This is a genomic window from Phenylobacterium sp. (assembly GCF_041916435.1).
GTDB lineage: Bacteria > Pseudomonadota > Alphaproteobacteria > Caulobacterales > Caulobacteraceae > Phenylobacterium.
In genome coordinates, this window is sequence record NZ_JAYRZM010000006.1 from 168,569 (window position 1) to 276,349 (window position 107,781).

115 protein-coding genes (2 of these 115 only partly in view) are annotated in these 107,781 nt (G+C 70.2%); 62 read left to right on the plus strand and 53 right to left on the minus strand.

Annotation, left to right across the window (positions count from 1 at the left end):
* Positions 1–260, minus strand: the 5' end (the start) of a protein-coding gene (locus ACE3TA_RS17640) for a hypothetical protein (protein WP_374575625.1). The gene continues 466 nt to the left of window position 1, outside the view; only the first 260 of its 726 coding nucleotides appear in the window; the start codon lies at positions 258–260; its stop codon lies beyond the left edge, outside the window.
* Positions 261–374: 114 nt separating this feature from the next.
* On the opposite strand from ACE3TA_RS17640, the gene ACE3TA_RS17645 reads away from it, so the two are divergent.
* Positions 375–1,466 carry a M14 family metallopeptidase gene (locus tag ACE3TA_RS17645; protein WP_374575626.1) on the plus strand — a complete coding sequence of 364 codons (1,092 nt, stop codon included), beginning with the start codon at positions 375–377 and terminating at the stop codon, positions 1,464–1,466.
* Here the strand turns inward: ACE3TA_RS17645 and ACE3TA_RS17650 are convergent.
* Entirely contained in the window at positions 1,463–1,900 is a 438-nt protein-coding gene (locus tag ACE3TA_RS17650) for a VOC family protein (protein WP_374575627.1), read from the minus strand. The two genes, ACE3TA_RS17645 and ACE3TA_RS17650, sit on opposite strands and share 4 nt — an antisense overlap.
* Positions 1,897–2,133, minus strand: coding sequence for a hypothetical protein (locus ACE3TA_RS17655; protein WP_374575628.1), 237 nt, complete (start codon positions 2,131–2,133; stop codon positions 1,897–1,899). Before ACE3TA_RS17655 ends, ACE3TA_RS17650 begins: the two co-directional genes overlap by 4 nt.
* A 79-nt stretch (positions 2,134–2,212) precedes the next feature.
* Between ACE3TA_RS17655 and ACE3TA_RS17660 the strand changes: the two genes are divergently transcribed.
* From ACE3TA_RS17660 to ACE3TA_RS17680, 5 genes are all read left to right on the plus strand, one after another.
* The gene (locus ACE3TA_RS17660) at positions 2,213–2,593 is read left to right on the plus strand and encodes a cytochrome c (protein ID WP_374575630.1); all 381 of its coding nucleotides are present in this window, start codon (positions 2,213–2,215) and stop codon (positions 2,591–2,593) included.
* A gap of 115 nt (positions 2,594–2,708) precedes the next feature.
* On the plus strand, positions 2,709–3,074 hold the full coding sequence (locus ACE3TA_RS17665; RefSeq protein WP_374575631.1) for a VOC family protein: 366 nt from the start codon (positions 2,709–2,711) through the stop codon (positions 3,072–3,074).
* Positions 3,075–3,168: 94 nt separating this feature from the next.
* On the plus strand, positions 3,169–3,534 hold the full coding sequence (locus tag ACE3TA_RS17670; protein ID WP_374575632.1) for a YidB family protein: 366 nt from the start codon (positions 3,169–3,171) through the stop codon (positions 3,532–3,534).
* Between the two features lie 90 nt (positions 3,535–3,624).
* Complete coding sequence (locus ACE3TA_RS17675; protein WP_374575633.1) at positions 3,625–4,029, plus strand: hypothetical protein; 405 nt, start codon at positions 3,625–3,627, stop codon at positions 4,027–4,029.
* Between the two features lie 51 nt (positions 4,030–4,080).
* The gene (locus ACE3TA_RS17680) at positions 4,081–4,452 is read left to right on the plus strand and encodes a YbaN family protein (protein ID WP_374575634.1); all 372 of its coding nucleotides are present in this window, start codon (positions 4,081–4,083) and stop codon (positions 4,450–4,452) included.
* Here ACE3TA_RS17680 and ACE3TA_RS17685 read toward each other — a convergent pair.
* Together ACE3TA_RS17685 and ACE3TA_RS17690 are read right to left on the minus strand one after the other, a co-directional pair.
* Positions 4,446–4,886, minus strand: a complete 441-nt coding sequence (locus tag ACE3TA_RS17685; protein WP_374575635.1) for a hypothetical protein — start codon at positions 4,884–4,886, stop codon at positions 4,446–4,448. The two genes, ACE3TA_RS17680 and ACE3TA_RS17685, sit on opposite strands and share 7 nt — an antisense overlap.
* 221 nt (positions 4,887–5,107) lie before the next feature.
* Positions 5,108–5,728: a glutathione S-transferase family protein gene (locus tag ACE3TA_RS17690; RefSeq protein ID WP_374575636.1), complete on the minus strand. Its 621-nt coding sequence runs from the start codon at positions 5,726–5,728 to the stop codon at positions 5,108–5,110.
* Positions 5,729–5,945: 217 nt separating this feature from the next.
* Between ACE3TA_RS17690 and ACE3TA_RS17695 the strand changes: the two genes are divergently transcribed.
* The 3 genes from ACE3TA_RS17695 (at position 5,946) to purB (ending at position 10,339) form a co-directional block, all read left to right on the plus strand.
* Positions 5,946–7,313 carry a spinster family MFS transporter gene (locus tag ACE3TA_RS17695; protein WP_374575637.1) on the plus strand — a complete coding sequence of 456 codons (1,368 nt, stop codon included), beginning with the start codon at positions 5,946–5,948 and terminating at the stop codon, positions 7,311–7,313.
* Positions 7,314–7,428: 115 nt separating this feature from the next.
* Entirely contained in the window at positions 7,429–8,958 is a 1,530-nt protein-coding gene (locus ACE3TA_RS17700; protein ID WP_374575638.1) for a spinster family MFS transporter, read from the plus strand.
* A 61-nt stretch (positions 8,959–9,019) separates the two neighbouring features.
* Positions 9,020–10,339, plus strand: coding sequence for an adenylosuccinate lyase (gene purB, locus ACE3TA_RS17705; protein ID WP_374575639.1), 1,320 nt, complete (start codon positions 9,020–9,022; stop codon positions 10,337–10,339).
* A 4-nt stretch (positions 10,340–10,343) separates the two neighbouring features.
* Here the strand turns inward: purB and ACE3TA_RS17710 are convergent, their stop codons facing one another.
* A complete protein-coding gene (locus ACE3TA_RS17710; RefSeq protein ID WP_374575640.1) occupies positions 10,344–12,578 on the minus strand; it encodes an ATP-binding protein in 2,235 nt (744 codons plus the stop codon).
* A gap of 192 nt (positions 12,579–12,770) precedes the next feature.
* Between ACE3TA_RS17710 and ACE3TA_RS17715 the strand changes: the two genes are divergently transcribed.
* Entirely contained in the window at positions 12,771–13,565 is a 795-nt protein-coding gene (locus ACE3TA_RS17715; protein ID WP_374575641.1) for an enoyl-CoA hydratase/isomerase family protein, read from the plus strand.
* Positions 13,566–13,586: 21 nt separating this feature from the next.
* Here the strand turns inward: ACE3TA_RS17715 and ACE3TA_RS17720 are convergent, their stop codons facing one another.
* On the minus strand, positions 13,587–13,955 hold the full coding sequence (locus ACE3TA_RS17720) for a DsrE family protein (protein ID WP_374575642.1): 369 nt from the start codon (positions 13,953–13,955) through the stop codon (positions 13,587–13,589).
* A gap of 59 nt (positions 13,956–14,014) precedes the next feature.
* Between ACE3TA_RS17720 and ACE3TA_RS17725 the strand changes: the two genes are divergently transcribed.
* Entirely contained in the window at positions 14,015–15,022 is a 1,008-nt protein-coding gene (locus ACE3TA_RS17725; RefSeq protein WP_374575643.1) for a cupin domain-containing protein, read from the plus strand.
* A gap of 7 nt (positions 15,023–15,029) precedes the next feature.
* On the opposite strand, the gene ACE3TA_RS17730 is transcribed toward ACE3TA_RS17725, so the two are convergent.
* Positions 15,030–15,500: a cupin domain-containing protein gene (locus ACE3TA_RS17730; RefSeq protein ID WP_374575644.1), complete on the minus strand. Its 471-nt coding sequence runs from the start codon at positions 15,498–15,500 to the stop codon at positions 15,030–15,032.
* Positions 15,501–15,665: 165 nt separating this feature from the next.
* On the opposite strand from ACE3TA_RS17730, the gene ACE3TA_RS17735 reads away from it, so the two are divergent.
* The 4 genes from ACE3TA_RS17735 to ACE3TA_RS17750 all read left to right on the plus strand — a co-directional run bounded on the left by ACE3TA_RS17735 (position 15,666) and on the right by ACE3TA_RS17750 (position 18,899).
* Positions 15,666–17,237: a winged helix-turn-helix domain-containing protein gene (locus tag ACE3TA_RS17735; RefSeq protein ID WP_374575645.1), complete on the plus strand. Its 1,572-nt coding sequence runs from the start codon at positions 15,666–15,668 to the stop codon at positions 17,235–17,237.
* 139 nt (positions 17,238–17,376) lie between these two features.
* A complete protein-coding gene (locus ACE3TA_RS17740; protein WP_374575646.1) occupies positions 17,377–17,727 on the plus strand; it encodes a UrcA family protein in 351 nt (116 codons plus the stop codon).
* A gap of 63 nt (positions 17,728–17,790) precedes the next feature.
* The gene (locus ACE3TA_RS17745) at positions 17,791–18,411 is read left to right on the plus strand and encodes a TetR/AcrR family transcriptional regulator (RefSeq protein ID WP_374575647.1); all 621 of its coding nucleotides are present in this window, start codon (positions 17,791–17,793) and stop codon (positions 18,409–18,411) included.
* On the plus strand, positions 18,408–18,899 hold the full coding sequence (locus ACE3TA_RS17750; RefSeq protein WP_374575648.1) for a hypothetical protein: 492 nt from the start codon (positions 18,408–18,410) through the stop codon (positions 18,897–18,899). Before ACE3TA_RS17745 ends, ACE3TA_RS17750 begins: the two co-directional genes overlap by 4 nt.
* Here ACE3TA_RS17750 and ACE3TA_RS17755 read toward each other — a convergent pair.
* Positions 18,896–19,357 (minus strand): winged helix-turn-helix transcriptional regulator, encoded by a 462-nt coding sequence (locus ACE3TA_RS17755; RefSeq protein WP_374575649.1) that lies wholly within the window; start codon positions 19,355–19,357, stop codon positions 18,896–18,898. The genes ACE3TA_RS17750 and ACE3TA_RS17755 overlap by 4 nt on opposite strands.
* A 95-nt stretch (positions 19,358–19,452) precedes the next feature.
* Here ACE3TA_RS17755 and ACE3TA_RS17760 point away from each other — a divergent pair, with 95 nt between their 5' ends.
* On the plus strand, positions 19,453–20,199 hold the full coding sequence (locus ACE3TA_RS17760; protein WP_374575650.1) for an SDR family NAD(P)-dependent oxidoreductase: 747 nt from the start codon (positions 19,453–19,455) through the stop codon (positions 20,197–20,199).
* A gap of 14 nt (positions 20,200–20,213) precedes the next feature.
* Complete coding sequence (locus tag ACE3TA_RS17765) at positions 20,214–20,825, plus strand: 2-hydroxychromene-2-carboxylate isomerase (RefSeq protein ID WP_374575651.1); 612 nt, start codon at positions 20,214–20,216, stop codon at positions 20,823–20,825.
* A 452-nt stretch (positions 20,826–21,277) separates the two neighbouring features.
* Here the strand turns inward: ACE3TA_RS17765 and ACE3TA_RS17770 are convergent, their stop codons facing one another.
* Entirely contained in the window at positions 21,278–21,601 is a 324-nt protein-coding gene (locus ACE3TA_RS17770; protein WP_374575652.1) for a DUF1476 domain-containing protein, read from the minus strand.
* Positions 21,602–21,848: 247 nt separating this feature from the next.
* Between ACE3TA_RS17770 and purC the strand changes: the two genes are divergently transcribed.
* From purC to ACE3TA_RS17800, 6 genes are read left to right on the plus strand one after another with little or no spacing between them, the layout of a single operon-like run.
* On the plus strand, positions 21,849–22,604 hold the full coding sequence (gene purC, locus ACE3TA_RS17775; RefSeq protein WP_374575653.1) for a phosphoribosylaminoimidazolesuccinocarboxamide synthase: 756 nt from the start codon (positions 21,849–21,851) through the stop codon (positions 22,602–22,604).
* Positions 22,604–22,843 (plus strand): phosphoribosylformylglycinamidine synthase subunit PurS, encoded by a 240-nt coding sequence (gene purS, locus ACE3TA_RS17780; protein WP_374575654.1) that lies wholly within the window; start codon positions 22,604–22,606, stop codon positions 22,841–22,843. Before purC ends, purS begins: the two co-directional genes overlap by 1 nt.
* Positions 22,840–23,196 carry a hypothetical protein gene (locus ACE3TA_RS17785; RefSeq protein ID WP_374575655.1) on the plus strand — a complete coding sequence of 119 codons (357 nt, stop codon included), beginning with the start codon at positions 22,840–22,842 and terminating at the stop codon, positions 23,194–23,196. Before purS ends, ACE3TA_RS17785 begins: the two co-directional genes overlap by 4 nt.
* Positions 23,193–23,678, plus strand: a complete 486-nt coding sequence (locus ACE3TA_RS17790) for a DUF3291 domain-containing protein (RefSeq protein WP_374575656.1) — start codon at positions 23,193–23,195, stop codon at positions 23,676–23,678. The genes ACE3TA_RS17785 and ACE3TA_RS17790 overlap by 4 nt, the downstream gene beginning before the upstream one ends.
* Positions 23,679–23,688: 10 nt before the next feature.
* Positions 23,689–24,351: a phosphoribosylformylglycinamidine synthase subunit PurQ gene (gene purQ, locus ACE3TA_RS17795; protein ID WP_374575657.1), complete on the plus strand. Its 663-nt coding sequence runs from the start codon at positions 23,689–23,691 to the stop codon at positions 24,349–24,351.
* A gap of 57 nt (positions 24,352–24,408) precedes the next feature.
* The gene (locus ACE3TA_RS17800; RefSeq protein WP_374575658.1) at positions 24,409–25,377 is read left to right on the plus strand and encodes an endonuclease/exonuclease/phosphatase family protein; all 969 of its coding nucleotides are present in this window, start codon (positions 24,409–24,411) and stop codon (positions 25,375–25,377) included.
* Here ACE3TA_RS17800 and ACE3TA_RS17805 read toward each other — a convergent pair.
* Positions 25,347–25,757 carry an SRPBCC family protein gene (locus ACE3TA_RS17805; RefSeq protein ID WP_374575659.1) on the minus strand — a complete coding sequence of 137 codons (411 nt, stop codon included), beginning with the start codon at positions 25,755–25,757 and terminating at the stop codon, positions 25,347–25,349. The genes ACE3TA_RS17800 and ACE3TA_RS17805 overlap by 31 nt on opposite strands.
* Positions 25,758–25,759: 2 nt before the next feature.
* Positions 25,760–26,314 carry a methylated-DNA--[protein]-cysteine S-methyltransferase gene (locus tag ACE3TA_RS17810; protein ID WP_374575660.1) on the minus strand — a complete coding sequence of 185 codons (555 nt, stop codon included), beginning with the start codon at positions 26,312–26,314 and terminating at the stop codon, positions 25,760–25,762.
* Positions 26,315–26,444: 130 nt separating this feature from the next.
* Here ACE3TA_RS17810 and ACE3TA_RS17815 point away from each other — a divergent pair, with 130 nt between their 5' ends.
* Positions 26,445–28,367: a CocE/NonD family hydrolase gene (locus tag ACE3TA_RS17815; protein ID WP_374575661.1), complete on the plus strand. Its 1,923-nt coding sequence runs from the start codon at positions 26,445–26,447 to the stop codon at positions 28,365–28,367.
* Positions 28,368–28,370: 3 nt separating this feature from the next.
* On the opposite strand, the gene ACE3TA_RS17820 is transcribed toward ACE3TA_RS17815, so the two are convergent.
* Entirely contained in the window at positions 28,371–28,523 is a 153-nt protein-coding gene (locus ACE3TA_RS17820; RefSeq protein WP_374575662.1) for a hypothetical protein, read from the minus strand.
* Positions 28,524–28,640: 117 nt separating this feature from the next.
* Between ACE3TA_RS17820 and purL the strand changes: the two genes are divergently transcribed.
* Positions 28,641–30,866, plus strand: a complete 2,226-nt coding sequence (gene purL / locus ACE3TA_RS17825) for a phosphoribosylformylglycinamidine synthase subunit PurL (RefSeq protein ID WP_374575663.1) — start codon at positions 28,641–28,643, stop codon at positions 30,864–30,866.
* Here purL and ACE3TA_RS17830 read toward each other — a convergent pair.
* The 4 genes from ACE3TA_RS17830 to ACE3TA_RS17845 form a co-directional block, all read right to left on the minus strand.
* Positions 30,863–31,675: an SDR family oxidoreductase gene (locus ACE3TA_RS17830; RefSeq protein WP_374575664.1), complete on the minus strand. Its 813-nt coding sequence runs from the start codon at positions 31,673–31,675 to the stop codon at positions 30,863–30,865. The genes purL and ACE3TA_RS17830 overlap by 4 nt on opposite strands.
* Positions 31,676–31,739: 64 nt before the next feature.
* Complete coding sequence (locus ACE3TA_RS17835; protein WP_374575665.1) at positions 31,740–32,306, minus strand: TetR/AcrR family transcriptional regulator; 567 nt, start codon at positions 32,304–32,306, stop codon at positions 31,740–31,742.
* A gap of 61 nt (positions 32,307–32,367) precedes the next feature.
* Complete coding sequence (nuoF, locus tag ACE3TA_RS17840) at positions 32,368–33,684, minus strand: NADH-quinone oxidoreductase subunit NuoF (protein WP_374575666.1); 1,317 nt, start codon at positions 33,682–33,684, stop codon at positions 32,368–32,370.
* 112 nt (positions 33,685–33,796) lie between these two features.
* Entirely contained in the window at positions 33,797–34,690 is an 894-nt protein-coding gene (locus ACE3TA_RS17845; protein WP_374575667.1) for a LysR family transcriptional regulator, read from the minus strand.
* 120 nt (positions 34,691–34,810) lie between these two features.
* Here ACE3TA_RS17845 and ACE3TA_RS17850 point away from each other — a divergent pair, with 120 nt between their 5' ends.
* Entirely contained in the window at positions 34,811–36,064 is a 1,254-nt protein-coding gene (locus tag ACE3TA_RS17850; protein WP_374575668.1) for an NADH:flavin oxidoreductase/NADH oxidase family protein, read from the plus strand.
* A gap of 8 nt (positions 36,065–36,072) precedes the next feature.
* Entirely contained in the window at positions 36,073–36,498 is a 426-nt protein-coding gene (locus tag ACE3TA_RS17855; RefSeq protein WP_374575669.1) for a VOC family protein, read from the plus strand.
* Here ACE3TA_RS17855 and ACE3TA_RS17860 read toward each other — a convergent pair whose 3' ends face one another.
* The 3 genes from ACE3TA_RS17860 to ACE3TA_RS17870 form a co-directional block, all read right to left on the minus strand.
* Positions 36,499–37,221, minus strand: coding sequence for a cytochrome b/b6 domain-containing protein (locus ACE3TA_RS17860; RefSeq protein ID WP_374575670.1), 723 nt, complete (start codon positions 37,219–37,221; stop codon positions 36,499–36,501).
* A 113-nt stretch (positions 37,222–37,334) separates the two neighbouring features.
* Entirely contained in the window at positions 37,335–37,817 is a 483-nt protein-coding gene (locus ACE3TA_RS17865) for a CinA family protein (RefSeq protein WP_374575671.1), read from the minus strand.
* Between the two features lie 13 nt (positions 37,818–37,830).
* The gene (locus ACE3TA_RS17870; RefSeq protein WP_374575672.1) at positions 37,831–38,829 is read right to left on the minus strand and encodes an amidohydrolase; all 999 of its coding nucleotides are present in this window, start codon (positions 38,827–38,829) and stop codon (positions 37,831–37,833) included.
* A 102-nt stretch (positions 38,830–38,931) separates the two neighbouring features.
* On the opposite strand from ACE3TA_RS17870, the gene ACE3TA_RS17875 reads away from it, so the two are divergent.
* The 7 genes from ACE3TA_RS17875 to ahpF all read left to right on the plus strand — a co-directional run bounded on the left by ACE3TA_RS17875 (position 38,932) and on the right by ahpF (position 44,861).
* The gene (locus ACE3TA_RS17875; RefSeq protein ID WP_374575673.1) at positions 38,932–40,164 is read left to right on the plus strand and encodes a serine hydrolase domain-containing protein; all 1,233 of its coding nucleotides are present in this window, start codon (positions 38,932–38,934) and stop codon (positions 40,162–40,164) included.
* A gap of 125 nt (positions 40,165–40,289) precedes the next feature.
* The gene (locus tag ACE3TA_RS17880; protein ID WP_374575674.1) at positions 40,290–40,523 is read left to right on the plus strand and encodes a BolA family protein; all 234 of its coding nucleotides are present in this window, start codon (positions 40,290–40,292) and stop codon (positions 40,521–40,523) included.
* Between the two features lie 10 nt (positions 40,524–40,533).
* Positions 40,534–41,430, plus strand: coding sequence for an aldo/keto reductase (locus ACE3TA_RS17885; protein WP_374575675.1), 897 nt, complete (start codon positions 40,534–40,536; stop codon positions 41,428–41,430).
* An 89-nt stretch (positions 41,431–41,519) separates the two neighbouring features.
* Positions 41,520–41,864, plus strand: a complete 345-nt coding sequence (gene grxD, locus ACE3TA_RS17890) for a Grx4 family monothiol glutaredoxin (RefSeq protein ID WP_374575676.1) — start codon at positions 41,520–41,522, stop codon at positions 41,862–41,864.
* Between the two features lie 17 nt (positions 41,865–41,881).
* Positions 41,882–42,304 carry an acyl-CoA thioesterase gene (locus ACE3TA_RS17895; protein ID WP_374575677.1) on the plus strand — a complete coding sequence of 141 codons (423 nt, stop codon included), beginning with the start codon at positions 41,882–41,884 and terminating at the stop codon, positions 42,302–42,304.
* Between the two features lie 334 nt (positions 42,305–42,638).
* A complete protein-coding gene (gene ahpC / locus ACE3TA_RS17900) occupies positions 42,639–43,202 on the plus strand; it encodes an alkyl hydroperoxide reductase subunit C (protein WP_374575678.1) in 564 nt (187 codons plus the stop codon).
* Positions 43,203–43,280: 78 nt separating this feature from the next.
* Positions 43,281–44,861 (plus strand): alkyl hydroperoxide reductase subunit F, encoded by a 1,581-nt coding sequence (gene ahpF / locus ACE3TA_RS17905; RefSeq protein WP_374575679.1) that lies wholly within the window; start codon positions 43,281–43,283, stop codon positions 44,859–44,861.
* Between the two features lie 35 nt (positions 44,862–44,896).
* Here ahpF and ACE3TA_RS17910 read toward each other — a convergent pair whose 3' ends face one another.
* The 5 genes from ACE3TA_RS17910 to ACE3TA_RS17930 form a co-directional block, all read right to left on the minus strand.
* Positions 44,897–45,274 carry a hypothetical protein gene (locus tag ACE3TA_RS17910; protein WP_374575680.1) on the minus strand — a complete coding sequence of 126 codons (378 nt, stop codon included), beginning with the start codon at positions 45,272–45,274 and terminating at the stop codon, positions 44,897–44,899.
* A gap of 35 nt (positions 45,275–45,309) precedes the next feature.
* Entirely contained in the window at positions 45,310–45,855 is a 546-nt protein-coding gene (locus ACE3TA_RS17915) for an N-acetyltransferase family protein (protein ID WP_374575681.1), read from the minus strand.
* Between the two features lie 12 nt (positions 45,856–45,867).
* Positions 45,868–46,431: a helix-turn-helix domain-containing protein gene (locus ACE3TA_RS17920; protein WP_374575682.1), complete on the minus strand. Its 564-nt coding sequence runs from the start codon at positions 46,429–46,431 to the stop codon at positions 45,868–45,870.
* Between the two features lie 71 nt (positions 46,432–46,502).
* Positions 46,503–47,540: an aldo/keto reductase gene (locus ACE3TA_RS17925; RefSeq protein WP_374575683.1), complete on the minus strand. Its 1,038-nt coding sequence runs from the start codon at positions 47,538–47,540 to the stop codon at positions 46,503–46,505.
* Positions 47,541–47,542: 2 nt separating this feature from the next.
* Positions 47,543–48,724, minus strand: a complete 1,182-nt coding sequence (locus tag ACE3TA_RS17930; RefSeq protein WP_374575684.1) for an MFS transporter — start codon at positions 48,722–48,724, stop codon at positions 47,543–47,545.
* 101 nt (positions 48,725–48,825) lie between these two features.
* On the opposite strand from ACE3TA_RS17930, the gene ACE3TA_RS17935 reads away from it, so the two are divergent.
* Entirely contained in the window at positions 48,826–49,734 is a 909-nt protein-coding gene (locus ACE3TA_RS17935; RefSeq protein WP_374575685.1) for a LysR family transcriptional regulator, read from the plus strand.
* 60 nt (positions 49,735–49,794) lie between these two features.
* Here the strand turns inward: ACE3TA_RS17935 and rpsD are convergent, their stop codons facing one another.
* The 6 genes from rpsD to ACE3TA_RS17965 all read right to left on the minus strand — a co-directional run bounded on the left by rpsD (position 49,795) and on the right by ACE3TA_RS17965 (position 55,851).
* A complete protein-coding gene (gene rpsD / locus ACE3TA_RS17940) occupies positions 49,795–50,412 on the minus strand; it encodes a 30S ribosomal protein S4 (protein WP_374575686.1) in 618 nt (205 codons plus the stop codon).
* 167 nt (positions 50,413–50,579) lie between these two features.
* Positions 50,580–51,824, minus strand: coding sequence for a DUF1254 domain-containing protein (locus ACE3TA_RS17945; RefSeq protein WP_374575687.1), 1,245 nt, complete (start codon positions 51,822–51,824; stop codon positions 50,580–50,582).
* Between the two features lie 2 nt (positions 51,825–51,826).
* A complete protein-coding gene (locus ACE3TA_RS17950; RefSeq protein ID WP_374575688.1) occupies positions 51,827–53,065 on the minus strand; it encodes a DUF1254 domain-containing protein in 1,239 nt (412 codons plus the stop codon).
* A gap of 11 nt (positions 53,066–53,076) precedes the next feature.
* Positions 53,077–54,156 (minus strand): NAD(P)H-dependent flavin oxidoreductase, encoded by a 1,080-nt coding sequence (locus ACE3TA_RS17955; RefSeq protein WP_374575689.1) that lies wholly within the window; start codon positions 54,154–54,156, stop codon positions 53,077–53,079.
* Positions 54,153–54,929: an RNA methyltransferase gene (locus ACE3TA_RS17960; RefSeq protein ID WP_374575690.1), complete on the minus strand. Its 777-nt coding sequence runs from the start codon at positions 54,927–54,929 to the stop codon at positions 54,153–54,155. Before ACE3TA_RS17960 ends, ACE3TA_RS17955 begins: the two co-directional genes overlap by 4 nt.
* 46 nt (positions 54,930–54,975) lie before the next feature.
* On the minus strand, positions 54,976–55,851 hold the full coding sequence (locus tag ACE3TA_RS17965) for a LysR family transcriptional regulator (protein ID WP_374575691.1): 876 nt from the start codon (positions 55,849–55,851) through the stop codon (positions 54,976–54,978).
* Positions 55,852–55,949: 98 nt separating this feature from the next.
* Between ACE3TA_RS17965 and bla the strand changes: the two genes are divergently transcribed.
* The 3 genes from bla to ACE3TA_RS17980 all read left to right on the plus strand — a co-directional run bounded on the left by bla (position 55,950) and on the right by ACE3TA_RS17980 (position 59,234).
* A complete protein-coding gene (bla, locus tag ACE3TA_RS17970; protein ID WP_374575692.1) occupies positions 55,950–56,843 on the plus strand; it encodes a class A beta-lactamase in 894 nt (297 codons plus the stop codon).
* Positions 56,844–57,036: 193 nt separating this feature from the next.
* Positions 57,037–58,254 carry an NADP-dependent isocitrate dehydrogenase gene (locus ACE3TA_RS17975; RefSeq protein ID WP_374575693.1) on the plus strand — a complete coding sequence of 406 codons (1,218 nt, stop codon included), beginning with the start codon at positions 57,037–57,039 and terminating at the stop codon, positions 58,252–58,254.
* A gap of 59 nt (positions 58,255–58,313) precedes the next feature.
* The gene (locus ACE3TA_RS17980; protein ID WP_374575694.1) at positions 58,314–59,234 is read left to right on the plus strand and encodes an AEC family transporter; all 921 of its coding nucleotides are present in this window, start codon (positions 58,314–58,316) and stop codon (positions 59,232–59,234) included.
* A 13-nt stretch (positions 59,235–59,247) separates the two neighbouring features.
* Here ACE3TA_RS17980 and alaS read toward each other — a convergent pair whose 3' ends face one another.
* From alaS to ACE3TA_RS18005, 5 genes are all read right to left on the minus strand, one after another.
* The gene (gene alaS / locus ACE3TA_RS17985; RefSeq protein ID WP_374575695.1) at positions 59,248–61,887 is read right to left on the minus strand and encodes an alanine--tRNA ligase; all 2,640 of its coding nucleotides are present in this window, start codon (positions 61,885–61,887) and stop codon (positions 59,248–59,250) included.
* Between the two features lie 285 nt (positions 61,888–62,172).
* A complete protein-coding gene (gene recA, locus ACE3TA_RS17990; RefSeq protein WP_374575696.1) occupies positions 62,173–63,243 on the minus strand; it encodes a recombinase RecA in 1,071 nt (356 codons plus the stop codon).
* 395 nt (positions 63,244–63,638) lie between these two features.
* The gene (locus ACE3TA_RS17995) at positions 63,639–65,825 is read right to left on the minus strand and encodes a TonB-dependent receptor (protein WP_374575697.1); all 2,187 of its coding nucleotides are present in this window, start codon (positions 65,823–65,825) and stop codon (positions 63,639–63,641) included.
* Positions 65,826–65,942: 117 nt separating this feature from the next.
* Positions 65,943–66,362, minus strand: a complete 420-nt coding sequence (locus tag ACE3TA_RS18000; protein ID WP_374575698.1) for an SRPBCC family protein — start codon at positions 66,360–66,362, stop codon at positions 65,943–65,945.
* Positions 66,363–66,416: 54 nt separating this feature from the next.
* Positions 66,417–66,872, minus strand: coding sequence for a MarR family winged helix-turn-helix transcriptional regulator (locus ACE3TA_RS18005; RefSeq protein ID WP_374575699.1), 456 nt, complete (start codon positions 66,870–66,872; stop codon positions 66,417–66,419).
* Positions 66,873–67,033: 161 nt separating this feature from the next.
* Here ACE3TA_RS18005 and ACE3TA_RS18010 point away from each other — a divergent pair, with 161 nt between their 5' ends.
* From ACE3TA_RS18010 to ACE3TA_RS18020, 3 genes are read left to right on the plus strand one after another with little or no spacing between them, the layout of a single operon-like run.
* A complete protein-coding gene (locus tag ACE3TA_RS18010) occupies positions 67,034–67,558 on the plus strand; it encodes a VOC family protein (protein ID WP_374575700.1) in 525 nt (174 codons plus the stop codon).
* Between the two features lie 4 nt (positions 67,559–67,562).
* Positions 67,563–68,213: a carboxymuconolactone decarboxylase family protein gene (locus ACE3TA_RS18015; RefSeq protein ID WP_374575701.1), complete on the plus strand. Its 651-nt coding sequence runs from the start codon at positions 67,563–67,565 to the stop codon at positions 68,211–68,213.
* A gap of 1 nt (position 68,214) precedes the next feature.
* Positions 68,215–69,309 carry a 12-oxophytodienoate reductase gene (locus tag ACE3TA_RS18020; protein ID WP_374575702.1) on the plus strand — a complete coding sequence of 365 codons (1,095 nt, stop codon included), beginning with the start codon at positions 68,215–68,217 and terminating at the stop codon, positions 69,307–69,309.
* A 4-nt stretch (positions 69,310–69,313) separates the two neighbouring features.
* Here the strand turns inward: ACE3TA_RS18020 and ACE3TA_RS18025 are convergent, their stop codons facing one another.
* Complete coding sequence (locus ACE3TA_RS18025) at positions 69,314–70,852, minus strand: long-chain-fatty-acid--CoA ligase (RefSeq protein WP_374575703.1); 1,539 nt, start codon at positions 70,850–70,852, stop codon at positions 69,314–69,316.
* A gap of 165 nt (positions 70,853–71,017) precedes the next feature.
* On the opposite strand from ACE3TA_RS18025, the gene ACE3TA_RS18030 reads away from it, so the two are divergent.
* The 7 genes from ACE3TA_RS18030 to ACE3TA_RS18060 all read left to right on the plus strand — a co-directional run bounded on the left by ACE3TA_RS18030 (position 71,018) and on the right by ACE3TA_RS18060 (position 77,524).
* Positions 71,018–71,932, plus strand: a complete 915-nt coding sequence (locus ACE3TA_RS18030; protein WP_374575704.1) for an SMP-30/gluconolactonase/LRE family protein — start codon at positions 71,018–71,020, stop codon at positions 71,930–71,932.
* A gap of 179 nt (positions 71,933–72,111) precedes the next feature.
* A complete protein-coding gene (locus ACE3TA_RS18035) occupies positions 72,112–73,224 on the plus strand; it encodes a hypothetical protein (RefSeq protein ID WP_374575705.1) in 1,113 nt (370 codons plus the stop codon).
* Between the two features lie 276 nt (positions 73,225–73,500).
* Positions 73,501–73,755: a hypothetical protein gene (locus ACE3TA_RS18040; protein ID WP_374575706.1), complete on the plus strand. Its 255-nt coding sequence runs from the start codon at positions 73,501–73,503 to the stop codon at positions 73,753–73,755.
* Positions 73,752–74,138, plus strand: a complete 387-nt coding sequence (locus ACE3TA_RS18045; RefSeq protein ID WP_374575707.1) for a hypothetical protein — start codon at positions 73,752–73,754, stop codon at positions 74,136–74,138. Before ACE3TA_RS18040 ends, ACE3TA_RS18045 begins: the two co-directional genes overlap by 4 nt.
* On the plus strand, positions 74,135–75,214 hold the full coding sequence (locus ACE3TA_RS18050) for a sulfotransferase (RefSeq protein WP_374575708.1): 1,080 nt from the start codon (positions 74,135–74,137) through the stop codon (positions 75,212–75,214). The genes ACE3TA_RS18045 and ACE3TA_RS18050 overlap by 4 nt, the downstream gene beginning before the upstream one ends.
* 14 nt (positions 75,215–75,228) lie before the next feature.
* The gene (locus ACE3TA_RS18055; RefSeq protein ID WP_374575709.1) at positions 75,229–76,677 is read left to right on the plus strand and encodes an arylsulfotransferase family protein; all 1,449 of its coding nucleotides are present in this window, start codon (positions 75,229–75,231) and stop codon (positions 76,675–76,677) included.
* Between the two features lie 76 nt (positions 76,678–76,753).
* On the plus strand, positions 76,754–77,524 hold the full coding sequence (locus tag ACE3TA_RS18060; RefSeq protein WP_374575710.1) for a DUF169 domain-containing protein: 771 nt from the start codon (positions 76,754–76,756) through the stop codon (positions 77,522–77,524).
* Positions 77,525–77,632: 108 nt separating this feature from the next.
* On the opposite strand, the gene ACE3TA_RS18065 is transcribed toward ACE3TA_RS18060, so the two are convergent.
* A complete protein-coding gene (locus tag ACE3TA_RS18065) occupies positions 77,633–77,932 on the minus strand; it encodes a UrcA family protein (RefSeq protein ID WP_374575711.1) in 300 nt (99 codons plus the stop codon).
* Between the two features lie 134 nt (positions 77,933–78,066).
* On the minus strand, positions 78,067–79,218 hold the full coding sequence (locus ACE3TA_RS18070) for an alpha/beta hydrolase family protein (protein ID WP_374575712.1): 1,152 nt from the start codon (positions 79,216–79,218) through the stop codon (positions 78,067–78,069).
* A gap of 83 nt (positions 79,219–79,301) precedes the next feature.
* Between ACE3TA_RS18070 and ACE3TA_RS18075 the strand changes: the two genes are divergently transcribed.
* The 5 genes from ACE3TA_RS18075 to ACE3TA_RS18095 all read left to right on the plus strand — a co-directional run bounded on the left by ACE3TA_RS18075 (position 79,302) and on the right by ACE3TA_RS18095 (position 84,778).
* The gene (locus tag ACE3TA_RS18075) at positions 79,302–79,949 is read left to right on the plus strand and encodes a TetR/AcrR family transcriptional regulator (protein WP_374575713.1); all 648 of its coding nucleotides are present in this window, start codon (positions 79,302–79,304) and stop codon (positions 79,947–79,949) included.
* A 34-nt stretch (positions 79,950–79,983) separates the two neighbouring features.
* Positions 79,984–80,679 (plus strand): VOC family protein, encoded by a 696-nt coding sequence (locus ACE3TA_RS18080; RefSeq protein WP_374575714.1) that lies wholly within the window; start codon positions 79,984–79,986, stop codon positions 80,677–80,679.
* A 242-nt stretch (positions 80,680–80,921) separates the two neighbouring features.
* Entirely contained in the window at positions 80,922–82,406 is a 1,485-nt protein-coding gene (locus ACE3TA_RS18085) for a glucan biosynthesis protein (RefSeq protein WP_374575715.1), read from the plus strand.
* Between the two features lie 59 nt (positions 82,407–82,465).
* Positions 82,466–84,355, plus strand: coding sequence for a glucans biosynthesis glucosyltransferase MdoH (gene mdoH / locus ACE3TA_RS18090; RefSeq protein ID WP_374575716.1), 1,890 nt, complete (start codon positions 82,466–82,468; stop codon positions 84,353–84,355).
* Positions 84,356–84,376: 21 nt separating this feature from the next.
* On the plus strand, positions 84,377–84,778 hold the full coding sequence (locus ACE3TA_RS18095; RefSeq protein ID WP_374575717.1) for a GFA family protein: 402 nt from the start codon (positions 84,377–84,379) through the stop codon (positions 84,776–84,778).
* Here the strand turns inward: ACE3TA_RS18095 and ACE3TA_RS18100 are convergent.
* Complete coding sequence (locus ACE3TA_RS18100; protein WP_374575718.1) at positions 84,735–85,856, minus strand: phosphatidylinositol-specific phospholipase C1-like protein; 1,122 nt, start codon at positions 85,854–85,856, stop codon at positions 84,735–84,737. The two genes, ACE3TA_RS18095 and ACE3TA_RS18100, sit on opposite strands and share 44 nt — an antisense overlap.
* A 223-nt stretch (positions 85,857–86,079) precedes the next feature.
* On the opposite strand from ACE3TA_RS18100, the gene ACE3TA_RS18105 reads away from it, so the two are divergent.
* Complete coding sequence (locus ACE3TA_RS18105; RefSeq protein WP_374575719.1) at positions 86,080–87,363, plus strand: ATP-binding protein; 1,284 nt, start codon at positions 86,080–86,082, stop codon at positions 87,361–87,363.
* 4 nt (positions 87,364–87,367) lie between these two features.
* Here the strand turns inward: ACE3TA_RS18105 and ACE3TA_RS18110 are convergent, their stop codons facing one another.
* Entirely contained in the window at positions 87,368–87,871 is a 504-nt protein-coding gene (locus ACE3TA_RS18110; protein WP_374575720.1) for an NUDIX hydrolase, read from the minus strand.
* A 164-nt stretch (positions 87,872–88,035) separates the two neighbouring features.
* On the opposite strand from ACE3TA_RS18110, the gene ACE3TA_RS18115 reads away from it, so the two are divergent.
* Together ACE3TA_RS18115 and ACE3TA_RS18120 are read left to right on the plus strand one after the other, a co-directional pair.
* Positions 88,036–89,679: an EAL domain-containing protein gene (locus ACE3TA_RS18115; RefSeq protein ID WP_374575721.1), complete on the plus strand. Its 1,644-nt coding sequence runs from the start codon at positions 88,036–88,038 to the stop codon at positions 89,677–89,679.
* 138 nt (positions 89,680–89,817) lie between these two features.
* Positions 89,818–91,104 (plus strand): M20/M25/M40 family metallo-hydrolase, encoded by a 1,287-nt coding sequence (locus ACE3TA_RS18120; RefSeq protein WP_374575722.1) that lies wholly within the window; start codon positions 89,818–89,820, stop codon positions 91,102–91,104.
* Positions 91,105–91,113: 9 nt separating this feature from the next.
* On the opposite strand, the gene ACE3TA_RS18125 is transcribed toward ACE3TA_RS18120, so the two are convergent.
* Positions 91,114–91,503, minus strand: a complete 390-nt coding sequence (locus tag ACE3TA_RS18125) for a winged helix-turn-helix transcriptional regulator (protein ID WP_374575723.1) — start codon at positions 91,501–91,503, stop codon at positions 91,114–91,116.
* Positions 91,504–91,595: 92 nt separating this feature from the next.
* Here ACE3TA_RS18125 and ACE3TA_RS18130 point away from each other — a divergent pair, with 92 nt between their 5' ends.
* A complete protein-coding gene (locus ACE3TA_RS18130) occupies positions 91,596–92,615 on the plus strand; it encodes an NAD(P)-dependent alcohol dehydrogenase (RefSeq protein WP_374575724.1) in 1,020 nt (339 codons plus the stop codon).
* Between the two features lie 62 nt (positions 92,616–92,677).
* On the opposite strand, the gene ACE3TA_RS18135 is transcribed toward ACE3TA_RS18130, so the two are convergent.
* The 11 genes from ACE3TA_RS18135 to ACE3TA_RS18185 form a co-directional block, all read right to left on the minus strand.
* Entirely contained in the window at positions 92,678–92,860 is a 183-nt protein-coding gene (locus ACE3TA_RS18135; RefSeq protein ID WP_374575725.1) for a YegP family protein, read from the minus strand.
* Between the two features lie 113 nt (positions 92,861–92,973).
* On the minus strand, positions 92,974–95,049 hold the full coding sequence (gene cckA / locus ACE3TA_RS18140) for a cell cycle histidine kinase CckA (RefSeq protein ID WP_374575726.1): 2,076 nt from the start codon (positions 95,047–95,049) through the stop codon (positions 92,974–92,976).
* Positions 95,050–95,116: 67 nt separating this feature from the next.
* A complete protein-coding gene (gene flhB / locus ACE3TA_RS18145; RefSeq protein WP_374575727.1) occupies positions 95,117–96,196 on the minus strand; it encodes a flagellar biosynthesis protein FlhB in 1,080 nt (359 codons plus the stop codon).
* A 1-nt stretch (position 96,197) separates the two neighbouring features.
* On the minus strand, positions 96,198–96,953 hold the full coding sequence (gene fliR, locus ACE3TA_RS18150; RefSeq protein ID WP_374575728.1) for a flagellar biosynthetic protein FliR: 756 nt from the start codon (positions 96,951–96,953) through the stop codon (positions 96,198–96,200).
* Between the two features lie 16 nt (positions 96,954–96,969).
* Complete coding sequence (gene fliQ, locus ACE3TA_RS18155) at positions 96,970–97,233, minus strand: flagellar biosynthesis protein FliQ (RefSeq protein ID WP_374575730.1); 264 nt, start codon at positions 97,231–97,233, stop codon at positions 96,970–96,972.
* A 113-nt stretch (positions 97,234–97,346) separates the two neighbouring features.
* On the minus strand, positions 97,347–98,897 hold the full coding sequence (locus ACE3TA_RS18160; protein WP_374575731.1) for a glycine betaine ABC transporter substrate-binding protein: 1,551 nt from the start codon (positions 98,895–98,897) through the stop codon (positions 97,347–97,349).
* Positions 98,894–99,670, minus strand: coding sequence for an ATP-binding cassette domain-containing protein (locus ACE3TA_RS18165; protein ID WP_374575732.1), 777 nt, complete (start codon positions 99,668–99,670; stop codon positions 98,894–98,896). The genes ACE3TA_RS18160 and ACE3TA_RS18165 overlap by 4 nt, the downstream gene beginning before the upstream one ends.
* Positions 99,671–99,718: 48 nt before the next feature.
* Positions 99,719–102,187, minus strand: coding sequence for an ATP-binding protein (locus tag ACE3TA_RS18170; protein ID WP_374575733.1), 2,469 nt, complete (start codon positions 102,185–102,187; stop codon positions 99,719–99,721).
* A gap of 140 nt (positions 102,188–102,327) precedes the next feature.
* On the minus strand, positions 102,328–102,633 hold the full coding sequence (fliE, locus tag ACE3TA_RS18175; RefSeq protein WP_374575734.1) for a flagellar hook-basal body complex protein FliE: 306 nt from the start codon (positions 102,631–102,633) through the stop codon (positions 102,328–102,330).
* A 10-nt stretch (positions 102,634–102,643) separates the two neighbouring features.
* Positions 102,644–103,066, minus strand: a complete 423-nt coding sequence (gene flgC / locus ACE3TA_RS18180) for a flagellar basal body rod protein FlgC (RefSeq protein WP_374575736.1) — start codon at positions 103,064–103,066, stop codon at positions 102,644–102,646.
* A 14-nt stretch (positions 103,067–103,080) separates the two neighbouring features.
* Positions 103,081–103,491, minus strand: a complete 411-nt coding sequence (locus ACE3TA_RS18185; RefSeq protein WP_374575737.1) for a flagellar biosynthesis protein FlgB — start codon at positions 103,489–103,491, stop codon at positions 103,081–103,083.
* Positions 103,492–103,595: 104 nt separating this feature from the next.
* Between ACE3TA_RS18185 and ACE3TA_RS18190 the strand changes: the two genes are divergently transcribed.
* The 5 genes from ACE3TA_RS18190 to ACE3TA_RS18210 all read left to right on the plus strand — a co-directional run.
* Entirely contained in the window at positions 103,596–103,892 is a 297-nt protein-coding gene (locus ACE3TA_RS18190) for a flagellar biosynthetic protein FliO (protein WP_374575738.1), read from the plus strand.
* Positions 103,892–104,686: a flagellar type III secretion system pore protein FliP gene (gene fliP, locus ACE3TA_RS18195; RefSeq protein WP_374575739.1), complete on the plus strand. Its 795-nt coding sequence runs from the start codon at positions 103,892–103,894 to the stop codon at positions 104,684–104,686. The genes ACE3TA_RS18190 and fliP overlap by 1 nt, the downstream gene beginning before the upstream one ends.
* Positions 104,687–105,011: 325 nt before the next feature.
* Positions 105,012–106,679: a M20/M25/M40 family metallo-hydrolase gene (locus ACE3TA_RS18200; protein WP_374575740.1), complete on the plus strand. Its 1,668-nt coding sequence runs from the start codon at positions 105,012–105,014 to the stop codon at positions 106,677–106,679.
* Between the two features lie 62 nt (positions 106,680–106,741).
* Complete coding sequence (locus ACE3TA_RS18205; protein ID WP_374575741.1) at positions 106,742–107,479, plus strand: ABC transporter ATP-binding protein; 738 nt, start codon at positions 106,742–106,744, stop codon at positions 107,477–107,479.
* 12 nt (positions 107,480–107,491) lie between these two features.
* A protein-coding gene (locus ACE3TA_RS18210) for an ABC transporter permease (RefSeq protein WP_374575742.1) crosses the window boundary here: on the plus strand, positions 107,492–107,781 show its 5' portion. Its footprint extends 1,291 nt past the window's final position; the window shows 290 of its 1,581 coding nt (coding positions 1–290); the start codon lies at positions 107,492–107,494; its stop codon lies off the right edge, out of view.

A 107,781-nucleotide genomic window follows, 5' to 3' on the forward strand; every position in this document is an offset into this window, starting at 1 on the left:
AGCCCGTCGGCCACGCAGCTCCTGCTGTCGGGCTCCCAGTTGGCGCACCACTCCTCGATGTCGGCCCGGGTGATCCTGGCGGTCGCCACGGCGTTGGCCGTGCCGACGCCGCTCTTGGTCTGCACGGTCGGCGACACGCACTTGGCGCAGATCGCCAGCCATTCCTTCTGGCCGGCCGGCGCGGCCCAGGCCGCCGCGGCGAGCGACAGCACCACGCCCAAGGCGGCCAGCCCGCCGAACCAAGCTCCCTGACGCGTCATCTCAGCCTCCCAAGCCAAGGCGCCCAGCAAACCCCGCGGTCCGCCGGCGGGCAAGAGGGCTTGCGCCGCCCGCGCGATCGGGGCTCCATCGCGCCACATCAAAGGGAGACCGCCATGGACGCCGCCGCCAGCTTCAGCGCCGACTACCCCGAGGCCCGCGAGAAGTTCCTGACCGCGGCGGGGACGGCCGGCGCCAGCCTGGAGCGGGTGACCAATCCCAACCGTGGCCCTGACGGCGGCGAGCTTTCCACGGACGTGGCCTGGATCGGGCCGCGCGACGCCGAGGCCGTGCTGGTGATGATCTCCGGCACCCATGGCGTGGAGGGCTTCTGCGGTTCCGGCGCCCAGGTCGACTGGCTGACGCGCGGCGAGGCCGCCCGCCTGCCCAAGGGCGTGGCCGCGCTCTTGATCCACGCCATCAATCCCTACGGCTTCGCCTGGCTGCGGCGGGTGACCGAAGAGAACGTCGACCTCAACCGCAACTGGGTGGATTTCGACGGCCCGCCCCAGCCGCTCAACGCCGGCTACGAGGTGCTGCGCGACGCCTTCTGCCCCGAGGCCTGGACCGAGGAGACCCGCAAGTCGACCGCCAAGGTCATCGGCGCCTACATCGCCGAGCACGGGATGAAGGCCGTGGCCGCCGCCGCCAGCAGCGGCCAGTACACCGACCCGGACGGCATCTACTACGGCGGCTCCGAACCCACCTGGGCGCGGCGCACCCAGACCGCCATCTTCGAGACCTATCTTGGCCAGGCCGGGCGTGTCGGCATCCTCGACTACCACACCGGCCTCGGCCCCTGGGGCTTCGCCGAGCAGATCATCATCGAGGGCCACGGCGATCCCACCTTCGAGCGGGCGACGCGCTGGTACGGCTCGGCCCTGGCCTCGATCGCCGACGGCGCCTCGGCTTCGGCCGAGCTCAGCGGCGACGGCCTGGCGGCCGCCCCGCAGCTCCTGAAGCGGTCGGAGGTGACCGGCATCGCCATGGAGTACGGCACCCAACCGCCCACCCAGGTGCTCTACGCGCTGCGCGCCGACAACTGGCTGCACATGCACGGCGATCCCGCCGGCCCGGACGCCGCCGCCATCAAGGCGCAGATCCGCGACGCCTTCTACGGCGACGCCCCGGACTGGAAGGGGATGGTGGCGGGCCAGTCGCTGCTGGTGACCCGCCAGGCCGTGGCCGGCCTCGCCAACGGACTCTAGGCGGGCGACGGGCCCGACGGTCCCTTCAGCTCCACCACGTTGCCCGCCGGATCCCTGATGTAGATCGACGGGCCGTAGCCCTCCGCGCCGTAGCGCCGGCCCGACTCCTCCACCTCGACGCCGTGCGCGGCCAGGTGCGCGCGGATCGCGGCTTCGTTGAAAGGCTCCACGGCCAGGGCGAAGTGGTCCAGGTTCCGCCCCTCCGCGCCGGGCGGCGCGCCGCCGACGCGGCCGAGCTTCCCGTCGATCGGGATGATGTCGATGATCGAGCGGCCGGCGCGAAGCTGGAAGAGGCCGACGTCGGCCTGGACCTTCTCCACCGCGCAGCCGACCACCTGGACGTAGAAGTCGATCACCGCCCGGGCGTCCTCGACGCGCAGGACCACGTGATCCAGGCCCTTGAGGCCGAAGACGGACGGGGCGGGCGGGCTCATCCCAGGAATTTGGGCAGGATGAACAGGATCGCAATGGCCAGGATCACCAGGGCCAGGATCATACCGGCCTTGGGGCGCGATCCCAGGAACGACTGGCCGCCCGCCGTCTTGGCGGCGCGGCGCGCCAGCTTGGCCTGGGCTTCCTTCTGGGCCTTCTCCTTGGCCTTGGCCGCCGCCTGGGCGGCCTTGTAGCGGCCAAGATCAACAACTTCGGGCGCGTCGTCGTCCTTCATGGCCCCCTATTAGCACGCCATGCCGATGCGCAAGCAGCCGCGGCGGCGCTATGCTGGGGCGTCGACAACGAGACTCACCATGCGCGTCATTCCAGCCTTCGCCGCCTGCACGCTCCTGGCCATCGCCGCCTCGGCCGGATGCGCCTCGGCCTCCCAGCCGGCGTCAGACCAGCCGCCCGCGGGCCAACCCGCCGCCGACCAGATCGCCGCGGTCGCCCGCGGCCGCGCCTACGCCGAGAAGGTCTGCGGCGCCTGCCACGCCCTCGATCCGGGCAAGGACAGCCCCTATCCCCCGGCGCCGCCGTTCCCCACCCTCGCCGGCCGCTTCACCGAGCTCACCCTGCAGCGCCGGCTGGCCGAGATCTCCGAGACCGGCCACACCCAGATGCCGCAGATCATGGTCCACGCCGACGACGTCGCCGACATCGTGGCCTATCTGAACAGCCAGCCGACGCCCTAGCGCCGAGGCGGCCCGCAGAACCGCCAAATCCGCTTCCGCCCGGCCCTCGTGCTCGGCTAGGGTCCGCGCGCGGCGGCGCCGCGCCCCGCCAAGACTAGACACGAGGAACCTCCCCATGATCGGCTACGCCACGATCGGCAGCAACGACCTGGAAAAAGCGAAGACCTTCTACGACATCGTGCTGACGCCCCTCGGCGGCCAGCGCGCCTTCGGCTCGGACCGCATGCAGGGCTACGCCTCGCCGGCCGGCGCCATGCTGGCGGTGTGCACGCCCTACGACGGCCAGACCGCCACGGCGGGCAACGGCTCGATGATCGCCCTGGCCTCGCCCACCCGCGAGTTGGTGGACGAGGTCTACAAGACCGCCCTGGCCAACGGCGCCTCCTGCGAGGGCGAGCCCGGCGAGCGCATGCCGACCTTCTACGGCGCCTATTTCCGCGACCTGGACGGCAACAAGCTCTGCGTCTTCAAGATGGGCTGAGGCCCCGGGCGGCGGCTGCGCCGCGCGCCATGGTTGACTCGTCATCGAACGCGCGCAACGTCGCAGCCGCCCATCCCAGTACAGGAGCGGAAACATGAGCCTGTTGAATGACCTCGCAAGCACGCTCGGCAACGGCGCCGGCACGGCCGTGGTCGATCTGATCAAGGACCACGACATCGGCGATCTGGTCGGCAAGTTCGAGAAGGCCGGACTTGGCGAGATCGCCAACTCCTGGGTCTCCAACGGCGGCAACATGGCGATCTCGGCCCAGCAGATCCACGCCGTGCTTGGCGCGGGCCCGGTGGCGGAGATGGCCCAGAAGCTGGGGGTCGATCCCGACCAGGCGGCCGACCAGATCGCCAAGCTCCTGCCCCAGGTGATCGACCGCCTCACGCCCGACGGCAAGCTGCCGTCCGGCGGCGGCCTGCTCGGCGGACTCCTGGGCGGCCTGAAGCTCTGAACAGCGTAAAGACCGCGGAAATGATGCGTTAAGCGCAGCCGCCTAAGATGTTCCCGCGCTGTTCCCCCTGGAGCGGCGCGGGAGGCAGGTATGTCCATCACCCGGACGGCCAACTTCAGGCGGGTCGCGCTCGACCATTTCGAGCCTGAAGCCGACATCGATCCCCAGGCCCAGCGACGGCTGCGCGGCCTGCTCGAGCAGATCGACTACACCGTCTACGCCTCCAACAAGGAGGTGATCGGCACGCTGCTGCAGCATGTCGACGCCCAGAAGTTCCAGCGGCTGGCGGTGGCCGCCGCCCACGCCCGCGCCGCCTGGGTGGCCGAGGCCCTGGCCATGAGCGAGGCCACCCACGCCCTCAGCGCCGAACAGGCGGCCAAGCTGTCGCGCATGCGCGCGGCCTACGAGGAGCTGAGCGCGGCCTACGAGGCCATGCGCCGGATGATCGAGCGCGGCTATCTGCCGGTCCGCGCCGCGCCGGCCGCGGGCGGCTGATCTGCGAAAGCGCTTTCGCTCGGCCCGAATTTTTGCGAATTCTTCGCAAGCATGAAGCGGCCACTCTATTTCGTCTGCGGCTTGATCTTCACGGGCCTGGGAATCGTCGGCGCCTTCGTGCCGCTGATGCCCACCACCGTGTTCCTGATCCTGGCCGCAGGCTGTTTCACCCATTCCTCGCCGAAGCTTGAGGCCTGGCTCCTGAATCACGCCCGTTTCGGGCCCACCCTGCGGGCCTGGCGCGAGAACGGGGCGATCCCGCGCAAGGCCAAGGCGATGGCCTGCGCGGGCATGGCCGGCGGCTATGGGCTGTTCTACGCCCTGGCGCGCCCGGGTCTCGTCCTGGCCCTGGGCGTGGGCGCGGCGATCGCCGCCTGCGCGGCGTTCGTCGTCAGCCGACCGAGCGCCGCCGGCCCTCAGTAGGGCAAGGGCGACAGGTCCGGCTCGACCCAGCCGCGGCGGGCCTCCACCGAGAACAGCACCGGCTTGGACCAGTAGGCCGACAGCCAGTCGCTGCGGCCGAGCTCGCCCTTGAGCAGGGCGTCCACGGCCACGTGGACCGGCGCGCCCTCGGGCAGGCCAGCCAGCCCCGCCCGCACCGCCCGCAGCGAGGCTTGGGTGATGGTCTCGTGGTAGCCCTCGGTGTCGGAGTTCACCCCGCCGGTCGCCTCGTTGTAGGCGCGGATCAGGCCCGGCATGTCCCGCTCCGGCTCGATGTCCGGACGGCGGGCGACCAGCCAGGCGGCGGCGGCCACGTGGGCGGCGTGGGTCCAGCGCGCCTTGGGCAGGGTTCGGGCGATCACGCCCTCGGCGATCTCGGCGACGGCTTCGTCGCTGGTGAAGGGATGGCTTGTCATGGGTCTAGGCTTTCCTGGAAGACGCAAGCGTCCGGCGAGGCCCTGAAAACCAGAACCCCCGCCGTCGCCGGCGGGGGTTGATGGGATCGTAGGTTCTAAGGCGGCTTAGCCGCTTCACCTTCCGCCCAAGCAGACGCCCGCCGCGAAGCGACGTTGCTGCTGCTTTTGCTGAATGAGGGCGTGAACCATGCGCGGCGTGTCTCACGCCGCCCCGGCCGCCGTCAAGCGTCGGCCGCCCAGGCCTTGAATTCGGGGGTCTCCAGGAGCCGCTCGCAATAGGCGCCCGCCAGGCCCGTGTCGCCATAGTCCGACAGCTTGACGCAATAGGTGTGGAAGCGGCTGGCCACCGGCGTGAAGAAGGCGTCGACGATCCCCCAGCCGCCGCACAGGAACGGCCCGCCCGAGCGGCCGAGCAGGTCCGACCACAGCCGCACGATCCGGCGCACGTTGGCTTCGGTGGCCGGCGACAGGCTGGGGTGGTGCGGCTCCATGTCCAGCGCCATCGGGCATTCGCCCCGCAGCGACTGGAAGCCGGAGTGCATCTCCGAGGCCGCCGACCGGGCCAGCGCCCGCGCCAGCGGATCGGCCGGCCAGAGCCCGGCGTCGGGAAAGCGCTCGGCCAGGAATTCGCAGATCGCCAGCGAGTCCCAGATCACCGCGCCGTCCACCTTCAGCGCCGGCACCAGGCCCGAGGGCGAACGTCCCGCGATCGCCGCCTGGGTCGCCCCCTCCTGCCGCAGCTCGATCAGGGTCTCGTCGAACGGCGCGCCGACGCGCTTGAGCACGAGCCAGGGGCGCATGGACCAGGTGGACCATTTCTTGGTGCCGATCACGAGTTCCATGGACGCGCTCCTCATCGATGCTCCAGGCCCTCTAGGCCCAGGATCCGGCCGTTGTCGAGCGGCCGGATGGTCGGCCGTCCCCCGCGCGGAAATGTCCCAGACACAATCCCCCGCTCCAATCGCCCGGGCCCGCGAGGCTGGCCTGCGCGGGCCGCAGGCGTTCCATAAGCGCGTTATCGCGCCATAAGAAATTGTTTCGAGGGAGGATTTTCAACTCATGACGCATCAGGCCGCACCCGCGCGGGAGCTTGGCGACGCGACGGCCGCGATCGCCACGGACGCGCCCCTGTCGGCGGGCTACCGCCGCTACGCCATGGGTCTTCTTCTCGGAATCTACGTGATCAACTTCCTGGACCGGCAGGTGGTCAACATCCTGGCCGAGCCGATCAAGACCGACCTGGGCCTAGCCGACTGGCAGCTCGGCCTGATGAGCGGCCTAGCCTTCGCCCTCTTCTACACCGTGCTCGGCATTCCCATCGCGCGCCTCGCCGAGCGCAAGAGCCGGCCGATGATCATCGGCGGGGCGATCGCGGCCTGGAGCGGCTTCACCATGCTGTGTGGGACCGCGCAGAACTTCGTCCAGCTCATCCTCTTCCGCATCGGCGTGGGCGTGGGCGAAGCCGGCTGCACGCCGCCGGCCCACTCGCTGATCACCGACTACGTCCCGCGCGACAAGCGGGCCTCCGCGCTCGCGTTCTACGCCATGGGCACGCCGCTGGGCTCGCTGCTCGGCCTGGTGATGGGCGGCATGATCGCCGACGCCTACGGCTGGCGCACGGCCTTCCTGATCGCCGGCGCCCCGGGGCTGGTGTTCGCCCTGCTGGCCGCGACCACGCTCAGCGAGCCGCGCAAGCGCCTCTCGGCCGAGGTGCGCCGCGTCGTCCACGCCAGCCAGGCCACCTTCGGCGAGACGCTGAAGTTCCTGGCCGGCAAGCGCACCTTCTGGCTGATCGCCTTCGGCGCGGCCATCAAGGCCTTCATCGGCTACGGCCACGCGCCCTTCACCGCCTCCTTCTTCCTGCGCAACCACGGCGAGGAGCTGGCCGGCCTGGCCGACAAGTTCGGCCTGCAACCCCTCGGCTTCCTGGGCCTAGCGCTCGGCCTGCTGTCCGGCGTGGGCGGCTCGATCAGCTCCCTGGTCGGCGGGATGATCGCCGACCGCTATTCCAAGACCGACCTGCGCGGCTACGTCACCGTCCCGGCGATGGCCTCGCTCGTCGCCGTGCCGGTGTTCGCCTGCGCCATGCTCGCGCCCTCGGCCGTCACCGCCATGAGCATCCTGACCATCAACTATCTGATGGGCGCCCTGTGGTACGGGCCGGTCTACGCCACCGGGCAGTCGATCGTGCCGCCGCACATGCGCGCGACGGCCGCGGCGATCCTGCTGTTCATCATCAACCTGGTCGGCCTGGGCCTCGGCCCGCTGGCGGTCGGCGCTCTGTCCGACGTGCTGGCCAAGGGCGCGGGCATGGGTTCGGCCGAGGGCGTGCGCTGGGCGCTGATCCTGTCGACCCTCGCCGGCCTGGTCGCGTTCATCCTCTTCTGGATCGCCCGCAGGACCATCCGCGAGGAAATGGAGAGCTGACCGACCGTCCCGGGGAAGGCGAACGCCCGTTCGAATTCGCGCTCGCCTTCGCCGACGCCTTGCGTCTACAGTCCCCACCCAAACACAAGAACATCAGTGCACAGGGGGTTCGCTCATGGCGTTGGGCGCGAGCGGAACGACGGGGGGGACCAAGCCCACCTTTTCCGAAGGCTACAAGAGTCTGGTGCTGGGCCTGCTGGTCACGGCCTACACCTTCAACTTCATCGACCGCACGATCATCGCCACCATCGGCCAGGCGATCAAGGAAGACCTGAAGATCACCGACACCCAGTTGGGTCTGCTCGGCGGTCTCTACTTCGCCCTGCTCTACACCTTCCTGGGCATCCCCATCGCGCGCCTGGCCGAGCGGGTGAGCCGGGTGAACATCATCGCCCTGGCCGTGCTGGTCTGGTCCGGCTTCACCGCCCTGTGCGGCACCGCGCACAGCTTCGCCGTCCTGGCCGCCTACCGCTTCGGCGTGGGCTTCGGCGAGGCGGGCCTGTCGCCGCCGGCGCACTCGCTGATCTCCGACTACTTCGAGCCGCGCAAGCGCGCCTCGGCCCTGGCGGTCTACTCGTTCGGCATTCCGCTGGGCACCATGCTGGGCGCCATGGCCGGCGGCTGGCTGGCGCAGAACTTCTCCTGGCGCGTGGCCTTCATGCTGGTGGGGCTGCCGGGCGTGATCATCGCCGTCAGCCTCAAGCTCCTCGTGAAGGAGCCGCCGCGCGGCCACTCCGAGCCGGAACCCCATCCGGTCTCCATCGAGGACGTCACCGTCGAGGTGGCCGAGCCGCCCAAGGCCCGGTTCTCGCTGCTGGGCGAGCTGAAGGAGATGGCCGCCATCACCGGCGTCATGCTCGGCAAGTGGCCGGTGTTCCACATGGTGATGGGCGTGACCCTGGCCTCGTTCGCCGGCTACGGCGCGGGCCAGTTCGTGCCGCCCTACTTCATCCGCACCTTCGGGCTGAACTACGCCCAGGTCGGCATGATCGTCGGCCTGGTCGGCGGCGTGTCCGCCGGCATCGGCACCCTGGTCGGCGGCTTCCTGACCGACCGGCTCTCCAAGCGCAGCCCCCGCTGGTACTCGCTGACCCCGGCCATCGGCCTGGCCATCGCCACGCCGATCTACATCCTGGCCTACACCCGCGACAGCTGGCAGCTCGCCGCGGCGATCCTGCTGCTGCCGGGCGTGTTCCACTACACCTACCTGGGCCCGACCTTCGGCGTCGTGCAGAACATGTACGACATGCGCCGCCGGGCCACGGCCGCGGCGCTGCTGCTGTTCTTCCTGAACCTGATCGCCCTGGGCGGCGGCCCGCCCTTCACCGGCTGGGTGATCGACCAGTTCGCCCAGTTCAACTTCGCCCATCCCGGCCAGACCAGCGTCGTCTCCGCGCTCGGCGGGCTGTTCAGCGGCGGCGGCGGAGACGGCTTCACGACGGCCTGTCCCGGCGGCGTGGCGCCGGCCGGCGCGCCGCAGGCCCTGGCCGACCACTGCCACGCGGCCTCGGCGCTGGCCACGCGCCAGGGCATCGTCGTCACCGTGCTCTTCTACCTGTGGGCCGCGTTCCACTACCTGCTGGGCTCGTTCGGCCTGGTGAAGGCCCTTTCCGACGCCCGCGTGGCCCGCGGCGAGGCGGCCTGACGAGCCTGAGACAGGGGGCGGGCTTGACTTACGGCCCGCCCCGAAGTCCAAGGCGCGCGTCATGATCCCTCGCTACGCCCGCCCCGAAGCCGCCGCGATCTGGTCGCCCCAGACCCGCTTCAAAATCATGTTCGAGATCGAGGCCCACGCCGCCGACGCCATGGCCGAGCTGGGCGTGATCCCCAAGATCGCCGCCGAGACGATCTGGGAGAAGGGGCGCGACGCGATCTTCGACGTCGACCGCATCGACGAGATCGAGCGCGAGGTGAAGCACGACGTCATCGCCTTCCTGACCCACGTCACCGAGATCGTCGGTCCCGAGGCGCGGTTCCTGCACCAGGGCATGACCAGCTCGGACGTCAACGACACCGCCCTGGCCGTCCAGCTCGCCCGCGCCACCGACCTTCTCCTGGAAGACGTCGACCTGGTGCTGGCGGCCCTCAAGCGCCGGGCCTTCGAGCACAAGCTGACGCCGACCGTCGGCCGCAGCCACGGCATCCACGCCGAGCCGACCACCTTCGGCCTGAAGCTCGCCGGCCACTACGCCGAGTTCCAGCGCGCCAAGGAACGGCTGGCCATGGCCCGCTTCGAGATCGCCACCTGCGCGATCTCCGGCGCGGTGGGCACCTTCGCCAACGTCGACCCGCGGGTCGAAGCCCATGTGGCCGAGAAGATGGGCCTGGCCGTGGAGCCGGTCTCCACCCAGGTGATCCCGCGCGACCGCCACGCGGCCTATTTCGCCGCCCTCGGCGTCGTCGCCTCCTCGATCGAGCGGCTGGCGGTGGAGATCCGCCACCTGCAGCGCACCGAGGTGCTCGAGGCCGAAGAGCCGTTCGATCCCGGCCAGAAGGGTTCGAGCGCCATGCCGCACAAGCGCAACCCGATCCTCACCGAGAACCTCACCGGCCTGGCGCGTCTGATCCGCTCAGCCGTCGTCCCGGCCATGGAGAACGTCGCCCTCTGGCACGAGCGCGACATCAGCCACTCCTCAGTGGAGCGCGGCATCGCCCCGGACGCCACCGTGCACATGGACTTCGCCCTGCGCCGCCTCGCCGGCGTCGTCGAGCGGCTGGTGGTCTATCCCGACAACATGCTGAAGAACCTCGACCGCCTGGGCGGCCTCGTCCACTCCCAGCGCGTGCTGCTGGCGCTCACCCAGAAGGGCGTCAGCCGCGAGGACGCCTACCGCGCGGTTCAGGGCAACGCCATGAAGGTCTGGCGCGGCGAGGGCCAGTTCCTCGACCTGCTGAAGGCCGACCCGGTGGTCCGCCCGAACCTGACCGACGCCGAACTCGCCGAGCTGTTCGACCTCGGCTACCACTTCAAGAACGTCGACGTGATCTTCGCGCGGGTGTTCGGCGACGAGGCGATGAAGGCCTGAGGCCTCAGGCCAGGCCGGCGATCACCCTCGCCGGCCTTTCGGCCGCCAGCCGGGCGATCTCGGCCAGCAGCGAGGCCGGCGAGAACGGCTTGGGCGCCATGCCGTTCATCCCCGCCGCCAGATAGGCCTCCTCCTGGCGGCGCATCACGTCGGCCGTGAGCGCCAGGATCGCCCCCCTGAAACCGTCGGCGCGGATGCGGCGGGTCGCCTCCAGCCCGTCCATGCCCGGCATGTTCACGTCCATCAGGATCAGGTCGAAGTCGCCGGTGCGCACCGCCTCGACCGCGTCATGGCCGCTCTCCACGGCCTCGGCGCAGGCGCCCAGCGCCTCCAGCGTCTTAACGCCGACGATGCGGTTCACCCGGTTGTCGTCGACCACCAGCACCTGCAGCCCCTCCAGCGGCGCCTCGCCCAGGCCGTCGGCCACGGCCGCCTGCGCCACGGCGGGCGGCGCGGACACCTCGAACCAGAAGGTCGAGCCCTCGCCTTCGCAACTGTCGTAGTCCAGGTCGCCGCCCATCATCAGGGTGAGCTGGCGGGAGATCGCCAGGCCCAGGCCGGTGCCGCCGAACCGGCGGCCCGCCCCGCCGTCCACCTGCTGGAAACGGTCGAACAGCTTGCCCCGCGCCGATTCGGGAATGCCGACGCCGGTGTCGCGCACCTCGAAGCGCAGCTTCGCCGCCGCCCCCTCGCCCAGCCGCCGGACCTTGACCGCGACGCCGCCCTTCTCGGTGAACTTCACCGCGTTGCCGACGATGTTGAACAGGCACTGGCGCAGCCGCACCGGATCGACATCGACCCAGCCCAGGCCGTCCTCGACCTCGGCGCGCAGATAGAGCCCCTTGGCCTCGGCCTGCGGCCGCAGCAGGCCCGCCACGCTCTCCACGATCGCGCGCACGTCCGTCGGCGCCGGCGACAGTGTGAGCTTGCCCGCCTCGATCTTGGAGAAGTCCAGCACGTCGTTGATGAGCTGGCCGAGCATTTCGGCGCATCCCAGCGCCTCGGCCACCAGATGCTTGCCCTCGCCGGTCAGCGGCTCGCGCTCGAGCAGATTGAGCACGCCCACCACCCCGTTCATCGGCGTGCGGATCTCGTGGCTGACCGAGGCCAGGAAGTCCGACTTGGCCACGGTGGCCTCCTCGGCCAGCCGGCGCGCCTCGTCCAGCGCCAGCTCCTGGCGCTTGGATTCGTCGATGTCGATGATCAGGCCGACGCCGCGGCGCGGCTCGCCCGCCTCGTTGCGCTCCACCTCGAAATAGACCCTGACCCAGCGCTCGCTCTCGGCCTCGCCCAGCCGCACGTCCACCGCCTCGGCGCTGGAGGCGCAGGCCTGGTCCCACATGGCGCTGATCGCGGCGAAGTCCTCGTCGCGGCGCAGGCCGAGCGGGTTGGCGTCGCCCTCGGTGAAGCCGCCCTCGCCGACCAGGCTGTCGAACTCGGCCGAGCGCCAGAAGCTGCGGGTCTTGAAGTCGAACTCGAAGACGCCCGCCCGGGAGACCTTCAGCGCCAGCTCCAGGCGCAGGGCGTTGGCCTTGGCCTCGTCGCGCGCCCTGGCCATCGAGGTGATGTTCTGGCTGACGCCGAACATCTCGAAGCGGCCCGACGGCGTGCGCGCACCGGCGCGATAGAGCACGCGCACGTGGTTCCAGCCGCCGTCGGCGGCCCGGTAGCGGATCTCGGCCTCGGCCGAGCCGCCATGCCGCGTGATCCGTTCGCGGATCTGCGTATCCACCGCCTGGTCGTCACGGTGCTGCACGAGTTGCAGCACCTGGGTCGGCACGGGCTTGCCGACGTCGCCGTGGCCCATGGTGATCTCGGACGGGAAATAATAGACGTCCTGGTCCGGGTCGTAGCGCCAGGCGCCGATCTCGGCCTCGCGCATCAACAGTTCGCGCGCATCCCGCATGACCCCGTGCATGCCGAGCCGCACCTCGGCCGGCGTCACGTCCAGCAGCACGGCGAGCGCGCCGTCGCGCCTGGGGTGGATGCTCAACTGGTAGGTATGGACCACGCCGTCGTCTTCGAGCAGGCGGTAGACCTTGCCCATGTCGTGGTTCACCACCTGGGCGCCGGCCGCCTCCAGCAGCGGGCCCAGCCGCTTGCCCTCGCAGCTGCGGTCCTTGCAGCCGAGCAGCGAGGCGAAGGCGTCGTTCGCCTCGACCACCATGTGGTCCTCGTCGAGGACGGCCATGGCGATCGACAGATCCCCAAGTGCAAGCGTGGCGCCCTTTTGGGTCATGGTCTCTTTGGTCCGCGCCGATCTCGCCGCCCATCTTCAAGCTCACGGCTAAGGAAGAGGTTGACCGCGCCTGCGGCGGCTTGTCGCAGGCCCGCGCGCCGCCGAAGACCGCCCGCAAGCCGAACGGAAAGGCTGGAAACCCTCGGCCGGCGCGTCCATCCTGGCGCCGCAAAGAACAGGGAGGGGAGCGCCATGGGCAAGCTCGTCGAAACGACCGACGCCGGACACGTGCGCACGATCCGGCTCAACCGGCCGGAAAAGAAGAACGCGCTGAACCTGCAACTGGCCTGGGGCGTCGTCGAGGCGGTCGAGGCCGCGGCGAAGGACGACAACGTCTGGGTCGTCGTCGTCACCGGCACGGGTGACGCCTTCTGCGCCGGCCTCGACCTGGGCGGCTCCGAGCCCTATTCGCCGCACACGCCGATGACCGCCCAGCTCGACGACATCGGCTGGGTCGGCAACTTCCTCCTGGCCATCCGCAAGCGCTGCGACAAGCCGGTAGTGGGCGGGATCAACGGCGTCGCCGTCGGCGCCGGCCTGGGCCTGGCCATGGCCTGCGACGTGCGCCTGATCGCCTCCAGCGCCCGGCTGATGGCCGGCTACACCCGCATCGGCGGCTCGCCCGACGCGGGCCTGACCATCACCCTGCCCCAGGCCATGGGTTACGAGCGGGCCATGCGCTTCATGATGGAGAACCGCACCCTGGTGGGCCAGGACGCGGTGGACTGGGGCATGGCCGGCGAATGCGTCGGCGACGACGCCTTCCAGGACCGGCTCGCCGAATACGCCCAGTCCCTGTGCGACTGGTCGCCGATCACCATGCGCCTGCTCAAGCGGGGGATCGTGAAGTCCTATGAGTCCCACGACATGGAGCAGCAGCTCCGCTACGAGGTCTCCAACATCGGCCGCGCCTTCGGCAGCGAGGACGGCAAGGAGGCCCGCAAGGCCTTCCTGGAAAAGCGCAGGCCGGTGTTCCAGGGGCGCTGACGGGCCGGGGCCCGGCGGCGCTCAGAAGCTGAGCGTCGCCGCGCCGGCCTTGATCTTCTCATGCATCAGGCTCGCGCCGGTGATGACGACGCCGTCGATGAGGTGCTCCTGCTCATAGCCGCGGGCCTTCACGCAGGGGGTGCAGGCCCAGAGGGCGCCGCCGCGGCCAAGGAAGTCGCTCAGCATGCCCGCCAGCGGTTCGAGCGGCTTGACGTGGGTGGTGTCCGCGGCGCCGCGGCGCACGATGTCCACGCCGGAACTGGTCAGGAAGATCGAGACGTTCAGCCCGGCGGTCATGCCGCCGAGGGCGATGATCAGGCCGGCTGATGACAACTCATGGTCAATGCCGTGGGTAATCACTACAACCAGGTCGCGCTTGTCGGCGGCCATGGGCGCTCTCCTCTGTGTTTTCGATTGAGTTCAAGCTAACCGCCAGCTCGACACAGGCCATGACCGGAACGCCGCCAGCCTTCTCCAAAACGCCGGGACTGTCCGACGATCCGCTCTCGGATCTCCTGGCGGGCATGAACCTGACGGGGATGATCCTGTTCCGGGGCGAATTCACCGATCCCTGGTCGGTGGACACGCCCGACGCCGCGCAGCTCGCGCGGATGCTGCCGTTCCGCACCGAGCACATCATTCCGTTCCACCTGATCGCCTGGGGCGGCTGCCGGCTGGAGGCGCCAGGCGCGGCGGCGTTGGAGCTGCGCGCCGGCGACGCGGTGATCCTGCCCTACGGCGAGCGCCATCTGCTCAGCGGCGCCGGCTCGGCGGCCGCGGCGGACCTCTGCCGCCTCCTGCCGCCGCCGCCCTGGAGCGACATCCCGGTCGTGACGCACGGAGGCGACGGCCCCAGCACGGGCATCCTCTGCGGCTTCCTGCAGTGCGACGAGCTCCTGTTCCACCCGCTGGTGCGCCACCTGCCCGGCGTGCTGCACGTCAGTCATGCATCCGCCACCGCGGATGACTGGCTCGCCACCACCATCCGCCACACCGTCGAGCAGGCCAGCCGTCCGCAGTCCGGCTCGCGCGGAATGCTGCCGCGGCTGACCGAGCTGATGTTCGTCGAGATCCTGCGCAACTACCTCCAGGGCCTGTCGGAAGACGAGGTGGGCTGGTTCGCCGCCTTCAAGGATCCGGTGGTCGGCGCGGCGTTGCGGCTGCTGCACCGCGCCCCGCTGGAGGACTGGAGCGTCGAGCGCCTGGCGCGCGACGTCGGCGCCTCGCGCTCAGTGCTGGCCGACCGCTTCAAACACTTCCTCGACCTGCCGCCGATGCGCTACCTGGCGCGCTGGCGCCTGCAGCTCGCCGCCCAGCAACTGAAGACGAGCGATCTGCCGCTGAAGGCCGTCATCAACCAGAGCGGCTATGAATCGGAGGCCGCCTTCAGCCGGGCGTTCAAACGCCATTTCGGCGCTCCGCCCGGAGACTGGCGCAGGCGCCGCGCCGACGCCTGAGCCGCCGTCAGTCCCGCACCGGATAGGGCGTTCCGTCGCGATGGCGATAGCCGCTCTCGCCCGGCTCGGCGACCATGTCGATGTCGGGATAGACGCAGCGGTCGTGCTCCGGGTCCGTCGTGCCGATCTCCAGCACCCTGGCCGGCCGGTCGGTCCGGTTGACCAGGTGATGGCCGTCGGCCACGCCGGCCTTGAAGGCGGCGCAGTCGCCCGGTCCCAGCACCTCCTCGCCGCCGTCGGTCACCAGCACGAGTTCGCCCTCCAGCACCCAGACGAACTCGTCCTCATGGCTGTGCCAGTGGCGCTGGCTCGACCAGGCGCCCGGCGCGATGACGTTCAGGTTCACGCCGAACTGGGTGAGCCCGGCGTGCCGCGCCAGTTTCTGGAACGCCTGGCCCTGACACGAAGCGTCGAAGGGCGCGGGGTAGTTGCAGCCGGTCCCGACGGGCACGGCGCCGAGGTCGAGTTTGCGGGTCATCGGACAACCCTGTCAGAAGGCTGCGCCAACCGATGGCAGCAGCCTGCGCATATGGCTTCGCAGGACGGCCGATCCAACTGAACCTTTCGACAGCGTTCGGAACGCAGCCCTCGACGTTCGGCGGCGACTTGATAGTCTTGCACGCAGCATTCTGGGGATCAGGCCATGGCCGATGCAGGTCACGTGGCGTTGGCGCACGAGCCGGACTTCATCGTCGGGCGACTGACGATTTCCCCCCTCCATCGCGAGCTTGTCCGCGACGACGGGGAACGGGAGGTGCTTGAGCATCGGGTGATGCAGGTGCTCATCGCCCTGGCCAAGGCCAAGGGCGCGGTCGTCACCCGCGACGAACTGATCATGTCGTGCTGGGACGGACGCGTCGTCGGCGAGGACGCGATCAATCGCGTCATCTCGCGGCTACGCAAGACCGCCTCCGGGATCGGCGCGGACTCCTTCCAGATCGAAACGATCACCAAGATCGGCTACCGGCTGCTGACCGAAGCGCACGGCGAAACGCCCGCGAACGATCAAGGCGGCGAGACGCCCGATCGGGGCGCCGCCGGTGCGTCGATCGCATCCCGCCGCGCGCTCCTGACCGGCCTGGCCGTGCTCGGCGTGGCGGGCGCGGCGGGCGGCGGCGCCATCCTTTTTCGTCGGCGCGGGCGGGCGCAGGTCCCGCCCGAGGTCGCGACCCTGATGGTTCAGGCCTCGATGGGCATGTCGCAGGACACGCCCGAGGGGCAAAGTCAGGCCCTCGGGCTGTACCGCCGGGTGGCCCAGGTCGCGCCCGAATACGCCGACGGTTGGGGGCTGTTGAGCCTCGCCTACGCCTGCACCGCCCATTGGCGGCCGCGCGATGAGATGGAGGGTCTGCTGCTGCGCGCGCAGGCCGCCGCCCGCCGCGCGCAAGACCTAGAGCCCGGCAACATCTATGCGGATGTCGCGCTCAGCGTGGCGCCGGCGTTCAATGGCCGTTGGCTGGCCACCGAACGCAGCCTTCGTCACGCCCTGAAGGTTCGTCCGAGCGATGTCGTCCTTACGCAGATGCTTGCGGACGTGCTCTGCAGCGTCGGGCGGTTCGAAGAGGCGCTGGCCTTGCTCAATCGCATAGGCTCAAATCCGCGCTCGCCGGACCAGTACTATCACCTGATCCAAACGCAGTGGGGCGCCCAGCGGATCGAGGAGCTCGACCGCACGATCGCCGACGCGGTGGCGCTCTATCCAACCCAATTCGCGATCTGGTTCTCCAGGTTCTACATCGACCTCTACAGCGGCGACCCGGAGGGCGCGATCGCTCTGGGAGCCAGCGTCAGCGGCCGTCCAAGCGGAATTCCGCCGCAGGAATTCGATGACATCATGGCGGTGGCGCGGGCGGCCCGCAGCCGCGCGCCGGCCGAGATCGCCGCGGTGGTGGCCACACAGGTGGACAACGCCCATCGGGCCTCGGGAAAGGCCGAGAACGCAATCCAGTTCTGCTGCCTGTTCGGCCGGCTGGACGAGGCGTTCGCCATCGCGGAGGCCTATTACTTCGAACGCGGCTTCGTCGTTCCCGACGTGCGCTTCACGGTCGCGCAGGGGACCTATACGACGCACGAAAACCGCAAGACGCAGTTCCTGTTCCAGCCCTCGACCAAGCCGCTACGCGCAGATCCGCGCTTCGCGCGCCTCACCGCCGAGCTCGGCCTGGAGACCTATTGGCGCGCCGCAGGCCGGCGGCCCGACTACCGCCTCGCCTGAGCCGGCCGTCGAAAAATCAGGCTTCGATCAGGTCCCGTCGGCACTCGATCAGATGCTCGTCCTCCACGCCCGGCGAGCCCCCCGGCACGGTTCCCCCGATCCGGCGCGCTCCTGCGCCCGCCTCGTAGGGAGAACGGTCATGAACAGAAACAGCAGAGCGGCCGGCATGATCAGCCTGTTCGCCGCGACCGCGGCGGCTTGCCTCGCCGCGACGGCCGCGCCGGCGTCGGCCGAGGACCATAGCTGGCGCGTCGGCTCCAACAGCTACCACCTCTACTTCCGCGACCTGAATCTCGCCAACCAGGACGACCGCCAGGAGATGCTGGCGCGGGTCGAGCGAGCCGCGACGATGCTCTGCCGCGGGCGCTACGACTTCCATCGCGACGAGGACGCCTGCATCGCCGCGAGCGTCCAGCAGACGGCGCAGAAGAGCCCGGCGCTGCGCCTTGCGATCGCCGAGCGGGGGGCGGCCAGGCTGGCGGAACGCTGACGCGCCGCCTCACCCGCGCCTTTCCACTTGTCAGCATCACTGACATATGTCAGTGATGCTGACATGCACGACGACGCCCCCACCTTCCACCAGCGCCAGAAGCGCGCGAACCGGGACGCCATCCTCGACGCCGTCGAGCGGGTCCTGACGCACGCCGGGCTGGACGAGCTGACCTTCCTGCAGATCGCCCAGGAGGCCGGGGTCTCAGACCGCACGGTTTATCGCCACTTCCCCACCAAGGAGGCCCTGCTCGAGGCGTTCTGGCTGAGGGTCCAGCAGACCCTGGGCATGGAAGCCTCCACGCGCAGTTGGGCCGACTATCTGGCGAGCCGCCCGACCGCCTTCGCCGAAATGGACAGGCGCGAGCGGATGATGCGGGCGGTGCTCAGCTCCGGCCAGGCCCGCGAGGCCCGCCTGAAGCTCAATCCCGAGCGCCAGGCCGGCATCCGGCGCATCATCGCCGACAAGGTGGGAGACCTGCCCGAACCCCGCCTCACCGAGCTCAGCGCGCTGGTCCATCTCCTGGGGTCCGCCCCGGCCTGGCAGGCGCTCAAGGACTACTGGGGCGTCGAGGGCGAAGCGGCGGGACGTCTCGCCGCGTGGGCCGTCGAGGCCCTGGCGGAGGCGGCCAAACGCGAGGCCGCCGCCCAAACCGACAACGCTCATCCCAAGGCTGACAAATGATCTTCCACGCCTCCATCCCGGCCGACGAGCCGGAACATGTCGCCCGCGTCATCGCCGAGATCTGGCGAGGCGAGGCCTTTCCCTTCCCGCCGTGGCCGGGCGGGTTCGTCGCCATGGCCGGCGACGCGCGCAACACCACCGTCGAGGTCTATCCGCGCAACCAGGCGATCGCGCCCGGCGAAGGCCAGGACATGGCGCACCCCAGCCTCGATCCCGCGCCCGGCCGCCAGTCCTGCTTCCACCTGGCGGTCGCGACCGACCGTCCGGCCGACGAGATCTTCGCCATCGGCGCGCGCGAGGGCTGGCGGACCGTCCGCTGCAATCGCGGCGGCATTTTCGACGTCATCGAATTGTGGGTCGAGAACGTGCTGATGATCGAGGTGCTGACCGCCGAGATGCAGGCGCAGTACCTGGGCGGCGTCACCATCGACGCCCTGCGCCAGCGCTTCGGCCGCCGCCCGCCCGCCGCGCCGGCGCCGGTCGCCTAGGCCGCCGCCACGGCGCCCGGCCCCGGCCGGGTCTCCACCTCGCGCGCGTCCAGCCGCTCGCCGCATTCGGAGCAGACGCTCACCGGCTGGAAGTCGTGGCCGCAGGTCTTGTGCTGGTGCAGCAGCGGCGGGCCGGCCTCGCCGGCGTAGAACCGATCGCCCCAGTTCACGATCGCCATGATCACCGGATAGAGCGCCAGGCCCTTGTCGGTCAGGCGATACTCGTATCGGACCGGGGCGTCCTGATAGGCCGCCTTGCGCAGGACGCCCTCGTCCGTCAGCAGCTTCAGCCGGTCGGCGACGATCGTGCGCGAGATGCCGAGCCGGGCCTGGAAGGCTTCGAACCGGCGCACGCCCAAGAAGCAGTCGCGCAGGATCATCAAGGTCCAGCGGTCGCCGATCACCGCCAGCGAGCGCGCCACCGAACAGGGCTCCTTGGCCAGTTCGTCCCACTTCATCGCCGGACCCCTCCGTCGTCTCCCCCGCCATGATTGACTGGGTCCAGATTCGATACCATAGTCCGTCCAGATTTTAAACTTATGGGAGGCCGCCGATGGGGAACCCGGATCAATCCAAGGGCGTGTGCCTGGTCGTGGGCGCCGGGGACGGCGTCGGCGGCGCCATCGCCCGCGCCTTCGCCGCCGACGGCTATGAGGTCTGCGTCACCCGCCGGGCGCGCAATATCGACCAGCTCGAGGCCCTGGCCGCCTCGATCCGCGAGGCCGGCGGCAAGGCCCGCGCCTTCGGCGTCGACGCCCGCGCCGAGGAGGAGATGGTCGCCCTGTTTGACCGCATCGAGCGCGAGGTCGGCCCCTTGGAGGTGGTGGTCTTCAACATCGGCGCGAACGTGCGCTTCGGCGTGGTCGAGACCACGGCGCGGGTGTTCACCAAGGTCTGGGAGATGGCCTGCTTCGCCGGCTTCCTGGCCGGGCGCGAGGCGGCCCGGGTGATGACGCCCCGCGGGCGCGGCACGATCCTGTTCACCGGCGCCACCGCCAGCTTGCGCGGACGCGAGGGCTTTTCGGCCTTCGCCGCGGCCAAGCACGGCCTGCGCGCCGTGGCCCAGAGCCTGGCGCGCGAGCTCGGCCCCAAGGGGATCCACGTGGCCCACGTGGTGGTCGACGGCGCCATCGACGGCGTCTTCATCCGCTCCATGCGCGGCAACGTCGACGACCTGCTCGCCGAGGACCGCATCCTCAAGCCCGAGGACATCGCGGCCAACTACGTGATGCTGCACCACCAGCCGCGCTCGGCCTGGACCCATGAAATGGACCTGCGGCCGTGGGCCGAGGCCTGGTGAGGAGACCAAAGGACATGCCCCGCACCGTCGAGTTCATCTTCGATTTCGGCAGCCCCAACGCCTATCTGGCCGGCAAGGTCCTGCCGGCCATCGCCGCCCGCACCGGCGCCGAGGTCAAGCTCGTCCCCTGCCTCCTGGGCGGGATCTTCAAGCTCACCGGCAACCAGCCGCCGATGGTCGCCTTCGGCGGCGTGAAGGGAAAGCTGGACTACGAGGCGCTGGAGACCCGCCGTTTCGTGCAGAAGCACGGCCTTTCGGCCTACCGCTTCAACCCGCACTTCCCGGTCAACACCCTCCTGATCATGCGCGGCCTGATCGCCGCCCAGCGCGCCGGCGCGGGCGATCGCTACCTGGACGCGGTGCTGGCGGCCATGTGGGAGGACGGCGAGAAGATGGACGATCCGGAGGTGTTCGTGCGGGTGCTGGACGCCGCCGGCCTGGACGGCCAGACGCTGCTGGCCGCGACCCAGGACGCCGAGGTCAAGGCCGAGCTGATGGCCAACACCGAGGCCGCCGCGGCCCGCGGCGTCTTCGGCATCCCCACCTTCTTCGTCGGCGAGGAGATGTTCTTCGGCAAGGACCGGCTGGCTCAGGTCGAAGAGGCCCTTCAGGCGATTCCCGCCTAGGGCCCGGTCCGCCGCCGGCGGCTGATTCGCTTGTGAGGGGGGGGTCGGCCGGTCCGCCACGTTCCGTGGGGCTGGGGGGCTGTTCAGGATCCGGAGCGCGACGTCTCTTGACCGGCCGATGGTGAGACTTTCACCGGCCCATGCGGCGCCTAAAGGTCCGCAAAAAGGCCATTTCGGGGCGAGCCGTCTGTTGCAGCCAGGGCACACGGCGCGAGCTTGTTTCGGCCAAGCTCGGGAAAGTCCTTTGTCGTCAGCCGCCGCGGCCCGATAAGGACGGTGAATAGAGCTTGCGTCCCTGAAACATGGGACGTGGGGCACGGGGGTCCGCGGCGCTTCCGAGGCTTGCCTCGCGCGGATAGATCGAAGCGGCGAAGGGCGACCCACTGGGTCGCCTTTTTTGCGTCTGATGTCCTGAATTTCCGGAGGGCGGCGCCGCGCCGCCCTCGACGGGCCTAGTTGCCCGTCTTCACCTGCTCGCGCGCCTGGGCCAGCAGTTCGGCCATCTTCATGCGCACGTCGCCCTCGGTGACCTGCACGCCCGAGCCCTTCAGGTCCTCGAACACCTTGCGCAGCACATCCTCGTCGCCCGGCAGCTCCAGGTCCGACTTCACCACCGCGCGGGAGTATTCGGCCACACGTTCGCCTTGCAGGCCCATCAGGCCCGCGGCCCATTCGCCGAGCATGCGGTTACGCCGGGCCCCGGCCTTGAATTCCTGCTCCTGATCGAGCGCAAACTTTTTCTCGAAGCCCTGCTCACGATCGTCGAAGGTGGTCATGTGTTCCCCGGGAAGCGCTACGGACGGCGTTGCATACTCTGCGACCGCGCCCGCCGCAATCGAAACGCGCCGCGCTATTTTCGCTACTCACTGAGATGTTTGCGCCGAACCCGCCCTTCCGCTAATTTCGCGCCGCCTCATATCGAGCCGGAGGCCGAGTCGGAGCCGCGCGCGCTGGACGCCCCGTCGCGCGCGTTTTTTGTCGCTTCCGCGCGCGGTCAGCCCTGGCTCCCGGAGAAGGCGAGAGATGACCCGCCGCAAGAAGATTTATGAGGGCAAGGCCAAGATCCTCTACGAGGGGCCCGAGCCCGGCACGCTGATCCAGTATTTCAAGGACGACGCCACCGCCTTTAACGCCCAGAAGAAGGCCGTGCTGGAAGGCAAGGGCGTCATCAACAACCGCATCAGCGAATTCGTGATGAGCCGGCTGAACGCCATCGGCGTGCAGAACCACTTCATCAAGCGCCTGAACCTGCGCGAACAGCTCATCCGCGAGGTGGAGATCATTCCCCTCGAGGTGGTCTGCCGAAACATCGCCGCGGGCAGCTTCTCCCAGCGCTTCGGCCTGACCGAGGGCCAGCCCCTGCCGCGCTCGATCATCGAGTTCCACCTGAAGGACGACAAGCTCGCCGACCCGCTCGTCAGCGAAGAGCACATCACCGCCTTCAACTGGGCCTCGACCCAGGAGATCGACGACATGATGGCGCTGACCCTGCGGGTGAACGACTACCTGTCCGGCATGTTCGGCGCGGTCGGCATCACCCTGGTGGACTTCAAGGTCGAGTTCGGCCGCATCTGGGAGAACGACTACGCGCGCGTGATCCTGGCCGACGAGATCAGCCCCGATTCCTGCCGCCTGTGGGACGCCCAGACCAACGAGAAGCTGGACAAGGACCGCTTCCGCCGGGACATGGGCGACGTCATCGAGAGCTACACCGAAGTCGCCCGGCGCCTGGGCATCATGAAGGAGATGCCGACGGTGATCCAAGGAGGTCTGCACTAGTGAAAGCCAAGGTCCACGTGTTCCTCAAGCCCGGCGTCCTGGACGTCCAGGGCAAGGCCGTCGAAAGCGCCCTGCACGGCCTGGGCTGGGCCGACGTGGCCGACGTGCGGGTGGGCAAGACCATCGAGTTCGATCTCAAGGCCGCCGACCCCGCCGAGGCCGAGGCCGAGGTCAAGGCCATGTGCGAGAAGCTCCTGGCCAACACGGTCATCGAAAGCTACCGCGTCGAGGTGGCGTGAGCCGGCCGGCGGCCTTCCTTCTCCTTCTGGCGCTCGGCGCCTGTTCGCAGGGGCCCGCGCCCGGCCCCGCGCCGGTGGCGCTGGACTGCGCCAAGGGCTTCGAGCCCCTCTCCCAGGCGATCGCCGCCCAGCCCAGCTTCACCGAGGCCGAGGCGCCCGGCGAGCCCTACCGCTACATCAACGCCGAGGACGGCAAGGTCTCCTACGTGATCACCCGGCCCGGCGCGCCCGGACATCCGGCGATCATCCGCCAGGTCGGCGGCGAGACCACCGGCTGCGCCTTCGGCGACAAGGCTGGCTATGACCAGCTTCTCGCCTATCTGTCGTCCCTGAGCGGAGCGAGGAAGAAATGAGCGGCTTTCACCTGGCGCAGATCAACATCGGCCGGCTGCTCGCCCCGCTCGACTCGCCGGTCGTGGCCGACTTCGTGAACAACCTCGGCAAGATCAACGCCCTCGCCGAGGCCTCGCCGGGCTTCGTCTGGCGCCTGACCGGGGACGGCGACAACGCCACCGACATCCTGGCCTTCGACGACCCGGCCATCCAGATCAACATGTCGGTGTGGGAGACGCCGCAGGCGCTCGGCGCCTTCGTCTACCGCTCCGAGCACGTCCAGTTCATGCGCCGCCGCCGCGAATGGTTCGAGCCGATGGGCGGCTACATGGCCCTGTGGTGGATCCCCGAGGGCCACGTTCCCACGCCCGCCGAGGGCCGCGCGCGGCTGGAGACGCTGCAGCGCCTGGGCCCGACGGACCAGGCCTTCACCTTCCGCCAGATCTTCCCGACGCCCGATCTGGCGCAACGCCCCCTCCCCATCCTCGACGAATGCGCCTAGGAAGCCCGCCATGAAAGCCGCCGTCATCGTCTTCCCCGGATCCAACTGCGACCGCGACTGCAAGGTCGCCGTGGAGCGCTCCACCGGCGCCAAGGTGGACATGGTCTGGCACGGCGAGACGGCCCTGCCCCAGGGCCTGGACCTGATCGTCCTGCCCGGCGGCTTTTCCTACGGCGACTACCTGCGCTGCGGGGCCATGGCGGCGCTCTCGCCGGTGATGGCCGAGGTCAAGGCCGCCGCCGAGCGCGGCGTGGCGACGGTGGGCATCTGCAACGGCTTCCAGATCCTGTGCGAGGCGGGCCTGTTGCCCGGCGCCCTGCTGCGCAACGAAAAGCTGAAGTACGTCTGCAAGCCCGTGGCGCTGGAGGTCACCAACGCCCAGACGCGCTTCACCGCCGGCTACGCCGGCCGCCGCTCGGTGACCATGACCATCGGCAACGGCGAGGGCAATTTCTTCGCCGACGAGGCCACGCTCGACCGGCTGGAGGGCGAGGGCCAGGTGGTGTTCCGCTACGAGGACAATCCCAACGGCTCGGCCCGCGACATCGCCGGCGTCGTCAACGCCCGCGGCAACGTGCTGGGCATGATGCCTCACCCGGACCGTGCCTTCGAGGCCGAGCTGGGTTCGGCCGACGGGGCGATCCTGTTCCAGAGCGCCCTGGCCAGCGCCTGATCTCTTGTCACCAGGCCCCGTTAGGCTGATGCTCGCATAGGTCGAGCGGAGGCTCCGATGGCCGAAATCACCGATCCCCCGCCCCAGGCGGTGCTGGACGATCTCGCCGCGCTTCAGCCCAGGCTCGCCGGCGTGCCCGCCAAGGCCGGCGACAACCTGGTGATCGCCACCTGGAACGTCCGCGCCTTCGGCGACCTGACCAAGAAGTGGGCCAGCCAGGACGGGGATTCTCCGCGCCGCGACTTCCACGCCGCCGTGCTGATCGCCGAGATCCTGTCGCGCTTCGACGTGATCGCCGTGCAGGAGGTCAAGGCCAACCTGCGCGCCCTGCGCCACACGCTGAAGAAGCTCGGTCCCCGCTGGGGCTTCGTCCTGACCGACGTCACCCGCGGCGGCCCCGGCAACGACGAGCGCCTGGCCTTCATCTTCGACACCCAGCGGATCAAGCTGTCCGGCCTGGCCTGCGAGCTGGTGGTCCCGGAGGACCTGAACGACAAGCTTTCCGACGCCGCCAACGCCTTCCAGCGCCAGTTCGTGCGCACGCCCTACGCCGTCAGCTTCCTGCGCGGCGACAAGACCTTCGTGCTGGTCACCCTGCACGTGAACTACGGCCAGGGTCCCGGCGACCGCGTGAGGGAGCTCACCGCCATCGCCAAGTGGCTGCGCAACTGGGCCGAGCAGATGGACGACTACGGCCAGAACCTGATCTGCATGGGCGACTTCAACATCGACCGGAAGGGCGATCCGCTCTGGCAGGCCTTCACCTCCACGGGCCTGACCCCCGCGCCGGGCTTGGAGAAGGTGCCGCGCACCCTCTTCTCGTCGATCGAGCATCCGGACCTGAAGAGCTTCTTCGACCAGATCGCCTGGTTCCAGACCGTGAAGGGCAAGCCCTACCTGACGATGGACTTCCGCCAGGCCGGCGGGATCGAATTCGACGGCGCGGTGCTGAAGGATCTAACCACCGTGCAGCTCTCCTGGCGCCTCAGCGACCATCACCCGCTGTGGGTGGAGTTCGGCGTCTGAAAGCTGCGGGCCATGGTCTCCATGCCCTGGGACATCATCATCTCGAACACCGGCGCCACCTCGTGCGGCAGGACGTCGGCGGTCCAGACCAGCCGGCTGCCCTCGCCCTCGGGGAGCACCTCGAACGTGGCGTGGTGGTGGCTCGCCGACCCGCCGGCCACCGAATAGGCCAGGCGCCGGCGCGCGTCGTCCACGTCCACCAGGAGTTCGCGCACGGTCACGCCGTTGGCGAAGGTCACCAGGCGCGATCCCTCCTCCAGCACGCAGTCAGTGACGAAACCGGGCGCCAGGCGGGTATGCACCGCGCCCACGTCGGCGAACACGTTCCACACGGCCTCAGCCGCCAGCGGCAGGGCCATCTCCTTGCGGATCGAAGCCATCCTCAGTCCTTTCCTCCGAACAGGGGCAGCGCCTCGATGCTCGTCGCGCCCTCGATCTCCAGCAGCCTGCGCTTGGTCGCCACCCCGCCCGGCGCGGAGAAGCCGCCCATCTTGCCGTCCGCCCCCAGCACCCGGTGGCAGGGCATGATCACCGGGCATGGATTCTTGCCCATCGCCTGGCCCACGGCCTGGGCCGCGTGGGGCTCGCCCACGGCCCTGGCCACCTCGCCGTAGGTCATGGTGCGTCCCGGCGGGATCGCCCGCACCACCTCATAGATGCGCCGGTGCAGCTCGGGCGCGGCGCCGTAGTCCAGCGGCGTCTCCAGGAGGTCGAGCTTCTCGCCGGCCATCAGCCGCCGAACGCCCTCGATCGCCGCCTCGACCCAGGCCGGCGGCGCGGCCTCCCGCGCCTGGGGATGGCGCCGCGCCAGCCGCGCGCGGGCGGCGGCTTCGTCGGCCTCCGGGAGCTGCACGCCCACGATCGCGCTTTCGCTCCAGGCCAGGCCCAGAAGGCCGAGCGCGGTGGGAAACAGGGCGTATCCGACGGCTTTGCTCATGGCCGCGACGTTAGCACCGCGCCCCGGGCGATGATCGCGGGAAACGGACGCGATCGGCCCGGCTTTCCGCCGCCGGAAGAATCCCGGCTAAGGTGCCCGTCAAACTTGTCCCGCCACGAAGGCCCCGCCGATGTTCCGCCCTCTCCTGCTGCGCGCCGCCTGCGCGTCCGCCCTCCTGGCCTTCGCCGCCCTGCCGGGCGCGGCCCAGACGCCGCCGATGACCCCGGATCTGGTCGAGAATTTCAAGGCGCCGACCGACAGCTACGACTACGTCAAGCGCGAGGAGATGATCCCCATGCGCGACGGGGTGAAGCTCTACACGGTGATCGTCATCCCCAAGGGCGCGAAGAACGCCCCGATCCTGCTGACCCGCACGCCCTACAACGCCGCCAAGCGCGCCGCCCGCTACGAGAGCCCGCACATGCTGGCCGAGCTGCCGCAGATGGACGAGCCCTTCGTCGAGGACGGCTACATCCGCGTTTTCCAGGACGTGCGCGGCAAGTACCGCTCCGAGGGCCAGTACATCATGACCCGCCCGGCGCGCGGGCCGCTGAACAGCTCCGAGATCGACCACGCCACCGACGCCTACGACACCATCGACTGGCTGGTGAAGAACGTGCCCGAGACCAACGGCAAGGTCGGCATGATCGGCTCCTCCTACGAGGGCTTCACCGTCGCCATGGCGCTGACCGATCCGCACCCGGCGCTGAAGGTGGCCGCGCCGCAGAGCCCGATGATCGACGGCTGGATGGGCGACGACTGGTTCCACTACGGCGCGTTCAGGCAGGTGAACCTCGACTATTTCACCGACCAGCTCACCGCCAAGGGCGCCGGCGACGACATCCCCCGCGGCGCCTACGACGACTACGAGACCTTCCGCCGGGCGGGCTCGGCCGGCGCCTACGCCAAGGCCGCGGGCCTTGAGCAGATCCCCTGGTGGCGCAAGACCATCGAGCATCCGGCCTATGACGCCTTCTGGCAGGAGCAGGCGCTCGACAAGATCCTCGCCGGCAAGCCGCTGAAGGTGCCGACCATGTGGATCGGCGCGCTCTGGGACCAGGAGGACATGTGGGGCGCGGCCCACGCCTACGCCGCCACCGAGACCAAGGACGTGAACAACGACAAGAACTTCCTGGTGATCGGCCCCTGGCGCCACAGCGGGGTGAACTATTCCGGCTATGAGCTGGGCGAGCTGAAGTTCGAGGGCGACACGGCCCTGCAATTCCGCACCGAGGTGCTCAAGCCCTTCTTCGACCAGTACCTGAAGGACGGCGCGCCCAAGGCCGACACCCCGCCGGTGTTCATCTTCGAGAGCGGGACCAACCGCTGGACCCGCCAGAAGGCCTGGCCGCTCGCCTGCCAGAGCGGCTGCCAGACCGCCATGACGCCGCTCTATCTGAAGTCCGGCTTCTCCCTCGGCCTCGGCGGCGACGCCGGCTCGGCGGGCGCCGACGACTATGTCTCCGACCCGGCCAAGCCGGTGCCCTACCAGCCCCGGCCCGTCAGCTTCGCCGACGGCGAGGCCTGGCGCACCTGGCTGGTGCGCGACCAGCGCTTCGCCGCCGACCGCACCGACGTGCTCACCTACGTCACGGACGAACTCACCGCCCCGGTGAAGATCGCCGGCGCCCCGGTGGTCGACCTCTACGCCTCCACCACCGGCACGGACGGCGACTTCGTGGTCAAGCTGATCGACGTCTATCCGGACGAAGCGCCCTCCGATCCGAAGATGGGCGGCTTCGAGCTGGGCGTGGCCATGGACATCTTCCGCGGCCGCTATCGCAAGAGCTTCTCCAAGCCCGAGGCGATCACCGCCGGCAAGGTCGAGCGCTACCACTTCGCCCTACCCAACGCCGACCACGTGTTCCTGCCGGGCCACCGGATCATGGTGCAGATCCAGTCGAGCTGGTTCCCGCTCTACGACCGCAATCCGCAGACCTTCGTGCCGAACATCTTCTTCGCCAAGCCGGGCGACTACCAGAAGGCCACCATCAAGGTGTTCCACGGCGGGGCGAGCGCCAGCGCCATCGAACTGCCGGTGGTGACGGACTAGCCCCTAGTCGGTCTCCGGGCTCGGGCGGGTGCGCATGTCCAGATGCGGCGGCCCGCGCTCGGTCCGGGCGGGGCCCTGCCTGTGCTGCTGGGGCGGGCTCGGCCGCTGGGGATGGGTCCGCTGATGCTGCGAGGTCCGATCCGTCTTCGGCTCCATGACTGGTCCTCTCGCGCTGGCGCGCCGGGCCGCGGCGCGCCCTGGATGAACCGAACCGGCCGCCCGATCGTTCCGGCCCATCTCGCGCGCGCGCCCGAGTCCGGCTATTAGGCGCCCATGAGCGCCACGCCCCAGAAATCCATGGCCGAGACGGCCGCCGAATTCGGCCTGAAGCCCGACGAATACGAGCTGATCATCAAGCGCCTGAACCGCGAGCCGAATTTCGTGGAGCTGGGCGTCTTCTCGGTCATGTGGTCCGAGCACTGCTCCTACAAATCCTCGCGCAAGCACCTCGGCAAGTTCCCCACCACCGGGCCCAAGGTGATCTGCGGCCCGGGCGAGAACGCCGGCGTCATCGACATCGGCGACGGCCCCGATGGAACGAAATTGGCCTGCATCTTCAAGATGGAGAGCCATAACCACCCCTCCTACATCGAGCCCTACCAGGGCGCGGCCACCGGGGTGGGCGGCATCATGCGCGACGTCTTCACCATGGGCGCGCGGCCGATCGCGCTGCTGAACGCCCTGCGCTTCGGCGATCCCGGCCATCCGAAGACCAAGCGCCTGGTCTCCGGCGTCGTCGCCGGCATCGGCGGCTACGGCAACTGCGTGGGCGTGCCGACCGTGGCCGGCGAGACCAACTTCCACCGCGGCTACGACGGCAACATTCTGGTCAACGCCATGTGCGTGGGCCTGGCCGACGCCGACAAGATCTTCTACTCCGCCGCCCCGGCCGCCGGCCTGCCGGTCGTCTACTTCGGCTCCAAGACCGGCCGCGACGGCATTCACGGCGCGACCATGGCCTCGGCCGAGTTCGACGAGGATTCCGACGAGAAGCGCCCGACCGTCCAGGTGGGCGACCCCTTCGCCGAGAAGCTGCTGATCGAGGCCACCCTGGAGCTGATGGCCACCGGCGCGGTCGCCGCCATCCAGGACATGGGCGCGGCCGGCCTGACCTCCTCCTCGGTCGAGATGGCCGGCAAGGGCGGCGTCGGCATCGAGCTCGACCTGGACGCCGTGCCCCAGCGCGAAGAGGGCATGAGCGCCTATGAGATGATGCTGTCGGAAAGCCAGGAGCGGATGCTGGCGATCCTCAAGCCCGGCCGCGAGGCCGACGGCGAGCGCATCTTCAAGAAGTGGGGCCTGGACGCCGCCGTCATCGGCATGACCACCGACACCGGCCACATCGTGCTCAAGCACAAGGGCGAGGTGGTCTGCGACATCCCGCTCGCCCCGCTCTCCGAAGACGCCCCGCTCTACGATCGCTCCTGGGTCGCTCCGGCCCCGGCCGCGCATGTCGACGCCGGCCACGTGCCCGCGCCCGCCGACTACGCCGAGGCGGTCGTCAAGCTGATGAGCGCGCCGGACATGGCCTCCAAGCGCTGGCTCTGGGAGCAGTACGACCGCCACGTCATGGCCGACACCCTGGAGGATTCGGCCACCGGCGCCGACGCCGGCCTGGTGCGCGTGCACGGCACGAGGAAGGCCCTGGCCGTCACCAGCGACTGCACCCCGCGCTACGTGCAGAACGATCCCTACGAAGGCGGCAAGCAGGCCGTGGTCGAGGCCTGGCGCAACCTCACCGCCGTGGGCGCGACGCCCATCGCCATCACCGACAACCTGAACTTCGGCAATCCCGAGCGGCCCGAGATCATGGGCCAGATCGTGCGCGCCATCGAGGGCATGGCCGAGGCCTGCCGCGAGCTCGACTTCCCGGTCGTGAGCGGCAACGTCAGCCTCTACAACGAGACCAACGGGGCGGCCATTCCGCCCACGCCCACCGTCGGCGGCGTCGGCCTTCTGGAGGATTACGCCAACCGCGCCGACTTCTCCGGCATGAAGCCGGGCTTCTCCCTCGTCCTGGTCGGCGAGACCCACGGCTGGCTCGGCGCCTCGATGTACCTGCGCGAGATTCTCGGCCGCGAGGACGGCGCCCCGCCGCCGGTCGACCTCTATCTGGAGCGCCGCACCGGCGACTTCGTGCGCGGCCTGATCGCCCAAGGCCAGGCGAGCGTGGTGCACGACCTCTCCGACGGCGGCCTGATCGCCGCGGTCGCCGAGATGGCGCTCGCCTCCGGCGTCGGCGCGACCCTGCAGCTCGCCTACGACAGCGTCGCCCACGCCGAGCTCTTCGGCGAGGATCAGGCGCGCTACCTGATCGCCGTGGCCGACCCCGACCCCATCCTGAAGGCCGCCGTCCACGCCGACCTGCCGGCCGCCGTCGTCGGCCAGGCCGGCGGCGAGGACCTGGCCGTCGACGGGCTCTTCAGCCTGCCGCTGAAGAAGCTGCGCGCCGCCCACGAGGGCTGGATGCCGGCCTACATGGGCGAGGCTGCGAGCTAGGCGCCGAAGAACATCTGCCGCACGCCGGCGCGGAACGCCTCGACGCCCGCCTCCAGCCGCCGGGCGTAGTTGGCCCGCGCGTCATTGCCGGCCACGTGGATCACCTTGCCGCTGTCGTCGGCCACGGCCTCATAGACCTCCTCGGCGATCTGCTCGGCCGTGGAGCCCTGGGCGCGGCGCTCCGGGCTCATGAAGGCGGCCGCGACCTTGGCGGTCGCCTCCGCGTAGGCGGGGTGCTCGGTGCGCACGATGGAGCGGCCGGCGAAGTCCGTGGCGATGCCGCCCGGCGCCACCGTCTTCACCTGGATGCCGAACTGCGCCAGCTCGAACGCCAGGCTCTCGCTCCAGCCCTCCAGCGCCCACTTGGTGGCGTGGTAGACCGAGTTGAACGGGAAGGTGACCAGCCCGCCGATCGAGGTGGTGGTGACGATCTGGCCCGAACCGCGCTCGCGCATCGCCGGCAGGAACGCCTGGGTCACGCGCATCACGCCCAACAGGTTGGTGTCGAGCTGGCGCTGGAGCTGCTCGTCGCTGGTCCCCTCGAACGGGCCGGCCAGGCCGTAGCCGGCGTTGTTGAAGAGCACGTCCACCGGCCCTGCCGCCAGGATCGCCTTGGCCGCCGCCTCGATCTGCGCCGGATCGGTCACGTCCAGGGCGACGACCTTGATTCCTTCGACCTGGCCGAGCTCGGTCTCCTTGGACGGGTCGCGCATGGTGGCGAACACCTTCCAGCCCTTCTTGGCGAACAGCAGCGCGGTGGCGCGGCCCAGGCCCGTGGAACTGCCGGTGATGACAATGGTCTTGGTCATTTCAGGCTCCCTATTGAATATATATTCAACTTCTGCACATGACGAACGGGTGATTGGCGGCCGGTCAGGCTTTGAGGGCGTCCCAGCAGAGGGTGACGGCCGCGTCCTGCAGCGCCGCGCGGCGCGCCTTGGGCTGGGTGGCCGCCAGCGCGGCCATGGCCTTCAACGTCTCCATGACGAAGGCCGCCAGCCAGGCGCTGTCGATGTCCTTGAACAGGTGCTCGGCCTTGCCGCGCTCCAGCAGCTCCAGCGCCGGCCGGGCCGCGAGCGCGGCGGTCTCGCGCGTCTCGTCGGTCAGATACGGCGAGTTCGCCATCTGCGTCATGAAGATAAGTTCTGCATAATGATCAATGACATAATCCATGTATGCCTTGACCATCCGCTCGAAGGCGGCGCGCAGCGGCAAGTTCTCGTCGCGCACGATGAAGTCGGCGAAGCTCCGCTTGGTCTTCAGATAGAGCGCGTCCAGCAGCGCGCCCTTGCCCTTGAAGTAGGTGTAGACCGTGCCGGTGGCCACGCCCGCGCGCCGCGCCACCGCCTCGATCGACAGGCCGGCCAGCCCCACCGCCTGGACCTCGTCCAGGGTGGCCCGCAGAATCTCCTGCGCCTTGGCTTCATCCTTCTGCCGCATGGGCCGATAATGAATTCAAATTCGGCTTTGGTCAACAGCCGCCGGCTGGCGGCGTCAGCGCCTACGCGGCGGCGAGCGAGGCCGCGGCGTAGACGCCACGCGCCCGGCGATAGGCCGTGATCCTGGCCTCCACCTCTTGGCGGAAATTGCGGAACAGGCCCTGGATCGGCCAGGCGGCCGCGTCGCCCAGGCCGCAGATGGTGTGGCCCTCGACCTGGCTGGCGACGTCGAGCAGCAGGTCGATCTCGCTCATCTCCGCCTCGCCGCTGGCCATGCGTTCCATCACCCGCCACATCCAGGCCGTGCCCTCGCGGCACGGCGTGCACTGTCCGCAGCTCTCGTGCTTGAAGAACCGCGACACGCGCGCGATGGCCCGGACCAGGTCGGCGTCGCGGTCGAAGGCGATCAGGGTCGCCGTCCCGAGGCGCGAATTGAAGCGGGGCAGGTCGTCGTAGTCCATCAGCGCGGTTTCGGCCTGCTCGGCCGTGATCATCGGCATGGAGACCCCGCCTGGGATCACCGCCTTCAGGTTTCCCCAGCCGCCGCGCACCCCGCCGAAGTGCTCCTCGATCAGTTGGCGCATGGGAATGGACATTGTCTCCTCGACCACGCAGGGACGGTTCAGGTGGCCCGAGCCGGCCATCAGCTTGACGCCGGCGTTGTTCGGCCGGCCGAAGCCCGCGAACCACTCCGCCCCCCGCCGCAGGATCGTCGGGACGACGGCGATGGACTCGATGTTGTTGATGGTCGTCGGACAGCCGAAAAGCCCGGCTCCGGCCGGATAGGGCGGCTTGAGCCGGGGCTGGCCCTTCTTGCCCTCCAGGCTCTCCAGCAGCGCCATCTCGTCGCCGCAGACATAGGCGCCGGCGCCGTGGGCCACGAAGAGGTCGAAGTCCCAGCCGTGGATGTTGTCCTTGCCGATCAGGCGCGCCTCATAGGCCTGCCGGATCGCGGTCTCGAGCCGTTCGCGCTCGTGGACGTACTCGCCGCGGACATAGACGTAGCAGGCGTGAGCGCGGATGGCGTAGCTGGCGACCAGGCAGGCCTCGATCACCACGTGCGGCTCATAACGCAGGATCTCCCGGTCCTTGCAGGCCCCGGGCTCGGATTCGTCGGCGTTGACGATCAGATAGTGCGGCCGCCCGCTGCGCCCGTCGGGCATCAAGGTCCACTTGAGCCCCGTGGAGAAGCCGCCCCCGCCTCGCCCGCGCAGGCCCGAGGCCTTCACCTGGTCGCAGATCCACTCCGGCGTCTGCTGCAGCATCTCGCGGGTCAGGCGCCAGGTCCCGCGCGCCCGCGCGGCGTCCAGGCCGACATCGTGCACGCCGTAGAGGTTGGTGAAGATACGGTCCTTGTCCTCCAGCACACCCAACGTCATCGCGCGCCTCCCCTGGCTGCGGCGAAGGATGTGGGCCGGCCCCAGGGCCAGGCAAACGACATTTCGGCCCGCGCCTAGTGAGCCCGCCTCACAAGCAGCACGTGCATAGGCGTCATGGCTCGCCCGACTTCAGCCGGGCCGTCAGGGCCTCGAGGAAGACGCGCGTCTTGGTCGGCACGTGACGGCCGGCGGGCGTCAGGGCGTAGACCGGGGCCGGGCGGCTCCTCCAGTCGGGCAGCACCCGTTCCAGGGCGCCCGTGCGCAGCTCGTCAGCCACGTCCAGCTCCGACTTCAGCATCACCCCGTGCCCGGCCAGGGCCCAGGCCTGGATCACGTCGCCGTTGTCGGCCCGAAGGCGCGGGCGCGAGTCCACCTCGGCCGCTTCGCCCCCCGGCCCCTCCAGCCGCCACGGCTCCAGGCCCTCGCCGAAGCGCAGGAGGTCGTGGACGGCCAGCTCGTCCGGCGTGCGCGGCCGGCCGCGCCGCGCCAGATAGGCCGGCGCCGCCACCAGGATCCGGTGGTTGTCCGCCAGCTTGCGCATCACCGCGGCGCTGTCGCGCGGCTCGCCGATCCGGATGGCCAGGTCGATGCGGCCCTCGACCATGTCGATCAGGCGGTCGTCGAGCCGAAGGTCCACGTCGAGCCGCCGATTTCGCGCGGTCAGTTCGGCGGCGACGGGCGCCAGGTAGATCCGGCCGAACGAGATCGGCGCGCTCACCCGCAGCACGCCGAAGGGCGTCTCGCGGCCGCTTGCGAGCTGCGCCTCGGCCGCGTCCAGCTCGTCGAGCACCCGCTCCACATGGCCGAGCAGCGCCAGCCCCTCCTCGGTGGGTGACAGGCTGCGTGTGGTGCGGTTGACCAGCCGCACGCCGGCCCGCCGCTCCAGGCTCGCCAGCCGCTTGCTCACCACCGCCAGGCCGACGCCCAGGTCGCGCCCCGCCGCCGACAGGCTGCCGAGCGCCAGGATCCGCTGAAAGGTCCGCAATTCGGCGACGTCGCTCAGCATATTCTCAACTTCAATTCCATAAATCATGGAATTATACGTCGATTATATCCGAACATGAAACGTCATAGATGTCCGGGCCTCAGCCCCGCGCCTCGCCGGGGCGCCCATGAGGACCCGGTGATGACGACTCCGCTTTCCCGCCCGCTGCGGCTGCCCTCCGGCGCCGTCCTGCCCAACCGCATCGTCAAGGCGGCGATGAGCGAGGGCCTGGCCGACGTCGACAACCATTCCACCCCGCGCCTGGAGCGGCTCTACGCCCGCTGGGCCGGATCCGGCGCGGGCCTGCTGCTCTCCGGCAACATCCAGGTCGATCCCTGGCACCTGGAACGGGCCGGCAATGTGGCGCTGCAGGACGAGACCGGCATGGCGGCGCTGCGATCGCTCACCCGCGCGGCCACCGCCGGCGGCGCCCACTTCTGGGCCCAGCTCGGCCATACCGGCCGCCAGGTGATCAGCGCGATCAATCCCGAGCCGCTGGCGCCCTCGCGGGTGGAGATCGACGTGGCCCGCGGCGCCGGCTACGCCTTCTCCCCGCCCCGGCCGATGACCGAGGCCGAAATCGAACACGCGATCGGCCAGTTCGCCCGCACCGCGGTCCTGGCCAAACAGGCCGGCTTCACCGGCGTGCAGCTCCACGCCGCCCACGGCTATCTCTTCTCCCAGTTCCTGAGCCCGCTCTCCAACCTGCGGACCGACCAGTGGGGCGGCCCGCTGGAGAACCGCGCCCGCCTGCTGCTGCGGACCATCGCGGCGGTGCGCCAGGCCGTCGGCCCCGACTTCCCCATCGGCGTGAAGCTCAACGCCTCGGACTTCCAGAAGGGCGGCTTCACCAACGCCGAGTGCCTGAAGCTCGTCGAATGGCTGAACGCCTCCACCCTCGATCTCCTGGAGCTCTCCGGCGGCTCGCTGGAACAGCCCAAGCAGGTGGGCGCCTCCTTCAAGGACGAAGGCGAAGACGGCCGCCGTCCCAGCACCGTCGCGCGCGAGGCCTACTTCGTCGCCTTCGCCGGGGCGGTGAAGGCCGTCGCCGCCATGCCGGTGATGGTCACCGGCGGCTTCCGCACGGCCTCGGCCATGACCTCCGCCCTGGACGACGGCGAACTCGACCTGGTGGGGATCGGCCGGCCGTTCATCGCCGATCCGGAGACCGGCGCGCGCCTGATCTCCGGCGTGATCGAGCGGGCCGCCGCGCCCGAGGACCACCTCGGCCTCTTCCACCTGATGGGTTGGTTCAACATGCAGCTCGAGCGCCTGGGCGACGGCCTGGACCCGGACCTCTCGCTCGACGGCGCCGAGGCGACCGCCCAGTTCCGCGCGCTGGAGGAGGGCTATGTCCGCGCGCTGATGGACCACCGGGGCCGCAAGGCCGCCTGAGCGACGCCATGAGCCTCACCGGCATCGCCCACTACGCCGTGCGCACGCCCGACCTGGAGGCCTCTCGGCGCTTCTATGTCGACGTCCTGGGGCTGCGGGCGGGATACCGCCCGCCGTTCCCCTTCCCCGGCGCCTGGCTCTACCTTGGCGAGGACGAGGCGAGCTACGGCGTCGTCCACCTGATCGGTGAAGGGACAGGCGAGGGCCTGACCGCCTATCTGGGCGCGCGAGCGGCGGACCAGGGCTCGGGCGCGGTGGACCACCTCGCCTTCTTCGCCCGCGACTGGCCCGCCATGCGCCGCCGCCTCGAGGCGTGCGGCGTCGGCTTCAACGAACGCACCGTCCCGCAGCTCGGCCTGCGCCAGGTGTTCCTGCTCGATCCGACGGGGGTGGTCGTGGAGCTGAACTTCCCGGCCTCGGAGGCGGACGCCTGATCAGTCGTCCTCGTCTTCCTCATGCTCGGCGCCGCCCCGCGCCTGGTCGCCGCCATGATGCTCGCCGGCGGCCTCGTCGCGAACGCCGGGCCTGAAGGCGTTCGGGTCGACGCGGGTCACCGCCACCGCCGCCAGGGCGATCACGGCCGCGGCGACCGGCAGGGCCGCCCGGCGCGGCGGCTTGGCGTCCTGCGCGCCGGGGTGGCGCGCGGCCGGCTTGGAGCCGGTCACCATGGCCCGCACCAGGTTCTCCCGGGTCGCCAGCGACATGACCACCACCGCCGCCACGTGCACGCCCACCAGGGCCAGCAGGGCGTAGGCGAGGGCTTCGTGCAGATCCTCTCCACGCGCCGCTCCGGTGAACACCGTCGCCGCCGTCAGGCCGAGAAGGCCCACCACCGCGAGCGCGCCCAGCGGATTGTGCCCCACGGTCGCGGCCGGCCGGCCGCCGAGCAGCTCGCGCAGGTGCGCCCCGATCCGGCCGGGCCGCAGGAAGCTGGCGAACCGCGCGTGCTCCCCGCCGATGAAACCCCAGACCAGGCGGAAGGCGATCAGCACGGCGGCGGTCCAGCCCGCCGCCATGTGCCAGGCCGCGAGCGCGCTGTCCTCTTCCGACGACAGGAACGCCACGGCGATGCTGATCGCCAGCGCCCAGTGGAACAGCCGAAGCGGCAAGTCCCAGGCGCGAATAGTTCTCGTTGTATTGATCGGCTCTTCAGTCATGATCGCCTCCGTTCGGCGATGCATGCGCCCCATTTCTGAAACCAACCTGACACGAAAACCGCCTTTGCGAAGCATTGGCGGGTGAAAGACTTGGTCCAGGACTTGAGAACTTCCTATTCGGCCGTCGCGCGTTTCAAGAGGTCCAGCGCCGCGGCGGCGAAGGCGCGCATGTTGGCGGCCCGGTCGCTCTCGCCGGTCTCGATGGTCAGCGCCATCTCGACAGGGCCGGAGATGGCGATGCAGGTGTGGCCGGCGGCGTCGCCGTAGGGGTTGCCGGTCGGGCCGGCCGCGCCGGTCTCGGATATCCCCCAGGTGGCGCCGAACCGCTCGCGGGCCGTGCGGGCCAGCAGCAGGGCGTAAGGCTCGCTCGCCGAGCGCATCCCCGTCACCGCCTCGCGCGGCAGGTCCATCAGGAGCACCCGCGCCTTGGCCGTGTAGACCACCGCCCCGCCCAGGTAGTAGGCGCTGGCCCCGGCCACGCCGAGCAGCGCCGCCGAGATCAGCCCGCCCGACGAGGACTCGGCCACCGAGACGGTCTCGCCCCTGGCCTTGAGCTGGGCGCCGATCTCCTCGGCGGCGGCGAACAACTGATCCATGCGGGTCCTTCCCTCAATCCAGGCGATAAACGCGGCGCGCCGTGTCCTTGAACAGCAGCGCCTTCTCGGCGGCCGAGGCGCCGGCGGCGATCCTCTTCAGCGCGTTCCATAGCACCGCATAGCTGCACGAGACCCCGTCCACCGGATAGTTGCTCTCGAACATCGCCCGCTCGGGCCCGAACGCCTCGATGCAGGTTTCGATGTAGGGCCGCCAGGCTTCTGCCAGCTCCGCCGAGCCGGGCTTCTCCTCACGCTTGTGGAACTCGAAGCCGCAGATCGCCATGCCCAGGCCGCCCAGCTTGACCACCACGTCGCGGCATTCGGCCAGCTCGCGGATGTGGCGCTCCCACGCCGGGAAGATCTCGTCGCGCTTGCCGGCGTAGGGGCCGATGCCCAGCGGCCCGCCCACGTGGTCCAAGACGATCGGCTGGCCGGGGAAGGCGCGGGCCAGGTCGATCACCTGCGGCAATTGCGGATGGAACTGCCAGGCCTCGAACGACAGGCCGAAGTCGGCGAGCTTGGCGAACCCCGCGCGGAAGTCGTCGCGCCCGTAGAGGTTCTCCGGCGGGTTGGTGTGGCTGTTCCTGACGGCGGCGCTGGCGTCCCAGCCGCCGGCGTGGCGGATGCCGCGGAAGCGCCCGCCGCCGGCCACCATGTGCGCGGCCAGCACCTCCTCCACCTCCCCGCCCAGGGTCAGGTCGGCGAAGCCGACGATGCCGGCGCAGGCGCGGATCGGCCCGTAGACGCCGCTGGCCGACATGGCCGCCACGCCGTTGACGAATTCGGTCTCGCCCACCGGCTTCAGCGCCTCCGGCCCCTCGGCCCGATAGAACGAGGCGCACTCGACGAAGACGGTGCTTTCGATGTTGTGGCCCGAGCCGCAGTCGGCCAGGAGCTCGTCCAGCAGGTAACGGCTGGTCCCCGGATAGTCCCACAGGTGGTGGTGGGGATCGCAGATCGGCAGGTCCGGCTCGATGATCTCCTCGACGGCCGCCTCAGCCTGATTGGTCATGCGCCCCTCCCCTGCATCGGCGGTTTTTCTTGGAATCCCCCGCCGGCCGCGCTCATGATGCCCGCCAATTCAAAGAGCCGCTATTCACGGGAGGATTTTTTCATGGACGCTCAATCGCAGTGGACCGGCCTCGACGCCGACCGGCTCGAACGCATCGGCGATCACCTGGAGCGCAATTACATCCAGTCCGGCAAGATCGCCGGCTGCCAGCTGGCCGTCGCCCGCCACGGCCACACCGCCTATTTCAAGTCGTTCGGCAAGATGGACCTGGAGCGGAACAAGCCGATGGCCGACGACGCCATCTTCCGCATCTATTCCATGACCAAGCCGATCACCTCGATCGCGCTGATGAGCCTCTACGAGAAGGGCTACTTCCAGCTCAACGACCCGGTCAGCCGCTACGCCCCGTCCTGGAAGAACCATCGCGTCTGGATCTCCGGCGAGGGCGCCGACATGGTCACCGAGGCGCCGCGCCGGCCGGTGAGCTTCCGCGACGTGCTGGGCCACATGAGCGGCCTGACCTACGGCGGCGGCCTGCCCGGCGTCGGCATCCAGCACCCCGTGGACAAGATCTATCGCGAGCTGAAGGTGCGCAGCGTCGGCGGCGCCGATCCCATGCACGTCTTCCTCGACAAGCTCGGCAAGGTGCCGCTGCTCTACCATCCGGGCGAGGCCTGGATGTACTCCCTGGCCACCGACGTCTGCGGCGCGCTCGTCGAGGTGATCTCCGGCAAGCCCTTCGCCCAGTATCTGCAGGAAGAGATCTTCGAGCCGCTCGGCATGAAGGACACCGCCTTCCAGGTGGCGCCGGAGAAGCTCGACCGCTTCTGCGCCAACTACCAGCGCAATCCCGACAAGTCCCTCAAACTGATCGACGATCCGGCCGAAAGCCCCTTCGCCCAGCCGCCCGGCTTCACCTCCGGCGGCGGCGGCCTGACCGGCACGACGGCCGACTACATGCGTTTTTGCGAAATGCTGCGCCGGGGCGGCGAGCTGGACGGCAAGCGCATCGTCGGCCCGCGCACGCTGGAAATGATGCACATGAACCACCTGCCGGGCGGCCAGGACCTGTCCAGCGTCGCACTCGGCACCTTCTCTGAAACCGCCAACGACGGGGTCGGCTTCGGCCTGGGCTTCGCCTCCACCATGGGCCAGGTGGAGACCGGCTCGCTCGGCGCCGGCGACTACTACTGGGGCGGCGCGGCCTCGACCATCTTCTGGGTCGATCCGAAGGAGGATCTGACGGTCGTCTTCATGACCCAGCTCATGCCGTCGGGCACCTTCAATTTCCGCGGTCAACTGAAGAGCATCATCTACTCGGCGATCGTCGACTAGGAGCGCGCGCGCCGGCCGAGGGCGAGCGCCCGCAAAGGCTCTCGGCCGGCCCTCTCAACTTTAATTTGCTATGATCGCGTTAAGCATTTCGGACGACAAAGATTCCCTGGAGTGGAGCGGCCGACATGCCCATGGCCATCGAAGATCTAGAGGCTTGCCTGCGACAAGCCTTTCCCGACGCTGACATCCGCGTCGACGACCTGGCTGGCGACGGCGACCATTATCGCGCGCGCATCGTCTCCAGCGCCTTCAAGGGCCTGCCGCGCGTGCGCCAGCACCAGCTCGTCTACGCGGCCCTGAAAGGCAGGATGGGCGGCGAGCTCCACGCCCTGGCCCTCGAAACGGCGACGCCGGGGTAGGGAACGGCTGATGCGCTACCGGCCCTTCGGCATCTCGGGAAAGGCGGTCTCCGCGATCAGCTTGCTGATGCGCGAAAGCCCGACCCTGCCCACGCCGCTGGCCTGGCGCTCGTTCATCTTCGCGGCCATGGAATGCGGCGTGAACTGCTTCGAGATGGTCGCCGGCTCGGAGGCCATGTGCGCCGGATTGCAGGGCGCGCTCCAGGCGGTCGAACGCCGGCTGCTGTTCCTCACCTGGCGCATCCGCGGCGAGCCGGGCCGGCCGCTCACCGCCGACATCATCTCCGCCAGCGTGCGCGGCGGACTGCAACGCACGCACTGCGCCTACTTCGATCTTCTGATGTTCGACGAGCAGGCGTTCGCCACCCTCACCGAGGACGCCCACCGCCTGCTGGACGACATGCGCTCGGCGGGCGTGGCCCTGCAGATGGGCGTGGCCGGCCGCGGCCCGGTGATCGACGCGGTGATCGCCGACCCGACCTTCGAGGTCGCCGCCTCGCCGTTCAACCTCACCTCCGGCTGGGACGTGCGCCGGCGCATGAAGGAGGCGGTGGCCGCCAACATGGCGCTGATCGGCTACGACGTCTTTCCCCAGGCCCTGCTCAAGCCCCAGGCCGTCCAGCCGCAGAAGACGGGCCTCTTCCGCCGCCACGTCGAGCCCCTGGCCGGGGCCGGCACCTACGCCTTCCTGCACGAGACCTCGGGCTGGGCCGCCTCGGAGTTGTGCCTGGCCTACGCCCTCACCGAGCCGGCGTTCGCCACCATCCAGGTCGAAGTCGCCCGCGCTGAGATCCTGGAGCGCATGTGCGCGGTGGCCGACCGCGACCTGCCCACCGGCGTCGCCGCCCAGATCGAGATGGCCCGCTTCAGCCCCCAGGCCAACGAGGCCGAGCAGAAGCGCGCCTGAGGCGCGCCGCGACAGGCCGCGCGCTTGACCCCGCCGCCTCGGCTCCCTAGCTGTCGGACAACCAGTTCCTCGCACCGAAGGGGCGAACCATGACCGACGCGGCGACCGCCACCCCCGTTCACGACTTCATCGCCAACACCGTGGCCGAAAACCCGGTGGTGCTGTTCATGAAGGGCGTGCCCGAGCAGCCCCGCTGCGGCTTCTCCGCGGTCGTGGTGCAGATCCTGGATCACCTGGGCGTCGACTTCGTCGGCGTCGACGTGCTGCAGGACGAGGAACTGCGCCAGGGCATCAAGTCCTTCTCCGACTGGCCGACCATTCCCCAGCTCTATGTGAAGGGCGAGTTCGTCGGCGGCGCGGACATCCTGCGCGAGATGTTCCAGTCCGGCGAGCTGCGGCCGTTCCTGACCGAACAGGGCGTCCTGTCCGCCTGATCCCTGAAGGGACGGCCATGAGCGGCAAGCCGTTCGAGCCCCGCACCGGGGCCAAGGTGTTTTCGCGCGCCTTCGCGCCCTCGCCCGAGGACATCGACGAGAACGGCCACGTGAACAACGTGGTCTATCTGCGCTGGGTGCAGGACACCGCCACCGCCCATTGGGACAGCCTGTGCCCCGCCGAGGAGCGGCCCAGGTGGGCGTGGATCGTCCTGCGCCATGAGGTGGACTACCGCCGTCCGCTGCTGCCCGGCGAGACGGCGACCTCGCGCACCTGGGTCGCCGAGACGGCCGAGGGGCCCCGCTTCGACCGCTACGTCCGCATCGACGGGCCCGACGGCCACATGTGCGCCCAGGCCCGCACCGTCTGGTGCCTGATCGAGCAGGCCACCGGCCGGCCGCGCCGCGTGCCGGCCTGGATGATCGACATGTTCGCCTGAGCCGGCCGCCGGCGTTCGGGAAGGCGCCGGCCCCGCTTTTTTGCACCCGCGAAGAAAATGCGCCCGCGCCAATTTCCCGCGACCGCGGCGATAGGCGTCCTCTATCGGGCGAGCCGGCGGGCGCCCCCGCGCCAAGTCCCGCCGAATTGACCTGAATCACGGCTTTCGCCTCGGGCACGGCTTTCCTGGGCGGCGTCGCGCGCGGGCGATCCCACGGGAACGGCCGCGCCACGCCCATCGATTTTCTCTATGCTATTTCCAGGGAAAATCAATTTTCTTCATGCTGCGGCGCGGGATACACAGCCGCCATCGTGACGCAAACAGGAGAGACCCGATGTCCCTGATCAACACCGAGATCAAGCCGTTCACCGCCCAGGCCTTCAAGGAAGGCAAGTTCGTCACCGTCAGCGACGCCGACGTGAAGGGCAAGTGGTCGGTGTTCTTCTTCTACCCGGCCGACTTCACCTTCGTCTGCCCGACGGAGCTGGAGGACATGGCCGACCTCTACGGCGAGTTCCAGAAGCTGGGCGTGGAGATCTACTCCGTGTCGACCGACACGCACTTCTCGCACAAGGCCTGGCACGACAGCTCGCCGGTCATCAGCAAGATCGACTACTTCATGATCGGCGACCCGTCCGGCGTGGTCACCAACAACTTCGGCGTGATGCGCGAAGGCCAGGGCCTGGCCGACCGCGGCACCTTCCTGGTCGATCCGGACGGCGTGATCCAGTTCATGGAGATCACCTCCGAAGGCGTCGGCCGCAACGCCGCCGAACTGCTGCGCAAGGTCAAGGCCGCCCAGTACGTCGCCGCCCACCCGGGCGAAGTCTGCCCGGCCAAGTGGGAAGAGGGTGAGAAGACCCTCGCCCCGTCGCTGGACCTGGTCGGCAAGATCTAAGTCCGCCCCAACCGTCGCCGTCCGCCGCATTTCGCCGGCGGGCGGCGGCCCCTCCCCCGTTTCCTATTGGAGCCCGCCATGTTGGACCAAGGCCTGAAGACCCAGCTCGCCGCCTACCTGCAGAATCTGCGTCAGCCGATCGAGCTCGTGGCCAGCCTCGACGACTCTGCGAAGTCGGCCGAGATGAAGGACCTCATCGCCGACATCGCCGCGGCCTCCGACAAGGTGTCCGTGCGCCTGGACGGCGCCGACGCCCGCAGGCCCTCCTTCGCCATCACCCGTCCGGGCGAGGATGTCGGCGTCCGCTTCGCCGGCCTGCCCATGGGCCACGAGTTCACCTCGCTGGTGCTGGCCCTGCTGCACGTCGGCGGCCACCCGCCGCGGGTCGAGCCCGAGGTGATCGAGCAGATCAAGGCGCTGGATGGCGACTACGCCTTCGAGACCTATTTCTCGCTGTCCTGCCAGAACTGCCCCGACGTGGTGCAGGCGCTGAACACCATGGCCGCGCTCAATCCGAAGATCCGCCACGTGGCGATCGACGGCGCCCTGTTCCAGGCCGAAGTCGAGGCCCGCAAGGTCATGGCCGTGCCGACCGTGCTCCTGAACGGCCAGCCGTTCGCCCAGGGCCGCATGGGCCTGGAGGAGATCCTGGCCAAGCTCGACACGGGCGCCGCTGCGCGCGAGGCCGAGAAGATCAAGGCCAAGGAAGCCTTCGACGTGCTGGTGGTCGGCGGCGGCCCGGCCGGCGCGGCGGCGGCCATCTACGCCGCGCGCAAGGGCATCCGCACCGGCGTGGCGGCCGAGCGCTTCGGCGGCCAGGTGCTGGACACCATGGCCATCGAGAACTTCATCTCCGTCCCGCACACCGAGGGCCCCAAGCTGGCCGCGGCGCTGGAACAGCACGTCAAGGACTACGAGGTCGACGTGATGAACCTGCAAAGCGCCGTGCGGCTGGTCCCGGCGGCGCAACCCGGCGGCCTGGTCGAGGTCGAGCTGGAGCACGGCGCCAGCCTGAAGGCCAAGACGGTCATCCTGGCCACCGGCGCCCGCTGGCGGCAGATGGGCGTGCCCGGCGAGGAAGAGTACCGCAACAAGGGCGTGGCCTATTGCCCGCACTGCGACGGCCCCCTGTTCAAGGGCAAGCGCGTGGCGGTGATCGGCGGCGGCAACAGCGGCGTCGAGGCGGCCATCGACCTGGCCGGCATCGTCTCCCATGTCACCCTGATCGAGTTCGACGGCCAGCTCCGCGCCGACGCGGTGCTCCAGCGCAAGCTCGCCAGCCTGCCCAACGTGACGGTGCTGACCAGCGCCCAGACCACCGCGGTGCACGGCGACGGCGAGAAGGTGACCGGCCTCAGCTACAAGGACCGCAAGACCGAGGAGCTGCACCGCGTCGAGCTGGAAGGGATCTTCGTTCAGATCGGCCTCGTGCCGAACACCGAGTGGCTGAAAGGCGCGCTCGCCCTGTCGCCGCGCGGCGAGATCGAGATCGACGCGCGGGGGGCGACCTCCGTTCCCGGCGTCTTCGCCGCCGGCGACGCGACGACCGTGCCCTACAAGCAGATCGTCATCGCCATGGGCGCCGGCGCCACCGCCGCCCTGTCGGCCTTCGACTATCTGATCCGCATGGCTCCGGTCGAGGAGCCCGTCGCGGCCTGACCGTTTGCACGGGGCCGGCTCCCGGCCGGCCCCGCCTAACGCCCCGGCCCGGTCCAGGCCGCCAGCGGATTGAGCAGGAACACCGGCTCGCCCGGCGACAGTCCGAGTTCGTCATAGGTGAAGGCGAGCTTCGTCTTGCCCGGGGCGAACGACTTGCAGACATCCAGCCGCCGACGCGCGAACGCCAGGGTGGCCGACTGGCCGGTCGGTTCCACGTAGAAGGCGAAGTCGGCCTTGGTCGTGCAGCCGTTGGAAGCCACCTCGATGGTGATCTCGCCCCGGCCCGCCACGGCCGCATAGAGCGGCTCCAGCTCGGCCAGCGGCGCCTTGGCGGGCGTCAGGACCGGCGGCGTCTGGCCGGCGCACCCGGCGAGCAGCGACAGGCCGGCGATCAGGACAAGGCGGCGATGCATGACGCCACTCAATCACAGCTTCGCCGGCGGCGCGATCAGGCCGCCGCCAGCGCCTTGAACATCAGGCTCGTCGCCTCAAGTTCGTTCACGTCCGGCGCGCGGGCGTAGCCGGGATAACGCCCGGCCAGTTCGTAGCCCAGCGACAGGTAGAGCGGCTCGGCGGCGTCGCCCGAGCGGGTGTCCAGGGTGAGCAGGCTGCGCCCCTCGTCCAGCGCGGCCGCCTCCAGCGCCAGCATCAGCGCCCGCGCGATCCCGCGCCGCCGCGCCTTCGGATGCACCAGGAGCTTGGATACGTCCGCCCGGTGAGCCTGATTGGGCATGGTCTCCAGGCAAAGCTGCACCGTGCCGACGGCCTCGCCGTCCAGCCGGGCGATGAACAGCCGCCGCCCGCCCCGCGCCAGCGACGGCAAGACCGCCTCCGCCCAGAACCGGCGCGCGTCCGCCAGCTCGAACGGCAGGATGAAGCCCACGCTGGCCCCGGCGTGCACGCAGGCGTGCAGGACCTTCGCAAGCGCTTCCGTATCGGCCTCGGACGGCGGGGCCTCCAGCCGGTCGATGCGAAGCTCCGCGGCGGCGAACATCCTTCGGCTCCCTCAGATGATGGCGATCAGGTAGCGGGCCGCGTCCGGCCCCGGCGCGGCCAGGCTGTTCGGCCCGAACAGGCGGTAGCGCAGGCAGTCGCCCGGCTGCAGCCGATGGCGCTCGCCCTCCAGGGTCACCTCCAGCGTTCCTTCCAACAGGTAGAGGTGGTGCTCCAGTCCCGCGCGCGGCGGGCCCGGATAGTCCACCCGCGTCCCGGCCGGCAGGCGCACCTCGATCAGCTCCCCCGCCAGGCCCGCGCTCGGCGGCGAGACCGAGCGGCGGACGAGGCCGGTCTGCGGGTCGGTCCACACCGGCTGGGCCTCGGCCCGCACCAGCGCCGCGCCGGTCCCCTCCACCTCGGCCAACAGGCGCGACATGGTCACGCCGAACGCCGCGCAGAGCCGCCCCAGCACGGCCGCCGTCGGGCTCACCTCGGCCCGCTCCACCCTGGACAGGGTCGCCCGGCTCACCCCGCTCAAGGCCGCCAGCTCCTCCAGCGACCAGCCCTCGCCGCGCCGCAGCTCGGCCAGGCGGCGGGCCAGGCGATCGTCGACGTCCAGGTCGGGCGAGTCCATTTACGAGAGAATATCTCATATTCGAGAATATCCAAGCGGCCGGCACGCCGCCGCCCGGGGCGCGTTCGACCTCAGCCTACGATCGGCGGATTGAGCCGGGCGAACGCCTCCTGCGTGCGATAGGGATAGTAGGGATAGGCCGGCATGACGTCGCTGGCCCGGTCGAGCCGCGCGATCTGGTCCGGCGTCAGCGACCAGCCCACCGCGCCAAGGTTGTCGCGCAACTGGGCCTCGGTCCTGGCGCCGATGATCACCGAGGAGACCGTCGGGCGGCTGAGGAGCCAGGCGATGGCGACCTGCGGGATCGTCCGCCCGGCCTCGGCGGCCACCGCGTCGAGCGCGTCGACCACGTTGAACAGCCGCTCGTCCGGGACGGGCGGGCCCCATTGGGCGGTGTCGTGCAGGCGGCTCAGCGCCGGCAGCGGCTGGCCGCGGCGCAGCTTGCCGGTGAGGCGGCCCCAGCCGAGCGGGCTCCAGACCAGGGCGCCGACGCCCTGATCCAGGCCAAGCGGCATCAGCTCCCACTCGTAGTCCCGGCCGACCAGGGAATAGTAGGTCTGGTTGGCGACATAGCGCGGCCAGCCGTGGCGCTCGGCGGCGGCCAGCGACTTCATGAGCTGCCAGCCGGAGAAGTTGGAGACGCCGACGTAGCGGACCTTGCCGGCGCGAACGAGCAGATCCAGCCCGTAGAGCACCTCCTCGACCGGAGCCGCCGCGTCGAACGCATGGAGCTGGAGGATGTCGATGTAGTCGGTACCGAGCCGGCGCAGCGAAGCCTCGACCGCGCGCGGCAGGCGCTCCAGCGCGGTCCCCGCGTCGTTCGGACCATCGCCCATCGGCAGGCCCGTCTTCGTGGAGATCAGGACCTCATGCCGGCGTCCCTTGATCGCCGCGCCAAGCGCCTCCTCCGAAGCGCCGTCCGAATAGACGTCGGCGGTGTCGAACAGATTGACCCCGGCTTCCAGACACAGGTCGATCATGCGCCGCGCCTCGGCGCCGTCCGTCCGCCCCCAGGCGGAGAACAGCGGCCCGCGGCCGCCGAACGTGCCGGTCCCGAAGCTCAGCACCGGCGTCTTCAGGCCCGAGCGGCCCAGGTTGCGGTATTCCATCCTTACTCTCCTTCCACGGAACAAAGCGGGCTGCTCGCCCGGCCGAGCGTCACGCTCGCGATCGCCAGCAGCAGGCCCAAGGCGGTGACGGCGGCCGCCACCAGCGGCAGGGCCGGCAGGCCGGGCCCCTGATCGATGGTCAGGCCGCCCGCCCAGGCGCCGAGCGCGTTGCCGAGGTTGAAGGCGGCGATGTTCAGGCTGGCGGCGAGCGTGCGGCCCGCCCCGCCCGCCTGTTCCAGAAGGTTGAGCTGCAGCGGGGCCACCGTGGCGAAGGCGGCCACGCCGAGCGCGCCGACCAACGCCACGGTCGCCGACTTGGCCTCGAGCGCCGGCGCCATGACGAGCAGCACGCCGACCAGGGCGCCGATCGTCGTCAGGAGCGCGCGGGCCAGGCCCCTGTCGGCCAGCCAGCCGCCGGCGATGTTGCCCGCCGCCAACCCTGCGCCGAAGACCAGCAGGACCGGCGAGACCGCCGAGGGCGCGAGCCCGGTCACCTGGATCAGCAGCGGCTGGATGTAGGTGAAGACGGTGAAGAGCCCGGCGAAGCCCAGGACCGTCGTCGCAAGGCCCAGCAGCACCTGCGGCCGCGCCAGGACGGCCAGCTCGTCCTGCAGGGTGGCGACGTCCTCGTCCCGCCCGACGTCGTCGGGAACCAGGAGCGCAAGGACGGCGAAGGCGACGACGCCGATCGCCGCGACCGCCCAGAAGGCCGCGCGCCATCCCAGCCACATGCCGAACCAAGCCCCGAACGGAACGCCCAGAAGGGTGGCGACCGTCAGGCCGATGAACATGGCGGCGATGGCCGACGCGCGCTTCTCGGGCCCGACGAGGCCGGTGGCGACCACCGAGCCGACGCCGAAGAAGGTTCCGTGCGCCAGCGAGGTCAGGACGCGCGCGGCCATCAGCAGGCCGTAGTTCGGCGCCAGCGCGCAGGCGGCGTTGCCGGCGATGAAGATGGCCATGAGGGCGAGAAGCACGGCCTTGCGGGGGGCCCGGCGCGTGGCGAGGGTCAGGATCGGCGCCCCCGCGAAGACGCCCAGCGCATAGCCGGAGATCAGCAGCCCGGCGGTCGGGATCGAGACGCCCATGTCGCCGGCGATCTGCAGGAGCAGGCCCATGATGATGAATTCGGTGGTGCCGATCCCGAAGGCGGCGACGGTCAAGGCGAACACGGCGAGCGGCATGCGCGATCTCCGGGGGAACAACAGGACCCGCCGCAGATGGCCTCGACGCCGAAAATGAATTAGGGGGCCGATAGGACTAACTTATGTGAATTGAATTCAACATGTCGCGCTTCGAAGCCAATCGCGCCGCCGAGATGGAAGTGTTCGTGCGCATCGTCGCCCTGGGCGGCCTGACGCCGGCCGCGCGCGACGTCGGGCTCACGCCGTCGGCGATCAGCAAGCTGATGTCCCGCCTGGAGCGGCGGCTCGGCGCGCGGCTGCTGAACCGCTCGACCCGGCGGCTGCAGCTCACGCCCGAGGGACGGGCCTTCTACGACCGGGCGGTGGCGATCCTCGCCGACCTGGACGAGGCCGAGCGCGCCGCAGCGGCCGGCGCGCGCCCCGCGGGCCACCTGACCGTGAACAGCAACATCCCCTTCGGCATGCGCTACGTGCTGCAGCTGACGCCGAAGTTCCTGGCCCGCTACCCCGAGGTCACCATCGACGTGGTGCTGTCCGACACCGTCGTCGACCTGATGGAGGCGCGGGCCGACGTCGCCATCCGGGTGGGCCCGCTGGAGCCCTCGTCGCTGATCGCGCGCAAGCTCGGGAGCAGCCGCATGGTCGTGGTCGCCTCGCCCGACTATCTCGCCCGTCGCGGCGCGCCGAAGACCCCGGCCGAGCTGCTGGACCACGTCGGCGTCGGCTGGACGTTTCCCCGCCTGATCAGCGGCTGGCCGTTCCTGGTCGGATCGACCGTCCAGTCGGTGTCGCCGCCGCCGATCGCCCGCGCCAGCGACGGCGAGGCGGCGCGGCTCCTGGCGCTCGGGGGCGTCGGCCTGGCGCGATTGGCCCGCTTCCATGTGGATCCGGATATCGCCGAGGGCCGGCTGACGCCCGTCCTCGAGGACCTGAACCCCGGCGACCGGGAGGACATCCACGTCATCTATCAGGGCGCGCGGGGTCCTCTTCCGGCGCGAGTGCGCGCCTTCATCGACTTCCTGGCCGAGCACGTGCGGATCGACGCCTGACAAAGCAAAAGGCCCCGGATCGCTCCGGGGCCTTCGCGAAGACTTCGGTGTCGGCGCCGGTTAGGACGCGTAGAACTCGACCACGAGGTTCGGTTCCATCTTCACCGGATAGGGCACTTCGGCCAGCTCAGGCATCCGCACGTAGGTGGCGGCCATGCCCTTGGCGTCGACCTGGATGTAGTCGGGCGTCTCGCGTTCCGACGAGGCCAGGGCTTCCAGCACCAGGGCCATGTTGCGCGAGCGCTCGCGCACGGCCACCACGTCGCCCGGCTTCACGCGGTAGGACGGGATGTTCACGCGCTTGCCGTTCACCGTCACGTGGCCGTGGTTGACGAACTGGCGGGCGGCGAAGGGGGTCGGCACGAACTTGGCGCGGTAGACCACCGCGTCCAGGCGCGATTCCAAGAGCGCGATCAGGTGCTCGGAGGTGTTGCCCTTGCGGCGCGCGGCGTCCTGGTAGATGCGGGCGAACTGCTTTTCGGTCAGGTTGCCGTAGTAGCCCTTCAGCTTCTGCTTGGCGCGAAGCTGCAGGCCGAAGTCCGACACCTTGGACTTGCGGCGCTGGCCGTGCTGGCCCGGGCCGTAGGCGCGGCTGTTGATCGGAGACTTCGGGCGACCCCAGATGTTTTCGCCCATCCGGCGGTCGAGCTTGTACTTGGCGCTATGACGCTTGGTCATACGTAACTCTCTCAATTCGACGCGGGCCGGCGCCTTCCCGACGAAGGCGCGATCTCAACGGCGGCGACCACATCACCCGTATAAGCATCGCATCCGCTCGGGCGGGCCCGGCGGAGGAAGGGGCGGTGTATGACGGCCCGGGCCTTCGGAGTCAACCTTGGCGGCCCTTACGCCTCCTCCACCGGCGGCAGGCGATAGCGGCCGCCGCGCAGCTCGGCCCGCGGGATGTAGGCCCGCATGAACAGGGCGAAGGGCTCGGCCGGCGCCGGCAGCCAGTTGCCCTTCAGGGCCTCGCCGGGGCTCTCATGGCCGATCCAGATGTCGAGCGAACCGTCGGCGTTGTAGGTCAGCCCCTCGGTGCGATCGCCGATGGAGTAGCGGCCCAAGGGGTTGTCGGCGAAGAAGTACTGGCCGTCGTCGGTCGCCTCGTAGAGCGTCAACGACCAGAAGCCGTCCACCGGGATCAGCCGGTCAGCGTCGAAGTGCAGCCGCCAGGTCTTGGCCCCGTCGTAGAGCGCGCGGGGCATGTCGCCCCGGCCGCGCATGTACATCGCCTCCACCGGCGGCAGGGCCGCCAAGCCCGACAGCGCCACCGCCGCGCGGAAGCCGTAGAGCTGGCCGAAGTCGCCCAGCGCCGGATTGGGATAGGACCAGCCGTCGACGAAGCTCGCTCCGCCCAGGCCGCCGCGGCGGCTGTCGTGGATCGCCTCGGCCACGCCCGCGGCGATCTGCGCCTTCTCGTCCTCGCTGAAGCGGTCCGGGTCGAACCCGTCCAGCAGGCGCAGTCCCTCGATGCGCTGAAGCTGCGCCCGGTCGGTGGCCGGCGGCGGATTGGCCTTCAGGAGCTCGGCGGCGCTGGCGAAATAGGCCGGCCAGGGATCGCGCCGGCTGGCGATGGGGCCGGGGCGCGCGACCGCCGGACCCTGCACCGACAGGCCCGACTGCACGACGCGGGCCGCTTCCAGATCCGCCGGACCGTCGATCAGCACCCGCGCCAGGGCCCAGACATGGTTGGTCGGCGCGCGCACGACATTGGCCCCATCGGCCGCATCAGCCGGCCCCACCAGGGTGAAGGTTCCGCCGTCCGGCCCGGTGGCGCGCGTGCCCAGGACGACGAAGTTGTTGGTGTAGGCGTCCATCAGCGCCAGCGACAGGTAGCGCTCGCCGGACGCCGGCAGGGTCAGCGTCACCGGCCCCGCCGACAGGTCGATCTTGGAGGTCGAATAGAGCGTGTCGTTGTTGGGCGTGGTGATGTCGCGAAAGGTGTGGTCCGCCAGGTTGCGCACATGGGTCAGGGTGTTCAGCGGGGTGTCCGGCCCCAGGCCCATGATGTTGGCGTTGGCCACCTCGATCAGCGGCAGGACGTAGAGCCAGGCTTCCTTGGCCGCGGTCTTCAGGTCGACGGCGTTCATGCTCAGGCCTCCGTGATCGGCGGCAGGCGGTAGCGGCCGACCAGCAGTTCGGGCTTGGGCAGGTAGGCGCGCATGAACAGGGCGAAGGGCGCGGCCGGCGCCGGCAGCCAGTTGGAACGCTTGGCCTCGCCGGGATCCTCGTGGCCGATCCAGATGTCCAGCGAGCCGTCGTCGTTGTAGGTCAGGCCCTCGGTGCGGTCGCCGATGGCGAAGCGGCCCAGCGGGTTCTCGGCGAAGAAGTACTGCCCGTCGTCCGTCGCCTCGTAGAGGCTGAGCGACCAGAACGAGTTCACCGGGATCAGCCGGTCGGCGCCGAAGTGCAGCCGCCAGTTCTTCGTCCCGTCATAGAGCCCGCCGGGCAGGTTCCCCTCGGCGCGCATGTAGACCGCCTCCACCGGCGGCAGGGCCGCCAGGCCGGAGAGCGCCACCGCCGCGCGGTAGTCGTAGTCCTGGCCGAAGTTTCCGAGGGTCGGCTCCGGATAGGACCAGCCGTCGATGAAGCTGTTGCCGCCCAGGCCGGACTTGCGCGCGTCCTTCCTCGCCTCGGCGATCCCGGCCTCGATCTCGGCGACCTCGGCGGGGCTGAAGCGGGCCGGATCGAAACCCTCCTCCAGGCCGAGCGGGGCGATGCGCGACAGGAGCGCCCGGTCGGTGGGCGGCGGCGGGTTGACGCCCATCAGCGCGCAGGCGCTGGCGAAGTAGTCGCTCCAGTGCGCCGAGCGCGCGGCCTGGGCCGGCGGCGGCGGCGCGGCGGGGCCCTGCATGGAGATGCCGGCCTGCACCGACTGGGCGGCCTCGGCGTCGTGCGGGCCGTCCACCAGCACCCGCGCCAGCGCCCAGACATGATTGGTGGGCGAGCGGATCACGTTGGCGCCCTCGGCCGCGTCGTTCGGCCCGACCAGCTTGAAGACGCCGCCGTCCGGTCCGGTGGTGCGGGTGCCCAGGATGCAGAAGTTGTTGGTGTAGGCGTCCATCAGCGCCAGCGACAGGTAGCGGTCGCCGGAAGGCGGAAGGCTGATCGTCACCGGCCCGTGGGACAGGTCCACCTGGGCGGTGGAGTAGTAGGTGTCGTTGTTGGGCGTGGTCACCGCCCGGTGGCGGTGGTCGGCAAGGCGGCGCACGTGGGTGAAGACGTTCATCTGCTGGCCCAGGCCCAGAACCCGCGTCCGGGTCGTGGCGATCTCGATGAGCGGCAGGGTGTAGAGCCAAGCCTCCCGCGCCGCCGCCTTCAAGTCCGCCATGTCCGTCTCCCTTAGGTGTTTCGTCCCGTCCGCTGGACCAGCGACCGGGCGGCGTCTCCCGCCTCGGCCCACCAGCGTTTGACCATCTCGCCCGCCTCGCCCTCGCGCGCAAGGCTCACCGCCTGTCCGGCCCACAGCGACAGGACTTCCGGGTCCCCGGCGCGGGCCCCGGCGGCCCTCAGGGGCTGGGTCAGACGATTTTGCACGGGGTATGCCGGAACATCGTTCTCCGAAACCCGCATCTCGCGCATGAAGCGGTTCTCGATTCCGCGGGCGTGGCGGCCGCTGAACGCGCGGGTGAGCCGCGTGGAATCGTCCTTCGCCCCGGCCACCGCCGCGCGCCAGGGCGCGCTGATCGCCGTCTCCTGCGAGAGCAGGAACGCCGTGCCCATCTGCGCGGCCGAAGCGCCCAGCGCCAGCACGGCGGCCACGCCCTTGCCGTCCATGATCCCGCCGGCGGCGATCACCGGCAGGTCCACGGCCGCGCGGACGGTGGAGACCAGCGCCAGCGTGCCCACCAGGCTCGCGTCAGGCTCGGCCAGGAAGTGGCCGCGATGGCCGCCGGCCTCGAAGCCCTGGGCGCAGATCCCGTCGGCGCCGACCGCGGCCCAGGCCCGCGCCTCCGCGGCGGTGGTCGCCGTTCCCACCACATAGGTCCCCGCCCGGTGCAGGGCCTCCACCTGGTCGCCCGTCAGGATGCCGAAGGTGAAGGAGGCCACCGGCGGGGCCGCCGCGATCAGCGCCTCGAACTGGGCCGCGAAATCAGGGGCGAAGTCGTTCGGCGCCTCGGGAAGCGGCGAGCCGACCCGCGCGTACCAGGGCGCCAGCCGCTCCAGCGCCTCGGCCACCACCGCCCCGTCCGGCCGCGCGGGCGGCACGACGAACAGGTTCACGCCGAACGGCGCGTCGGTCTGGGCCCTGAGCTTCTCCACGGCCGCGCCGATCGCGTCGGGCTGCGCAGCCCCGGCGCCGATCGAGCCCATGCCGCCCGCCCGGCTCACCGCGAGCGCCATGGCGTCGGACGAGGCCCCCACCATCGGCGCCTGCAGGATCGGAATCGGCAGCGCTTCTAGTAGGGCCGCCAGGCTCATTGACCGCGCTCCGCCTTCTGCCGCGCCAGCTTCTCCAGCACCCTGCCCCGCCCGCGCGACAGGGCCGTGATCACGCCGCGAAAGGTGCGCGCCTCCTGGTCGGAGAACTGCGCCTTGGACAGGGCCGCGCGCAGGTTCTGCACCATCGAGGGCTTCTTCTCTGGCGGGTGGAAGAAGCCGGCCTCTTCCAGCTCCCGCTCCAGGTGCTCGAACAGGCCCAGCATCGTCGCCCCGTCCGCCGGCGGCGGACCCTCGCGGAAGGCCGGCGGCGGCGTGGTCGATTGGGTCATGCGCCACTCATAGGCGTTCAGCGCCACCGCCTGGGCCAGGTTCAGCGAGCGGAAGCGCGGGTCGATGGGAATGGTCACCACCGCCTGGCAAAGGGCGATGTCGGCGGTCTCCAGCCCGGCGCGCTCGCCGCCGAACAACAGACCCGTGCGCAGGCCCTCGGCGCCGGCCTTGGCCAGCTCGGCCGCCGCCTCGCGCGGCGTCAGGATCGGCAACTGCAACTCGCGCGGCCGCGCCGTCGTGGCGAACACCACCTGCAGGTCGGCGACGGCGTCCTCCACCCGCTCGAGCACCTTGGCGTCGTTCAGCGGCCAGTCTGCGCCTGAGGCCGAGGCCCAGGCCCGCTCCTGCGGCCAGCCGTCGCGCGGATTGACGAGGCGAAGATCGGAAAGGCCGAAGTTGGCCATCACCCGGGCGCAGGCGCCGATGTTCTCGGCCAGTTGCGGCGTGGAAAGGATGACTGACGGCGGGGTTGGGGCGGACATGCGGTCTATCTGACCGCTGCGGGCTCAATTGCAAGGGCGCTCGGCCCTAGGCGGTCCTCGCCGCTTCCGCCTCCAGCCAGGCCCGGAACGCGCCCAGCGCCGGGCTCGGCGCGCGCGATTTCAGCCAGGTGAGCCAGTAGCCGCCCTTGCCGGCCGTGGTCGCGAACGGCTGGACAAGCCGGCCGCTCGCCAGGTCGCGCTCGAACATCACCGGCGGCGCCAGGGCCGCCCCCGCCCCCTGCGCGGCGGCCTCGGCCATCAGCACCGAGGAATCGAACACCGGCCCGCGCAACGTCGGGCACGGCGCGCCGGCGGCGGCGAACCAGCTCGGCCAGTCGTCGGCCCGATAGGAGCGCAGCAGCACCTCTGCGGCCAGGTCCGCCGGCCGCGTCAGCCGGCGCGCCAGGGCCGGCGCGGCCAGCACCGTCAGCGGCGCGTCGAACAGGTGGACCGCCTCGGTGCCGTGCCAGGCGCCGTCGCCGAAGCGGATCGCGCAGGCCAGCCCCTCCCCCGCCAGATCGGCCCGGTTGTTGTTGGTCGAGAGCCGAAGGTCGACGAACGGGTGGGCCGCCTCGAACCGCTCGAGCCTGGGCATCAGCCAGCCGATCGCGAAGGTGCCCACCGCGCCGACGGCCAGCACCTCGCGCATGCGCCCGCCCTCGAACCGCTCGACCGCCTCCTCCAGCCGCTCGAAAGCTTCGCCCAGCACCGGCAAGAGGGCCTGGCCCTCGTCGGTGAGCGCCAGCCCGCGCGGCAGGCGGCGGAACAGGGTCACGCCCAGCCGCGCCTCCAACCCCTTCACCTGGTGGCTCACCGCCGCCTGGGTGACCGACAGCTCCAGCCCCGCGCGGGTGAAGCTCAGGTGCCGGGCCGAGGCCTCGAAGGCGCGCAGGGCGTTGAGCGGAAGCTGGCGGCGGGACATCGGCGAAGCCCAAAATTTTCTAGGGTAAGGCGCAAGCTATCATCGTTTGCGCCAAATCGAAGTCGGCCTCAGCTTGGCCCCGCGATGGAGGCGAGCACATGATCGAACGGCGCGAGATGATCCTGGCCCTGGCCGGCGCGGGCCTCGCCGCGGGCCTGTCGGCGGCAGCCGGCCTGGCCCGGGCCAAGCCCGACCCGGCCGTCCTTTCCAGGCGCCTGCAGTCGCTGGAGGCCAGGAGCGGCGGACGCCTGGGCGTGAGCATCATCGACACCGGCGGCGGCCTTCGCCTGCGCCACCGCTCGCAGGAGCGGTTTCCCATGTGCAGCGCCTTCAAGGTGCTGGCCGCCGCTTGCGTGCTCGCCCGCGTGGACGGAGGCCAAGAGACCCTCGGCCGGCGAATCGCCTACGACGCCTCCGAGCTGATCTTCTACTCCCCGGCCACCAAGCCCCACGCCGGCGCCGGCATGACGCTCGGCGAGCTCTGCGAGGCGGCCGTCACCCTCAGCGACAACACCGCCGCCAACCTCGTCCTCAAGCAGATCGGCGGGCCCAAGGGCCTGACCGCCTGGCTTCGTTCCATCGGCGATGCGACCACGCGCCTGGACCGCTGGGAGCCGGAGCTCAACACCGCCATTCCGGGCGATCCGCGCGACACCACCACCCCCGACGCCATGGCCGAGACCCTGCGCAGCCTGGTGCTGCGCCGCGCGCTCAGCGACGAATCACGGGCGATCCTGGCCGGCTGGATGGTGGCCTGCCAGACCGGCGGGGCGCGGCTGCGCGCCGGCCTGCCCGCCGGCTGGCGCGTGGGCGACAAGACCGGCACCAGCGCCGACAAGGCCGGCACCTCCAACGACGTGGCGCTGGTCTGGCGGCCCGACGGGCGCACCGCGGTCATCACCGCTTTCCTCACGCGCGCCACGCCCGACGGCAAGGCCCGCGACGCGATTCTCGCCGAAGTCGGGAAGATCGCCGCCGAATCCCTGGCGTAACGCCGGTTTGGGCGCCGGCCCGGCGGCTCGCCCCCGCGGCGGGCGGCGCTGACGCCAATCACGGCGAAGCTTGTTCGTGCGGGGGAAATCTCCCCGCCTGCGGCCAAGTTGACGCCCCGTGGCCTTTGCCGCGGGCGCTAGGCCGGCTATACGGCCTCAACCCTCCTAATCGCCCGCGGAGCGCCTCGCCCTCATGGCCAAGATCAAAGTCGCCAACCCTGTCGTCGATATCGACGGGGACGAGATGACCCGGATCATCTGGAAGATGATCAAGGACAAGCTCATCCTCCCGTTCCTGGACCTCAAGATCGACTACTACGACCTCGGCATCGAGCATCGGGACGCGACGGACGACCAGGTCACCATCGACGCGGCCAACGCGATCAAGAAGCACGGCGTCGGCATCAAGTGCGCGACGATCACCCCGGACGAGGCCCGCGTCGAGGAGTTCAAGCTCAAGAAGATGTGGAAGTCGCCGAACGGCACCATCCGCAACATCCTGGGCGGCGTCGTCTTCCGCGAGCCGATCATCTGCAAGAACGTGCCGCGGCTGATCCCGGGCTGGACCCAGCCGATCATCGTCGGCCGCCACGCCTTCGGCGACCAGTACCGCGCCACCGACTTCCTGGTCCCCGGCCCCGGCAAGATGACCATCAAGTGGGAAGGCAAGGACGGCCAGGTGATCGAGCACGAGGTGTTCGACTATCCGGGCTCCGGCGTCGCCATGGCCATGTACAACCTGGACGACTCGATCCGCGACTTCGCCCGGGCCTGCCTGAACTACGCCCTGCAGCGCCAGTACCCGGTCTACCTGTCGACCAAGAACACGATCCTCAAGGCCTACGACGGCCGCTTCAAGGACATCTTCGCCGAGCTCTACGAGGCCGAGTTCGTCGAGAGGTTCAAGGCCGCCGGCATCACCTACGAGCACCGCCTGATCGACGACATGGTGGCCTCGGCCCTGAAGTGGTCCGGCGCCTTCATCTGGGCCTGCAAGAACTACGACGGCGACGTGCAGTCCGACCAGGTCGCCCAAGGCTTCGGCTCGCTGGGCCTGATGACCTCGGTGCTGCTCACCCCCGACGGCAAGACCATGGAGGCCGAGGCCGCCCACGGCACCGTCACCCGCCACTACCGCCAGCACCAGCGCGGCGAGCAGACCTCGACCAACTCCATCGCCTCGATCTTCGCCTGGACCCAGGGCCTGGGCTTCCGCGCCAAGCTCGACGGCAACGAGGAGCTGGCCAAGTTCTCCGACACCCTGGAGAAGGTCTGCGTGTCCACCGTCGAGTCCGGCTCGATGACCAAGGACCTGGCGCTGCTGGTCGGCGACACCCAAGGCTGGCTCACCACCGAGGGCTTCATCGACAAGGTGGCCGCCAACCTGGAAAAGGCCCTGGCCTCGGCCTGAGCCCTGCTTTGACTTGACCCGGGCGGCGGATCGGCCGTCCGGCGGGGGCGCGCCTCGCCTTGGATCTTCTGCTGCGCATCGCGCCCTTCTTCGCCCTGATCGCCGCCGGCGCCGTGGCGGGCCGCTTCGGCCTGCTCAACGCCCGGCGCGGCGGCTGGCTTTCGGCCTACACCTTCTGGATCGGCTTTCCGGCGCTGCTGATCCGCTGGCTGGGCGACGCCCCGCCGCCCGACCCGGCCCTGGCCCGCGCGCTCCTGGCCTACGGCCTGACCATGGGCGTGGTGCTGGCCGCCGCCCCGTTCATCGGCAGACTGCTCTCCTTCCGGCGCGAGGCCTGCGCGGGCCTGGCCATGACCTCCGGCGTCGGCAACACCGCCTTCCTGGGCGCGCCGCTGGCGGTGTCGATCTTCGGCCCGGCCGTGCGCGCGCCGGCGGCCTCGGCCGTGGCGGTCGACTTCATCGCGCTGATGGCGGCGGGGATCGCCATCCTGCAGACCGGCCGGCCCGGCGGGCGGATCGGCATGGCCCTGCGGCGAGTGTTCCTGAACCCCACGGTCGCCGGCGCGGCGACCGGCCTCGCCCTCTCGGCGCTGCAGGCGCGCCTGCCCGTGGCGATCGACAGGCCGCTGACCTGGCTGGCGGCGACCGCGAGCCCGGTGGCCCTGGTGGCGCTGGGCGGGCTGATCGGCCGCGAGTGGTCCCAGCCCGAACGGCACGACGCCGGCCCGCTGATGCTGACGCTGGCGCTGAAGCTGCTGGTCGCGCCCGCCCTGGTCTGGACGAGCCTGGGCCTGGTCGGCGCGCCGGAGGCGGTGCGCGCCAGCCTGACGCTGCTGGCCGCCTGCCCGACGGCGGTGAACGTCTTCATCCAGACCCGCGTCTTCGACATCCACGCGCGCGGCGCGGCGCTGGCCGTGATCGCCGGCACGGTGATCAGCGCGGCCAGCCTGTCGGTCCTGGCGCACCTGTTGGGCGGCTGAGCCGCCTAAGGCGCTAGCCGGCGAGCGCGGCCTTCACCGCGGCCAGCCCCTCGGCGGCCTTGGAGCCGTCCGGCGCGCCGCCCTGAGCGAAGTCGGGACGCCCGCCCGCGCCCTGGCCGCCCATGGCGATCACGGCGGCCTTGGCGAGGTCGGCGGCGTTGAGCCTGTCCTTGGCCGCGCCGGTGACGGCCACGGTCACGGCGGCCTTGCCGTCGGCCACGCCCACGAGCGCGATCACCCCGTCGGGGAGCTGCTTCTTGAACTCCTCGGCGATGGGCCTCAGGTCCTTGCCGCCGACGCCGTCCATGACGCGGGCGATGAGCTGGACGCCGCCCACCTCTTCGGGACCGGACGCCCCGGCCGAGCCGCCGCCGCCCATGGCGAGCTGGCGCTTGGCCTCGGCCAGCTCCTTCTCGAGCTTGCGGGTCTGCGCCGACAGGGCCTCGACACGGCCGGCGACCTCGGAAACCGGAACCTTGAACTGGTCGGCCAGGGTCTTGGCGACCGAAGCCTGTTCCTGCAGCCACAGGCGCGCGGCCTCGCCGGTCAGGGCCTCGATGCGGCGTACGCCGGCGGCCACGCCGCCCTCGGAGACGATCTTGAAGAGGGCGATATCGCCGGTGCGGCCCACGTGGGTGCCGCCGCACAGCTCCACCGAATAGGCGCCCTCGCCGTCCAGCGCCCGGCCCAGGGTGAGCACGCGCACCGTGTCGCCGTACTTCTCGCCGAACAGCGCCATGGCGCCGGCCTCGATGGCGGCCTGGGGCGCCATCTCCTCGGTCTTGGACGGCAGGTTCTGGCGGATCACCGCGTTCACCTCGGCCTCGATCCTGGCGATCTCGTCCGGCGTCAGCGGCTGGCCGTGGCTGAAGTCGAAGCGCACCCGCTCGCCGTCCACCATCTGGCCCTTCTGGGCGACGTGGGGGCCAAGCACATGGCGCAGCGCGGCGTGCAGCAGGTGGGCGGCCGAGTGGTTGGCCCGCGTCGTCCGGCGCCGCTCGGCGTCGACCAGCAGGCGCGCGCGCGCGCCGTCGGCGAGTTCGCCCTCCAGGATCTGGAGATGATGGACGAAGAGGTCGCCGGCCTGCTTCTGGGTGTCGACCACCCGCGCGCGGCCGCCAGGCCATTCGATCTCGCCGGTGTCGCCCGCCTGGCCGCCGCTCTCGGCGTAGAAGGGGGTGCGGTCGAAGACGGCCTGCACCGCCTGGCCGGCCGCGGCCTTGTCCACCTCGGCGCCGTCGGCCACCAGGGCCAGGAGTTCGCCGGCGGCCTCGATGGCGTCGTAGCCGACGAACTCGGTCGGGCCGAGCCGGTCGCGGATGGCGAACCATTCGGCCGCCTGGGCCTGCTGGCCCGAGCCGGTCCAGGCCTCGCGCGCCTGTTCGCGCTGGCGCTGCATGGCCGCGTCGAAGCCGTCGAGGTCGACGGTCAGGCCCTTGGCGCGCACCGCGTCCTGGGTCAGGTCCAGCGGGAAGCCGTAGGTGTCGTAGAGCTTGAAGGCGGTCTCGCCGGGCAGGACGCCGCCGGCCGCCAGGTTGGCGGTCGCATCGTCCAAGAGGGCCATGCCGCGGCCCAGGGTGCGGCGGAAGCGCTCCTCTTCCTGGCGCAGGGTCTCCACGATCACCGGCTCGGCGCGGCGCAGCTCCGGATAGGCGTCGCCCATGGCCTGGACGAGCACGGGCGCCAGGCGGTGCATCAACGGCTCCTCCGCGCCCAGGAGGTGGGCGTGGCGCATGGCCCGGCGCATGATCCGGCGCAGCACGTAGCCGCGGCCCTCGTTGGAGGGGGTGACCCCGTCGGCGATCAGGAAGCTGGTCGAGCGCAGGTGGTCGGCGATCACCCGGTGCGAGGGCCCGTTCGAGCCCGATCCGGTGAGCGCGCGCGAGGCCTCGATCAGCGTGCGGAAGAGGTCGACGTCGTAGTTGTCGTGCACGCCCTGCAGCACCGCGGCGATGCGCTCAAGGCCCATGCCGGTGTCGATGGAGGGTTTGGGCAGGTCCGAGCGCTTGCCGTCGGCGAACTGCTCATACTGCATGAAGACCAGGTTCCAGATCTCCACGAACCGGTCGCCGTCCTCGTCCGGGCTGCCGGGCGGGCCGCCGGCGATATGCTCGCCGTGGTCGTAGAAGATTTCCGAGCACGGACCGCAGGGGCCGGTGTCGCCCATGGACCAGAAGTTGTCGCTGGTCGGGATGCGGATGATCTTGCCGTCCGACAGGCCGGCGATCTTCTTCCACAGGTCCGCCGCCTCGTCGTCGGTGTGGTAGACGGTGACGGTGAGCTTCTCGGCCGGGATCTGGAACTCCTTGGTCAGGAGCGTCCAGGCCAGCTCGATCGCGCGTTCCTTGAAGTAGTCGCCGAACGAGAAGTTGCCCAGCATCTCGAAGAAGGTGTGGTGGCGGGCGGTGTAGCCGACGTTGTCCAGGTCGTTGTGCTTGCCGCCGGCGCGCACGCATTTCTGCGAGGAGGCCGCGCGCGGGGCCGGCGGGGTCTCCGCGCCGGTGAAGTAGTTCTTGAACGGCACCATGCCGGCGTTGACGAACAGCAGCGTCGGATCGTTCTGCGGCACCAGGGGCGCGGAAGGCACGATCAGGTGATCGTTCTTCTCGAAATAGCCCAGGAAGGTGGAACGGATGTCGTTGAGGCTCGGCATGGAATTTCGAAACTTCGTCAGGTCTTAGGCGACGTGGTGTGCGGTCCGGCCCTGCGCAAGCGCGGCCGCGGGCCGCGACCGTTTACGGGACTTGGGCCCCCGCGCAAAGAAAAAGGACGCCCGGATGGGATCCGAGCGTCCTTTACCGGTCTTCAAGGCGCCCGCGTGGGGGCGCGTGCGGCGAGGCGGCGGGTTGGCGGGCCGCCCCGCCTGGAGAGACGGCGCCCAAAGACCAATGCTTGGGGTCAGCGCGGGCGCGGCCCAGAGAGCCGGCCCCTCGGCGCCTCAGCCCTCGTCGCCGTCCTCGGGGCCGCCGACGAGCAGCTCCTCTTCGATCTTCACGGCGTTGCCGCGCACGGCCTTCTCGATCTCGTCGGCCAGGTCCTTGTTGGCCTTGAGGAACTCGCGGACATTGTCGCGGCCCTGGCCGATGCGCTGGCTGTTGTAGGAGAACCAGGAGCCGGACTTCTCGATCACCCCGGCCTTGACGCCCAGGTCGATGATCTCGCCCAGCTTGGAGATCCCCTCGCCGTACATGATGTCGAACTCGACCTCGCGGAACGGCGGGGCGACCTTGTTCTTCACCACCTTCACGCGGACGTTGTTGCCGATGATCTCGTCGCGCTGCTTGACCGAGCCGGTGCGGCGGATGTCCAGGCGCACCGAGGCGTAGAACTTCAGCGCGTTGCCCCCGGTGGTGGTTTCGGGGCTGCCGTACATCACCCCGATCTTCATGCGGATCTGGTTGATGAAGATCACCAGGGTCTTGGCCTTGGAGATCGAGGCGGTGAGCTTGCGCAGCGCCTGGCTCATCAGGCGGGCCTGCAGGCCGGGCAGGCTGTCGCCCATCTCCCCTTCGATCTCGGCGCGCGGGGTGAGCGCGGCCACCGAGTCGATGACGATCACGTCGATGGCGCCGGAGCGCACCAGGGTGTCGGTGATCTCCAGGGCCTGTTCGCCGGTGTCCGGCTGGGAGACCAAGAGGTCGTCGAGGTTGACCCCCAGCTTGTGGGCGTAGACCGGATCGAGCGCGTGCTCGGCGTCGACGAAGGCGGCGGTGCCGCCGGCCTTCTGCACCTCGGCCACCACGTGCAGGGCGAGCGTGGTCTTGCCCGAGCTTTCCGGCCCGTAGATCTCGACGATGCGGCCCTTCGGCAGGCCGCCGATCCCCAGGGCCAGATCCAGCCCCAGCGAGCCGGTGGGCACGGACTCGATCTCCACGACCTTGCCCTTGTCACCCAGCTTCATCACCGAGCCCTTGCCGAAGGCCCGATCGATCTGCGCCAGCGCCGCTTCCAGAGCGCGCTGCTTATCACCGTCTTCTTTCGCCACGAGCTTCAACGCCGACTGACCCATCCGAAGCGTCCCTTATCCCATGATTCCGCCAACCCGACCGGCCCGCCCGCGGCGCATCCCGTCGTTGATTCATGCGTACCCCGTTTGTTCCATGTTCGCAAGATGTTCTTTTCGGGGCGCTCTAGCCGGCGTCTTCGCCCGGCGGGTCCGGGCGATCCAGGCGGGGCCGCAGCTTGGGCCCCCCGGATCGGCCTTCGGCCGACCGGAGGATGACGGCGTGGGGGACTGCAAGGCGGGGCCTAAGTCAAAGTCCCCCTCAGTCCCTTCGGGACAGCTCCCCCAGAGGGGGAGCATCCGGGGGATGCGCCGCTTCGACCATCCCGCCTTGTCTTCCCCGCACCTGCGGCGGGGATCCGCGGGGCGGCTCGGCCGTGGAAGTTTCCGGGGAGGCCCCGTCAGAACTTGTAGCCGAGCTCCAGGCCCCAGGTGCGGGGCGGCTGGTAGATGCGCAGTTCGCCGAGCGCGCCCAGGCCGAAGGTGTTGTTGATCACCTTCTCGTCGGTAAGGTTCTTGCCCCACAGGGCGAGCTTCCAGCCGGCGGCGCCCTCCAGGGTGACGGTGGCGTCGTAGAGGGTGTTGGCCTTGCGCACCTGCACATCGGAGGTGCGGTTGATCACCCCGCCGGAGGTGTACATGTCGTCGGTGTAGACGGCGTTGGCGTTGAGCGTCAGGTCACCCACGCCCACGTCGCGGGTCCAGGTGAAGCCGAGGCTGCCGGACCACTTCGGCGCATAGATCATCGGCAGGTCGGAATTGTCGGTGGGATTGTCCACCCCGTCGCTGGTGAGGTCGGTGAAGTTGTCCTCGAAGGCCGCGTCCAGGTAGGCCAGGTTGGCGTTGACCCGCAGGCCGCCGCCGACGATCCACAGCGCCTCGGCCTCGGCGCCGCTGATCTTGGCCTTGCCGGCGTTGGTGACGATCGATTCGTAGACGCCGGCGCTGGTCAGGCCCTGGGCGCCGGTCTGCATGTCCTTGTAGATCGAGGAGAACACCGCCCCGTTCAGGCGCAGACGCCGGTCGAACACCTCCGACTTCACCCCCGCCTCGAAGCTGTCGACGGTCTCGGCGTTGTACGGGCCGGCCGAGGTGTAGGAGGCCGCCCGGCCGTTGTAGCCGCCGCTGCGGAAGCCCCGCGACCAGCTCGCATAGGCCATGACCAGCGGATTGAACTGATAGTTCACGCCGAGCTTGGGCGAGAAGTTGTCCCAGTCGTGCTTGTAGGTCATCGAGGCCGGGTAGAAGAGCGGCTGGTTGGTGAATTCCTTCTTCTCGTAGCTCCAGCGCCCGCCGGCGGTCAGGGTCAGGGCGTCGGTGAGCTTGTAGTCGGCCTGGCCGAACACGGCGTAGCCGGTGTTCTTCTGGCCGGCGACCTGGGCCGGCGTGGCGCCGCCGTAGATCAGCCCGCCCTGGGCGTTGGTGATGTCGTAGCTCTGGTCGAGGTAGTAGAGGCCGACCACGTAGTCGAGGCGGTCGGTCTTGCCGGCCAGGCGCAGCTCCTGGCTGAACTGCTCGTGGGTCTGGTCGCGGAAGGCGTAGAAGAAGTTGACCGGGCTGGCGTCATAGTCGCTCAGCACCTTGTCCTTGAACTTCCGGTAGCCGGTGATCGACGTGACCTGGCCGAAGCCGAGGTCGTAGTTCATCGTCAGGGCCAGGCCCCAGGTGGCGATCTTCGCGGAGGTCGGGGTGTCGCCGTAGACGTTGTAGACGTCGCTGGCCTTGGCCAGGTCCGCCGCCGAATAGACCGGCGAGCCGGTGTCCGGGCTGAAGTTGTAATAGACCTGGCTCGGCAGCGAGGCGTTGCGGAACGAGGCGCCGGAGCCCTTCTCCTGGTCGAAATCGGCCACCAGGGTCGCGTTGAACACGTCGTTCGGCTTGGCCACCAGGGTGAGCCGGCCGGAATGGACGTCGTTGTCGCCCTCCTTGCGGTTGAGCGTGACGTTGTGGTTGTAGCCGTCGTAGCTCTTGTAGAGCATCGACACCCGCGCCGCGAAGATGTCGCCGAGCGGCACGTTGACGGCGAAGCGGCCTTCCTCGCGGCCGTTGTCGCCGATGGTGGCCTGCACCGCGCCGCTCATCGGATCGCCGGGAACCGGCGTCTTGGTGCGCACGCTGACGACGCCGCCGATGGTGTTGCGGCCGTAGAGCGTGCCCTGCGGGCCGCGCAGCACCTCCACCGAGGCGACGTCGAAGAAGTCCTGAAGCGCGCCGCTGTTGCGGGCCAGGTAGACGCCGTTCATCTCCACGCCCACCGAGGGCTCAAAGGTGGATTCGACGTCGGCGAAGCCCAGGCCGCGGATGAAGAAGGCGCTGGCGTAGGGGTAGGCCCCGACCGGGGCCAGCACCACGTTGGGGGCCTTAGCGGACAGGTCGGTCAGGTTGCCGACGGCCTGGGCCTGGAGCTGGTTCTCGCCGAACGCGGAGACGGCGACCGGCACGTCCTGCAGGTTCTGCTCGCGCTTCTGCGCGGTGACCACGATTTCCTCGACCTGGGCGGCGCCCGCCGTTCCCTGGGCCGCCGCCGCGCCCGTCAGGGCCAAGCTCGCCGTCGAAGCCAACAGTCCGATCGTCGCCAACTGGCGCATCGACATCCTCCCCCAATGTTCGTTCGTAATGAGCTCGCGGCTCTTTGGGGGCAGGATGGCGGCGGATTGATATATGTCAATCTATATGACGATATCGGCGCGCAATTTCGTCAGTTCCTATGACGACTTCTCGACGTGCTCCCTGACCGCGGCGAGCGCGCCGCCATACATCGCGGCCGTGTTTTTCGAAATCAATTCAGCGTCCAAGGGCGGCTTCGGATCGGCGTAGAACACCCAGTCGGCCCGGCAGCGGCCCTCGCCGACCGGCGCGATCGAAAGCGTCGACCTGTGCTCGCCGAGCAACGGCGCGTCGACCAGGCTCCAGGCGCAGGTCATGGCCGCGTTGTCGTAGAGTTCGAGCCGCTCGGGGGTCACGCGCGCGCCCAGCGCCGCGCGGCGCACCTCGCCCCAGGCCGCCTCGTCGCGGTCGCACGCGGTGACGCCGGGAAACCAGCGGTGAAGCCCGTGGAACGCGCCGACGATCTTCCAGACCGCCTCGGCCGGCGCGTCGAACTCCTGCGAGAGCCTGACTTCCAACCCGACCTCCCTATTGTCAATTGGATTGACGATAGACCGAGGCGGCGGCGCCGATCAACGCTTCTTGTCGGTCGCCGGCCAGTCGGTGACCGGCTCGCCCCAGTCGGCGGAGAAGGCCTTGATCAGATTGTCGACGTTGCGCCGGCCGATCCGGCGGCGCAGCTCGGCCTGGAGATCGGCCATCACCCGATCGGCGTCCTGGCGCATGTCGTGGCCGAGGTCGGTGAGGGCCACGATCTTGGCCCGCCGGTCGTCGTTGTCGTCGCGAAGCTCGAGCATGCCCATCTCGACCATCTGGTTGATCGTGGTGTGCACGGCCTGGCGGCTGATGCCGAGGCTGCGGGCGATCTCCGAGGGCTTGTGGACGCCGATCACGACATGGGCCATGACCATCGACTGAGAGCGCGTCACCTGGCGCCAGCCCTGCGCCTGCAGATAGCTCTGCAGCCCGTCGTCGAACCAGAAGAACGCCTGCAGGAGAGGAACGATAAGGGTTTCGGCGCCGATCATGTCTCGCTTTCTGGCCGGATTCAGAAGGTCCACAGTAGGTGCAGCCGCCCTGGCGTCAACGTGCGTTCTGCGGCCTCGATTTCATCAGTTTAGTTGACGATTATCGCGAAACCCCTAGGGTGTCGCCAACGACCACAAAGACGATAGGCGGGAGAAGACAATTGCGAACGACGGGCATCAACCATCTCGCGCTGGTCTGCCGCGACATGGAGGAGACGGTGAAGTTCTACACCGAGGTCCTCGACATGCCGCTGGTGAAGACGGTGGCCCTGCCCGACGGCGGCCAGCACTTCTTCTTCGACTGCGGCGGCGGTGCGACGATCGCGTTCTTCTGGTGGCCGGAAACGCCGGCGGCCGCGCCGGGGGTGGCCTCGGTGCGCCACTTCCCGTCCGATTCCAAGACCGCGGTCGGCTCGATGAACCACGTGGCCTTCGACGTGGCGCCCGGCGAGCTGTCGGCCTGCCTGACCCGGCTGAAGGCGGCCGGGGTCGAGCACCTGCCGATCATCGTCAACCATGATGACAGCCCCAGCGGCGTGACCGGCGAGCTGCACGAGGGCGTGTTCGTGCGCTCGGTCTACTTCACCGATCCGAACGGGATCATGATGGAGTTCGCCAGCAACACGAAGACCTTCGACGAGAGCGACGTGCGCCATACGCCCAAGGGCGCGACGGTGGAGGTCTGAGCCGATGCCTCGTCTTCGCCAAGTGCCCCGCGCCGAGGTCGACCAGGGCGTCGGCCTGCGCATGTACGATCTCCTGTTCGGCGACCGCGACCCGGTGGCCGAACCCGGCACCGCCACCGGCACGCCCGGCGACTGGTGGACCGTGTTCGCCCTGGTGCCGGACTGCCTGGAGCACGCCGTCCAGGGCTTCGGCTTCTACCGCAGCCCCAAGCGCAAGCTGAACCCGGCGCTGCGCGAGCTCGGCCAGACCCGCGCCGGCTTCAACAAGGCCAGCCAGTTCGTGTTCTCCCAACACTGCAAGTCGCTGCGCGGCCTTAAGGTGAGCGAGGAGAAGATCGCCGCGATCCCGCACTGGCAGGTCGCCGACTGCTTCGACGACAAGGAGCGCGCGGTCCTGGCCTACGCCGACTGCCTGACCCTGCAGAACGGCCGCACGCCGGACGCGGTCTTCGACAAGCTCAAGACCTTCCTGTCTGACGAGGAGATCCTGGAGCTAACCTACATCACCTGCCTCTACGACATGCACGCGGTGATGACCCGGGCCCTGCGCCTGGAGTTCGACGACCGCGACGAGCCGATCGTCGAGGTCGCCGCGCCGCAGGACTTCAGCGCCCTCGACTTCATGGACACCGGACGCAAGCCGCAAGGCGGCTGAGGTGGCCGCCGAGGCGCTGTTCCGGCCGTTCGCGGCCCGGTCGCTGCGGACGCCCAACCGCATCGCCATGGCCTCCATGGCCCGGTGGGCGAGCCCCGGCGGCGACCCTGCGCCGCTGGCCGGCTTCTACCGGCGGCGGGTCGAGGGCGGCGCGGGCCTGATCCTGACCGAGGGGGTCAATCCCGACCGGCCGGCGGCGGGCAACGATCCCACGTCGGTGAAGCTGCACGGCCCGGCGCTGGAGAGCTGGCCGGCCGTGATCGCCACCGTCCACGACGCGGGCGGGGCGATCGCGCCGCAGCTCTGGCATTGCGGCGCCACCGCCAAGCCGGGCCAGCGCTGGCGTCCGTCCGCGCCGTTCGAGAGCCCCTCGGGCCTGCAGGCGCCGGGGATCGAACGCGGCGTCGTCATGGACGGGGCGGCCGTCGAGGAGACCATCGCCGCCTTCGCCCGCGCCGCGGCCGACGCCCGGCGGCTGGGCTTCGACGGCGTGGAGGTGCACGCCGGCCACGGCTACCTGCTCGACCAGTTCCTGTGGGCCGCCACCAACCTACGGGACGACCGCTGGGGCGGAGCGAGCCTGGCGGAGCGCTCGCGCTTTCCGCTGGAGGTGGTGAAGGCCGTGCGGCGCGCCGTGGGGCCGGACTTCGCCATCCTCATGCGCATCTCGCAATGGAAGTCGGCCGACCTGACGGCGCGGCTCGTCCGCACGCCGGCCGAGCTGGAGGCCTGGCTCGCCCCGTTCGTCGAGGCCGGGGTCGACGTGATCAACGTCTCGCAACTGCGCTGGGACGAGGCCGAGTTCGAAGGCTCGCCGCTCAGCCTGGCCGGCTGGGTGAAGAAGACCCTGGGCGTCCCAACCATCGTCGCCGGCGGCGTCGGCATGGCGGGCGACTTCATCGGCGCCTTCTCCGGCCGGTCCGCCGAGCCCGAGCCGGTGGACGCTCTGGCGCAGCGCCTGGCCGAGGGCGAGTTCGACATGGTCGCGGTCGGCCGCGGCATGCTGGCGGACGCCGACTGGGCCCGGCGGGTGGCCGGGGGCGCGCGGCGCAGCGCCTGCACGCCGCAGATGCTGCTCGCCGGGGTCGATCTCTGAGCCGCTAGACCTTGCGCTCGCGGCCTTCCCACCAGGGCGCGCGCAGCTCGGTCTTCAGCACCTTGCCGGCGGCGCTGCGCGGCAGCGGGGCCTCCAGCACCTCAAGGCTGCGCGGGGTCTTGTAGCCGGCGATGGAGGCGCGGCAGTGGGCGGCCAGCGCGCCCAGCTCCAGCGCCTCGCCGGGCTTGAGCACGACCACGGCGTGGACCCGCTCGCCCCACTTGTCGTCGGGCACGCCGATCACCGCGCACTCGACCACCGCCGGATGGCGCGAGACCACGTTCTCCACCTCGATCGAGTAGACGTTCTCGCCGCCGCTGACGATCATGTCCTTCAGCCGGTCGGTGATGTAGACGAAGCCCTCCTCGTCCATGAAGCCGGCGTCGCCCGACCACATCCAGCCGCCCCGCAGGGCCCTGGCCGTCTCCTCCGGGCGGTTCCAGTAGCCGATCATCATGTTGTCGCCGCGCCCGATGATCTCGCCCAGCGTGCGGCGCGGGACCTCGTTCCCCTCGGGATCGACCACCTTGATCTCGTAGCCGTAGGCCGGCTGGCCCACCGACTTCATCTTCTCCGGGTCGGCGCCCGGCCGGTGATGCTTGGCCTCCAGGAAGGTGTGCGCGCCCATCTCGGTCATGCCGAAGCCCTGCACGAAGTCGACCTCCGGGAACGCCGCGCGGGCGACGTCGTAGGTGCCCATCGGCATCGGCGCGCCGCCGTAGCCGAGGATCTTCAGCTTGCGGGCGACGGCCGCGCGGGGGTGGCGCGCCAGCCGGTCGATGATCGCCGGCACCGTGAAGATGTGGGTGATGCCCCAGCGCTCGATCAGGTCGAGCATCACGTTCTCGTCCAGCCGGCGCACGAACACGTGGGTTCCGCCGACCATGGTGGCCATGAAGGTGCCGATGTCGGCCAAGTGGAACATCGGCGCGGAGTGCAGGTTGACGATGGTCTCGTCGACCTTCAGCGACATGGTCAGGTTCACCGCCATCGCCGTGAGCGAGCGGTGCGTCAGCATCACCCCCTTGGGCAGGCCGGTGGTGCCGCCGGTGTAGAAGATGCCGGCCAGATCCTCGGCTTCGCGCTCGATCTCGTCGGCCGGCTCGGCCCCGGCGATCAGGGCTTCGAAGGCGTGGTCGGCGGGCTCGCCCGGCCCGTCCATGCCGATCCAGGCGCCGATCTGCGCAAGCTGCGGCTTCAGCTCGGCGGCGACGGCGGCGAACTCCTCGCCGAAGAAGAGCACGCTGGCCCCGGCGTCCTGGAGCTGGAACCGGGTCTCGGCCGGCGCCAGGCGCGTGTTCAGCGGCACGATGCAGGCGCCGCTCCACAGGATGGCGAAATAGGCCTCGTAGTAGGCGTCGCAGTTGTTCGCCAGGACGGCGACCCGGTCGCCCGCCTTCACGCCCAGTCCGCGCAGCGCTCCGGAAAGCCGCCGCACGCGGTCGTGCACCTGACGCCAGGTGCGCACGCGATCGCCGTCGATGGTCGCCGTCGCGTCGGGCCGGACCAGCACCGCCCGCGTAAGGGTCTGGGTCAGGCGCATGGGCGCGCGGCCACGGTGGAACAGCGATCGGTCAATTCGTCCTCCCCTGGGGCGTCGTCTAGCGCGTCCGCTTGCGGGGACCTTCGGCCAGGCATTGACATTCGTCAACCTAGTTGATGATTTCGGAGCTCGTCGGCGACAGCTCCGACACGCTGGGAGGGCGCCATGGAGTTCCAGTTGGCCGCGGACGGCCTTGCTTTTCCGGAGGGGCCGGCGGCGATGGCCGACGGTTCCGTGCTGGTGGTGGAGATCCGGTCGGGCCGCCTGGTCCGGGTGTCGCCGGACGGGGCCAAGACCGTCGTCGCCGAGCTCGGCGGCGGTCCGAACGGCGCGGCGGTCGGCCCGGACGGGGCGCTATATGTCTGCAACAACGGGGGGCTGGAGTTCGCCGACGTCGCGCCGGACCTGGCCGTGCCGGGACATGCGCCGGCGGACTACGTCAGCGGCTCGATCCAGCGCGTCGACCTGACCGACGGCTCGGTGAGCACGCTCTACGACGCCTGCGACGGCCGGCCGCTGCGCGGCCCCAACGACATCGTCTTCGACCGCCACGGCGGGTTCTGGTTCACCGACCTGGGCAAGCACGACGAGTGGTCCCGCGACCAGGGCTGGCTGTTCTACGCCGGCGTCGACGGCAAGAGCCTGCGCCGCGTGCGCGGCGGCATGTTCGGCCCCAACGGCGTGGGCCTGTCGCCGGACGGGACGGTGCTCTACGTCGCCGAGACCTACACCGGCCGGCTCTGGGCGATGGAGGTGACCGGGCCCGGAGAGCTCGCCCCCTCGCCCCTGCCCTGGGCGCCCGGCCGCCTGGTCGTCACCCTGCCCGGCCACCAGATGATCGACAGCCTGGCCGTCGAGGCGGGCGGCAAGGTCTGCGTCGCCGGCGGGCCGGACGGCGGGATCACCGTCATCGACCCGGACGGCGCGCATGAGCACGTGCGCATCCCCGGCGAGGTCATCGTGACGAACATCTGCTTCGGCGGGCCGGACCTGCGCACCGCCTGGATCACCGCTTCGGGCAGCGGGCGGCTGTACCGCGCCGCCTGGCCGCGCCCCGGCCTCGAGCTGGCCTTTTCCTGAGACCGCGCCTTCGCCAGCGCCGAAATCCGGGCGCCGGCGAAAAAAGACATGGCGCGTGCAAAATGGTTAAGCCGCCGCCGCTGCTCTCGTGATAGGTGCACTCCACCGTCAGAATCACGATGTGCGGTTGGGGCCGGCCGGCGCGGTTTCACCGCGCCGGGCGCTCGCTAGAGGTGCGTATGTCGTTTCGGGAAGTCCGCAGCCTTTCGCACCTGCGGCACAGCGCTTCGACCACGCGCGCGCTCAACCTGCTCTCGGTCTGGGAGAAGCACGGCAAGGACGGCCTGACGGCGGGCTACGGCGCCCGCCCGTTCTTCACCAACCCCGTGCTCAACCGGGCCATCATCCTCAAGCACCGCCTCAGGCAGGACGAACTGGACGCCTTCGGCCACGGCCGCGGCGACGCGACCAAGGTGATCCTGCCCATCGATCCGACCAACCTGCGGGCCGGCGGGCGCTCGTTCTTCGTCAACCAGCGCGGCTACGAGTCCCTCCTCACGGAGATCGGCACCTCCAGGCCGGACGCGGACCGCCGCGACCAGGCGCTGCTGGACGTCCTCGACGAGCTGCCCTCGCTGGACCCGTTCCTGATGCGCGAGCGGCTCAAGCGCGACGGCTTCGAGCCCGACCGCTGCTACTTCGACCTCTCGGAGGCCGACCACCGGCGGATCTTCGACTTCCTGCGCCGCGAGCTCGATCCGCTGATCACCCTCACCTTCGCCGACGTCGAGGCGCGGCTGGGCGAGAAGTCGAGCAAGCTGGCGGCGAAGGTGCTGACCAACGCCGGCGTCTCCGACCTCGAACCCCTGCGCCTGGGCCTGGGCATGGGCGTCGACGAGTTCTCGGAAGGCATGTTCAGCTGGATGGGGTTCATCTACTACAAATGGACCCTCAACGACCTGCTGCCCCGCATCAAGCCGGTCGCCGACCAGATCGAGGCCGTGCGCCCGTTCGGCCCGTCGAGCCTGGAGGAGCGGGAATACGTCTACCGGATCCGCTCGATGCTCTCGCAGGGGATCATCCGCGCCTGCGAGACGGTGCGCAGGACCCTGGCGATCTACGACGACGCCTACGACAGCCTGACCCGCCGCGGCGAGCCGCAGGCGTTCCGCAACTTCCTGCTGCGCGCGCCCAGACTGTTCTTCGATCTCGGCCAGCGGCTGGGCGCCGTGCACCACATCATCAGCTTCTGGACTTTCCGTTTCCCCAACGGCGCGCGTTCCCGCATCGGCGTCCATGAGCTGATGGATCTGCTGGCCGACTTCGAAAACAGCCTGATGGTGGCTGATTAGGGCGTTCGCCCGACTGTCGACGGTTGGAATCCGCGGCGAAATCCGTAAATTCTTCAAGCTCAATAGCGTCGCAAGCCGCCGCATGCGTGTAGTCTCACGCCAATCCCGCGCTGCGTGTTTTTGCGAATGACTGATTGTATCAAGTTTGTTACATTAACTTTACTTGCTTTAATTTTCATTTCTTGGGCGAGACTTGTTGCGCGCGCTAAAACTGGCCCCTAACGATGAAAAGGTAGCCCCGATTTCTGTGGGGACATCATCGAGGAGTCATCGACGATGGCGTTTGTGTTCAACCGCTTTGTCGGCGTCGCGCTGGTCGGCGCCTGGCTGGCGGCGACCATGGTTCCGGGCGCGGCCGAAGCCTACATGGGGCCCGGCTCCGGGCTCGCCGCGATCGGCGCGCTGCTCAGTCTGATCGGCGCCGGATTCATGGCCGTTGTCGGGTTTGTCTGGTTCCCCATCCGCCGGCTGATCCGCCGGATGTCCGGCTCCACCCGCCAGCGCGAAGGCGACGTCACGGCGCCGCGATGATCGCGGCCTATATCGCGGCGTTCGCGGCGATCGTGGCGTTCGCCGTGCTGTTGCAGACCTTCGGCGTGATCGGGCACGCGCGCCTGGCGAGCGAAGCCGCGCGCGAATCCATGAACGCGCTGAACGATCCCAAGCTGTCGGACGACGAGAAGGAGCGGGCCGCCCAGACCGCCTCGCTGCATCTGTTCGGCGCGTTCCTGCAGATCGCCCTGCGCAGCCTCGCCGCGCTCGCCGTCCCCGGGGCGGTGCTGTGGGCGGCCGACCGGCTGGGCGCGATCTCCTTCCATGAGGCGATGGAGGCGATGGTCTCCTGGCCGATGATCGCGGCCGCCTGCGTGGCCTCGGCCGCCAGCTTCTTCCTGATCAAGTCGAAGACGTCGTGAGCTTCGAGAACCGCTACTCGTTCACCGAGCGGCTGCTCCATCGGCTGGCGTTCGCCACGCCGCGGCTGCAGATCGACTACGCCGAGGCCGACGACGAGGCCTTCGCCAAGGTCTCCGGCGCCGCGCGCGCCGACCGGCCGGTGTTCATCGCCGCCCTGCCCCGGGCGGGCACGACCCTCTTGCTGGACCTGTGCGCGGAGCGGCCGGACTTCGCCACCCACACCTACCGGCACATGCCGTTCCTGTTCACGCCCCTGCTGTGGCGCCGGTTCTCGGGCCGGTTCCAGCGCGACGACGCCCCGCGCGAACGGGCGCACGGCGACGGCATGATGGTGAGCGCCGACAGCCCCGAAGCCTTCGAGGAGATGCTCTGGAAGGCGTTCTGGCCCAACCACTACAAGGCCGACCGCATCGTCCCGTGGACGACGGAGGACGGCGCGGCGTTCAAGGCGTTCTTCCAGCGGCACATGGCCAAGATCGCCGCCCTGGGCGCGACCGATCCCGCGCGGCCGCCGCGCTACATCTCCAAGAACAACGGCAACATCGCCCGTCTCGGCTGGCTGGCGAAGGCGATCCCCGACGCCGCCTTCATCGTGCCATTCCGCGAACCGCTGAGCCACGCCGGCTCGCTGCATCACCAGCACCTGAACTTCCTGTCGCTGCACGCCAAGGACAGGTTCTCGCGCGAATACATGGCCGGCGTCGGCCACTTCGATTTCGGCGCGAACCTGAAGCCGATCGACTTCGACGGCTGGCTGGCGCCCGGCGCCTTCGACGCGACCCAGCCGGATTTCTGGCTGCGCTACTGGATCGCCGCCTACGGCCACATCCTGCGCGAGCACGCCGAGCGGGTGATGCTGGTGGACTACGACGCCCTGTGCGAGGCGCCGAAGACCTGGCTCGGGGCGATCGGCGCGCGCCTGGAGCTGGAGCCGGGCGCCTTCGACGAAGCCGCCGGCAAGATCCGCAACCGTCCGTCCACGGCCCGCCCCGAGTTGTTCGACGCGGCCCTCGCCGATCAGGCGCGGGGCTTGCATGACCAGTTGCAGCAGGCGGCCCGTTCGCGAGCCGCATAGTTCAGGAGCGCGTCGTGGCGGAACGTCCGACCCAAGACGAAACACAGACGCCGGCCAAGCGGCCCGGCGGCCCGAAGATCGATGTCTCGCTGGCGGCGTTCGCCGTGTCGGTCCTGTTCCTGGCGTTCTGCTTCGGCGTGGTCGTGCAGCGCTTCAAGATCTTCCCCTACCCGGTGATCCATGAGGCCGCGCGCGCGTTCGACGCCCTGCGCCACCGCGACGACGACACGCTGATGGCCGCCGCCGAGGCCGACGACGCGGCCCCGCCCCGCCCCAAGATCACCGTCCTCAGCCCCAAGGCCGGCGACGAGGCCATCCTCGTCACCGGCGGGCCCTACCAGAACCTCGAGCGCTGCCCCCGCTTCGGCTGCATGGCCTGGGTGCAGGACCGCCAGGGCCGGATCATCCATTCGTGGGAAGTGGACCTGAAGGCCCTGACCGACGGCCTGACCGGCTTCGGCATGGGCTTTCCGCCCAGCCAGATCGCCGAGAACGTCTATCCGATCGGCGTGGCGCTGACGCCGGACGGCGGGCTGGTGGCCGCCCTGCACGGCCGCAACATGTACCCCTACGAGGTGGGCGTCGTGCGCGTCGACCGCAACGGGCGCATCCTGTGGAAGCACTTCGACAGCGCCAACCACTTCCTGAGCGTCGGCCCCGACGGGCGGATCTACTCGCCCGCCACCACCGTGCGCGGCGATCTGAAGTATTTCGGGACCACCGCCGTCGACGTGCGGTGCGAAGGCGACAAGATGCTGAACGACAGCGTGCGGGTCTATTCGCCCGACGGCGCGGTCGAGCACGACTTCCCGATGCAGGACGTGATCCTGAACGCCGGCTATCCGGGCCTGTTCTACAGCGTGCGCGACGACTGCGACCCCTATCACGTCAACTCTGTGGAGGTGACCAGCCCGCAGGCGGCCAGCCGCCTGGACGGCGTCAACCCCGGCGACCTCCTGGTCTCGGTGCGCGAGGAAAGCACGATCCTGGTGCTCGACGGCCAGACCGGCGCGGTGAAGCGGATCGTGACCGGGCGCACGGCCGCCCAGCACAGCGCCGTCTTCGAGCCGGCCGGCACGGTGCTGGCCTTCGACAACCGCGGCGGCGAGCGCGAGCTGGGCGGCACGCGCATCGTGCGCGTCAACCTGGACACCGGCGCGACCGAAACCGTGTTCCCGCGCAGCAAGGCGCAGTTGCCGGACGGCCCGTTCTTCGCCGCCGAGCGCGGCCGGATCGACGTCTCGCCCGACGGCGGGCGGGCGCTGGTGGCCTCCGGCGAGCAGGGCGACATCATCGAGATCGACCTGAAGACCGGCGATCCGCTGTGGATGATGCACAAGAGCTTCGACATCACCGGCTATCCGAAGCTCACCGGCAAGAAGGCCAAGGCGAAGACCGCCGACTTCCTGGCCTACGGCGCCTACTACGTGCCGGACGTTTCGATCTTCGCCGCCAAGCCCTGAGACCGCGCTTCCGACCTCGCGCCCTTGACTTGGGCGCCCGCCCGCCGGCGCAATCGCCGGAAAACGGGAGGAAGCGATGGGACATGACTGGGCCGCCGTGGCCGGCGAGCTGGAGCGGCTTCTGAAGCTGCGCACGAACATCTTCGCCATGAAGCTGTTCGAGGACCGCGCCGAGATGGAGGCGATCGAGCGCATCCGCCGGCCGAGCGCGGTGCACACCCTCGACCAGGTGGTGGGCCAGGCCTCGCGGCTCGGCTGGACCGTGGGGATCACCGCCGAGGACCTGGTGGGCGCCCAGTGCCGCGCGGTGGTGGGCCTGGGCGGCGCGAAGACCGACGGCTGGCGCTCGGGCGAGCACATGAAGGGGGTGTGGTTCAAGACCTCCGAGGATGCCGCGGCCCACCAGGCGGCGATGCACTGCGTGCCGGACGGCCGCTACGAGGCCCTGGCGGTGGGGCCGCTGGCGAGCGGGCGGCTGGACCCGCCGGACATCGCCCTGTTCTACGCGACGCCGGGCGCGATGATCTATTTCATCAACGGCCTGCAGTGGTCGGGCTATCGGAAGTTCGACTGGGGCGTGGTGGGCGAGAGCGCCTGCGCCGACAGTTGGGGCCGGGCGCTGACCACCAGGACGCCCAGCCTGTCGATCCCCTGCTTCGCCGAGCGCCGCTACGGCGGGGTGGAGGACGACGAGATGCTGATGGCCGCCCCGCCCGAATACTTCGTGCGCGCCATCGAGGGCATGAAGGCCCTGGCCAAGAACGGCTTCCGCTACCCCTTCCCGCAGTACGGCGTGCAGCAGGACGTGCGCGCCGGCATGGCGGTGAGTTACGGCGAGCGGGGCTAGGGCGCCTTCCACCGAACCGGCGTCCGCTGCGGCGGAAGGCGCTTTGAATTCAAGAGAGTCTCGAGCGAAATCCGCTTCGATCGAAACGGATTTCGCTCCGGGCGCGGGTCAGCGGGCCGCCATCGGCCGGACCGGCAGCGAGGCCTTCGCCTCGGCCAGCGCGTCGCGATAGCACGCGGACTGGCGCACCACGAGTTTCAGCTCGCGCAGGCTGCCCTGATAGACGCCGCACACCTCCATGGCCGCCCGGTCCAGCCTGCGGTCGAGGCGAACCTGGTCGTCCGGCTTGGCGAGGTCGAGGTCGCCGATCTGCACGGCCTCGGTGCGATAGCCCTCCTGGGGCGTCGCGGACGGCGCGGCGGCGCTCGCGGCGAGCGCCGCAAGCGCGGATGCAAGAATTTGGAACATAGGCGTTTTCCCTGGTCTTCATCGTTGTGCGTCGCGGCGGGCGCTCTGACGGCGCCTGGGTGTCCGCGACCCTAGCGATATAGGAAGCGCGCCGGGCCGGCGCGAGTTCCGCCAAGGAACGAAGGCGGCGGGGCTCAGAACCCGTGCGCGTCGAGCCAGCCGCCCACCGCCTTCACCGCCGCGGGCAGGAGGTCGGGCCGTTCGATGTAGTAGTGGTCGGCGTCCTTGATATCGACGTAGGCCTTGTCGGCGGAGGCTGTCGCCTCGAACAGACGCGCGGCGTGGCTGGGCGTGCAGGCGAGGTCGGCGGTGTTGTTGATCACCAGCACCGGGCAGGAGATCCGCGCGGCGTTCTTCACCCCGTTGGCCCGGCTTTCGTCGTAGCTCCATTGCGACAGCCACGAGCGCAGGGTGGTGAAGCGGGCCAGGCCCACCGGCCCCTCGTTGGCCACCCGCGGATCGCCGAGATAGCAGGTGTCGGGGCGCCGGTCGGAGGGGTCCTGGGCCGGGTCGGTCCAGCGCACGTCGCACATGGTGCCGTGGACGACGAAGGCGCGCTCCATGTCCGGATCGCCGGCGGCCTTCAGCTCGGCCAGGGTCTGCTTCACGCGGGCGGTGATGCGCCGGTTGCGCTCGATCTGGGCCTGGCGGAAGCGGGCGACGAAGTCGTCCGAATAGGGCGGCCGGTTCGGGCAGTCCGGGTCGTAGATGTTCAGCTCCACGTCCCGCTCGAAGGGCTTGTCCTCGTCGAGGATCGAGGGGTCGGTCCATTCGGTCAGGGTGACTGAGCGGCTGATGTGGGCGGCGAGCAGCATGATCCCGTCGGCCGGCTGCAGCCCCGCCCCGACCAGGTCGACGGGATCGCCCGCCGGGGTCTCGGTGATGGTCGGATGCTCGGCCTGGTCCTGATAGAACAACGATAGCGAGCCGCCCCCGGACCAACCGCCCAGCACCACCTTCTCGTAGCCGAAGCGCTTCTTCAGGTCGGCCACGCAGGCGCCGAGGTCCAGCAGGCACTTTTCCAGGATCAGGGCGCTGTCGTTCCCGCGGTAGCGGGTGTTGCAGTAGATCACGTGCCGGCCGGCGCGGGCGAGCGCGGTGACCAGCGGCAGGAACGAGCCGCCGCCGATCGGATGGCTGAACAGGATCACGGTCTTGGACTCGCCGGTCTCGGGGCGGATGCGCATGCACTCGACGAAGACCTGGCCGGTCGGGCCGCCGTAGACCTCCTTCAGCCGGCTGGTCTCCTTGTAGGTGTAGCCATAGGGCTCGCGCACCACGTTCATCGCAACCTCCCCGTCCCGCCCCCGGCTTGCCCGCGAGCCATTTTCTGATTACTGAATCAGGAAACCTGGGAGCAAAGTCAAGAATGGCGAAGCCGGACGCCGCGATCCTGACCGCCGGAAAGGGCGTGCGGACCGCCGCGCGCATCCGCGCCGCGGCGCTGGAGCTGTTCTCGCGCCTGGGGTTCGAGCGCGCCACCATGGCTGACATCGCCGCCGCCGCCGGCGTCTCCCAGCCGGCGCTGCACTACCACTTCCAGGACAAGGCCCAGCTCTGGCGCGCGGCCATGCTGGAGCTGCGCGCGGTGATCGCCGAGGAGGAGCGCCTGCTGGAGGCCGCCGCCGACGCCCCGGCGATCGTCCAACTGCGCATGGCGCTGCGCATGTTCCTGAAGGTGAGCTGGGAGCATCCGGCGCTCGGCCGCATCGTGGCGCTGGAGGGCATGGCCGGCGGCGAGCGCCTGGCGTGGCTGGACGCGCACCTGACCGGCCCGCGCAACCGCCGCCTCGCCGACCTGGCGCGGGCGGCCATCGCCGCCGGCGACCTGAAGCCCTTCCCGCCGGAGATGCTGGTCATCAGCCTGCAGGCCGGCGGGGTCGGCGTGATAAACCTTCGCCCGATGATGGCGCTGACGTTCGGCCTGGACGCCGACGACCCGGCGGTGCGGGCGGCCCACGAAGAGATGATCATCGACGGCCTGCTGGGCGGCCTTCTGACCCAGCCGAAGACCTAGAAGCCGGCGCAAGGCCCGGCCGCGGAGGAAGCCCATGTCCCAACACCCCACAGGCGTCCACCATCTGGCGTTCATGGCCACGGACATCAAGAAGCACATCGCCTTCTTCTCGGAGGTCATGGGCTGTCCGCTGGTGGCGATCTTCGACATGCACGGCGTGCCCGGCGCCTTGCACGCCTTCCTGAAGATGAACGACCACTCCTACTTCTCGATCGTGCAGACGCCCGCCGTGGCCGACGCGCCGATCGTCGTGGGCCACACCCACGCCGGCACCGGCGGCGGCGCGAGCGCGGCCGGCACGCTGCAGCACCTGGCGTTCGGCGTGGACAGCGAAGCCGACCTGATCGCCATGCGCGACCGCATCCGCAGCCACGGCGTCAACGTGATCGGCCCGATCGACCACGGCATGTGCAAGTCGATCTACTTCGCCGGCCCCGACCAGATGACCCTGGAGGTCGCCACCTCCGACGCGCCGGTGGACCCGGACCTGTGGATCGACCCGGCGGTGCTGGAGAAGGCCGGCATCTCCGAGGCCGAGGCGGCCCGCTTCCGCGCGCCGGCCGACTATGCGGGGCCCAGCCCCGTTCCGCAGCCGCCCTACGACCCGGCCAAGCCGCACATGACCTATCCCAAGGAGGTCTATCTGAAGATGCTGGCGATCCCCGACGAGGCGATGACGGCCGGCGCCTCCTACGCCGAGCCGCCGGTCAAGGCCAAGACGCCGGCCTGACGACGCCGCCCGATGGTTGAGGCGCCTCGCCAAGCGCGCGAGCGCCCCAAATCCGGGCTTTCGTAAATCAAGGCGCCTGAATCCCGGCGACGGGCTCAAGATCGCCTTGGTTTCGCCCCACCGGCATTGAATTGCGTCCGCCTCCAAAACGTTAACAAACGGATGACGGACGCCGAATGGGGCCTTCGACCCCCGATGAGCCAAGCTGCGCCCCACGCCCGGAGATCGGGCGGCGCGCGCTGATGGCCGCCCTGCCCGCCGCGGCGCTGCTTGCGGGCGTTCCCGGCGCCAAGGCCCGGGCGGCGAGCCCGCCCTTCGGGCTGGACGCCGTGGCCGGCATGGCCCAGGCGCGGGCCAGCCGCCCCTACCAGCCACCGGCGGCCGACCTGCCCGCCAGCCTGGCGGCGCTCACCTACGACGACTACCGCGACATCCGCTTCTCGCCCGACCACGCCCTGTGGGCCAAGGAGGGCCTGCCCTTCCGGCTGCAGTTCTTCCACCGCGGCGGCTACTTCAAGGACCGGGTCGACCTCTACGAGGTGAAGGACGGGCGGGCCTCGCCGATCGCCTATTCGCCCGGCCAGTTCTCCTTCGGCCGCAACCGCCTGAAGGGGCTTGGCCCGCACCTGGGCTTCGCCGGCTTCCGCATCCACTACCGGCTGAACCGGCCCGACTATTTCGACGAAGTCGCCGTCTTCCTGGGCGCGACCTACTTCCGCGCGGTGGCGCGCCACATGTTCTACGGCCTGTCCGGGCGCGGCTTCTCCATCGGCACCGGCGGCGTGGAGGAGTTTCCGGCCTTCCGCGCCTTCTGGATCGAGCGGCCCTCGCCGCAGGCGACCTCGCTGACGCTCTACGCGCTGATGGACGGGCCGAGCGCGGCCGGCGCCTTCCGCTTCGTCGTCACCCCCGGCGAGACCACCGTCTTCGACGTGGCCGCGCGGATCTGGCCGCGCCGCGAGCTGACGCGGGCGGGGATCGCGCCGCTGACCAGCATGTTCCTCTACGGCGTCGATCCGGCCCGGCGGTTCGACGACTTCCGCCCGCAGGTGCACGATTCCGACGCCCTGTCGGTGGCCAACGGCGCGGGCGAGCGGCTGCTGCGCCCGCTGATCAATCCGCGCGCCGTGCAGACCTCGACCTTCGCCGACCTCGATCCCAAGGGCTTCGGCCTGATCCAGCGCGAGCGCGACTTCTCGGCCTACGAGGACCTGGAGGCGCGCTACGAGGCCCGTCCGAACCTGTGGGTCGAGCCGCGCGGCGCCTGGGGCGCGGGCGAGGTGCGGCTGGTGGAGATCCCCTCGCAGTCCGAGGCCGACGACAACATCGCCGCCTTCTGGGCGCCGGCCGCGCCGCTGGCGGCCGGCCGCGAGGCCGCGTTCGACTATCGCCTCCACTGGGGCCCCGAGCGTCCCGCGCCGGGCCTGGCGCGGGTGATCGACTGGCGCACGGGCGAAGGCGGCGTGCCCGGCGGCCCGCCCGCGGGCGGCAAGCGCCGCTTCGTGCTGGACTTCGAGGCCCTGGAGGGCGCGGCCGTGACCGCCGAGGCCAGCGCCAGCGCCGGCGTCATCTCCGAGGCGGTGCTGCATCCCAATCCCCTGACCGGCGGCCAGCGGTTGAGCTTCCAGTTCGACCCCGCCGGCGCCCCCGTCGCCGAGCTGCGCGCGCAGCTCAGGCGCTCCGGAACCCCTTGCTCCGAGGTCTGGCTCTACCGATGGCTCGCCTAGCACGACGTCCCGCTCCCGCCCCGCGCGCTCCGCGCGCGCCCCGCCCGACCGGACCGGCCATGCGCGTCATGCCCGCCCCGAGCCCGCTGGCCATGCCGGTGCAGGACCTGTCGCCGCAGGCGGCGCGCGGTCCGGCCGGACGCCTGATGGCCGGCGTCGCCTGGCGGCGCGCCGTGCTGCTGGGCGCGACCGGCCTGCTGACCGCAGCGGCGGCCGTGGTGATGGCGCGGCTGCTGGCCCCGGCGGGCTTCAAGCTGGTCGACGCGGCGACGCTGGCGCTGTTCGTCGCCCTGTTCGCCTGGGTGGCCTTCGCCTTCGTCAGCGCCGTGGCCGGCTTCGTCCTGATGTGGCGCGACCGCGGACTGGAGCCCTGGGCGCCGCAGCCGATCGTCTTCACGCGCACGGCGCTGCTGATGCCCACCTACAACGAGGACCCCGGGCGGATCCTGGCGGCCGTGCAGGCGATCTACGAGGACCTTTCGGCCAAGGGCGTGGCCGAGCTCTATGACCTGTTCGTCCTGTCCGACACGCGCGACGCGGCCGTCGCCCAGGCCGAGGTGGCCGGGGTGATGCGGCTTCGCCTGCGGCTGGACGCTGCCGACCGGATCTTCTACCGCCGCCGCCCGCTGAACCTGGACCGCAAGGCCGGCAACATCGCCGACTGGGTCAGGCGCCACGGCGGCGCCTACGAATCCATGATCATCCTGGACGCCGACAGCCTGATGGGCGCGGACACCATCATCCGGCTGACCGCGGCCATGGAGCGCGAGCCGAAGACCGGCCTGATCCAGACCTTGCCGACGATCATCGGCGCCCAGACCCTGTTCGCCCGCATCCAGCAGTTCGCCGGCCGGCTCTACGGGCCGATCATCGCCATGGGCCAGGACTGGTGGTCCGGCGCGGAGGGCAACTACTGGGGCCACAACGCCATCATCCGCACGCGGGCCTTCGCCGCCTGCGCGGGGCTGCCCCACATCGACGGCGACGGGCCCTTCGCCGGCCACATCATGAGCCACGACTTCGTCGAGGCCGCGCTGCTGCGCCGGGGCGGCTGGGCGGTGCGCATGGCCGCGAGCCTGGGCGGCAGCTTCGAGGAGACCCCGCCCTCGCTGATCGACATGGCCGTGCGCGACCGCCGCTGGTGCCAGGGCAACCTGCAGCATTCGGCGATCCTGAACGCCGGCGGCCTGCACTGGGTGAGCCGCCTGCACCTGGCGCGCGGCGTGCTGGCCTATCTGACCGCGCCCCTGTGGCTGGGCTTCCTGGTGCTGGGCGGGATGGTCTGGGCCGAGCAGACCGGCGCCGAGGCGGCGGCCGCCCGCGCGCCGGCCGCCTGGCTGTTCGCCCTGACCATGGGCCTTCTGTTGACCCCCAAGGTGCTGGGCGCCCTGGCCGTGGCGCGCGGGCGGCTGACCCGGCGGGCGTGCGGCGGGACGCTTCGGCTGACGCTGGGCGTGCTGGCCGAGAACCTGATGTCGGCCCTGGCCGCGCCGGTGATGATGCTGATGCACAGCCGCGCGGTGCTGGAAGTGCTGCGCGGGCGCGACGCCGGCTGGGCCGCCCAGCAGCGCGACGACGGCCGCCTGCCCTTCAAGGCCGCCTGGAAGCGCCACGGCGGCCACATGGCGCTGGGCCTCGCCGCGGCGGCCGGCGCCTGGACGCTGGACCCGGCCTTCTTCGCCTGGGCGAGCCCGATCACGCTGGGCCTGGTGCTGGCCGTGCCGCTGTCGATGCTGAGCTCGCGGGCGGACCTGGGCGCGGCCTTCCGCCGGGCGGGCCTGTTCCTGACGCCGGAGGAAGCCGCGCCGCCGGAGGTGGCGGTGCGCGCGGCGGCCCTGCGCGCGGCCTACGCGGCCGAGGCCGACACCCGCGACGAGATCGCCCGGCTGATGCGCGCGCCGGTTCCCTTCTACGCGCCGGCCGTGCAAACACCGCTGGTCTACGCCTAGGGCCTTCCAGGGAGTTCATCCATGCACGTCGGCGGCTGCGCCTGCGGCGGCGTCCGCTTCGAGATCGACGGCGATCTCGAAGGGATTCAGCTTTGCCATTGCTCGATCTGCCGGAAGTCGAACGGCTCGGCCTTCGCCGCCAACATCCCGGTGAGGACGGAGGCCTTCCGCCTGACCTCGGGGGCGGACCTCCTGCGCGAGTTCGAATCCTCGCCCGGCAAGCGGCGCACCTTCTGCGGCGCCTGCGGATCGCCGATCCACAGCCGCGCCGACGCCGTGGCCGACACGGTGCGCATCCGCGCCGGATCCCTGGACGCGCCGACGGGGACGCGTCCGGTGTTTCACTTCTTCACCGACTCCAAGGCCGACTGGTGGGAGATCACTGACGACCTGCCGCGGTATCCGGGCCAGCGGCCGGTCTGAGCCGGGCGACTTCGCCGCCAGGCAGCTCGACCCGATAGGGGCCGAAGCGCGGGTCCGGCCGCATGTAGTCGGTGGAGACGTACTGCGCGCCCGAGGCGAAGGCCGCCTCGCGCCGGCGGGTGTCGTCGGCGCGGGCCTCGGCGGTGTCGGCGTCGGCGCGGGTGCGCACGATCAGGCCGGCGGCCACGGCCCTGGCGATGCGCGCCTGCTCCTCGATCGGCTCGTTCAGGGTGATGTAGCCGGCCGCCGGGCTGGACTCGTCGATGTTGACGAACATCACCCGGCCCTCCAGCGAGCGGCGCTGGCCTCGATAGACCTCGACCTGGCTCATCGGCGCGTCGAGCGCGAACATCACCTTGCCGCGCGCGGCCTTCAGCGTGGGCCAGGCGTCGGCGGCCGCGGCCTGGCGCAAGGTGGGATAGGCGCCCTGCACCTGGTCGGGGGTGATCAGCTCGCCCTCGGGGAACACCGAGCGGATCTCGGCGTCCACCGCATCCATGGCGGCGGCGTCGAACGGCAGCGCCTCCACCGCGCCGGGCACGTTCTCCAGCCCGCCCTCCTTCAGATTGAGCAGGATCAGGATCGGCACGTGGTCGGGATGGGCCCGCGACCAGGCGCGCACCTGCGACAGGCAGGCGACGAAGGTGGGGCAGACGCTGCGGTAGTCGATGTCCTGGACGTGCATGACCTTCATCCCCGGCGCCTTGAGGGGGGAGAAGTCGTAGGGCGGGGCGTCCTTGACCATCCGGTGCAGCGCCGGATCGGCGTAGCGGCCGCCTTCGGGGTCGTTGAGGATGTCGATCTCGAGCTGGCGCGCGCCGTCGTCGAGCTGCTCGGCCAGGGGGCGGTGCGAATAGTCCAGGCCGTCGGCCGTGCGCGGGCTCGCCGCGCGCACCAGGGCCATTTCCGGCGGGGCGATCGCCAGCTTGTATGAGTTGTGCGTGCCCACCGCCTGCAGGGCGTTGATCTTCAAGGCGTCCACGGCGGCGCGGTCGCAGCCGGGCGCGCCCGACGGATGCTCCAGGTCGCAGGAGGCGGAAACGGCGAGGGCGGCGGCGAGGAGGCTGGCGGTGATCATGGCCGCCTTCTAGCCCCGGCGGATGACCGCGTCATGATGAACACAACGCGCGATCGTAGCCGGAGCGGATTTCACAACCGCCCGTACTCCAAGGAATTTTCAAGGGTTGCTACGGTAAAGCTCACGGCCATGGGATCGCGGCGGCGGCGGGGGGCCGGGCATGGGCGATGGAACGAGGCGAGCGGCCGGCGCCGGGAGTGGCGGGCTCCTGCGGCGCCTGGCGATGCGGCTGAGCGGCGATGCGGAGAAGAACCGGCTGATCGCTGAGCTGACCGCCGCGCGCGACGAGGCCGTGCGCCAGCGCATCGAGGCCGAGGCGGCGCGCGAGGAAGCCCGCCGGGCGGCCCTGGCCAAGTCCACCTTCCTGGCCACCATGAGCCATGAGATCCGCACGCCGATGAACGGGGTGCTGGGCATGGCCCAGCTTCTGCAGCGCTCGGAGCTGACGAGCGCGCAGCACGGCCACCTGGAGACCCTGATCCGCAGCGCCGAGTTCCTGATGACGGTGCTGAGCGACATCCTGGACCTGTCGAAGATCGACGCCGGGCGCATGGAGATCCTCAAGGGCCCCGTCGACCTGCGCGCCCTGCTGGACGACATGGGCGCGTTCTGGGCCTCGACGGCGGCCGAGCGGGGCCTGACCCTGAGCGTGAAGGCCGACGAGGCCCTGCCCGGCCACCTGGCGCTGGACGCCACCCGCGTGCGGCAGGTGCTGTTCAACCTGGTGGGCAACGCGCTGAAGTTCACCAAGGCCGGCGAGGTGGCGGTGGCCGCCCGCGCCGAGGCCGGACGGCTGGTGTTGGAGGTCAGCGACACCGGCTGCGGCATCGCCGACGACGTGGTCCCCTATCTCTTCGAGCGCTTCACCCAGGCCGACGACAGCGACATCCGCCGCTTCGGCGGCACGGGCCTGGGCCTGGCGATCTGCAAGCAGCTCTCCACCCTGATGGGCGGCGAGATCGAGGTGGCGAGCCGGGCCGGCGAGGGCTCGGTCTTCCGCGTGCGCCTGCCGCTGGAGGCCGTGGCCGCCGATGCGCCGGCCGCCCCGGAGGTGCCTGCCGAGGACGCCCCGACCCTGTCGATCCTGGCCGCCGACGACAACCCCACCAACCTGATGGTGCTGGAGCACCTGCTCAACGCCCTGGGCTATCGGGTGTGCAAGGCCGGCGGCGGGCGCGAGGCGCTGGAGGCGCTGACCACCCAGAGCTTCGACCTGGTGCTGATGGACATCCAGATGCCGGAGATGACCGGGATCGACGTGCTGCAAGCGCTGCGCGCCCAGCCGGGCCCCAACCGGCAGACCCCGCTGATCGCGGTGACGGCCGACGCCATGACCATCGGCGGCGAGGGCTACCTGGACCTGGGCTTCGCCGGCTACGTGACCAAGCCGGTGAACGTCTCCAACCTGGTGGCGGCGATGATGTCGGCCGTGGCCAACGGCGAGGACGAGGACGACAACGAGGCCGGGGAGCGCGACGGGGGCGAGGACCTGGCGCTGCCGGCCTGACGGCTCAGCCGGCCTCGTCGGGGCGCACCAGCGACAGCACCCTGGGCGCGGTCGGCGGCGGGCCGGCCAGGACTTCTTCCAGCAGGTCGGCGAAGCCCTCCGGATAGAACACCTCGTCCCTGGCCGCCCGGATCTCCGCGGCGCTCCACCAGCACAGGTCGTCGACCAGTTCGCGCTCCAGCGCCTGCCAGCCCTCGCGGCTCGGCTCGCCGCCGGCGCAGCGCGCCACCACGTAACTTTCCTTGAACAGCACCGGATCGCCCCGGCGGTTGCTGAGCACCACCTCGCGGTACCAGACCACCTCGGCCAGCTCGGCGTCGGTGAAGCCGGTCTCCTCGACGATCTCCCGCGCGGCCGCCTCCAGCACGCTCTCGCCCGGCTCGGCGCCGCCGCCGACGCTGAACCAAACGCCCGGCGCGGCCGGCGTGCTGGGCAATCGGCCTTTCATTAGAAGGACGCGGCCGTCCGGGTCGAACAGCAGCACCCGGGCGGTGATCCGCTCGCGCATCTTCAGCTCCGTGAAGGACCGAGCCTAGCCGCAAACGCCCGGCGCTTGAACAGCGCCCGCCCGCGGATGATCGCGGCGCGGCCCGCACGCGCAGAATTGTCGTGCTTCAACGCGGGGTTAAACCCTTCGGCCGCATGATGACGCTTCCGCCACGGGAGTAGGCCTTGACGCTCGGCCCGCAACGCCTCCTCGGGTTCGCCTTCGCGAGCGCCGACCTGCTCATCGAGATCGCCCCCTCGGGCGAGATCGCCTTCGCGATCGGCGCCAGCGAGGCGCTGTCCGGCTCGCCGGAAACCGACCTGGTGGGCCGGCCCTGGCGCGACTTCGTCGACGGCGAAGACCGGCCGATGGTGCAGGCCCTGCTCGACGGCCTGCAGGACGGCCAGCGGAACGGCCCGGTGGTGGTGCAGCTCGCCGGCGCGCGCGGCGGCCACGCGCACGGCGCGGCGATGAACGCCTTCCGCCTGCCGAACAACGGCGGCGCCGTCTCCTGCGCCCTGACGCGGGCGGCCCTGCCCCGGCGCGGCGCGGGGCGCAACGGGCTCTACGACCGAGCGAGCTTCGAGGCCGCCGCCTCGACCCTCTACGAGACCGCGCGCATGACCGGCCAGGAGCTGGAGCTGGCCATGGTCGAGATGACCGGCCTGACCGCGGCGCGCAAGTCGGCCCCGCCGGCGGTGGCCAAGGACATCGACCACAAGCTGGGCGGCGCCCTGCGCGCCCAGGCCCACAACGGCGTGGCCACCGAACTGGGCGGCGACCGCTTCGCCATGATCCGCCAGCAGGGCGAGACCCCCGACGCCCTGGCCGCGCGGCTGGTGCGCATGGTCGGCCTGGACCCCAACTTCGGGATCGGCGCGACGGCCGAGGCCATCTCGCTGTCCGGCGACGCCTCGTCCGGCCAGCTCATCCGCGCCGTGCGCTATTCGCTGGACGGCTTCATCCGCGAAGGCTTCCAGGACTGCCCGCCCCTGTCGCTGAGCGAGGCCGTCGCCCGCTCGGTGCGGCGCACCCTGGTGGAGGTCGGCGCCCTGGGCGACGCCGTGGCCGGACGCAAGTTCAAGCTGGTCTACCAGCCGGTGGTCGACCTGAAGGCCGGCGCCAAGCTGCATCACTACGAGGTGCTGCTGCGCTTCGGCGACAACGCCAGCCCCTTCCCCATGATCCGCATGGCCGAGGAACTGGACCTGATCGAGCCGCTGGACCTGGCGGTCACCGAGCTGGCCGTGGAGCGCCTGGCCGGCGCACCGGACCTGAAGCTGGCGGTGAACGTCTCGGGACGGACCATCTGCAGCGGCGAGTTCGTGCAGGCGGTGCGCAATCTGATCCACAAGACGCCCGCGGCGCGGGGCCGGCTGATGTTCGAGCTGACCGAGAGCGCGGCGATTGACGACCTGGCGCTGGCCGAACGCCACCTGCAGGTGCTGCGCGGCGAGGGCTGCCAGGTGTGCCTGGACGACTTCGGCGCCGGCGCGGCCTCGCTGGCCTATCTGCAGCAGCTCAGCCTGGACGTGGTGAAGATCGACGGCGCCTACATCCGCGACCTGCAGCACGGCGGGCGCGAGAGCGCCTTCATCCGCCACCTGGTGACCATGTGCGCCGAACTGGGCGTGAAGACCCTGGCCGAGATGGTGGAGTCGCACCAGGCCGAGGAAGCCGTGCGCCGGGCCGGCGTCGACTACGCCCAGGGCTGGCTCTACGGCGCGCCGCAGGAAGAACCCCAGCCGCCGAAGATCAAGGCGCCCGCCGCTTCGGCGCCCGTGCGCCCCGCCGCCCGCCGCGTGGGCACGGTGGACGGCTGGGGATAGGGCCGGCGCCTCGCGCGCGGGCGGTCCCGCCCGGCCCGGCGGCCGATCCGGCGGCGCGCCGCCCGCCGGCCCGCCCGGGCCTGGAGCGGCGCGGCCAAGCTGCTATGTGGGGAACCCCGTTACGAGGTTGATCCCGCCATGCGCCTGAAAGCCCCCATTCTCGCCTCCGCCTGCCTGGCGCTCGCCGCCGCCGCCTCGCAGGCCGCGCCCGCCGACCCGCAGGCCAAGGCCGTGGCCGGGATCACCCAGAGCAAGGCCTTCAAGACCGCCGCGGCGACCCTGGCCGCCCAGCACGACCGCACGGTGGCCGACATCGTCGCCCTGACCGAGATCCCCTCCCCGCCGTTCAAGGAAAAGGCCCGCGCGGAGGCCTATGCGAAGAAGTTCCGCGAGCTCGGGCTCTCCGACGTGGAGATCGACCCCGAAGGCAATGTGCTGGGCCTGCGCAAGGGCGGCGGCCAGGGCCCGCTGGTGGTGATCGCCGCGCACCTGGACACTGTGTTCCCCGAAGGCACGGACGTGAGCGTCAAGCGCGAGGGGACCAGGCTGATGGCGCCGGGCGTGGGCGACGACACCCGCAGCCTGGCGGTGCTCCTGGCCTATGTACGCGCGCTGGACGCGGCCAAGATCAAGACGAAGAGCGACATCCTGTTCGTCGGCGACGTGGGCGAGGAAGGCCCCGGCGACCTGCGCGGGATGCGCTACCTGTTCACCAAGGGCAAGTACAAGGACCGCATCGGCGCGTTCTTCTCGATGGACGGCTCGGACGCCTCGCGGGTGGTCAGCGGCGGGGTCGGCTCCAAGCGCTACCGCGTCACCTTCAAGGGGCCCGGCGGCCACAGCTACGGCGCGTTCGGCCTGGTGAACCCGATGGCGGCCATGGCCCACGCCATCGACCAGCTCTACACGGTCAAGACGCCCGCCAGCCCGAAGACCACCTATTCGGCCAGCGTGACCGGCGGCGGCACCTCGGTGAACTCGATCCCCAGCGAGGTCTGGACCGATTTCGACATGCGCTCGGAGGACGCGGGCGAGTTGGCCAAGCTGGAGACGCGGTTCCGCGCCATCGTCGAGGAATCGGTGACCGGGGAGAACGCGGCGCGCTCCACCCGCTTCGGCCCGGTCTCGGCGACCTACACCCTGATCGGCGACCGGCCGGCGGGTCATACGCCCAAGGACGCGGCCATCGTGCGGACCACCATGGCGGCCGTCGCCTCCCAGGGACTGACGCCGACGCTGGAGACCTCATCCACGGATTCGAACATCCCCATGAGTCTGGGGATTCCCGCCGTCACCATCGGCTCGGGCGGCAGCGGCGGGCGCGCGCACGCCCTGGACGAATGGATCGACGTGGAGCCGGCCGCCAGCGTGCGCGGCATGACCGTGGGCCTGACCGCGCTCCTCGCCGTGGCGGGGGTGCAGTAGCCGCGGCGGTCAGGCGCCGGCAGGCTCCAGGGCCTGCGGTTCGTCGCCCTGCGTGAGCTCGCGGCGAATCCGGGCCCAGTCGAGCAGCGCCAGGAACACCGGGCCGAGCGCCCGGCCGAGTTCGGAAAGCTGGTATTCGACCTTCGGGGGAACCTGAGGATGGACGGTGCGCAGCACGACGCCGTCCTCCTCCAATCCGCGAAGCTGCTGGATCAGCATCTTCTGCGAGATCTCCGGAATGGCGCGGCGGAGCTCTGAAAACCTCAGCACCGGCTCGCCGTAGAGATGGGCGACGATGCGCATCTTCCAGCGCCCCTCCAGCACGGCGATCGCGTCTTGGACGTCGGCGACGCAGGCGATGCGGGGAACCTTGGGCTGGTCGAGGCGCGGATCGGTCATGCGGTTACCTTTTGGTGAGTAGTGCACCAATTCGTCCATTCTTGTCAGAAGGAGAGCGATCCTCCTAGATCGGCCGTCAGGAGGACCCGCCCATGCTCGCCTATCGTTTCGACGACCCCAACAGCCTGGACGCCCTGCGCGCCCGCGAGGAGCCGGCCGGCGAGCCACAGCGCGGCGAGGTGCTGGTCCGGGTGCGGGCGGTCTCCCTGAACTACCGCGACATCGCGCTGATCCTGGGGCGCTACGTGTGGGACGCCGTGCCGGGCCTCATTCCCTGCAGCGACGCGGCCGGCGAGATCGTGGCCGTGGGCGAGGGCGTGACGGCGTTCAAGCCCGGCGACCGGGTGATCAGCGTCTTCCATCCCCGCTGGTTCGGCGGCCGCCCGCCCAAGGGCGTGGCCATGCAGACCTACGGCAACGGCGTCGACGGCTGGCTGACCGAATACAAGGTCGTGAGCCAGGAGGCCGTTGTGCCGCTGACCGACGAGATCTCCTTCGAGGAGGGCGCGACCCTGCCCTGCGCGGCGACCACCGCCTGGACGGCGCTGTCGGGCTCCGCGCCGATCCGCGCCGGCTCGACGGTGCTGACCCTGGGCACGGGAGGCGTTTCGATCTTCGCCGTTCAGCTCGCCAAGGCGGTGGGCGCCACGGTGATCTCCACCACCTCGAGCGCCGCGAAGGCTGCGCGGCTGCGAGACCTCGGCGCCGACGAGGTGGTGAACTACACCGAGATCGAGGCCTGGGGCCGGCATGTGCGCAAGGCGGTGACCGGCGGCGTGGGGGTGGACTGCGTGGTCGAGGTGGGCGGTCCGGCCACCATCGGCGAATCGCTGCGCGCGGTGCGGCCCGGCGGCGAGGTGGTGCTGATCGGCTTCCTCACCGAGGCCAACCCCGGGATCGACTATTTTCTGCTGAAGGGCAGCAACGCCGTCGTCCGCTCCATCGGCGTGGGCGATCGCGCGGCGCTGGAGGATCTGGTGCGCGCCTGGCGCGGCGCGGAGCTGAAGCCGGTGATCGACAAGGTCTTCGACTTCGACGACGCGGCCCCGGCCTTCGCTCACCTGCAGGCGGCCCGGCACGTCGGCAAGGTGGTCATCCGCGTCGGGCGCTAGGCGCCTCGGACGGCCGCGTCCTGCGGCGGCCCCCTCCCCGGAGGAAGGGGGCGCGGACCGCGTCAGTCGGTCTGGTCGTCGATTTCGGCGTCGGGGCCGTTCTTCTTCATCGATTCGATGGCGTTCTTGGCCGAGGACTTGGCCTTGTAGCCTTCGGTCGAGAACATGATCTCGCCGTTGCCGGCCCGGAACCGCACCCGGAACTCGCCGGCCTTGTCTTTGTAGATCTCGAACTTGTAGGCCATCACGCGGCTCCGCTTGTTGAGGACGACCGACGATTGAACCGGCCGCCCGGACTGTCAACCCGTTCAAAAGCCTTGACTTCGAACAGGTCGAAGACGCCGCGGCTCACGGCGTGTCAGGCCGCCTGCGCGAGCTGCTGCTTCACCCGCTCGGCGAGCGTCTTGATGTCGATCGGCTTGGGCAGGAAGGAGATGTTGGTCTCGCCCTCCAGGAGATCGGAGAACTCGCTCTCCGCGTAGCCGGAAATGAACATCACCGGCGCGCCGTTCAGGTATTCGCGGGCGTGCTTGAGCAGGTCGGGCCCCTGCATCCCCGGCATGACCACGTCGGAGATCATCAGGTCGATCTCGCCGGCGTGCTGTTCGGCCAGCTCGAGCGCCTCCTCGCCGGAGCCGGCCTCGATCACCTCGTAGCCGCGCGCGCGCAGGAGCTTGGCGGCGACCCCGCGCACGGCGTCCTCGTCCTCGACGAACAGGATGCGCCCGGCGCCCGACAGGTCGCGCGGCGCGGCGCGCACCTTGGCCGGCGCGGGCGCGTCGTTGGCCGCGTTGGGGGCGGGCACGTAGACCGGCAGGAAAATGCGGAAGGCCGCGCCCTCGTCGGGGCGGGAATCCACGGCGATCCAGCCGTCGGACTGCTTGACGATGCCGTAGACGGTGGCCAGGCCCAGGCCCGTGCCCTCCCCCACCGGCTTGGTGGTGAAGAAGGGATCGAAGATCTTGTCCATCGCCTCGGGCGGGATGCCGGGGCCGTCGTCGGACACCTCGATCAGCGCCTGGTCGCCCTGGGCGCCCGGATAGCCGAGCGCGGCGGCCTCTTCCTGGGTGACGCGGGCGGTGCGGATGCGCACCGTGCCGCCGCCGTGGGCGCGCACGGCGTCGCGGGCGTTGACCGCCAGGTTCATCACCGCGGTCTCGAGCTGGCCGCGGTCGGCGCGGACCTGCGGCAGGGAGCGGCCGTACTCGGTCTCCAGCTTGACGTCCTCGTAGAGCACGCGCCGCAGCAGCACCTCGAACTCGCTGATCAGCTCGCCCAGGTCCAGGGTCTCGCGCTGGACGGTCTGCTTGCGCGAGAAGGCCAGGAGCTTGCGCACCAGGTCGGCGGCGCGCGCCGAGGTCTGGCGGATCTCGTTCAGGCCCTCGTAGGAGGGATCGCCCACCGGATGGCGCGCGGCCAGCACGTCGAGCTGCATGAAGATGGCGGTGAGCAGGTTGTTGAAGTCGTGCGCCACGCCGCCGGCGAGCTGGCCGATGGCCTGCATCTTCTGGCTCTGGGCGAGCTGCAGCTCCATCTGCTTCTGCTCGGAGACGTCCAGCAGATAGGCCACCCATCGGCCCTGGCTGCGGGACAGGTAGAGGTGGGCGATCTTGCCCGGGTCGTGCGCCAGCCGCACCTCCAGGGCCGTGACCGCGCCGGCCGCCAGCCGCAGCGCCGCGTCCGCGCGGGAGGCCGGCTCGATCAGGTCGCCGAACACCGCGCCCGGCCGCCCGGCCGGGGCCATGGCCGCCAGCGCCGCATTGGCCTCGACGATGGTGGCGGCGAAGGGGTCCTCGCCGTCCAGCAGGGCCGCGCCGAAGGGCGAGGCCGCGGCGAAGGCGTCCAGCACCTTGGGCGGCGGCGCGCCGGCGGTGACCACCGCGTCCAGCACCTCCAGCGCCGCGGACGGCAGGCGGACCGGCTCCGCCGGCCTCTCGGCCAGGCGCACCAGGAAGCGGCGCGGACCCATCGGCGAGACGCGGGCCTGGCGCTCGGCGCCGGCGACGCGGATCGTCGCGCGGCCGATCTCGCCGCGGCGGGCGACAGCCAGGGCCGTGAACAGGCTGACGGCCGAGGGGCCGCCCTTGGGCAGGCGGGGCGCGCCGCCCAGCGCCTCGCGCCAGGCGGCGTTGGCCGCGTAGATGCGCCCGTCGGCGGCGGCCAGGGCGGCGGGCTCCTCCAGGGCGTCGACGACGCGCTCGAACACCGGCTCGCCCTCGGCCGCCGGTTCGGTGGAGCTGCGCAGCACGAACAGGCCCAGGCACGCCACGCCGGCCAGTCCGATCAGGAGCATGGCGCCGGCGAGCGTGGTCGGTCCGGCCTTGAGCGCCGGCGCCGCGGCGAAGGCCGCCGAGAGCAGGAAGAAGACCACCGCCGCCGCGATCAGCGGGTCGAAGCGTCGTCGGACGCCGTGCGCGGTCTGCGGCTCGGCCATGGCGAACCTCCGCTCCTCCTGGAGCCCAGGGGCGGGGCGCCCCGTCGAATCACTCATAAGCATACTCTCATAGGGGTTTAGCCGCCGAACGGCGCCCACTGAGGATGAAGCCGATGATCTTGGCCACGGCCTCATAGTGGGCCGGCGGGATCATCTCGTCGATGTCGACGGCGGCGTAGAGCGAACGGGCGAGCGGCGGATCCTCGATCACGGCCACGCCAGCCTCCTCGGCGACCTCGCGGATGCGCAGGGCGACCGCGTCCAGCCCCTTGGCCACGCACATGGGCGCCGGCGTCTCCTCGGCGTCGTACTTCAGGGCGACGGCGTAGTGGGTGGGGTTCATCACCACCACCGTGGCGTCGGGCACGGCCTGCATCATGCGCCGGCGCGCCCGCTCGTGGCGGATCTGGCGCAGGCGCGCCTTGACGTGGGGATCCCCGTCCGTCTGCTTGAACTCCTCCTTCAACTCCTCCTTGGACATCTTCATGCGCTCCATGAAGCGGTAGCGCTGCCAGAGGTAGTCGGCCCCGGCGATCACCAGGAGCAGGGCGGAGATGGCGAAGAACAGGCGCCGCAGGATCGACACCGCCAGCGGCAGGATGGCCGCCGGGTCCAGCGCCGGCAGGCCGCGCAGCTCGCGCCAGTGCGGCTTGATCACCAGCCAGGCGACGACGCCGACCAGGAAGATCTTGAGCAGCGATTTGACGAACTGCATCAGCCCGTCCAGGCCGAACAGCCGCTTGAAGCCGGAGAGCGGATTGAGCTTGTCCAGCTTGGGCTCGAGCTTGGACGGGGTGAACATCAGCCCGTGCTGCATCAGGTTGCCGGCCATGCCGGCGAAGGCGGCGGCGAAGATCACCGCCCCCAGCATCGGCGCGGCGGCCATGATCGCCGCGCGCGCCACGCTCACCCCGCCCATGCCGTTGAGGGCGATGGCGTCCGGGTGAGCGATGAACGGCAGGAGCTGCGAGATCATGTTGCGGGCCAGATAGCCGCCGCCGATCGCCAGCACGGAGGCGGCCGCGACCATGGCCATCAGCGGCGCCAGGTCGGCCGTCTTGGGAACGTCGCCCTTCTCCCGCGCCTGTTCTAGTTTTCGCGGAGTTGGGTCTTCTGTTTTCGATGCTGCGTCGTTTTCTTCGGCCATCCTAGGCGAACACCCTCAGGAGTTCGCGATAGCGGTTCACCCAGACCATGCCGATCACGCCGATGCTGAGGGCGAGGATCGACAGGCCGAAGAGAACCATCAGCGGCGAAGCGACGAAGAAGATCTGGAACTGCGGCATCACCCGGCCCACCAGGCCCGTGGCGATGTGGAACACCATGGCGAAGACCACGACCGGCGCCGAGAGCTGCAGGCCGAGCGCGAAGGAGCGCGAAACGGTCTGGATGGCGAGCTGGCCGGCGTCGTTCACCATCACCGGCTTGGTCAGCGGGAACAGGGTGTAGGACCTGGCCATCGCCGAGATGAACAGGTGGTGCAGGTCGGTGGTCATGATCAGCACCACGCCCACCATGCCGAGGAAGGTGCCCACCGAGGTCGAGGGCTGGGCTTGGGCCGGATTGGCGGTCTGGGAGAAGGACAGCGTGGTCTGGTTGGAGATGATCTCGCCGGTCACCGCCAGCGAGCCCACGAACATGCGCATGATCGCGCCGATCATCAGGCCGATCAGGCTTTCCTTGATGACCTGGCCGAACATCGCGCCGACCGAGGCCGGCACGGCGGGCATCTGGGCCGACACCAGCGGATAGAGCACCAGCGCCATGAGCAGGGCGAAGGCCAGCCGCACGCGGGCGGGCACGGGGTTCTCGCCGATCCCGGGGATCAGCATGACCATCGGCCCGATGCGCGCGAAGATCAGACCCGCGGCGTAGACCTGGCCGGCGGTGGCGTAGGCTTCCATGGCGGCCCGCGGACCGTCACATCGCCGCGATGCGCGCGGCGATGTGGTTCATGAAGCCGGCCATCAGGGCGCCCATCAGCGGCAGGAACAGGAGCAGCGAAATGAAGATCGCCACGATCTTCGGCGCATAGACCAGCGTGGCCTCCTGGATCTGGGTCAACGCCTGGAGCAGACCGATCCCCACGCCGACGATCAGGCCGACGATCAGGATCGGAGACGCAAGCTGGACCGTGAGCCAGATGGCGTCCCGTCCGACGTCCAGGACTTCGGCGCCGCTCATGAAGGGCCTCTCGAATACGCGTTGCGGATGGGGGCGTGTCAGGTCCCGACTGTGGGACCGACATGGTTAACGAACGGCTACTTCCGTTAACCATGACCGGCGCCGACGGCGGCCTACAGCCCCAGCTTCGCCTCCAGGCGGCTGGCCGCCTCGGCGGGGGCGAGCTTGTCCTGGTCTCGGTCGACGGTGAGGTTGGCCTGGCGCATCGCCTCCACCGGGATCGCGCCGATCAGGGGCTTCAGCGCCTTCAGGAGCCGCTTGTCCCCCGCCCGCTTGGGCGAGATCAGGATCACCGCGTCATAGGGCGGCAGCGCGCCCTTGGGATCGCCCAGCACCACCAGACGGTCGGCGGCGATGCGCCCGTCGCTGGAGAAGGCGCTGATCACGTCCACGTCGCCGCTTTCGAGCGCCCGGTACATGAAGGTCGGCTGATAGGAGCGGCGGGCCTTGAAGGACAGGCCATAGGCCGCCTGGAGCGCCTTCCATTCCGGCCGCGACAGGAACTCCAGGTCCGCGCCGATGGCGAGCGCGGGCGCCTGGCGGGCGAGATCGGCGATGGTGGAGATCCCCAGCGCCTTGGCGCGGTCTTCCCGCATGGCCAGGGCGTAGGCGTTCTCGAAACCGAGGGAGCCCAGCACCGTCACCCCGTCGCGAGCCTTCAGCTCGCGGGTCAGCTCGGCCAACACCTGGGCGCGGCCGGGATTGTCGGTGCGGCCGAGCACGTTGGTCCAGAGGGTGCCGGAATAGTCGACGTAGACGTCGAGCTCGCCTGAGGCCAGGGCGCGGTAGGCGACGGCCGAGCCGAGGTCCTCCTTGCGCGTGACGCTCGCGCCGGCGTCCTCCAGGCGGTGGGCCATCACCTCGGCCAGGATGTACTGCTCGGAGAAGTTCTTGGCGCCGACCACATAGGCGGGTCCCTGCCCCTTGGCCGCCAGCGGCAGGAGCGCCAGGACCACGCCGACGACCAGCCCCGCCGCCCCGGCGATCACGCGGCGCGGATCGCGGCGGGCCGCGCCGGCCTCGATCAGGCCGAGGAGCTGGTCGGCGACGAGCGCCAGGGCGGCCGAGGCCGCGCAGCCGAACAGCACGAAGACCCAGTTCTCGGTCTGCAAGCCGGCGAAGATGTAGTTGCCAAGGCTGGTCTGGCCGACCGGCGTGGAGAGGGTGGCCGCGCCGATGGTCCAGACCGCCGAGGTGCGCACACCGGCCATGATCACCGGGGCGGCCAACGGCAGCTCCACCTGGAACAGGCGCTGGGCCGGGGTCATGCCCACCCCGTCGGCCGCCTGGATCACCGCCGGGTCGACGCCCAGGATGCCGGCGGTCCCGTTCCTGAGGATCGGCAGCATCGAATAGAGCGTCAGCGCCAGGAGCGAGGGCAGAAAGCCCAGCGCGGAGAAACCGTGGCCGGTGAGCGCCTTGGCCGCCGCCGAGACCGCCAGCAGCAGCGGGAAGAACAGGGCCAGAAGCGCGATGGAGGGGATGGTCTGGATCAGGCTCGCCGCCGCCAGGGCCGGCCAGCGGATGCGCACGTTGCGGCTGGCCGCCACGGCCAGCGGCAGGCTGATCGCCAGGCCCAGCGCCAGCGCGCTGGCGCTGAGCAGCACGTGCCAGCCCAGGTAGTCCGGCAGGCGCTCCAGGGCCGCGGCGAAACGCCCGTTCACGCGCCCGCTCCCGACAGCCGCTCGCGAAGGCGCTCGGCCTGGCGGCGCGGCGCCTCCAGCAGGGCGCGGACCTCCGGGTCGGTCGCCGACGCCATCAGCTCGCCCGCGGTCCCGTCGGCGACAACGGCGCCGTCGCGCAGGACGACGATGCGGTCGGCCAGCAGCACCGCCTCGGCCATGTCGTGGGTGACCATCACCGTGGTCAGGCCGAGCTGATGGTGCAGCGCGCGGTAGTCGGTTCCCAGCGTGTCGCGGGTCAGGGGATCGAGCGCGCCGAAGGGTTCGTCCATCAGGACGATGGCCGGCTCGGCCGCCAGGGCGCGGGCCACGCCCACCCGCTGGCGCTGGCCGCCGGAGAGCGCGTCGGGCGTGCGCGCGGCCATCGCCTGCGGCAAGGCGACCAGGTCGAGCAGGGCTTCGACCCGCCCGGCGATGCGCTCGGCGCTCCAGCCGAGCAGCCGGGGCGTGACCGCGATGTTCTCGGCGACGGTGAGATGGGGAAACAGGCCCACCTCCTGGAAGACGTAGCCGATCCGCCGGCGCAGCAGCGCCGCCGGGCCCGCCCGCACCGGCGCGCCCTCAACGCGCACCTCGCCCGCGTCGGGCTCGGCCAGGCGGTTGATGGTCTTCAGAAGGGTGGTCTTGCCCGAACCGGACGCGCCCACCAGGGCGACGAACGCGCCCCTGGCCACGCTCAGGTCGACGCCGGCCAGGGCCTGGTGGCCGGCGTAGCGCTTGGCGACGCCGGCGAGCTCGATCATCGGGGCGGTCATGGCCGACCGGTAGCACGATCCGGCGCGAGCGGTCGTCGGAAACCGGGATCAGGCCGCGCCGGAAGCCTTTGGCGCTTCGGCGGCCACCACCGCGGCGATGGCGTCGAACAGGGTGGCCGTGGTGATGGGCTTGGCCAGGTGCCCATCGGCCCCGGCCATACGGCCGGCCTCGACGTGCTCGGCCATGGCGTTGGCCGTGAGCATCAGGATCGCCGTGCGCGGCCGCGCCTCGCGGGCTTCCAGGGCCCGGATCTCGGCCGTGGCGGTCAGCCCGTCCATGACCGGCATCTGCATGTCCATCAGCACCAGGTCGAAGCCGCCGCCGGCGAAGGCCTGCACCGCCTCGCGCCCGTCGGCGACGCTGACCAGCTCGACCTGCAGGTCGGCGAGCAGGGCCTCGATGATCATGCGGTTGGCCGGGTGGTCGTCGGCCAGCAGGATGCGCAGGGCCGACGGCGCGGCGGCGGCCGGCTCCGGCTTGGCGGCCTCCCCCTCGACCACCGCGCGCGGCAGCGGAACCTCGAACCAGAAGGTCGCCCCCCGGCCCGGCGCGCCCTCGCAGTCCAGCGTCCCGCCCATCAGCTCGGCCAGGTCGCGCGAGATCGCCAGGCCCAGCCCGGTGCCGCCGTAGCGGCGGGTGATCGAGCCGTCGGCCTGGTGGAAGCGGCCGAAGATGCGGCTCTTCTGCTCGGCGTCGAAGCCGACGCCGGTGTCGCGGACGGTGAAGCGCGCGCGCCCCTCGCCGACATCTTCCACCGCCAGGCTGACCGATCCGGCCTGGGTGAACTTCAGGGCGTTGCTGACGAGGTTGGTGAGCACCTGGCGCACGCGCACCACGTCGCCCGTGACGAAGCGGTCGAGCGCCGGATCGACGCGCACCTCCAGGCCCACGCCCTTGTCGTCCGCCCTCGGCCGCCACAGCGCCTCGACCTCGCGGACCAGGCGGCCCAGGTGGAACGGCGCGGCCTCGATGGCGACCTGGCCGGCCTCGATCTTGGCGGTGTCCAGGATATCCGACAGCAGCCGCTCCAGGGTGTCGCCGGACGAGCGGATGATGTCGACCATCTCGTGCTCGCGCGGGGCGAGCTCGCGCCGCGACAGGGCGTCGGCCATGGCCACCACCCCGTTCAGCGGGGTGCGGATCTCGTGGCTCATGTTGGCCAGGAATTCGCTCTTCGAGCGCGTGGCGTCCTCGGCCCGGCGGCGGGCGACGCGCAGCTCGCCCATCAGGCGCCATTGCCACAGGAGCAGGCCCGCGGCCGTGGCGGCGAACAGCACCGCCACCACCACGATCCAGCGCTGCCAGCGGATCACCGCCGCCTGCAGGTTGGTGTTGGCCGCGGCGGTCTCAAGCTGGCGGCGGCGCTCGGTGAGCTGCTCCTGCATGTCGACGGTCACCTGGCGGATGCCGTCGCTGAAGCGCCGGTTGGCCTGGATGCGGTCGTCCTTCAGGTAGTCGCTGAGCTTCTCGTAGGCCGCCTTGGCGTGACCCTGGGCGAACAGCACCTGGGCCTCCACGTGCGGCAGCTCGGTGTGGCCTTCCTCGTTGAAGGCGCCGGCCGCCCTGAGCTTGCGGATCTCGGCCATGTCGCGCTCGGCCGCCGCCACCTGGCCGGTCTCGGCGTAGGCCAGGGCGCGCATGGGCAGGATGCGCGGAGCCAGGAAGGCCGCCGCGCCGAGGTCCGGCCCGAACCGCGCCAGGCAGGCCAGGACGTCGCGCGGCGCGGCGCGCCCCTGGGCGACGTTGGCGCAGAGCACCGCGTCATAGACCGACAGGCTGTCGATGTTCGCGCGCTGGGCCAGCCGGTGGTGGGCCGCGTAGAGGCGCTCGGCCGTGGCCTGGTCGCCGATCTGCAGGGACAGGCGCGTCAGGTTGTAGATGGCGTCGAAGTCGGGCCGCGGATAGGCGGGGTTGGCGTAGTCGATCTCGAACCGGCCGAGGGCGGTGGTGGCGCCGTCGATGTCGTTGAGCTTCATCAGGCCGATGCCGGCCACTTCCCACAGCCCCGCGCGGGCGGTCGCCGCATAGGGCGCGTCGTCGGGCACCTCGGCGTCGGCGTCGGTGAGCAGCTTCAGGCCCTCGCCGATGCGGTCCTCGTCCATCAGGGCCAGGGCGGTCAGCCGCGCGGCGTGCGCCTTGACGAACCAGTCTGTCGCGGTGCGCGCGGTCCTGGCCATCTCGTCCGCCACGGAGGTGTCGCCCTCGTCGTAGCGGATGGTCAGGTCGTCGAGCCGGGCGATCTCCTGGTAGCGCGCGTCCCGCTGGGCCTTGGCGGCGGCGGCCAGGCGGCCGTTCCACAGCCTGGCCTGATCGAATTCGCCCTGGTTCAGCATGATCCAGGCGACGTGATAGAGCCGGTTCAACCCCTCGCGGTCGTGACGGTCCATGGCCTGGCGGCCGAAGGTCTGGAGCTGGCTGAAGCTGGAAGCGGCGGCGCGCTTCTCCACCGCCTGGGCGAGTTCGGCCGGCGTCCTGGCCAGGCTCGGCGCGCCGGCGGCCAGCAACAGCCCCGCCAACGCCGCCGCCAGCGCGCGCCGGACGCCCGAGGCGCTTCGTGCGCTATCGCCCACCATCAAACAGAACGCGCTTGAACCCCACGGTCGCCCCCGAGGCCAGAGGTTGAACTACGGGTGCGGCGCCGTCCAGGTCGTTCGCCTCAGATGGGCATCCGCATGATCTCTTGGTAGGCCGAGATCACCTGGTCGCGCACGGCCATCACCGTCTCCAGGCTGGTCTCGGCCGCGGAGATCGCGGTGACCACGTCCACCAGATCGGCCTTGCCCGCCACCTGCTGGGCGATCTGGGTCTCGGCGTGCTTGGTGGTGCTCATCACCTCGTTCATGGCCGACTTGACCATGTCGCCGAAGCCGCCCGCCTCGGCGGCCTTGCCGCCGCCCAGGCTGGACAGGCCCTGGCTCTGCGCGGCCGCGTAGGCCTTGGCCGCGGCGAGAGGAGACACCATCGCCTAGCCCCTACTTCTTCAGGAGATCGAGGGTGCGCATCTGCATGTTGCGCGTGGTCTCGATCACGTTGAGGTTGGCCTCGTAGGCGCGCTGGGCCTCGCGCATGTCCAGCGCCTCCACCAACGGGTCGACGTTGGGCATCTTCACATATCCCTGGGCGTCGGCCCCCGGGTGGCCGGGCTCGTAGTCGGACTTGAAGTCGGACTTGTCGGTCTCGACGCGGGCCATGCGCACGCCTTCGGCGCCGTCGACCTTGGCCGGGGCGAACACCGGGATCTGGCGCCGGTAGGGATCGCCGCCGGCGGTCCGCGCGGTCGAGTCGGCGTTGGCCAGGTTCTCGGCGATGATCCGCATGCGCGCCTGCTGGGCCCGCAGCGCCGAGCCGGCGACCGCCATGGTGGCGGAGACGGAGGATGCTTTGACGTCGGCCATTCAGCGCGCTCCCGTCACTTGCCCGGCGCCTTGGCGGCCATGCGCAGCAGGGACAGCGATTTTTGATAGAAGCCGATGGCCGCGTCGTAGTTCATCCGCGCGTCGGCCATCTTGATGGTCTCCTCCTCGAGCACCACCGAGTTGCCGTCCAGCGTGGTCTCCGAATCCTTCTTGCGCACCGGCCGGAAGATCTGGTCGCCGAAGGCGGAGCCGCCGCCGATGTGGCCCGGCTGGGTGACGGCTGGCGTGCTGGCCGACTGCGCGCTCTCCAGCTTGGCCTGGAAGCTGAACGGCTTCAGGTCCTCTGGCGTGTAGCGGGGGGTGTCGGAGTTGGCGATGTTCTGGGCGATCTTCTGCTCGCGCTGGCTGAGGTACCCCAGCCGGCTGCGCAACATCGCGAACAGCGGAATATCGCCCACATTCATGACCAAACATGGTGAACAAACAGGGTTAACCGCGTCTTAAGACCCTGCGGCGCACACCCCTTGCAGGCGTCGCCGCCGGCGCGCCGCAGCAGAACGCGACCGCCATGGATCTTTCCGACTTCGCCCGCGCCGCCTTCGCCCTTCTTGTCACCCTGGGCCTGGTGGGCCTGGGCGCGGTGGCCCTGCGCCGCTTCGGCCCGGACGCGCTGACCCGCCTGTCCCGCCAGCGCAAGGAACGGCGCCTGAACGTGGTCGAGACCCTGGTGCTCGATCCGGCCCGGCGGCTGGTGCTGGTGTCGTGCGACGGCGAGGAGATGCTGGTGCTGCTGGGCGAGGGGCGGCTGCTGAGCGCCGCCGACCAGGGCACGGCGATCATCGTGCGCGAGGGGGAGCTGCACTGATGCCTGGGCCCCTCTCCGACCTGCGCAACCTGAAGGCCGAGGACTGGCGCCGCGCGGCGGGCCTGTCGGCCCTCGCCACCCTTGCCGGCCTGGTCTGGCACGGCGCGGCCATGGCCCAGGCGATCAACGTCAACCTCGGCACCGGCGCGGGCCTGACCGAACGGGTGGTCCAGCTCGTCGGCCTGATGACGGTGCTGTCGCTGGCGCCGTCCATCGTGATCATGACCACCTCGTTCGTGCGCATCGTGGTGGTGCTGTCGTTGCTGCGAACGGCGCTGGGCCTGCAGCAGAGCCCGCCCAACGCGGTGATCATCAGCCTGGCCCTGTTCCTGACCGCCATCGTCATGGGCCCCACGTTCCAGCAGTCCTACGACGAGGGCGTCAAACCGCTGCTCGACCAGCAGATGGAGCTGCCCCAGGCGTTCGAGGCCGCCGGCGCGCCGGTGAAGACCTTCATGCTGAGTCAGGTGGACCGCGACGACCTGGCCCTGTTCGTGCGCCTGTCGAAGATCGAACGGCCTCAGACCGCCCAGGAACTGCCGCTGCGCGTGGTCACCCCGGCCTTCATGATCTCGGAGCTGAAGCGGGCGTTCGAGATCGGCTTCCTCCTGTTCATCCCCTTCCTGGTCATCGACCTGGTGGTCGCCAGCGTGCTGATGAGCATGGGCATGATGATGCTGCCGCCGGTGGTGGTCTCGGTGCCCTTCAAGCTGATCTTCTTCGTCCTGGTGGACGGCTGGCGCCTGGTCGCCGGCAGCCTGGTGGAGAGCTTCCGCCACGGCGCGGGCGGCTGACTCCGCACCAGACGCGCGGCCCGCGACGCATGGCGGGCGCTTAAGCCGTCGTCAGGCGCACGCCTCTTGCACGAAAATGCAGCGAATTCTCATCAGCACGCCATTTTTCCGCAAATTCCCGCAATTCGGTTTTGAATTCCGGACGCCGTTTTTCAGAGTTTGCAGGATATCTGCGGACGGACCGCCCGGCTTCGCCACATCGCTGGCCGGCTAGGCGACTTCAGGCGGCCATCCGACGCGCAAGACGAAAACAGGGACGCGTTCGGTCTCGCGCCCAGGCTCGACCTGGCGGAGTCGCACGGGATTTGCCGATTGGAGGTGTGGGGTGAACTCTCTGAAGAAGAATCTCATCGTTGCGACGGCCGTGGGCCTGACGCTCGCGCTGGGCGGCTGCGGCAAGGGCGCCAGCGGCGGCGGTGAAACCCAGGCGTCGGCGCCGGCGGCGCCGAAGCTGGGCATCCGCCCCAACGGCGACACCACCATCAGCATCGACATGAGCAAGATCCACAATCCGGATCTGAAGAAGATCTACGACTACATCGACACGAACATCGATCAGCACGTCGTCAATCTGCAGAAGTGGATCCAGCAGCCCAGCATCTCCAACACCGGCGAGGGGATCCAGGAATCGGCGGAGATGGTGAAGGGCTTCTTCGACCAGCTCGGCTGCCAGGAGAGCAAGGTCTACGACGTCGGCATGACCGAGTGGGGCCAGCAGGGCAATCCGGTCGTCTACGCCAAGTGCGACGAGGGCGCGCCCAAGACGATCGCCATCTACTGGATGTACGACACCATGCCGGTGACGCAGCCGGACCTTTGGAAGGCGCCGCCGTTCGAGGGCCGCCTGGTCGAACAGGCCCCCTACAAGAAGGTCCTGATCGGTCGCGGGGCGACCAACTCCAAGGGACCTGAGATGGCGATGTGGAACGCCCTCATGTCCATGAAGGCCGTGACCGGCAAGCTGCCGGTGAACATCATCTTCATCGCCGAGGGCGACGAAGAGCGGATGGACATGGGCTACCGCAAGTTCATCGTCGACCACAAAGACCTCTTCAAGGACGTGGACGCGATGTACACCTTCGGCGGCCAGGGGCCGACCGGCGGGTCGCGCGGGCTCAGCGGCTCCGAAGGCTGCCTGTTCATCGAGCTGACCACCGACGGGACCGACTGGGGGCGCGGCCCGACCCGCAGCAACATCCACGGCGCCTTCAAGCGCTCGGTGGACTCGCCGGCCTGGCGCCACATCAAGATGCTGTCGACGCTGGTGGACGACAGCGGCAACCACGTGCTGGTCGACGGCTTCTACGACAACATCGAGCCGATTTCGGCGGCGGACGACGCCAAGCTGCACGCGGCGGCCAAGAACTACGACCTGAAGGCGGCCGCTGAGAACCTCGGCGTCGCGCGGTTCATCTCCGACGATCCCTACACGGTGCTGAAGATGTCCAGCATGGGCACGTCCTTCAACCTGGACGGCATCTGGGGCGGCAACATGTTCGCCGGCGGCTCGGGGGCGATCCTGCCCAACACGATCACCTCCAAGCACAACATCCGCTACGTGCCGAACATGTCGGGCGAGGACCTGGTCAAGAAGATCCGCAAGCACCTCGACTCGCACGGCTACAAGGACGTGAAGATCAACGTGGTCGGCGACGTGCCGTGGTCGAAGACCAGCACCGACACCGAGATCGGGCGGGCCGTGACGCAGATGTTCGACGAGTTCGGCATCCCGAGTTCGCCGGTCCACTCCCAGGCCAGCATCATGGGCGGCTACTGGCCGTCCTACCTGTTCTCGGGCTTCGCGGTGAACGTGCCGATCTTCGGCGGCATGGCCGGCTCCGGCGGCAACGCCCACGCGGCCAACGAATACTACGTCATCGAAGGCGCCGGGAAAGTCTACGGCATCGCGGGCGCGGAGAAGTCGGTGGCCACGGCGCTCTACAACTACGCCGGCCTGAACGAACCGACCGGCGGCGCGGCGGCCGCCAAGTAGCCGGGCGGCCATCCCGAACCGATCCGTATCCAGGGCGCATCATCTGGAAGGAAGGCGCTGCATTGTCAGTCATTTCGCTGCAAGCCGTCACCAAGGTCTACACGCTCGGCGACAACCGCGTGCATGCGTTGCGGGGCGTGAACCTCGACATCGAGGAGGGCGAGTTCGTCGCGATCGTCGGCCCGTCCGGCTCGGGCAAGTCCACCATGATGCATATCCTGGGCTGCCTGGACCGGCCGACCGACGGGACCTACCTGCTTAACGGCAAGGACGTCTCGTCGCTGTCCGGGGCCGAGCTGGCGGACATCCGCAACCGCCAGATCGGCTTCGTCTTCCAGGGCTTCAACCTTCTGCCGCGCACCACCGCGGTGGAGAACGTGGAGATCCCGCTGCTCTATTCGCGGCCGGTGCTGCCGGCGGCGGAGCGGCGCGCGCGCGCCATGAAGGCGCTGGAGGTGGTCGGCCTGAGCAATCGGGCCGAGCACCAGCCCAACCAGCTCTCCGGCGGCCAGCAACAGCGCGTCGCCATCGCCCGCGCCCTGGTCAACCAGCCGTCGCTGATCCTGGCCGACGAGCCGACGGGCAACCTCGACAGCAAGACCAGCATCGACGTGATGCGGGCCCTGCAGGACCTGCGGGCCCGGCTCGGCATCACGATCGTCCTGATCACGCACGAGCTGGAGATCGCCGCCTACGCCACGCGCATCATCGCGGTGCGCGACGGCGCCATCCTCAGCGATCGCCCCAACACCCCGCAGGAGCCGCCGGCCGAGCCCGCCGCGGCGGCGGCCGAAGTCTGATCGGGGGCGCTCGTGGCCGCGGTCTGGCTCCACCTTCGTCTCGCCGTCCAGGGACTGCTGCGCAACCGCGTGCAGACGGTGCTGGCGATGCTGGGCGTGATGGTGGGCGTCGGCGCGCTGGTCACCAGCCTGGCCCTCGGGCGCGGGGCGCAACAGGCGCTGGACGACCAGCTCCGCGCGGCCGGCGCCAACCTGCTGGTGGTCACCGCCGGCAACTACAAGGTCAAGACCGACACGTCGGTCGATCCGGACGCCTATGTCGGCCACGGCTTCGGGATGAACGTCCCCGAACTCAAGCCCGA

Excerpts from the sequence above, each read along its gene's own strand:
- ACE3TA_RS18060 (WP_374575710.1), top strand. The coding sequence starts at position 76,754 with ATGGGACATGACTGGGCCGCCGTGGCCGGCGAGCTGGAGCGGCTTCTG.
- ACE3TA_RS18185 (WP_374575737.1), bottom strand. The coding sequence starts at position 103,491 with ATGAATGTGGGCGATATTCCGCTGTTCGCGATGTTGCGCAGCCGGCTG.
- ACE3TA_RS17925 (WP_374575683.1), bottom strand. The coding sequence starts at position 47,540 with ATGGAATACCGCAACCTGGGCCGCTCGGGCCTGAAGACGCCGGTGCTG.
- ACE3TA_RS17965 (WP_374575691.1), bottom strand. The coding sequence starts at position 55,851 with ATGTCCCGCCGCCAGCTTCCGCTCAACGCCCTGCGCGCCTTCGAGGCC.
- ACE3TA_RS18120 (WP_374575722.1), top strand. The coding sequence starts at position 89,818 with ATGCGCCTGAAAGCCCCCATTCTCGCCTCCGCCTGCCTGGCGCTCGCC.
- ACE3TA_RS17860 (WP_374575670.1), bottom strand. The coding sequence starts at position 37,221 with ATGACTGAAGAGCCGATCAATACAACGAGAACTATTCGCGCCTGGGAC.
- ACE3TA_RS18190 (WP_374575738.1), top strand. The coding sequence starts at position 103,596 with ATGGATCTTTCCGACTTCGCCCGCGCCGCCTTCGCCCTTCTTGTCACC.
- fliR (WP_374575728.1), bottom strand. The coding sequence starts at position 96,953 with ATGGAAGCCTACGCCACCGCCGGCCAGGTCTACGCCGCGGGTCTGATC.
- ACE3TA_RS17695 (WP_374575637.1), top strand. The coding sequence starts at position 5,946 with ATGACGCATCAGGCCGCACCCGCGCGGGAGCTTGGCGACGCGACGGCC.
- ACE3TA_RS18045 (WP_374575707.1), top strand. The coding sequence starts at position 73,752 with ATGATCGCGGCCTATATCGCGGCGTTCGCGGCGATCGTGGCGTTCGCC.
- ACE3TA_RS17835 (WP_374575665.1), bottom strand. The coding sequence starts at position 32,306 with ATGCGGCAGAAGGATGAAGCCAAGGCGCAGGAGATTCTGCGGGCCACC.
- fliE (WP_374575734.1), bottom strand. The coding sequence starts at position 102,633 with ATGGTGTCTCCTCTCGCCGCGGCCAAGGCCTACGCGGCCGCGCAGAGC.
- ahpC (WP_374575678.1), top strand. The coding sequence starts at position 42,639 with ATGTCCCTGATCAACACCGAGATCAAGCCGTTCACCGCCCAGGCCTTC.
- ACE3TA_RS18105 (WP_374575719.1), top strand. The coding sequence starts at position 86,080 with ATGCGGCTGAGCGGCGATGCGGAGAAGAACCGGCTGATCGCTGAGCTG.
- bla (WP_374575692.1), top strand. The coding sequence starts at position 55,950 with ATGATCGAACGGCGCGAGATGATCCTGGCCCTGGCCGGCGCGGGCCTC.
- ACE3TA_RS18085 (WP_374575715.1), top strand. The coding sequence starts at position 80,922 with ATGGCCGCCCTGCCCGCCGCGGCGCTGCTTGCGGGCGTTCCCGGCGCC.
- ACE3TA_RS17740 (WP_374575646.1), top strand. The coding sequence starts at position 17,377 with ATGAACAGAAACAGCAGAGCGGCCGGCATGATCAGCCTGTTCGCCGCG.
- mdoH (WP_374575716.1), top strand. The coding sequence starts at position 82,466 with ATGCGCGTCATGCCCGCCCCGAGCCCGCTGGCCATGCCGGTGCAGGAC.
- ACE3TA_RS17950 (WP_374575688.1), bottom strand. The coding sequence starts at position 53,065 with ATGGCGGACTTGAAGGCGGCGGCGCGGGAGGCTTGGCTCTACACCCTG.
- ACE3TA_RS17660 (WP_374575630.1), top strand. The coding sequence starts at position 2,213 with ATGCGCGTCATTCCAGCCTTCGCCGCCTGCACGCTCCTGGCCATCGCC.
- ACE3TA_RS17880 (WP_374575674.1), top strand. The coding sequence starts at position 40,290 with ATGCCCATGGCCATCGAAGATCTAGAGGCTTGCCTGCGACAAGCCTTT.
- ACE3TA_RS17995 (WP_374575697.1), bottom strand. The coding sequence starts at position 65,825 with ATGCGCCAGTTGGCGACGATCGGACTGTTGGCTTCGACGGCGAGCTTG.
- ACE3TA_RS17920 (WP_374575682.1), bottom strand. The coding sequence starts at position 46,431 with ATGGACTCGCCCGACCTGGACGTCGACGATCGCCTGGCCCGCCGCCTG.
- ACE3TA_RS17685 (WP_374575635.1), bottom strand. The coding sequence starts at position 4,886 with ATGACAAGCCATCCCTTCACCAGCGACGAAGCCGTCGCCGAGATCGCC.
- ACE3TA_RS18070 (WP_374575712.1), bottom strand. The coding sequence starts at position 79,218 with ATGAACGTGGTGCGCGAGCCCTATGGCTACACCTACAAGGAGACCAGC.
- ACE3TA_RS17960 (WP_374575690.1), bottom strand. The coding sequence starts at position 54,929 with ATGTCCGCCCCAACCCCGCCGTCAGTCATCCTTTCCACGCCGCAACTG.
- ACE3TA_RS17710 (WP_374575640.1), bottom strand. The coding sequence starts at position 12,578 with ATGACCCAAAAGGGCGCCACGCTTGCACTTGGGGATCTGTCGATCGCC.
- ACE3TA_RS18130 (WP_374575724.1), top strand. The coding sequence starts at position 91,596 with ATGCTCGCCTATCGTTTCGACGACCCCAACAGCCTGGACGCCCTGCGC.
- ACE3TA_RS17935 (WP_374575685.1), top strand. The coding sequence starts at position 48,826 with ATGTCGCGCTTCGAAGCCAATCGCGCCGCCGAGATGGAAGTGTTCGTG.
- ACE3TA_RS17915 (WP_374575681.1), bottom strand. The coding sequence starts at position 45,855 with ATGTTCGCCGCCGCGGAGCTTCGCATCGACCGGCTGGAGGCCCCGCCG.
- ACE3TA_RS18095 (WP_374575717.1), top strand. The coding sequence starts at position 84,377 with ATGCACGTCGGCGGCTGCGCCTGCGGCGGCGTCCGCTTCGAGATCGAC.
- ACE3TA_RS17810 (WP_374575660.1), bottom strand. The coding sequence starts at position 26,314 with ATGAGCAAAGCCGTCGGATACGCCCTGTTTCCCACCGCGCTCGGCCTT.
- ACE3TA_RS18040 (WP_374575706.1), top strand. The coding sequence starts at position 73,501 with ATGGCGTTTGTGTTCAACCGCTTTGTCGGCGTCGCGCTGGTCGGCGCC.
- ACE3TA_RS18075 (WP_374575713.1), top strand. The coding sequence starts at position 79,302 with ATGGCGAAGCCGGACGCCGCGATCCTGACCGCCGGAAAGGGCGTGCGG.
- ACE3TA_RS18025 (WP_374575703.1), bottom strand. The coding sequence starts at position 70,852 with ATGCGCCTGACCCAGACCCTTACGCGGGCGGTGCTGGTCCGGCCCGAC.
- ACE3TA_RS18015 (WP_374575701.1), top strand. The coding sequence starts at position 67,563 with ATGCCTCGTCTTCGCCAAGTGCCCCGCGCCGAGGTCGACCAGGGCGTC.
- ACE3TA_RS18080 (WP_374575714.1), top strand. The coding sequence starts at position 79,984 with ATGTCCCAACACCCCACAGGCGTCCACCATCTGGCGTTCATGGCCACG.
- ACE3TA_RS17750 (WP_374575648.1), top strand. The coding sequence starts at position 18,408 with ATGATCTTCCACGCCTCCATCCCGGCCGACGAGCCGGAACATGTCGCC.
- ACE3TA_RS18135 (WP_374575725.1), bottom strand. The coding sequence starts at position 92,860 with ATGGCCTACAAGTTCGAGATCTACAAAGACAAGGCCGGCGAGTTCCGG.
- ACE3TA_RS17755 (WP_374575649.1), bottom strand. The coding sequence starts at position 19,357 with ATGAAGTGGGACGAACTGGCCAAGGAGCCCTGTTCGGTGGCGCGCTCG.
- ACE3TA_RS17690 (WP_374575636.1), bottom strand. The coding sequence starts at position 5,728 with ATGGAACTCGTGATCGGCACCAAGAAATGGTCCACCTGGTCCATGCGC.
- ACE3TA_RS17645 (WP_374575626.1), top strand. The coding sequence starts at position 375 with ATGGACGCCGCCGCCAGCTTCAGCGCCGACTACCCCGAGGCCCGCGAG.
- ACE3TA_RS17830 (WP_374575664.1), bottom strand. The coding sequence starts at position 31,675 with ATGACCAAGACCATTGTCATCACCGGCAGTTCCACGGGCCTGGGCCGC.
- fliP (WP_374575739.1), top strand. The coding sequence starts at position 103,892 with ATGCCTGGGCCCCTCTCCGACCTGCGCAACCTGAAGGCCGAGGACTGG.
- ACE3TA_RS18125 (WP_374575723.1), bottom strand. The coding sequence starts at position 91,503 with ATGACCGATCCGCGCCTCGACCAGCCCAAGGTTCCCCGCATCGCCTGC.
- ACE3TA_RS17930 (WP_374575684.1), bottom strand. The coding sequence starts at position 48,724 with ATGCCGCTCGCCGTGTTCGCCTTGACCGTCGCCGCCTTCGGGATCGGC.
- rpsD (WP_374575686.1), bottom strand. The coding sequence starts at position 50,412 with ATGACCAAGCGTCATAGCGCCAAGTACAAGCTCGACCGCCGGATGGGC.
- ACE3TA_RS18100 (WP_374575718.1), bottom strand. The coding sequence starts at position 85,856 with ATGATCACCGCCAGCCTCCTCGCCGCCGCCCTCGCCGTTTCCGCCTCC.
- flgC (WP_374575736.1), bottom strand. The coding sequence starts at position 103,066 with ATGGCCGACGTCAAAGCATCCTCCGTCTCCGCCACCATGGCGGTCGCC.
- grxD (WP_374575676.1), top strand. The coding sequence starts at position 41,520 with ATGACCGACGCGGCGACCGCCACCCCCGTTCACGACTTCATCGCCAAC.
- ACE3TA_RS18065 (WP_374575711.1), bottom strand. The coding sequence starts at position 77,932 with ATGTTCCAAATTCTTGCATCCGCGCTTGCGGCGCTCGCCGCGAGCGCC.
- purB (WP_374575639.1), top strand. The coding sequence starts at position 9,020 with ATGATCCCTCGCTACGCCCGCCCCGAAGCCGCCGCGATCTGGTCGCCC.
- ACE3TA_RS17715 (WP_374575641.1), top strand. The coding sequence starts at position 12,771 with ATGGGCAAGCTCGTCGAAACGACCGACGCCGGACACGTGCGCACGATC.
- ACE3TA_RS17865 (WP_374575671.1), bottom strand. The coding sequence starts at position 37,817 with ATGGATCAGTTGTTCGCCGCCGCCGAGGAGATCGGCGCCCAGCTCAAG.
- ACE3TA_RS18030 (WP_374575704.1), top strand. The coding sequence starts at position 71,018 with ATGGAGTTCCAGTTGGCCGCGGACGGCCTTGCTTTTCCGGAGGGGCCG.
- ACE3TA_RS17870 (WP_374575672.1), bottom strand. The coding sequence starts at position 38,829 with ATGACCAATCAGGCTGAGGCGGCCGTCGAGGAGATCATCGAGCCGGAC.
- nuoF (WP_374575666.1), bottom strand. The coding sequence starts at position 33,684 with ATGACGTTGGGTGTGCTGGAGGACAAGGACCGTATCTTCACCAACCTC.
- ACE3TA_RS17650 (WP_374575627.1), bottom strand. The coding sequence starts at position 1,900 with ATGAGCCCGCCCGCCCCGTCCGTCTTCGGCCTCAAGGGCCTGGATCAC.
- ACE3TA_RS17770 (WP_374575652.1), bottom strand. The coding sequence starts at position 21,601 with ATGACCACCTTCGACGATCGTGAGCAGGGCTTCGAGAAAAAGTTTGCG.
- purQ (WP_374575657.1), top strand. The coding sequence starts at position 23,689 with ATGAAAGCCGCCGTCATCGTCTTCCCCGGATCCAACTGCGACCGCGAC.
- ACE3TA_RS17730 (WP_374575644.1), bottom strand. The coding sequence starts at position 15,500 with ATGACCCGCAAACTCGACCTCGGCGCCGTGCCCGTCGGGACCGGCTGC.
- ACE3TA_RS17800 (WP_374575658.1), top strand. The coding sequence starts at position 24,409 with ATGGCCGAAATCACCGATCCCCCGCCCCAGGCGGTGCTGGACGATCTC.
- ACE3TA_RS17910 (WP_374575680.1), bottom strand. The coding sequence starts at position 45,274 with ATGCATCGCCGCCTTGTCCTGATCGCCGGCCTGTCGCTGCTCGCCGGG.
- ACE3TA_RS18165 (WP_374575732.1), bottom strand. The coding sequence starts at position 99,670 with ATGACCGCCCCGATGATCGAGCTCGCCGGCGTCGCCAAGCGCTACGCC.
- ACE3TA_RS17745 (WP_374575647.1), top strand. The coding sequence starts at position 17,791 with ATGCACGACGACGCCCCCACCTTCCACCAGCGCCAGAAGCGCGCGAAC.
- ACE3TA_RS17945 (WP_374575687.1), bottom strand. The coding sequence starts at position 51,824 with ATGAACGCCGTCGACCTGAAGACCGCGGCCAAGGAAGCCTGGCTCTAC.
- ACE3TA_RS17955 (WP_374575689.1), bottom strand. The coding sequence starts at position 54,156 with ATGAGCCTGGCGGCCCTACTAGAAGCGCTGCCGATTCCGATCCTGCAG.
- ACE3TA_RS17815 (WP_374575661.1), top strand. The coding sequence starts at position 26,445 with ATGTTCCGCCCTCTCCTGCTGCGCGCCGCCTGCGCGTCCGCCCTCCTG.
- ACE3TA_RS17670 (WP_374575632.1), top strand. The coding sequence starts at position 3,169 with ATGAGCCTGTTGAATGACCTCGCAAGCACGCTCGGCAACGGCGCCGGC.
- ACE3TA_RS17885 (WP_374575675.1), top strand. The coding sequence starts at position 40,534 with ATGCGCTACCGGCCCTTCGGCATCTCGGGAAAGGCGGTCTCCGCGATC.
- ahpF (WP_374575679.1), top strand. The coding sequence starts at position 43,281 with ATGTTGGACCAAGGCCTGAAGACCCAGCTCGCCGCCTACCTGCAGAAT.
- ACE3TA_RS17700 (WP_374575638.1), top strand. The coding sequence starts at position 7,429 with ATGGCGTTGGGCGCGAGCGGAACGACGGGGGGGACCAAGCCCACCTTT.
- recA (WP_374575696.1), bottom strand. The coding sequence starts at position 63,243 with ATGGGTCAGTCGGCGTTGAAGCTCGTGGCGAAAGAAGACGGTGATAAG.
- ACE3TA_RS17765 (WP_374575651.1), top strand. The coding sequence starts at position 20,214 with ATGCCCCGCACCGTCGAGTTCATCTTCGATTTCGGCAGCCCCAACGCC.
- ACE3TA_RS17895 (WP_374575677.1), top strand. The coding sequence starts at position 41,882 with ATGAGCGGCAAGCCGTTCGAGCCCCGCACCGGGGCCAAGGTGTTTTCG.
- ACE3TA_RS17790 (WP_374575656.1), top strand. The coding sequence starts at position 23,193 with ATGAGCGGCTTTCACCTGGCGCAGATCAACATCGGCCGGCTGCTCGCC.
- ACE3TA_RS18035 (WP_374575705.1), top strand. The coding sequence starts at position 72,112 with ATGTCGTTTCGGGAAGTCCGCAGCCTTTCGCACCTGCGGCACAGCGCT.
- alaS (WP_374575695.1), bottom strand. The coding sequence starts at position 61,887 with ATGCCGAGCCTCAACGACATCCGTTCCACCTTCCTGGGCTATTTCGAG.
- purL (WP_374575663.1), top strand. The coding sequence starts at position 28,641 with ATGAGCGCCACGCCCCAGAAATCCATGGCCGAGACGGCCGCCGAATTC.
- ACE3TA_RS17760 (WP_374575650.1), top strand. The coding sequence starts at position 19,453 with ATGGGGAACCCGGATCAATCCAAGGGCGTGTGCCTGGTCGTGGGCGCC.
- ACE3TA_RS18110 (WP_374575720.1), bottom strand. The coding sequence starts at position 87,871 with ATGCGCGAGCGGATCACCGCCCGGGTGCTGCTGTTCGACCCGGACGGC.
- ACE3TA_RS17875 (WP_374575673.1), top strand. The coding sequence starts at position 38,932 with ATGGACGCTCAATCGCAGTGGACCGGCCTCGACGCCGACCGGCTCGAA.
- ACE3TA_RS18005 (WP_374575699.1), bottom strand. The coding sequence starts at position 66,872 with ATGATCGGCGCCGAAACCCTTATCGTTCCTCTCCTGCAGGCGTTCTTC.
- purC (WP_374575653.1), top strand. The coding sequence starts at position 21,849 with ATGACCCGCCGCAAGAAGATTTATGAGGGCAAGGCCAAGATCCTCTAC.
- ACE3TA_RS17820 (WP_374575662.1), bottom strand. The coding sequence starts at position 28,523 with ATGGAGCCGAAGACGGATCGGACCTCGCAGCATCAGCGGACCCATCCC.
- fliQ (WP_374575730.1), bottom strand. The coding sequence starts at position 97,233 with ATGAGCGGCGCCGAAGTCCTGGACGTCGGACGGGACGCCATCTGGCTC.
- ACE3TA_RS17675 (WP_374575633.1), top strand. The coding sequence starts at position 3,625 with ATGTCCATCACCCGGACGGCCAACTTCAGGCGGGTCGCGCTCGACCAT.
- ACE3TA_RS17855 (WP_374575669.1), top strand. The coding sequence starts at position 36,073 with ATGAGCCTCACCGGCATCGCCCACTACGCCGTGCGCACGCCCGACCTG.
- flhB (WP_374575727.1), bottom strand. The coding sequence starts at position 96,196 with ATGGCCGAAGAAAACGACGCAGCATCGAAAACAGAAGACCCAACTCCG.
- ACE3TA_RS17680 (WP_374575634.1), top strand. The coding sequence starts at position 4,081 with ATGAAGCGGCCACTCTATTTCGTCTGCGGCTTGATCTTCACGGGCCTG.
- ACE3TA_RS17720 (WP_374575642.1), bottom strand. The coding sequence starts at position 13,955 with ATGGCCGCCGACAAGCGCGACCTGGTTGTAGTGATTACCCACGGCATT.
- ACE3TA_RS17665 (WP_374575631.1), top strand. The coding sequence starts at position 2,709 with ATGATCGGCTACGCCACGATCGGCAGCAACGACCTGGAAAAAGCGAAG.
- ACE3TA_RS17725 (WP_374575643.1), top strand. The coding sequence starts at position 14,015 with ATGACCGGAACGCCGCCAGCCTTCTCCAAAACGCCGGGACTGTCCGAC.
- ACE3TA_RS17655 (WP_374575628.1), bottom strand. The coding sequence starts at position 2,133 with ATGAAGGACGACGACGCGCCCGAAGTTGTTGATCTTGGCCGCTACAAG.
- cckA (WP_374575726.1), bottom strand. The coding sequence starts at position 95,049 with ATGGCCGAGCCGCAGACCGCGCACGGCGTCCGACGACGCTTCGACCCG.
- ACE3TA_RS17845 (WP_374575667.1), bottom strand. The coding sequence starts at position 34,690 with ATGCTGAGCGACGTCGCCGAATTGCGGACCTTTCAGCGGATCCTGGCG.
- ACE3TA_RS17975 (WP_374575693.1), top strand. The coding sequence starts at position 57,037 with ATGGCCAAGATCAAAGTCGCCAACCCTGTCGTCGATATCGACGGGGAC.
- ACE3TA_RS17805 (WP_374575659.1), bottom strand. The coding sequence starts at position 25,757 with ATGGCTTCGATCCGCAAGGAGATGGCCCTGCCGCTGGCGGCTGAGGCC.
- ACE3TA_RS17735 (WP_374575645.1), top strand. The coding sequence starts at position 15,666 with ATGGCCGATGCAGGTCACGTGGCGTTGGCGCACGAGCCGGACTTCATC.
- ACE3TA_RS17850 (WP_374575668.1), top strand. The coding sequence starts at position 34,811 with ATGACGACTCCGCTTTCCCGCCCGCTGCGGCTGCCCTCCGGCGCCGTC.